Source organism: Myxococcaceae bacterium JPH2 (assembly GCA_016458225.1).
Lineage (GTDB): Bacteria > Myxococcota > Myxococcia > Myxococcales > Myxococcaceae > Citreicoccus.
Genome location: JAEMGR010000021.1, coordinates 57,349 through 164,554, shown reverse-complemented (window position 1 = coordinate 164,554; position 107,206 = coordinate 57,349). Strand labels below are relative to the sequence as shown.

Annotated in this window: 74 protein-coding genes and 2 pseudogenes (1 of these 76 cut by a window edge); 40 read left to right on the top strand and 36 right to left on the bottom strand. The window is 70.0% G+C overall.

Going from position 1 to position 107,206, the window contains the following annotated elements; translation table 11 throughout:
* From JGU66_27225 to JGU66_27210, 4 genes are all read right to left on the bottom strand, one after another.
* On the bottom strand, positions 1-394 hold a 394-nt coding region (locus tag JGU66_27225), incomplete at its 3' end, for a peptidase M35 (GenBank protein ID MBJ6764479.1).
* Between the two features lie 106 nt (positions 395-500).
* Positions 501-890 (bottom strand): VOC family protein, encoded by a 390-nt coding sequence (locus JGU66_27220; GenBank protein ID MBJ6764478.1) that lies wholly within the window; start codon positions 888-890, stop codon positions 501-503.
* Between the two features lie 63 nt (positions 891-953).
* Positions 954-1,304 carry a nuclear transport factor 2 family protein gene (locus tag JGU66_27215; GenBank protein MBJ6764477.1) on the bottom strand — a complete coding sequence of 117 codons (351 nt, stop codon included), beginning with the start codon at positions 1,302-1,304 and terminating at the stop codon, positions 954-956.
* Between the two features lie 37 nt (positions 1,305-1,341).
* Complete coding sequence (locus JGU66_27210) at positions 1,342-2,241, bottom strand: LysR family transcriptional regulator (GenBank protein MBJ6764476.1); 900 nt, start codon at positions 2,239-2,241, stop codon at positions 1,342-1,344.
* A gap of 76 nt (positions 2,242-2,317) precedes the next feature.
* Here JGU66_27210 and JGU66_27205 point away from each other — a divergent pair, with 76 nt between their 5' ends.
* On the top strand, positions 2,318-4,522 hold the full coding sequence (locus tag JGU66_27205) for a S9 family peptidase (GenBank protein ID MBJ6764475.1): 2,205 nt from the start codon (positions 2,318-2,320) through the stop codon (positions 4,520-4,522).
* A gap of 39 nt (positions 4,523-4,561) precedes the next feature.
* Positions 4,562-4,972 carry a type II toxin-antitoxin system PemK/MazF family toxin gene (locus tag JGU66_27200; protein MBJ6764474.1) on the top strand — a complete coding sequence of 137 codons (411 nt, stop codon included), beginning with the start codon at positions 4,562-4,564 and terminating at the stop codon, positions 4,970-4,972.
* Positions 4,973-5,019: 47 nt separating this feature from the next.
* Here the strand turns inward: JGU66_27200 and gstA are convergent, their stop codons facing one another.
* Positions 5,020-5,625 (bottom strand): glutathione transferase GstA, encoded by a 606-nt coding sequence (gene gstA / locus JGU66_27195; protein MBJ6764473.1) that lies wholly within the window; start codon positions 5,623-5,625, stop codon positions 5,020-5,022.
* A 195-nt stretch (positions 5,626-5,820) separates the two neighbouring features.
* Between gstA and JGU66_27190 the strand changes: the two genes are divergently transcribed.
* A complete protein-coding gene (locus tag JGU66_27190; protein ID MBJ6764472.1) occupies positions 5,821-6,147 on the top strand; it encodes a helix-turn-helix transcriptional regulator in 327 nt (108 codons plus the stop codon).
* 5 nt (positions 6,148-6,152) lie between these two features.
* Here the strand turns inward: JGU66_27190 and JGU66_27185 are convergent, their stop codons facing one another.
* Positions 6,153-8,615, bottom strand: a complete 2,463-nt coding sequence (locus JGU66_27185) for a WD40 repeat domain-containing protein (protein ID MBJ6764471.1) — start codon at positions 8,613-8,615, stop codon at positions 6,153-6,155.
* Positions 8,616-8,761: 146 nt separating this feature from the next.
* Between JGU66_27185 and JGU66_27180 the strand changes: the two genes are divergently transcribed.
* A complete protein-coding gene (locus JGU66_27180; protein MBJ6764470.1) occupies positions 8,762-9,970 on the top strand; it encodes a hypothetical protein in 1,209 nt (402 codons plus the stop codon).
* A 23-nt stretch (positions 9,971-9,993) separates the two neighbouring features.
* Here JGU66_27180 and JGU66_27175 read toward each other — a convergent pair whose 3' ends face one another.
* Positions 9,994-10,452: a MarR family transcriptional regulator gene (locus JGU66_27175; protein MBJ6764469.1), complete on the bottom strand. Its 459-nt coding sequence runs from the start codon at positions 10,450-10,452 to the stop codon at positions 9,994-9,996.
* A 116-nt stretch (positions 10,453-10,568) separates the two neighbouring features.
* Here JGU66_27175 and JGU66_27170 point away from each other — a divergent pair, with 116 nt between their 5' ends.
* On the top strand, positions 10,569-11,432 hold the full coding sequence (locus JGU66_27170; GenBank protein MBJ6764468.1) for an SDR family oxidoreductase: 864 nt from the start codon (positions 10,569-10,571) through the stop codon (positions 11,430-11,432).
* A gap of 9 nt (positions 11,433-11,441) precedes the next feature.
* Here the strand turns inward: JGU66_27170 and JGU66_27165 are convergent, their stop codons facing one another.
* Positions 11,442-12,326: a sigma-70 family RNA polymerase sigma factor gene (locus tag JGU66_27165; protein ID MBJ6764467.1), complete on the bottom strand. Its 885-nt coding sequence runs from the start codon at positions 12,324-12,326 to the stop codon at positions 11,442-11,444.
* 66 nt (positions 12,327-12,392) lie between these two features.
* Between JGU66_27165 and JGU66_27160 the strand changes: the two genes are divergently transcribed.
* The 6 genes and pseudogenes from JGU66_27160 to JGU66_27135 all read left to right on the top strand — a co-directional run bounded on the left by JGU66_27160 (position 12,393) and on the right by JGU66_27135 (position 17,308).
* Positions 12,393-12,851, top strand: a complete 459-nt coding sequence (locus JGU66_27160; GenBank protein MBJ6764466.1) for a carboxymuconolactone decarboxylase family protein — start codon at positions 12,393-12,395, stop codon at positions 12,849-12,851.
* A 643-nt stretch (positions 12,852-13,494) separates the two neighbouring features.
* Positions 13,495-13,860: pseudogene (locus tag JGU66_27155) on the top strand (hypothetical protein).
* A gap of 111 nt (positions 13,861-13,971) precedes the next feature.
* Positions 13,972-14,289 carry a PadR family transcriptional regulator gene (locus tag JGU66_27150; protein MBJ6764465.1) on the top strand — a complete coding sequence of 106 codons (318 nt, stop codon included), beginning with the start codon at positions 13,972-13,974 and terminating at the stop codon, positions 14,287-14,289.
* Between the two features lies 1 nt (position 14,290).
* Positions 14,291-14,653, top strand: coding sequence for a DUF1048 domain-containing protein (locus JGU66_27145; protein MBJ6764464.1), 363 nt, complete (start codon positions 14,291-14,293; stop codon positions 14,651-14,653).
* A gap of 219 nt (positions 14,654-14,872) precedes the next feature.
* Positions 14,873-16,126, top strand: coding sequence for a beta-lactamase family protein (locus tag JGU66_27140; GenBank protein MBJ6764463.1), 1,254 nt, complete (start codon positions 14,873-14,875; stop codon positions 16,124-16,126).
* A gap of 396 nt (positions 16,127-16,522) precedes the next feature.
* Complete coding sequence (locus JGU66_27135; GenBank protein MBJ6764462.1) at positions 16,523-17,308, top strand: hypothetical protein; 786 nt, start codon at positions 16,523-16,525, stop codon at positions 17,306-17,308.
* A gap of 7 nt (positions 17,309-17,315) precedes the next feature.
* On the opposite strand, the gene JGU66_27130 is transcribed toward JGU66_27135, so the two are convergent.
* Positions 17,316-17,921 (bottom strand): LysE family translocator, encoded by a 606-nt coding sequence (locus JGU66_27130; GenBank protein MBJ6764461.1) that lies wholly within the window; start codon positions 17,919-17,921, stop codon positions 17,316-17,318.
* A 113-nt stretch (positions 17,922-18,034) separates the two neighbouring features.
* On the opposite strand from JGU66_27130, the gene gcvA reads away from it, so the two are divergent.
* On the top strand, positions 18,035-18,901 hold the full coding sequence (gcvA, locus tag JGU66_27125; protein MBJ6764460.1) for a transcriptional regulator GcvA: 867 nt from the start codon (positions 18,035-18,037) through the stop codon (positions 18,899-18,901).
* Here gcvA and JGU66_27120 read toward each other — a convergent pair.
* Both JGU66_27120 and JGU66_27115 read right to left on the bottom strand, forming a co-directional pair.
* Positions 18,894-20,069 carry an ankyrin repeat domain-containing protein gene (locus JGU66_27120; protein ID MBJ6764459.1) on the bottom strand — a complete coding sequence of 392 codons (1,176 nt, stop codon included), beginning with the start codon at positions 20,067-20,069 and terminating at the stop codon, positions 18,894-18,896. The two genes, gcvA and JGU66_27120, sit on opposite strands and share 8 nt — an antisense overlap.
* A 115-nt stretch (positions 20,070-20,184) precedes the next feature.
* Positions 20,185-21,477, bottom strand: a complete 1,293-nt coding sequence (locus JGU66_27115; GenBank protein ID MBJ6764458.1) for a cytochrome B6 — start codon at positions 21,475-21,477, stop codon at positions 20,185-20,187.
* A gap of 492 nt (positions 21,478-21,969) precedes the next feature.
* Here JGU66_27115 and JGU66_27110 point away from each other — a divergent pair, with 492 nt between their 5' ends.
* Complete coding sequence (locus tag JGU66_27110) at positions 21,970-23,307, top strand: alpha/beta fold hydrolase (protein MBJ6764457.1); 1,338 nt, start codon at positions 21,970-21,972, stop codon at positions 23,305-23,307.
* Positions 23,308-23,322: 15 nt separating this feature from the next.
* Here JGU66_27110 and JGU66_27105 read toward each other — a convergent pair whose 3' ends face one another.
* The 3 genes from JGU66_27105 to JGU66_27095 are packed head-to-tail and all read right to left on the bottom strand — an operon-like array spanning position 23,323 to position 26,587.
* Positions 23,323-24,510: a hypothetical protein gene (locus tag JGU66_27105; GenBank protein ID MBJ6764456.1), complete on the bottom strand. Its 1,188-nt coding sequence runs from the start codon at positions 24,508-24,510 to the stop codon at positions 23,323-23,325.
* A 34-nt stretch (positions 24,511-24,544) separates the two neighbouring features.
* Positions 24,545-25,291, bottom strand: coding sequence for an ATP-grasp domain-containing protein (locus JGU66_27100; protein MBJ6764455.1), 747 nt, complete (start codon positions 25,289-25,291; stop codon positions 24,545-24,547).
* A gap of 57 nt (positions 25,292-25,348) precedes the next feature.
* A complete protein-coding gene (locus JGU66_27095; GenBank protein MBJ6764454.1) occupies positions 25,349-26,587 on the bottom strand; it encodes an MFS transporter in 1,239 nt (412 codons plus the stop codon).
* Between the two features lie 64 nt (positions 26,588-26,651).
* Between JGU66_27095 and JGU66_27090 the strand changes: the two genes are divergently transcribed.
* A complete protein-coding gene (locus JGU66_27090; GenBank protein MBJ6764453.1) occupies positions 26,652-27,563 on the top strand; it encodes a LysR family transcriptional regulator in 912 nt (303 codons plus the stop codon).
* Between the two features lie 10 nt (positions 27,564-27,573).
* Here JGU66_27090 and JGU66_27085 read toward each other — a convergent pair whose 3' ends face one another.
* Positions 27,574-28,041 carry an Lrp/AsnC family transcriptional regulator gene (locus JGU66_27085; protein MBJ6764452.1) on the bottom strand — a complete coding sequence of 156 codons (468 nt, stop codon included), beginning with the start codon at positions 28,039-28,041 and terminating at the stop codon, positions 27,574-27,576.
* Between the two features lie 64 nt (positions 28,042-28,105).
* Here JGU66_27085 and JGU66_27080 point away from each other — a divergent pair, with 64 nt between their 5' ends.
* From JGU66_27080 to JGU66_27070, 3 genes are all read left to right on the top strand, one after another.
* Positions 28,106-30,244: a M3 family metallopeptidase gene (locus JGU66_27080; protein MBJ6764451.1), complete on the top strand. Its 2,139-nt coding sequence runs from the start codon at positions 28,106-28,108 to the stop codon at positions 30,242-30,244.
* Positions 30,245-30,385: 141 nt separating this feature from the next.
* Positions 30,386-30,778: a DoxX family protein gene (locus JGU66_27075; protein ID MBJ6764450.1), complete on the top strand. Its 393-nt coding sequence runs from the start codon at positions 30,386-30,388 to the stop codon at positions 30,776-30,778.
* Between the two features lie 111 nt (positions 30,779-30,889).
* Complete coding sequence (locus JGU66_27070) at positions 30,890-31,204, top strand: hypothetical protein (protein ID MBJ6764449.1); 315 nt, start codon at positions 30,890-30,892, stop codon at positions 31,202-31,204.
* A gap of 10 nt (positions 31,205-31,214) precedes the next feature.
* On the opposite strand, the gene JGU66_27065 is transcribed toward JGU66_27070, so the two are convergent.
* The 3 genes from JGU66_27065 to ada all read right to left on the bottom strand — a co-directional run bounded on the left by JGU66_27065 (position 31,215) and on the right by ada (position 34,517).
* Entirely contained in the window at positions 31,215-32,582 is a 1,368-nt protein-coding gene (locus JGU66_27065; protein ID MBJ6764448.1) for a S41 family peptidase, read from the bottom strand.
* Between the two features lie 124 nt (positions 32,583-32,706).
* On the bottom strand, positions 32,707-33,447 hold the full coding sequence (locus tag JGU66_27060) for a 2OG-Fe(II) oxygenase (GenBank protein MBJ6764447.1): 741 nt from the start codon (positions 33,445-33,447) through the stop codon (positions 32,707-32,709).
* Entirely contained in the window at positions 33,444-34,517 is a 1,074-nt protein-coding gene (gene ada, locus JGU66_27055; protein MBJ6764446.1) for a bifunctional DNA-binding transcriptional regulator/O6-methylguanine-DNA methyltransferase Ada, read from the bottom strand. Before ada ends, JGU66_27060 begins: the two co-directional genes overlap by 4 nt.
* A gap of 217 nt (positions 34,518-34,734) precedes the next feature.
* Between ada and JGU66_27050 the strand changes: the two genes are divergently transcribed.
* Positions 34,735-36,366: an oleate hydratase gene (locus JGU66_27050; GenBank protein MBJ6764445.1), complete on the top strand. Its 1,632-nt coding sequence runs from the start codon at positions 34,735-34,737 to the stop codon at positions 36,364-36,366.
* Between the two features lie 117 nt (positions 36,367-36,483).
* Positions 36,484-36,993, top strand: coding sequence for a hypothetical protein (locus JGU66_27045; protein MBJ6764444.1), 510 nt, complete (start codon positions 36,484-36,486; stop codon positions 36,991-36,993).
* 31 nt (positions 36,994-37,024) lie between these two features.
* Here JGU66_27045 and JGU66_27040 read toward each other — a convergent pair whose 3' ends face one another.
* Positions 37,025-38,839, bottom strand: coding sequence for a M4 family metallopeptidase (locus JGU66_27040; GenBank protein MBJ6764443.1), 1,815 nt, complete (start codon positions 38,837-38,839; stop codon positions 37,025-37,027).
* A gap of 254 nt (positions 38,840-39,093) precedes the next feature.
* On the opposite strand from JGU66_27040, the gene JGU66_27035 reads away from it, so the two are divergent.
* Positions 39,094-39,696: a hypothetical protein gene (locus JGU66_27035; GenBank protein MBJ6764442.1), complete on the top strand. Its 603-nt coding sequence runs from the start codon at positions 39,094-39,096 to the stop codon at positions 39,694-39,696.
* 86 nt (positions 39,697-39,782) lie between these two features.
* On the opposite strand, the gene JGU66_27030 is transcribed toward JGU66_27035, so the two are convergent.
* Positions 39,783-40,190 (bottom strand): DUF3224 domain-containing protein, encoded by a 408-nt coding sequence (locus tag JGU66_27030; GenBank protein MBJ6764441.1) that lies wholly within the window; start codon positions 40,188-40,190, stop codon positions 39,783-39,785.
* Positions 40,191-40,322: 132 nt separating this feature from the next.
* Between JGU66_27030 and JGU66_27025 the strand changes: the two genes are divergently transcribed.
* Positions 40,323-41,153, top strand: coding sequence for a helix-turn-helix transcriptional regulator (locus tag JGU66_27025; GenBank protein ID MBJ6764440.1), 831 nt, complete (start codon positions 40,323-40,325; stop codon positions 41,151-41,153).
* Between the two features lie 9 nt (positions 41,154-41,162).
* Here the strand turns inward: JGU66_27025 and JGU66_27020 are convergent, their stop codons facing one another.
* From JGU66_27020 to JGU66_27000, 5 genes and pseudogenes are all read right to left on the bottom strand, one after another.
* A complete protein-coding gene (locus tag JGU66_27020; protein ID MBJ6764439.1) occupies positions 41,163-41,738 on the bottom strand; it encodes a hypothetical protein in 576 nt (191 codons plus the stop codon).
* A 3-nt stretch (positions 41,739-41,741) separates the two neighbouring features.
* Positions 41,742-43,069: pseudogene (locus JGU66_27015) on the bottom strand (AHH domain-containing protein).
* Positions 43,070-43,304: 235 nt separating this feature from the next.
* The gene (locus JGU66_27010) at positions 43,305-44,267 is read right to left on the bottom strand and encodes a PD40 domain-containing protein (protein MBJ6764438.1); all 963 of its coding nucleotides are present in this window, start codon (positions 44,265-44,267) and stop codon (positions 43,305-43,307) included.
* Positions 44,268-44,381: 114 nt separating this feature from the next.
* On the bottom strand, positions 44,382-45,167 hold the full coding sequence (locus JGU66_27005; GenBank protein ID MBJ6764437.1) for a response regulator transcription factor: 786 nt from the start codon (positions 45,165-45,167) through the stop codon (positions 44,382-44,384).
* A complete protein-coding gene (locus JGU66_27000; GenBank protein ID MBJ6764436.1) occupies positions 45,164-46,213 on the bottom strand; it encodes a histidine kinase in 1,050 nt (349 codons plus the stop codon). Before JGU66_27000 ends, JGU66_27005 begins: the two co-directional genes overlap by 4 nt.
* 188 nt (positions 46,214-46,401) lie before the next feature.
* Between JGU66_27000 and JGU66_26995 the strand changes: the two genes are divergently transcribed.
* Together JGU66_26995 and JGU66_26990 are read left to right on the top strand one after the other, a co-directional pair.
* Positions 46,402-46,839 carry a DoxX family protein gene (locus JGU66_26995; protein MBJ6764435.1) on the top strand — a complete coding sequence of 146 codons (438 nt, stop codon included), beginning with the start codon at positions 46,402-46,404 and terminating at the stop codon, positions 46,837-46,839.
* Positions 46,840-47,020: 181 nt separating this feature from the next.
* A complete protein-coding gene (locus JGU66_26990; protein ID MBJ6764434.1) occupies positions 47,021-47,443 on the top strand; it encodes a hypothetical protein in 423 nt (140 codons plus the stop codon).
* 33 nt (positions 47,444-47,476) lie between these two features.
* Here the strand turns inward: JGU66_26990 and JGU66_26985 are convergent, their stop codons facing one another.
* The 4 genes from JGU66_26985 to JGU66_26970 form a co-directional block, all read right to left on the bottom strand.
* Positions 47,477-49,417, bottom strand: coding sequence for an erythromycin esterase family protein (locus JGU66_26985; protein ID MBJ6764433.1), 1,941 nt, complete (start codon positions 49,415-49,417; stop codon positions 47,477-47,479).
* Between the two features lie 200 nt (positions 49,418-49,617).
* Positions 49,618-51,207: a M56 family metallopeptidase gene (locus JGU66_26980; GenBank protein MBJ6764432.1), complete on the bottom strand. Its 1,590-nt coding sequence runs from the start codon at positions 51,205-51,207 to the stop codon at positions 49,618-49,620.
* The gene (locus JGU66_26975; GenBank protein ID MBJ6764431.1) at positions 51,204-51,593 is read right to left on the bottom strand and encodes a BlaI/MecI/CopY family transcriptional regulator; all 390 of its coding nucleotides are present in this window, start codon (positions 51,591-51,593) and stop codon (positions 51,204-51,206) included. The genes JGU66_26980 and JGU66_26975 overlap by 4 nt, the downstream gene beginning before the upstream one ends.
* A 99-nt stretch (positions 51,594-51,692) precedes the next feature.
* Positions 51,693-52,091, bottom strand: a complete 399-nt coding sequence (locus JGU66_26970; GenBank protein ID MBJ6764430.1) for a hypothetical protein — start codon at positions 52,089-52,091, stop codon at positions 51,693-51,695.
* Between the two features lie 310 nt (positions 52,092-52,401).
* Here JGU66_26970 and JGU66_26965 point away from each other — a divergent pair, with 310 nt between their 5' ends.
* On the top strand, positions 52,402-54,594 hold the full coding sequence (locus JGU66_26965) for a DPP IV N-terminal domain-containing protein (protein ID MBJ6764429.1): 2,193 nt from the start codon (positions 52,402-52,404) through the stop codon (positions 54,592-54,594).
* Here the strand turns inward: JGU66_26965 and JGU66_26960 are convergent.
* A complete protein-coding gene (locus JGU66_26960) occupies positions 54,591-56,078 on the bottom strand; it encodes an FAD-dependent monooxygenase (GenBank protein ID MBJ6764428.1) in 1,488 nt (495 codons plus the stop codon). The genes JGU66_26965 and JGU66_26960 overlap by 4 nt on opposite strands.
* A gap of 605 nt (positions 56,079-56,683) precedes the next feature.
* Between JGU66_26960 and JGU66_26955 the strand changes: the two genes are divergently transcribed.
* The 12 genes from JGU66_26955 to JGU66_26900 all read left to right on the top strand — a co-directional run bounded on the left by JGU66_26955 (position 56,684) and on the right by JGU66_26900 (position 94,814).
* Positions 56,684-57,589 (top strand): hypothetical protein, encoded by a 906-nt coding sequence (locus tag JGU66_26955; GenBank protein ID MBJ6764427.1) that lies wholly within the window; start codon positions 56,684-56,686, stop codon positions 57,587-57,589.
* Positions 57,590-57,872: 283 nt separating this feature from the next.
* Positions 57,873-59,618: a cobalamin-dependent protein gene (locus JGU66_26950; GenBank protein MBJ6764426.1), complete on the top strand. Its 1,746-nt coding sequence runs from the start codon at positions 57,873-57,875 to the stop codon at positions 59,616-59,618.
* A gap of 3 nt (positions 59,619-59,621) precedes the next feature.
* Positions 59,622-60,767 carry an acyl-CoA dehydrogenase family protein gene (locus JGU66_26945; GenBank protein ID MBJ6764425.1) on the top strand — a complete coding sequence of 382 codons (1,146 nt, stop codon included), beginning with the start codon at positions 59,622-59,624 and terminating at the stop codon, positions 60,765-60,767.
* 19 nt (positions 60,768-60,786) lie between these two features.
* Entirely contained in the window at positions 60,787-62,349 is a 1,563-nt protein-coding gene (locus tag JGU66_26940) for an amino acid adenylation domain-containing protein (protein MBJ6764424.1), read from the top strand.
* Positions 62,350-62,430: 81 nt separating this feature from the next.
* On the top strand, positions 62,431-62,730 hold the full coding sequence (locus tag JGU66_26935) for an acyl carrier protein (GenBank protein ID MBJ6764423.1): 300 nt from the start codon (positions 62,431-62,433) through the stop codon (positions 62,728-62,730).
* Positions 62,730-64,538: a hypothetical protein gene (locus JGU66_26930; GenBank protein MBJ6764422.1), complete on the top strand. Its 1,809-nt coding sequence runs from the start codon at positions 62,730-62,732 to the stop codon at positions 64,536-64,538. Before JGU66_26935 ends, JGU66_26930 begins: the two co-directional genes overlap by 1 nt.
* Before the next feature lie 38 nt (positions 64,539-64,576).
* A complete protein-coding gene (locus tag JGU66_26925) occupies positions 64,577-65,740 on the top strand; it encodes a zinc-binding alcohol dehydrogenase family protein (protein ID MBJ6764421.1) in 1,164 nt (387 codons plus the stop codon).
* A complete protein-coding gene (locus JGU66_26920; GenBank protein ID MBJ6764420.1) occupies positions 65,737-74,562 on the top strand; it encodes an amino acid adenylation domain-containing protein in 8,826 nt (2,941 codons plus the stop codon). The genes JGU66_26925 and JGU66_26920 overlap by 4 nt, the downstream gene beginning before the upstream one ends.
* Positions 74,562-81,167 carry an SDR family NAD(P)-dependent oxidoreductase gene (locus tag JGU66_26915; protein MBJ6764419.1) on the top strand — a complete coding sequence of 2,202 codons (6,606 nt, stop codon included), beginning with the start codon at positions 74,562-74,564 and terminating at the stop codon, positions 81,165-81,167. Before JGU66_26920 ends, JGU66_26915 begins: the two co-directional genes overlap by 1 nt.
* Before the next feature lie 8 nt (positions 81,168-81,175).
* Positions 81,176-86,731: a type I polyketide synthase gene (locus tag JGU66_26910; GenBank protein MBJ6764418.1), complete on the top strand. Its 5,556-nt coding sequence runs from the start codon at positions 81,176-81,178 to the stop codon at positions 86,729-86,731.
* Complete coding sequence (locus JGU66_26905) at positions 86,728-93,297, top strand: SDR family NAD(P)-dependent oxidoreductase (protein MBJ6764417.1); 6,570 nt, start codon at positions 86,728-86,730, stop codon at positions 93,295-93,297. Before JGU66_26910 ends, JGU66_26905 begins: the two co-directional genes overlap by 4 nt.
* Positions 93,294-94,814: a hypothetical protein gene (locus JGU66_26900; GenBank protein ID MBJ6764416.1), complete on the top strand. Its 1,521-nt coding sequence runs from the start codon at positions 93,294-93,296 to the stop codon at positions 94,812-94,814. Before JGU66_26905 ends, JGU66_26900 begins: the two co-directional genes overlap by 4 nt.
* Positions 94,815-94,844: 30 nt before the next feature.
* On the opposite strand, the gene JGU66_26895 is transcribed toward JGU66_26900, so the two are convergent.
* Complete coding sequence (locus JGU66_26895) at positions 94,845-95,756, bottom strand: LysR family transcriptional regulator (protein MBJ6764415.1); 912 nt, start codon at positions 95,754-95,756, stop codon at positions 94,845-94,847.
* Positions 95,757-95,854: 98 nt separating this feature from the next.
* Between JGU66_26895 and JGU66_26890 the strand changes: the two genes are divergently transcribed.
* Together JGU66_26890 and JGU66_26885 are read left to right on the top strand one after the other, a co-directional pair.
* The gene (locus tag JGU66_26890) at positions 95,855-96,454 is read left to right on the top strand and encodes a cysteine hydrolase (GenBank protein MBJ6764414.1); all 600 of its coding nucleotides are present in this window, start codon (positions 95,855-95,857) and stop codon (positions 96,452-96,454) included.
* Positions 96,455-96,525: 71 nt separating this feature from the next.
* A complete protein-coding gene (locus tag JGU66_26885) occupies positions 96,526-98,727 on the top strand; it encodes a fused MFS/spermidine synthase (GenBank protein MBJ6764413.1) in 2,202 nt (733 codons plus the stop codon).
* Between the two features lie 9 nt (positions 98,728-98,736).
* Here the strand turns inward: JGU66_26885 and JGU66_26880 are convergent, their stop codons facing one another.
* From JGU66_26880 to JGU66_26860, 5 genes are all read right to left on the bottom strand, one after another.
* Positions 98,737-100,548 (bottom strand): CotH kinase family protein, encoded by a 1,812-nt coding sequence (locus JGU66_26880; GenBank protein ID MBJ6764412.1) that lies wholly within the window; start codon positions 100,546-100,548, stop codon positions 98,737-98,739.
* Between the two features lie 242 nt (positions 100,549-100,790).
* Positions 100,791-101,390 (bottom strand): TetR/AcrR family transcriptional regulator, encoded by a 600-nt coding sequence (locus JGU66_26875; GenBank protein MBJ6764411.1) that lies wholly within the window; start codon positions 101,388-101,390, stop codon positions 100,791-100,793.
* Between the two features lie 72 nt (positions 101,391-101,462).
* Positions 101,463-102,821 carry an FHA domain-containing protein gene (locus JGU66_26870; protein MBJ6764410.1) on the bottom strand — a complete coding sequence of 453 codons (1,359 nt, stop codon included), beginning with the start codon at positions 102,819-102,821 and terminating at the stop codon, positions 101,463-101,465.
* Between the two features lie 2 nt (positions 102,822-102,823).
* Positions 102,824-105,133 (bottom strand): thioredoxin, encoded by a 2,310-nt coding sequence (gene trxA / locus JGU66_26865; GenBank protein MBJ6764409.1) that lies wholly within the window; start codon positions 105,131-105,133, stop codon positions 102,824-102,826.
* 237 nt (positions 105,134-105,370) lie between these two features.
* Positions 105,371-105,604, bottom strand: a complete 234-nt coding sequence (locus JGU66_26860; GenBank protein ID MBJ6764408.1) for a hypothetical protein — start codon at positions 105,602-105,604, stop codon at positions 105,371-105,373.
* A gap of 290 nt (positions 105,605-105,894) precedes the next feature.
* Here JGU66_26860 and JGU66_26855 point away from each other — a divergent pair, with 290 nt between their 5' ends.
* Together JGU66_26855 and JGU66_26850 are read left to right on the top strand one after the other, a co-directional pair.
* Positions 105,895-106,902, top strand: coding sequence for a helix-turn-helix transcriptional regulator (locus tag JGU66_26855; GenBank protein ID MBJ6764407.1), 1,008 nt, complete (start codon positions 105,895-105,897; stop codon positions 106,900-106,902).
* A gap of 53 nt (positions 106,903-106,955) precedes the next feature.
* Positions 106,956-107,206, top strand: partial view of a hypothetical protein gene (locus JGU66_26850; GenBank protein MBJ6764406.1) — the 5' portion only. 241 nt of this gene lie beyond the right edge of the window; only the first 251 of its 492 coding nucleotides appear in the window; its start codon is at positions 106,956-106,958; its stop codon lies off the right edge, out of view.

Below are 107,206 nucleotides of genomic sequence, written 5' to 3'. Positions count from 1 at the left end.
TCGACACCTGCTCGCCCGGCTCCAAGCGCAGGAAGTCCGTCTCACGGGGCGGAGCCCAGTGATAGCGCCGCCCTTGGTACGGCACGCTCGCGCCGTCCACCGTCACGGAGAGCAGGTCCTCACGGAGCCCCCCGACGGCAGCGTGCCGCTTCAACACGCGCACCGGTGAGTTGGACACGTTGGTGAACGTCACCGTCACCCAGACCGACTCGCTGCTCGAGAGCGCGGCATGCGGCACCGACAGGGCCACCTCCACGTCGCCCGCGACCGCGTCTCGCGCGACCTCGGACGAGGTGGCGGGCCGGGGCTCCGGCGCGCCACAGGCCCCCAGGAACAACAACCCGAGCGCCGCACCCAGCCAGTGACGCTCACAACCGCTTCTGCCGAGGCTCATCGCGGAAGACTCCTTGGGATGACGAGGGGAGCCAAACCCTATCCATCCCAGGAAAACCAGTCCAGACGCGCCGCGCGACGACAATCCCTCACATGTAAAGCACCGCTCAGCCGTGGAACTGCGCCATCTGGATGAGGTTGCCGCAGGTGTCCTCGAACAGGGCGAAGGTGACCGGCCCCATGGACACGGGCGGGCCCCGGAAAGTCACGCCGAGCTTCACCAGCCGCTCGTACTCCGCCTGACAGTCATCCACGCCGAACTGCGTGAGCGGGATGCCCGCGTCGAACAGCGCCTTCTGATAGACGCGCGCGGGCGCGAAGCCCATGGGCTCCAAGAGGAGCTGGGTGCCCTCGCGCGCGTCCGGCGACACCACGGTCAACCACCGGTGCTCCCCCGTGGGGACGTCCACCTTCAGCACGAAGCCCAGCTTCTCCGTGTAGAACTTCAGGGCCTTGGCCTGGTCATCCACCATCACACTCGACACCGTGATGCGCATGCGCTGCCTCCTCGGGACGGCCACCGGACGGGGACCGGTGGAGCCTCCCGCGTAGCGCAACCCTCAGCGCTTCTCCAGAATCGAGCGCGGGTCGAAGGTGACGCGAATGCGGGTGATGCGGCCATTCTCCACGTGGCTCCAGTTCGCCACCTGCACCGGCGCCCCGCCACCCGGATGGATTTCGAACCAGGTCAGCACTTCGGCGCCATCCACGAAGCGATGCAGCACCGACACACGGGGCGACAGCTTCCACATGCCGTGCACGAGCCCCTTCACGCAGGCGTCCGCGCCGTCCGCGGTCCCCAATACCCCCACGAAGTTCACCTCGGGCGCGAGGGTCCCTCGCAACAGCACCTCGTCTTGCGTCCTCCACGCCTCGAAGTACGTCTCCACCACTTCCGCCGGCTTGTTCATGAACCGGAGACTGCCTCGCGGCAGGGTCAACTGTTTGTCAGGTTTGATGGGGGCGTCGGCTGATGGACTCGTGGGCCAGGGCGCGGAAGTTCACCACGGCGGGCGTGGGCCGGGTGCCCATGAAGGCCACGGAGAGTTCCGCGAACCCCGTGGCGCCACGCAGTCGCCGGAACACCACGCCCCGGGGCCGCAGGGCCTCGGCGGACACGGGCGCGAGCGTGAGCCCCAGCCCCGCCTCCACCATGCCGATGACCGAGGGCCACGAGCTGGCCTCCTGGACGATGCGCGGTGAGAAGCCCGCGGCCAGGCACATGCTCGTCACCGTGTCGTGCAGCCCCGGGGCCGCGTGGCGAGGAAAGAGCACGAAGGGCTCATTGGCCAGCGAGGCGAGCGTGACGGACTGCTGACCCGCGCGCGGATGGCTCGAGGGAAGCGCGAGCGAGAACGGCTCCTTGAGCAATCGCTCCACCGTGATGCCTTCGTGGCGGAACGGCGTCCGGACAATGGCCACGTCCAGCTCTCCCGTGACGAGCGCGATGCCCACGTCCAGGCTCTCGCGGTCGTCCAATTCCAGCTTCACCTCCGGGAAGCGGCGCCGGAAGCGGGACACGATGTCCGGCAGGATGCCGAAGGCGGAGGACGCGGCGAACCCCACGCGCAAGGTGCCTGTCTCGCCCTGGGCGGCGCGGCGGACGGTGGCCACCACGTCCGCGCGGCGCGCCAGCAACGTGCGCGCCTCATCGAGCAAGCGGCTGCCCGCGGGAGTGAGCGCCACGCGGCGGCTCGTGCGCGCCAGCAGCGTGACGCCCAGCTCGGCCTCCAAGCGGCGAATCTGTTGGCTGAAGGGCGGCTGCGCCATGCCTACGCGCGCGGCGGCCCGTCCGAAGTGCAGCTCCTCCGCCACGGCGACGAAGAGCTGAAGCTGGCGAAACTCCATATTGAGACGTTCTCCGTCTGGATGAGCGGTGAAGAATATATTGGAGGTTCTGGATTCGACTTCCTAGCTTCACCGCATGCCCCCCCTTTCCGTCTCGCTCCTGCTCCTGCTGTTGGGAACCACCGCGCCCTCCGCGGCCGTGCCCGACGCACACGTCCAGGAGCGCCTGGACACCGCATTCGCGGTGAGCCGGTTCCCCATGACGCTGCACGACAGCCTCGTGACGCCGCGCTGGCTCCGAGACGGCGACCGCGTCGTGTTCTGGGCGCGGGAGGGCAAGACGGGTGGCACCTGGGCGCTGGCGTCCGCGAAGACGGGCAGGGTCGAACCCCTCGTGTCCGCGGAGTCTCTGCGCGCGCAGCTCGGCGGACTGCTGGGCAAGCCCGTCCCGGAGCTTCGCTTCCGCGAGGTGGCGCTCACGCCCGATGAGCAGGGCATCGTCTTCGCGCTGGGCGAACAGCGCTTCGTGATGGGCCTCGTCGACGGGCAGGTGAAGCCGCTCGCCCCCGAGGACCGGCGTGCGTGGCCGCTGTCACGCGAGCACTTCCTCGCGCCCCAAGGCGGCGCGGCGGCCCTCCAGCGCGGCAATGGCTTCGCGGTGGTCGACGCGGCCGGGGGCGCCGTGGTGGAGCACGCGGGCGAGGAGTTCCTCGACTGGCACATCCCGGACGCACCGTGGTCGCCGGACGGGCGCTTCCTGGTGGTGTGGCGCGAGGACCAGCGCGCGGTCCACAAGCTCCCGGTGGTGGACTACGCCTCGGCGGTGGAGAAGGTCACCTGGGTGCCTTACTCGAAGGTGGGCACGCCGCTGCTCAAGGCAGAGCTGTACGTCGTGGAGGCCCGCTCGGGCCAGGTCCTCCGCATCCCGCCCGTCGAGGGCGAGACCTACGACTGGTTCGCGGGCTGGTGGCCCGACCGGAACGAGGCGCTGTTCCTTCACCTGTCGCGCGATGGAAAGCGGCTGGACCTCACGGCGGTGAACCCCGTGTCGGGCAAGCGTCGCCTGCTCGTTCGCGAGGAGCGTCCGGAGACCTTCGTCGCGGGCCTGGACCTCGCCGTGGGCGGATGGGCGAAGCGCGTGACGCCCCTGCCCGGAGGCAAGGGCTTCCTGTGGATCTCCGAGCAGGATGGCTGGCGACACGTCTACCTGCACGACAGCGACGGCCGGCGCATCCGACAGGTGACGCGCGGCGCATTCCCTGTCCATGAGGTGGTGGGCGTGGATCCGGAGACCGACGCGGTCTATCTGCTGGCCCCTTCGCCCACGGGCCCTTCGTATGAGCAGCTGCTCTACCGGGGCAGCCTGAAGGGCGGCGCGTTGAAGCGGCTGTCCTCGGGCGAGGGCACGCACTTCGTCTGGCTGTCCCCCTCGCGCAAGTTCTACCTGGACGCGTGGTCCACTCGAACGATGCCGCGCGTGCGCGAGCTGGCCTCCACCACGGATGGGCGCGTCCGCGCGCGGCTCACGACGACGGACGCGAGCGATGTGGAGTCCCTGGGATATCGCCCGCCGGAGGGAGTCATCGTGCAGGCCGCCGATGGCCACACCCCACTCCACGGCGTCATCTACAAGCCGCGCGACTTCGACCCTTCGCGCCACTATCCGGTGCTCGCGTACATCTACGGCGGCCCCTTCCTGTTCTCGCTGCCCTGGACGTACGTGGGCAACTCCATGTCCATGTCGTGCGCGGGGCTCGCCCAGTTGGGCTTCGTCGTGGTGATGGTGGATCCACGCGGAGGCACGGGGCGAGACAAGGCCTTCCAGGACGCGAACTACGGCCGCGTGGGCCAGACGGAGATTCCGGACTACGTCGCGGGGCTGAAGCAGCTCGCCGCATCGCGCCCCTGGATGGATTTGGAGCGCGCGGGCATCTACGGCCACTCGTGGGGCGGCTACTTCGCGCTGCGCGGCATGCTGACGGCGCCGGAGTTCTTCAAGGCGGGCTACGCGGGCGCCCCGGGCGCCATGGAGGAAGAGGCCATCATCAACGAGCCGTACATGAACCTGCCGAGCGCCAACCCGGAGGGCTACGCGGCCGGCTCCAACGTCGCGCTGGCGGGAAGGCTTCAGGGAGCGCTCAAGCTCATGCACGGGACGAGCGATGTGAACGCCTCGCTCTCCACGACGATGCGCATGGCGGACGCACTGATTCGAGCAGGCAAGCACTTCGACCTGCTCATCATGCCGGGCCAGCCGCACTCGCCCATGCCTCCCGCGGACCGCTACTACGCCGACGACGTGGGCCTCTTCTTCCTCCGAACCCTGGGAGCGCCGCGCTGACGCAATCGTGGGTTGCTCCCCTCCAGGGGCTCCGCTCTGATGCGGCGGAACGGACGTGAGGAGCCCACCCTGTCAGCCGAGCGAGTTCCCGGAGACATCTTTCGCGGCGATGTCTTCTGGGTCGAATCCGACGAGACGCGCGGGTCCATCCCCGGCATCCCGCATCCGCACGTGGTGATTCAGGACGACGTGCTCAATCGCTCGCGCATCCACAGCGTGGTCGTCTGCGCGCTGACGTCCAATCTCAAGCGCGCCAGCGAGCCCGGCAACGTCCTGCTCGACCCCGGAGAGGGCAACCTGCCCAAGCCCAGCGTGGTGGTGGTGTCGCAGGTCTCCGCCATCGACAAGGCACACCTCGGGGCGTACATCGGCTCGCTCTCCGAGCAGCGGGTCGAGCAGATCTTCGCCGGGATGCGCTTCCTGCAAGCCGCCTTCTTCGGGCGGCGCTGACGGGGACCGCGCTCCACACGCGGCCCCCATCCACGGACGGCGAAGGACTACGCCAGCCCCTCGGCCTTCAGGGCCTCGCGCACGGCGGGACGCGCCGCGACGCGCGCCTGGAACGCCTGCAGGTTGGGGAAGCCCTCCAGGCTCAGCTTCACGTAGCCCGCCCAGTTCGTCACGGTGAAGAGATAGGCGTCCGCGATGGTGAACGTGTCACCGAACAGGAAGTTCTTGCCCGCGAGCTGTTCCTCGATGAGCGCGTAGCGCTTGCGCAGATACTCCTTGCGCTCCTCACGCAGGGCCTCGGGCGTGTTCGGATAGAACAGCGGGGTGTACGTCTTGTGCAGCTCGGAGTTGATGTAGCCCAGCATCTCCTGGACGCGATAGCGCTCGAGCGTGCCCGCGGCGGGGACGAGGCCCGACTGGGGCTTCTGGTCCGCCAGGTACTGAACAATGGTCGGTCCCTCGGTGAGCACCAGACCGGGCTCGATCTCCAGCGCCGGGACATAGCCCTTGGGGTTGATCTTCCAGAAGTCCCCCTCGGTCTTGATGGTCTTGGTCCTCGTATCGACCTTCTCGAACTGGAGCGGGATGCCCGCCTCCCGAGCGACGATGTGCGGAGAGAGCGAACAGGCACCCGGAGCGAAATAGAGCTTCATGGCGATTCCTCGTGGTTGATCAAAAACAGCGCGCGGGAACCTAACGCCACGAGTTACCAAGGGATAGTAGCAATGCTAAGGTAAGGCTGAGAATCCACTCACCAGTTGGTAACTACGCGGAGCGTCGACTTGGCCCTCAAGGTGCGCAAGAGCAATGCCCCTCCCCCTCCGATGGGCTGTCCCATGCGCGCCTGCATGGACCTGCTCGGTGGGATGTGGACCCCCAATGTCATCTGGCAGCTCTCGGGCGGGCCGCGCCGCTTTGGTGAGCTGCTCAAGGATGTTCCGGGCATCTCGCCCAAGGTGCTGACCACGCGCCTGCGCGCGCTCGAGGACAAGTGCGTCATCGAGCGCTCGGTGCTCCCTACCTCGCCCCCCTCGGTCGAGTACTCCCTGTCCGAGCTGGGGCGAGAGCTGTTGCCTGTGATTGATGCCATCGTCCGGGTAGGCGGCCGACTGCGTGAGCGGGCGGGGATTCCGCACAGCGCCACGAGAGCTTCGGCCCGCCGCGCCCAGGCATAGCCAGCTCACCCGCGCGCCATCGCCGGGTCGTGGAGCCGCAGCACGTAGAGGAAGTCTTTCTGGGTGTGGCCTCGCGCCAGCACCAGCCCATCCTGCAAGAGGAGCGTCTCCGCCATCACGTCGGGGAAGTGGACGAGCGGCACGGCGTCCACCGGCCGATGGAACGCGACGGGCTCATCGCCCAACGTCTCCCAGTAGCGCTGGGCCACCACGTCCTCGAGGGTGGCGAGGCCCGGCAGTTCGGAGAGCAGCGCTCCGGTCGCCAGGTCGAAGAAGCGCGTGTGCTGGTCCTGGGACACGGTGATGACGCGCGTGTCGATGATGGCCACCCCGAAGACGACATCGGGATGGGGCAAGGCGAGGAGCCGCGCGCCCGTCGCGACGTCGAAGACGTGCACGGAGGCATCCGCGCAAGCAAACACCCCGCGCGTGCCATCGGGCGACAACGCCAGGCCCGTGAGTGCCTCGTCCGCCACGGCGAGGGTCCGCTGGGTGCCCGTGGCGGTGTCGAGGAGGACCACCTCCCCTGACTCCCGCCCCACCGCGAAGGCGGGCGCTTGCGCCGCGATCGCGTACACGGGATCCGGGTCCACCACGGCCTCGGTGTCGAGGAGCGTGGTGCCGTGCCGCAGCTCGTGCAGCGACACGTGCCCGCTCTCGTCGTGCAACACGACCACGCGGGTGCCGTCGGGCGTGAAGTCCACGCGCTGGATGTTCCCTGGCGGGCCACGCAGCGTGAGCACCAGGGCGCCGTCCGACACCCGCCACACTCGCGCTCGCTCCTCTTCGACCGCGGCCACGAGGAGCTTGCCGTCCGGAGAGAAGGCCATGGGGAGCGAGTCGAGGACGGGGCCTCTGTCTTCGCGGGCCACGGGCGGCGCGGCGAGGACCTGCGCGGGCTCCAGCGTCCGCGCATCGAGGAGCCGCACTCCGGGCCGGAAGGGGGGCGGCTTGCTCACGGTGGTGAGCGGGCACGCCAGATAGCGTCCATCCGGGCTGACCTGCCAAGGCAGCATGAACGCGGTCCGCGCATCCAGGGGGATGCTGCGGCCCTGCCCCCTCGAGTCGATGACATGCGTGGACCTGCGCAGCCGCGCGATGCCGTAAGGCGCGCCGGCCCGCCCCGACAGCTCCTGCACCGGCTCCTGCTCGGCCAGGAGGCTGGGAGCGGACCGCGAGTTCCAATCACTGAGGACCACTTTGAAGTCGGCCGAGGTCAACGCGAAGCGCTCGCCGTCGGGATGGAACGCGACATGACGCTCTTGCCCTTGCACGGGGATGGCTTGAGTCCGCAGCACCTCGCCACTCATCGCATCGACTTCATCGAGCCGACCATGCACGAGCACGCCGAGGCGCTTCGCATCGAGCCACGAGGCAGAGGACGCCGGGCCGAGCCCCTGCCCCAGGGACGCGTGCGTCCACCCCTGCGTCTCCACCCGCGTGACGCCCTCCACGGTGGTGAGCACGAGCCACTCCCCGCCCGGGCTGAAGGCCGCGTCCCGCACGGTGGTGCCCAGGGCGATGCGCGCCACCTGCGCCCCACTCGTCACGTCCCAGATGCGCGCGGTGTCATCCGAACCGCCCGAGGCCAGCCAACGACCGGACGGATGGAACGCCACCGTCAGTACGGATTGCTCATGCCCCGAAAGCGTGTGCACCCCCTTGCCCGTGGCCACATCCACCAATCGCACGCGCCACCCGAGGTTCGCCACGGCGAGCCATCGGCCATCCGGGCTGAAGGCAACCGACGTCACCTGCCCCTCCTGCCGCGGCAGGGAATGCAGCAGGGCGCCGGTCTCCACGTCCCAGATGCGCGCGTCGTGGTCACGCGAGCCGGACGCGAGCCGCGCTCCGTCTGGGCTCCAGGCCACGCTGCGCACTTCGGCCCCGTGCCCCGCCAGCGTGCGCAGGCATTGGCCCGTGGCGACATCCCAGACATGCACGTTCTGGGTGTCCTCCCACGAGCCCGTCGCCAACATCGTCCCGGAGGGATTGAAGGCGAGGCACAGCACGTGGGCCTCGTGACGCAAGGCCACGTCATGCCCCTCCAGTCGCCCAGGCAAGGGCCGCAGGGCCTCCAGCCAGGGCCTCGCTTCGCCCGGGGCCTCCCATTGCTGTCGCCAGTGCTCCGCGAGCTTCCAGACCCGTGCGTCCGGAGCGCTCCATGGCCCCACCGCGCCCGGCTCAAAGTGCGCGGCGGCATCAGGGGCGTCGAACCAGCGCAGACGATTGTAGAGACATTGGAACAGCGCCTCCGGATGGTCGCGGAGGAAGTCGGCGTCGAGCGAGAGGGCGCGACGGAGGACGCGCGCGGCACGAGGGCTGACCCAAGGGTCGTCGTCCGGAAGGGCGCGCGCGAGCAGCGCGTCCAGGTCGGCCTCGAGCGCCTCCAGTCCTGATTCCGTCAGCAGACGCTCCAGGGTGGAGAACTCGGCGAGGGAGGCGAGGGTCAGGGAAGGAGGCGGCATGCGAGGCTCGGAAGGAACGAGGGACGACGCGCGAAGGAGGCGGGCAGCATACGGCCAAAGCGCGCGGTGATTGGTGCGGCGTGCGCACTTGTGATGTCTTCCCAGACGCCTCTCGGACTTCTCCGAGAGCCAGGAAGAGGCTGGTCATGTCCAAGTCCCCCCCACCACTCCCGCAGCTCGACGAGGACCAGGAGGCGTTGAGCGACCTGGAAATGTGGATGACCAAGCTCCAGCACCTGGAGAACGTCTCGGTCGAGCAGCAGATGCCGCCGTTCGAGAAATCCACTCCCAAGGTTCCCGCCCACAGCGCGAACTTCTACAAGCATCTCGCGGTCTGGGGGCTCTCCTGGCGTGCCACCGACGACTCCGGATACAGCGGCGCGGTCCGCATCATCCGGGGTTCGTGGTTCCAGAGCAGCTCCAGCTACAACTTCGCGCCGAAATCACGCGCGATGATTGTGGACGTGCACAACGATCAGGCCATGGCCTTCCTCCTCCAGGGCGCGAGCCAGGGTCTCGATGAGGCGCGCGTGGTGGCCGCCGCCGCGGGCGAGGAGGGCTCCGCGGTCCCCGTGGCCCGGAGCATGACCGAGTACACCCGGAAGGCGGTCGAGGCTCGGTTCGCGTCGTACTGGTTCCTTGATTCCAAGGAGGCCAAGGCCGTCCGCAAGTGGGTGGATGACCAGCCGCTGCGCAGCGAGCCCTCGTTCTCGGTGGAGATCGAAGCCGTGGAGACCCTGAGCGAGGAGGAGCTGCGCACCCAGTACCTCGAGTGGCTCCCCCCGAAGCGCCGCAAGACGCTCGCCACCGCGGCGGGCGTGGAAGCCACGGACTGCGCCGCGCTGGCGCGCGCCATCGCGGTGGTGCTCGACACGGGCAAGCCGGCCGCGCGGGCCAAGCTGCAGGCCCGGCTGAGCGAGGTGGGCGGCTCGGAGGACTGGCGGAAGGCGTTCTTCCTCGACGCGCTGCCCAAGGGACTGTGTGCCGTGAGGCTGCGCGCCACCCGCCTGGGGGCGGCGTATCTCTCTACCTTCCGCGTCTCCGTGCCCCTGCTCGGACTCCAGCTCCTGCTCGACGCGCCGGGTGCCCAGGCGCTGCATCGACAGGTGAATGTGGACCACCTCCGCTTCTGCCGCACCCGCGGGTTCGACCTGGCGGAGCGCATCGCCCCGGAGAGCTTCGCGCAAGAGCCCGAGCGCACCCTGCGCCGGGGCACGGTGCCCGGCGAGGTCCGCTACCTGCTCCTCATGCCCAAGTCCCTGGTGCCCACGGGGTGCAAGCCGGGCGCGAAGTTCCAGTCGATAGCGCCCGCGAACGCAAGCACCGGGTCTGGCCGACCGCCGCGCAGCGCCTGAGGCCTCGCGAACGAGGCCGCGCGTCAGGAGTCCTCGTCGTCGTCCGAGGCGACGGGGGCCGACTCCAGCAAGGCACTCGCGGACCGGTGAATCTTCGCGAGCGCGCTCAACAAGTGCTTTCGCTCGGTCGCGGTGAGGCCCTGGGTGACGAGGGCCTCCATGCGCTGCCGCTCGGCCTCGACGGGCTCCTTCAGCTCACGTCCCGCCTCGGTGAGCCACAGGCGGACGAGGCGCTGATCCCTCGCATCCGGGCGCCGCGTGAGCAATCCCGCGGCCGCCATGCGGGTGGCCATCTTCACCACCGTGGGCGTCGCGACGTGCAGCGCGGTGGCCACCTCCCCCGGCGTCCGGCCATCTTTCTCCCACAGCATCGCGAGCAACAGGTTCTGCCCCAGGTGCAGACCGTGGCGCCGCATGGCCACCTCGGCCACGGCCCGGAGCGCCTTCGTCGTCTTGCTGTGCAGGTCGAGGAACTCGGACATCGCGACTCACGGTGAGGAACCGCCGCGAGCGTACCGCAGGCACGTCGATTGACGACCTGTCGATAGCCGGCTACCGTTCCACCTCGCTAGCCAGCTAACGAACGGGAGCATCCTCAATGATTCTGGTGACTGGGGCCACGGGGAATGTCGGCCGGGAGTTGGTGCGGGAACTCGAGGCGCGCGGCGCGCGGCAGCGACTCTTGGTGAGGGACCCTGCCCGCGCGAAGGGGCTGCCCGAGCGTGCCGAGCGCGTCGTTGGGGACCTGAGCGTCCCCGAGAGCCTGCCGCCCGCCTTCGACGGCGTCGACACGCTCTTCCTGCTCACGCAGGGAATCGGCGTCGAGTTGGCCGCGAACGCGCTGCACGCAGCGAAGTCTTCGGGCGTGCGGCGCGTGGTGTTCATGTCCTCTATCAACGTCCTCGGAGACCCGGTGCCCGCCATGGGGCGCTGGCACCATGCGCGCGAGCAGCTCGTGCGCGACTCGGGGCTGCCCGCCACCATTCTTCGGCCGGGGGGCTTCATGACCAACGCCTTCGAGTGGGCGCCGTCCATCCGCGAGGCGGGCTTCGTGTTCGATCCGATTGGCCCGGGTCGCTATGCGTTGATTGACCCCGCGGACATCGCGGCCGTCGCCGCGCGCGTGCTGACCGAGGACGGACATCAGGGCAAGGCTTACGTCCTCACCGGCGACGAGGTGCTCACCGTCGCCGAGCAGGTTCGCATCCTCGCGCGGGCGATTGGCCGCGACCTCGAGGTGCGCGAGGCGGCCTCCCCCGAGGACGCCGTGAGGTCCCGCTTCCCCCAGGGCGCGCCGCCGGCACTGGCCGAGGCCATCCTCGACACCTTCACCCGCATGCGCGCGGACCGCGTCGGCGTCCGCACGGACACGGTGGAGCAACTGCTCGGCCGCAAGCCGCGCGCCTTCGCGGACTGGTGCGCTCGAAACGCCCAGTCCTTCCTTCGGCCCACATCAAGCTGAGCTGAGGGCTCAGGCGTCCAGCGTCGACACGGTGAGCGCGTGCAGGTCCGCGACCTCTCCGATGACATCGATGCGCGTGATGCGTCCGCCCGCCTGCGTGAAGCGCAGGATCCGGTACAGCCGGCCGAGCGGCGCCACCACGAGGCCCACGGCGCCCTCGATCAGCGCCACCCGCGCGGCCTTCGCGCCACGCGACAGGGCAATGGACTGCATCGCGGCGGCACGCGCCCCGCGCAGCTCCGGCGCCGCCCCTGGCGGCAACGACACACGGTCCGCGCACACGACGACCTCGGGATCCAACACGGCGAGCACGCCATCGAGGTCGTTGGCTCGCAGTGCGGCCAGGAACGCGTCCACCACGCTTCGCTGACTCGCGAGGTCCTCCGCGGAAATCTCCTCCGCCCCCTTCACCCGCCGCCGCGCGCGGCTCGCGAGCTGGCGCGTGGCCACCACCGAGCGCCCGACAATGGTGGCGATGTCATCGAAGGAGACATCGAACATGTCGTGGAGCACGAAGGCCACGCGCTCGGCGGGCTCCAGCGTCTCCAGGACCACCAGCAGTGCGAGCCCCACGGCGTCCGCCTGCAGCGCCTCTTCCTCGGGGCCGGCGCGGTTGGACGCGCCCGCGACGGTCACCGGCACCTGCGCGCCCACCGGGTCCTCCGGCCTCGACTTGCGAACACGGAGCTGGTCCAGGCACACGCGCGCGACCACCGTCGTCAGCCAGCCCCGCAGGTTCTGCACGTCCTGGGTGTCCGCGCGGCTCGCGTGGAGCCAGGCTTCCTGGACGGCGTCGTCCGCCTCGCTCATCCCGCCAAGCATGCGGAACGCCACGGACCGAAGGTGTCCTCGCTGCTCCTCGAAACGCGTCGCCAGGGCCAGATGTGCAGTCACCGGTCACACTCCTTTTTTCCCGCGCGTCATACACCCGAAGCCACTGGAACCCTGGAGGAAACACCGATGAACGCGCGAATGAAGAACCCTGTTTTCATGCACCCCGAGGCCATGAAGGCGCTGCTGTCCCTGTCGGCCACCGTCGAGAAGGCCGGCATCTCACGCCGGTTGAGCGAGTTGCTTTCACTGCGAGCCAGTCAGATCAACGGCTGCAGCCTCTGCGTGGAGATGCACGCTCGCTTCCTCAAGAAGGAGGGCGAGACCGACGAGCGCATCTTCACGGTGGCCGCGTGGCGCGAGGCCCCCTACTTCACCGACGCCGAGCGCGCCGCGCTGGCCCTCACGGAGGCCGCCACCCGCCTGAGCGACCGAGCGGATCCGGTGTCCGACGAGGTCTGGGACGAGGCCGCTCGCCACTTCGACGCGACCGCGCTGTCGGGCATCGTCCTGGCCATCGCCACCATCAACGTGTGGAACCGCATCAACGTCACCACGCGCCAGGTGGCTGGCTCCGTCCCGGGCTAGGAACCGCGCCGGGCTCCGGCGTCAGTCTCCCCGCTGACGTCGAGCTTTGGACGTGATGAACCTGCGGTGCCCTCTGGCATTTCCGACTGGCCCTACGCTGTGGCGGGCCTCATGCCGGGGGGACACTGCATGCTGCTTCGATGGGCGGTGCCGCTGCTCTTGCTCACGGTCGTTTCCGGCTGCGCGACGAGTCGAGTCGTGCGGCTGGAAACCGGTCGTGAGGTTGTCGTCGTTGCTCCGCGCGAGGAGCCAGGCGAGGAGTTGGAGGCGGCGGAACTCGACGACGACGAGTTTGAAGGCGCAGTCGCGGGACTCGCGCGAGACGTACATCCGCAGAGCAGTCCCATGCAGCAGGCCAGAGACCTGTTCGGCGTTCCGTCACGCAGTGGGGTGTACGGCTATCAAAGCCGGCCGCCTCGGTTGACGCCCCAGCGTCCAGAGGACGCGGATGGCCCCCACCTGCTGGAGACCTACGCTGACGATGAGCTCACGCGCGCCTATGGCCTGTGGTGCAAGCGGAAGGGGCAGACCGGCGACTGCTTGCGCCTGTTGACGGATGGCCCGCTGCTGGCCAGTCCACACAGCTCCGCGCAGCGAGCGAGGCGTACGGGGAAGTCCTCGGGCAGAACGCGGCACGGGTTCGACCCCCGTGGTTCACATCAGGGCCGCCATGCTCTTCGCGGAGATGGCCCCCAATGACGTGCAATTGATTCCGGTGGACATCAAGGGCTGCCCCGACGAGTACCTCATTCTCGTGGCAACGCGTCTCATCCGATGCATCGACGACGAGGCCTCGGAAGAGGTCATGTATTGGAAGCCCGAGGACGAACGGCCCGACAAGCTCGGCATGTACCGCAGCGTCTACGGGATGCGGATTGAGCCCTCCGCGGTGGGTGAGGCCAAGGTGTTCCGCCCCTGGGGATGGACCGGCGTGCTCATCGTCTCCGAGGACATCAAGGCGGCCCTGGAGCGCGCCCACGTCACCGGAGCAGAGTTCGAAGAGGTCTAGGGACGCCTTCGGCGGGCCGACAGGTCCACTTGCCATCCCCACTACTTTGCGTTACTAAGTACCAGTACCAAGCAACGCTAAGTAGATGGAGAGCGCGCCGTGGGCAAGCAGATGACGGAGATGCTGAAGGGAATCCTGGAGGGCATCGTCCTCGCGCTCCTGTCCATGCGGCCCGCCTATGGCTACGAAATCACGGCGCGGCTGAAGGAGCTGGGCTTCTCCGACATCGCCGAGGGCACCGTCTACGCGCTGCTCGTCCGAGTCGAACAGCGCGGTCTGGTCGACGTGGAGAAGGTCCCGTCGGAGAAGGGGCCGCCGCGCAAGGTGTACTCGCTCAACGCGCAGGGGCAGGAATACCTCGAAGAGTTCTGGAACACCTGGAGCTTCCTCGCGGAACGAATCCAACAACTCCAACACGGAGGTCAATGACATGCTCATCTCAAAGTTCATCTCGACGGTGATTGGCGAGAAGAAACAATGGCGAGAGTACAAAGCTCGCGTGAAACAGCTCCCCGAGAACTATCGCGCGGCGGTCGATGCCCTGGAGCGATACCTGACGTACTTTGGAACGGGGGGCGACGGGACAGCGATGTACGCGGACCTCGTCGACCTGTTCGAACAGAGCGCGGCGAACCAAACCCCCATCCGCCAAATCGTCGGGGATGATCCGGTGGAGTTCATCGAGGCGTTCGTCCGGAACTATCCGAAGGGGGCATGGATCATCCGGGAGCGAGAGCGGCTGACCCACGCCATCGCCCAAGCCGCCGAAGCAGCCTCCAAGCAGGCCTCATAGCGCCCCTGCACGTCATCGACGTGCGGCATTCCCAAGCAACTCCACGCCCATCCCCCCGCACCGAGCCCACGTGCTGCTCGGGCCGGCGATGGCGGCAGCACCCTTCACCGCGCCCAAATACAAACATCAACACGGGGCACCCGTTCGCCAAGCACGACCCGAGGTGCTGCGGCGCGGCGCGAGCATTTCGCCTTCACCTCACTCGAAAGGACATACAGCATGCTGAACACGGCAAGCAGGACCGTCATGCAGGGCCACGTCGAGGATGGCTGGGGAAGCGTGGCCGACGTCTTCCGGACGAACTTCGAAGGGTCGCCCGGCGAGGTCGGCGCGGCGTGCTGTGTCTACGCGGACGGCCGTCCCGTGGTCGATGTGTGGGGAGGCCTGGCGGATCGCGAGGCGAACCGCCCGTGGAACAAGGACACCCTCGCATTGGTCGCTTCCACGACCAAAGGCGCGACCGCGATCTGCGCCCACCTGCTCGCTCAGCGCGGCCAGCTCGATCTGGACGCCCCGGTGATCAAGTACTGGCCTGAGTTCGGCGCCGCCGGCAAGGAGCACATCCCCGTGCGCTGGCTCCTCTCCCATCAAGCCGGTCTGCCGCTCGTCGATGGTCCGCTGACCTTCGAGGACGCCTGCGCCTGGCATCCGGTCATCCGCGCGCTCGAAGCGCAGAAGCCGGAGTGGCGGCCGGGCACCGAGCACGTCTACCACAGCATGACCTTCGGGTTCCTCGTGGGGGAGGTGGTGCGGCGGATCACCGGCACCTCGCTCGGCACGTTCTTCGCCAACGAGGTCGCGGCCCCACTCGGGCTGAGCGCGTGGATCGGACTGCCGTCGGAGCAAGAGGGACGGGTGGCGCGGATTGAGTACGCCGCCCCGTTCACGCTCGAGGAGATGACCGCCGGGATGATCGAAACCACCGGCCTCGACCGGGACACGGTCATCGCCTGGATGAACGCCGTGTGGGGGCCCAACTCCGTGCAAGCTCGCGCCGGACAGCTCGGCGGCGCGTTCGATCACTCCAGCGGCTACATGAACACGCGTGCCTTCCGCGCGGCGGAGTTCCCCTTTGGGAACATGTTCTCGGACGCGCACTCGCTGGCGCGGATGTATGCGGCCACCGTGAGCACGGTCGATGGCGTGCGCCTGTTGAATCCGGCGACCGTCGAGAAGATGACCGAGGTCCACACCGACAAGACGCGGATGAATGGACTGCCGCCGGGACTCGATGTTCCCGCCAACCGGTCCTTCTACATGTCGCTCGGGTTCTGGCGGGCATGCCCACCGATGCCGCTGGTCGGGCCAGGGTCGTTTGGCCACCCTGGCTCCGGCGGATCCATCGCCTTCGCCGACCCGGATGCCGGTGTCGGCTTCGGCTACGTCACGAACCTCTGGTCATTTCGAATCGGCGAGCCGCGTGCCTCGAACCTCGCCGCGGCGGTCGTGGCGTGCCTCAGGTCTCGGAGCTGAGAGGCGCGGCGCCCCCCTCTCTCTCGCCTTGTCCTTCGGGAGGGGGGCCGCGCGGACGTCCTTGATGACAGCGGGGCGCTCCTGTCGGGCCGCTGCCTCCTTCGCCGCGGGCTCGCTCTCGGCAATGTCGGGCGGGTACGCGATGCAGGCCAACAGGAGGGGCAAGAGCGTCACGGGTGGACTCCAACGCAGCGAGAGGGAGTGACTCGTCGGCGGGGCTGCTCAACTCCTCCCACCCCGCCCTATTCCCTCTCAGGCGTGCCCCATACCCGACATGCAAGACGGGTCTTTTGTAACCCAGAAGGCGATCAAGTGTGTCGGAAGCAACCCGTAGCGCGAAGGCGCGATAACTGATTGGAGGCCCGCCGGACGCTCCGAACTTCAACGAGGTCGCCCATGTCATGGTTTTCCCGAGTCAAGGATGCGGTCGCGCCGAAGATCTCGCTCCCGAAGACAGACCTCCAGCTCCCCTCCATCGAGCAGGTGACGCAGGCGACGGTCGCGCTGGCCTTCACGGGGGCGGAGCGGGGCTTGAGCTTGCTCGACAAGGGCGTGTCGGCGGTGGCGGGCAAGGACTCGCGCGCGGCCACCGTCCTCCAGGATTTGTCCCGCGCCGACTTCGGGGGGCTGCCGCGCCATGACGGCCTGCGGGGGGATTGGTTGAAGCTCTGGGGCCCGTGGCTCCGCGAGCAGAAGCCGGGAACGCTCGGCCAGTGGGACACGCTGCCGGATGGGACGGACCGCTTCACCGTCCTGGATGAGCGCTACCTGGACGACCTCGCGAGCCGGCCGCACACGCACGAGGCCACCCAGGCGTTCTTCCTGGAGCACCCCAGCCCTCAGCCGGGAGACGTCCTCGCGGCGTCGTTCTCCTTCACCGGGGAGGGCTCCGCGACCGGCCTCTACTCGGCGGTCGAGTGGTTCCTCGGCGCGCACACCACGAAGGTGACGTGCGTGAGCGTGGACCTGTCCTCCGGCGTGGCGACGCTCGAATACGAAGTCACCAGCCTGCCCCAGGCCGCGCCCGCTCGCGCCTGCGCGCCGGATGCGTCCCTCGCGCCCATGTGCGTGGCGGATGGCGCTCACCTGGGTCCCAACGCGGGACTGGGCTGCGACTTCGCCCAGCGCTACGTGTGGACCCGCGCGGTCGAGGTTCCGACGAACCTCGGCCCCAACGGGTGACGCGTCTTCACGCGAGCGCCACGTAGCCCGCGACCGCCAGCATGCACGCGCCGAACGTCCAGCCCTGGATGCGAACGGCGCGCTCGCCATGGAAGCGCCCCAGGATGAGCTTCCCGCCGTAGATCCACGGGAAGTGGCACACCACGCAGACGACCAGGAACGCCACCGTGAGCTGAGCCACCTGAGCGCCCAGCGACTGCGCCGGGTCCAGGAACTGCGAGAACATCACCAGGACCATCGAGTGGATCTTGGGGTTGAGCGCCACCGCGAGCAGCCCCTCACCGAAGCCCGGTGGACCGAGCGCCTCGCGCTCCTCGGCCGGCGCCGCCGAGGAGCGGAAGAAGCCCCACGCCAGATACAGCAGGTACACCACGCCGCCCCAGTGCAGCACCGGGTACAGCCACGGCACCGCGTGGAGCACGCGCCCCAGCCCCAGGCCGTAGAGGATGCAGAGGGCGACGTTGGCGACCTCGAAGCCCAGCCAGAATGCCAAGGTCCCCCGGACGCCGAAGCGCCCGCCCGCCGTGGCGAGCACGGTGTTGCCCGGACCGGGACTGAACACCATGGGGACCGTGTAGCCCATGAACAGCAACCAGACTTCGGGGGAGATCATGTCCGCGTACCCTCGGCGCACGTGCGTCGTTTCGTCGCGAGAGACAGACCTCATTTCGGAGCGGAGCCCCAGCGAGCTATCCTCGCGCGCTCGATAAACGGGGTTCATCGACCATGCGCCGCATGCCACCACTCGGCGCGCTCCGAGCCTTCGAGGCGGGAGCGCGGCACCTGAGCTTCACGCGTGCCGCCGCCGAGCTGTGCGTCACCCAGGCCGCCATCAGCCATCAGGTGCGGCAGTTGGAGGACTGGCTCGGCGTGACGCTGTTCGAGCGGCGCGGCCACGCCCTGCGCCTCACCGCCCGAGGCGCGGCGTACCTGCGCGAGCTGACCCCCGCGTTCGATCGCATGTCCGAGGCGACCGCGCGCCTCCACGAACGGGAGCAAGGCCCGCTGCGCCTCACCGTCCTGCCCTCCTTCGCGACCTGCTGGCTGCTGCCGCGATTGGAGTCCTTCCGCCGCGCCCACCCCGACTTCACGCTGCACGTGAGCAGCTCCGCCGAGCTGTGGGACTTCCTCGACGAGCGGTTCGACCTGGGCATCCGCTCCGGCCTGGGCCGATGGACGGGCCTCAAGGCCGAGCTGTTGTCACAGGAGACGCTGAGCCCGCTGTGCAGCCCCGCGCTCGCGCGTCGCCTGCGCAAGCCCGCGGACCTCGCGCGGCTGCCGCTCCTGCACGACACCCCGAAGGATGGCTGGCGACGCTGGCTGGATGCCGCGGGCGCGGAGGGAGTGGAGGTCCGTCCGGGGCTGAGCTTCGACGACGCGAGCCTCGTGCTCCAGGCGGCGAAGGCGGGCCTGGGCGTGGCCCTGGGCCGCCTCACGCTCGCCTCGGAGGACCTGCGGGCCGGACGGCTGATCCAACCCTTCGAGCAGACCGTGCCGAATGACTTCGGCTACTGGGTGGTCCACCCTCGCCCGCTGACGGCGCGCGAGGATGTGACCGCGTTCAAGGCCTGGCTGCGCGCCGAACTCAGCTGAGCTTCGCGGCGAGGGCCGCGTGGCCCTGCTTCCGAGCCCGGTCCGCCGGCGACTCCTTCGCCTGGTTGAGCAAGCGGGGGTTGGCGCCGCCCGCGAGCAGCGCCGCGACCACGTCGTCATGACCATTGCGCGCCGCCGTGTGCAGCGGGGTGTTGCCCCCTGAGTCCGGCAGGTCCGGGTTCGCGCCGCGCGCCAGCAGGGCCTCGACGCTCTTGAGCTTCCCCGTCCAAGCCGCGAGGAACAGCGCGGTGGCGCCGCTCTCGTCGCGCGCATCGACGTCCTGCTTCGGCCGTGAATTGAGGATGAGGTCCACCGCATCGAAGCGCTTCATCGCCGCGAAGTGCAGCAGGTTCTGACCCTCGGGCTCCGTCGAGGGCGACGTGTCCAAGCCGCGCTCCAGCATGGCCGCGAGCACCGCCGGCGGCTGGCCCAGACCGATGGCCATGGCCGGTGTCGAGCAGCGCAGGACCTCCGGCGGCGTGCCCAGATCCACCCGGTCATCCAGGGGAGCGCCCGCCTTGAGGAGTGCGAGGATGGCCTCTGCGGGCAGGCGGTACAGCAGCGCCTTGGCCAGCGGCGACTCTCCCTGAGCATCCCGCGCCTGGACGTCCGCGCCGTGAGCCAGGAGGAGCTGGACGGCGTCCGTGGCCATCGACTCGAGTTCGTCCTCCTCGTACTCCCCCTTCTTGCGGTCGCGGAACAGCGCGGCCACATGGTGCAGCGGGGTGCCGGTCTTCAGCGGCGCGCTGGCGGACGCGCCCGCCTTCAAGAGCGCCTCGGCGATACCGAGGTGATGGGTGGTCAGCGCGAAGTAGAGCGGCGTGAAGCCACCGTCGCTCCCGCTCCCGCGAGGGTTCGCGCCGCGCTCCAGGAGCAACCGCACCACCTCGATGGCCGACGGGAAGGTGCCCCGCAGACACGCCTGGTGCAGCGCCGTCCAGCCCGCCTCTTCGTCGCTGGCCTTGCCCTGCACGGCGTGGAGATCCGCCCCGGCGTCGAGCAGCGCCTGCACCACGTCCAGGGACACCTCTCCGGCGCGAGCGCAGGCCACGCTGAGCGGCGGACGACCGAACTCGTCCACCAGCGGGGTTCCCACGGAGGAAGCGGCCAACGTTCGGACCGCGGCGACATCGCCACGGACCACGGCATCGAAGAGCGGGTGAGCCACGAGTATGTCCCAACAGGCAAGGCACGGCACGGGATGGCCGCGCGGGTGTTCTCTCCCCCTAGCAGCACCGCGCCGGCAGCGACAACCGGCGCGATGCGCGGAGGCGTGCCCGCTCTCACAGCACGCGCATGAACGCCACCAGGTCCTTCTTCTCCTGCGCCGTCAGGCGCGTCTCCAGGATGAGGTTGAAGAACTCGACCGTGTCCTCCAGCGTCAGCAGGCGGCCATCATGCAGATAGGGCGGCGAGTCGCGGATGCCGCGCAGCGGGAACGTCTTGATGGGGCCGTCGGCGCCCATCACCTCGCCGTTGATGAGCACGGGCTTGTAGAAGCGCTCGGCCCGGAGGTTGTGCATCAGGTTGTCGGTGTAATACGGCGCCGTGTGGCACACGGAGCACTGCGCCTTGCCGAAGAACAGCTCCTGGCCTCGCGCCTCCGCGGGCGTGGCCTTCTTCGGATCCAACTTCCCGTCGAAGCGCAGCTTGGGCGCGGGCGGGAAGTCGAAGAGCTCCTCCACCTCGGCCATGAAGTGCACCTGGCTGCCGCGCTCCAGGATGTTGACGCCCTTCTTCGTGGCGATGACCGGGTCGCCGTCGAAGTAGGCCGCGCGCTGCTCGAACTCGGTGAAGTCCTCCACCGTCTTCAGCGCGCGCTGCGAGCCGAACAGCCGCTGGATGTTCACCCCGCGCAGCGTGGGCGTCTCGATGCGGTGCCGGAACTCCTGCGGGCGGATGTCTCCCACCAGGTGCGTGGCCCCGTTGGTATGCCCATTCACGTGACAGTCGAAGCACGACACGCCCCGGCTGGGCAGCTCCGAGCGGCGGTCCGCCGTCTGGTTGAACTGCTGCTGGGGAAAGGGCGTGACGAGCAGCCGGAGCCCCTCCAGCTGTTTGGGATTCAGGATGCCATTGAACAGATCCTGAACGTTCATGAGGGTCACGAGCTTGCCCTGCGAGACGTCCCCCAGGTCCGGCCGCGTGGTGAGGAAGATGGGCGGCGGGAACTCCGGCAGGAAGTGGTCTGGCAGGTCGAAGTCCAGGTCGAAGCGCGTGAGGTCGCGGCCCTCCTGCTGCTTGATTTCGTTGATGTGGAACTTGGGGAAGAGCATGCCGCCTTCCGGATGGTTCGGATGCGGCAGGGGCATCAGCCCGGGCGGGAAGATGCCCTTGTCCCGGATGGCCTCGGGGCTCATCGCCGCGAGCGAGTCCCACGTGACGCCCGATGGCAGCTTCACCCGCACGCCCTCTTGCACCGGCTTGCCTCGCGACATCGTGACGCCCGAGGCGGGCTTGTTCCCCAGGTCGTAGCGCTGCACGAGCAGCTGCTGGTGGCGCGCCTCCACCTTGGGCTTGTCCGCCTTCATGCGCGCCATGACCTCCGAGAACGGCTCGGTCTGGTCCACGGGCATGTAGCTCGTCTTCCCCCTCGGAGAGACCTCTTGCGCTGCGGCCCCTCCCGCCCACAACCCCAGGCACGCCACGACGGTCAATGCGGCCGAACGGCTCCCAGACACCCTCATGGATTCCCTCCCTCCGGTTGACGCCAGGCCAGAACCTGACCCGCGAAGTCGGGACGCTAGACCTTTCCCTTCCCCCGCCTCCCCTCGCGCGCCGCCGGACTGTTGGCCAGTCCATGCTCCCGTCCCGGCCTTGACATCCCACCACCTCAACCACATGATTAAATCAACTGATTGAACCCAGACGTGCGCGAGCGAGGCCGGGCCCGGCTCGGGCATGCTTTTGCACGAACAATCCAAGACATTTGATTGTCTGGCATTTCCGACTCAGCCGCGAAGCCACCGGTGACACAAGTGAGCGCGCGCGGTTTTCGAGTCAGCGGCCACAAGACAGACATGGCTTGTGCCTGACAATCCAACATCCGTGGTCGGAGGTTGAAGCACATGGGTATCTCGATGAATCGCCGTTCCCTGCTCCACGCGGGCCTGGGCATCACCGGTGGGCTCGCGCTGCTGCGAGGCGCGCCCGCCAGCGCCGCGCCCTCCCAGCCCACGGCCGACGCGCCCGACCCGTCATCGCGGCCCTGGTATGAGCTGGGATTGCTGGAGGACCCCATCATGGAGAGCCAGCTCCTCCACTTCCTGGCCGCGACGTACAGCGCGCAGGCGGACGTGGGCGAGGTGCTCGACACGGCCCATCGCATCAACGCGGGAGATGACTGGAGCTGGCCCACGGAGTGGGTGAGCACCGCGGACCGCATCCGCTCCATGGGCGACGCGAGCCTCGCGGGCCGGCACCCGCTGAGCGCCGGGCAGGCGTACCTGCGCGCCGCCAACTACTACCGGGCCGCGCTCATCCACCACCCGGAGCCCAGCCACCCCAGCGTGGTGGAGACGGGGCGCAAGGCGGTGGAGGCGTACAACAAGGCCATCGCGCTCTTGAAGCTGCCGGCGGTGGCGGTGCGCATTCCGTACGAGGGCACCAAGCTGCCCGGCTACTTCTTCCGCTCGCCGTGCGCGCACGCCCTCGCGCCGCTGCTCGTGTTCCAGCAGGGACGGGACGCGTGGCCCGAGGAGTCCAAGTACGTCATCGACGCGGCGCTGGCGCGCGGCTACCACTGCTTGATTGTCCATGCGCCCGGCCAGGGCATGGCCATCCGCGAGCTGGGCCTGCCCTTCCGCCCGGACTGGGAGAAGGTCATCACGCCCGTCATCGACTTCGCCGTGCGCATCGCGGGAGTGGACCCTCGGCGCATCGCGCTGCTGGGCTGGAGCATGGGCGGCGCGCTCGTTCCCCGCGCGGCGGCCTTCGAGCGGCGCATCAAGATCCTCATCCCCAACCCCGGCGTCCTCAACTGGGGTCAGGCGATGTTCACGCAGTTCGGCGAGCTGTTCCCGGACCTGCTGCCCCTGCTCGACACCGACCCCGCCGCGTTCGACGCGCAGATGGCGCAGCTCATGGACGCGGTGTTCCTGTACCGCTGGTACATGCGGGACTCGATGAACAAGCACGGCGCCAGCAAGCCGTCGGAGCTGCTCTTCAAGCTGCGGGACTTCACCAACGTCCCCGTCGTGGACCGCATCCGCTGCCGCACGCTCGTGATGGACGGCACCGCCGAGGCCTTCTCGCGTGGACAGGCCAAGCAGCTCTTCGACGCCCTGACGTGCCCCAAGGACTACCTGCTGTTCACCGAGGAGGACACGGGGCTCCTGCACTGCCAGGAGGGTGCCTCGGCCGTGGCCAACCAGCGCATGTTCGACTGGTTGGACGAGTACCTCTGAGCGCGCGTCGCCGTGTCAGTCCAGGCTCCGGAGTCGCGCTTGGAACTCCGGAGACAGGAAGCGTGATTCGGGCTCGCGCGCCAAGCGCCGCAGGAGGGCCGGGAGGTCCTCCCCGTCGAGCGGCCAGCGACGGAAGCCATACCGGCCCTGCCCCAGCACCAGCTCATCCGCGAAGTCGTGCTGGAGGTCCTGGATGAAGAACCAGGAGGGCTCGGCCCGAGGCGCCAACGCGCGCAGCGGGCCGAGCACGTCCTCGTCGTAGCGCCCCTCGAAGCGGTCGGGGTGCCGCCCCAGCATGAGCTGACAGGGCGGCACCCGCGCACGAGCATCGAGCGCGTCCAGCGGCCCCTGGGCATCCTCCAGCGTGAACAGGCCGTGCCCCTCGAAGTCCGCCGGCTCCGGGCAGTCCGGTCCCAAGGGGATGCCCACCCCGCCGTCGTCTCGAACGGGCGTCACGGACACGAGCTGCCACGGCCCCAGCGTCTCCAGGAGCGGCGCGGGCAACGCGGGCGGCAACGGCCGAGGAGGCGTGACGAAGGGCTGGAACCACGGGTCCATCACGAGGACGCTCCACAGCTCCGGCCAGGCGCGCGTGGCCAGCTCCAGCGCGGGCACCACGGTGCCCCACTCCGCCCGGCCCTCACGGACCTCCTGGAGCGCGGCCCACAGCGCCACCTCCGGCGCGTGAGGGAAGTAGCGCGCTTGCCACGCGGCGGACGGGGGCGCGTCATCCCACGCGGACAACACGTTGGCGCGGCGCCACGCCGCGAGCCGAGCCTCCGTCACCGGAGGCCATCGGACCGCGAAGCGCGCGGCGAGCAACCACGCGAAGTCCTCCGAGCCGAAGTCGTCCCAGCCTCGCAGTCGCGCAAGCCAGCTCGCCGCGAGGCCCCACGGGCGCGGCAATCGCCCCAGGGTATCCCGCGCCTCGGCCCCCTGCCCGAGCAAGCAGAGACAGGCCGCCTCGCGCACGATGCGCTCCTCGAAGGGCACGTCCGGCCCCGCGCGTCGCAACAGCGCGAGCGCCCGCGCATACCGACCGAAGGAGATGAGGACATCCAGCGGCTCGAGGTCCTGCACCGAGCGCAGGGCCTCCAACGTCACCACGCCCTTCATCCACGCGCGGAAGTAGCCAAAGCCCGAGGCATGCAGGGCGCGGCGGCGTGCCTCGCGAAGCCAGATGCGGTTCTGGAAGAGGTCCACGCGCCGCAGCCTATCCCTTCACGCCCGCGCGGCGTCAGACACCCGTCAGCTCGCACCACCGCGCGACCGTGAGCTGGGTGTACTCCTCCGGCGGCAGCCCATAGGCCCCGAGCGAGAACCCATCGTTCCACTCCACCAGCGCCGTCTCACCGGTGGAGAGAACACCGAAGTCGACCGCGTACCCCGCCGTGCCCTCCCCCGCCGCCTCCAGGGTCGCGACGGCCTCCGTCACGCGCGCCTCGTCCAGCCGCACCGAGGGGTCTCCCGCGTAGTGGCGCACCCCCACGATGGCGCCGCGGAGGACGAACACGCGGAACTCGCTCTGCCACTGGACGACCTCGGAGCACCACAGCGGCGTGCTCGCCGAGGCGTGCTCCAGCGCGAGCAGGTCGTCCACGTCGCGGAAGACGTGCCCCGTGAAGCGCTTGCGCCGCTCACCCGGCTTGGCGAAGACAGGCCCCGTGGCGCCTTGAAGCACCAGGGCCTTCAGTTGCCGCACGGTGCTCGGCCACACGCGTCGGTGCAGCAGGGCCGCGAGGCTGGGGGGATAGTCGCAGGTGGGCGGTGGCTCGATGCCCAGGAGCTTCAACGCGCCCAGCACGGTGGGCACGTCACCCGCGACCAACGTGTCCCGCGACACGGGGAGCTGTCGGCGCTCCAGCCGCTTGGCCAGGAACGGCTCGACGGGCACACCCCGCGCACGGAGGACGTCGAGCACGGCGCGCATCTCGGACTCCATGCGCCCCTGGCCGTACTCCTGAACGAAGGCCGCTCGAACCATCGCGCCATCCTGGTCGAATTCGCGGCCCCGTGACACGCCCCTCCGCGCGCGGCGCGCTCACCCTCGCGACGCGGCGGGGAAGCCGTGGGCGCGGGCCTGCCAGGTCACGAGCAGCGTGGACACCAGGAGCAGGCTCACGCCCCAGGAGAGGGACGCCACGCCGAGGGTCTCCATCAGCACACCGCCCACGAGTCCACCTCCCGCCATGGCCATCCCCCACACCGTGACCACCATGGACTGCGCCACGTCCGAGGCGCTGCCCGCCGTGTTCGCCGAGGCCGTCTGGAACAACGTCGCGGCGCCGCCGAACGCGAGCCCCCACACCGCCACCGCGACATAGGCCACCACCGCCACGGCCCCGCTCACGCCCAGCGACACGGCCGCGCCGAGGAAGAGCACGGTGCTCCCCAGCACGAGCGCCCGCAGCCAGCGATCAATCAGCACGCCCACGCCCCAGATGCCCACCAGGCCCGCGAGGCCAAAGACAAACAGGACGGCGTCCACCCGCCCCGCGAGCCCGGAGGGGGCCAGGAACGGAGCGATGTATGTGTAGAGCATGTTGTGCGCGAGCACGAAGCTGAAGGTGACGAAGAGTACGGACTTCAGCCCGGGCGTGGCCGCCACCCGGCGCAAGGACAGACGCGTCTCGGAGGTCTGCCCCGCGAAGTCGGGGACCGAGCTCAACACCCAGACCAGGAGCCCCACGGTGAGCGCGCTCATGACACCGAAGGTGGAGCGCCACCCCATCACCGAGCCCAGGAACGTTCCGGCGGGGATGCCCATCGACAGCGCGATGGGCGCGCCCACCATGGCCACCGCGATGGCCCGGCCTCGCAGGTGCTCGGCCACCATTCGGCTCGCATAGCCCGCGAGCAGCGCCCACAGGAGCCCCGCGAACATGCCCGCGACGAACCGCGTGACGAGCGTCAGGACGAAGATTCTCGACAGCGCCGTGGCGGTGTTCACGACGATGAAGCCCACGAGGACCAGGAGCAGCAGGGGCCGGCGCCGCCAGCCCGAGGTCGCGGCCGTCACGGGGATGGCCGTCACCAGCGAGCCCAGCGCGTAGGACGTGACGAGCTGCCCCACCAGGGACTCGGGGACGCCGAGGTCCGCGCTCATGAGGGGGAGCAGGCCCGCGGGCAGGGCCTCGGTGAGGATGACGATGAAGCCCGCCATCGCCAGGGCCAGCAGCCCGGACCAGGGAAAGCGCTCGGATGAAGGATGCACGGATGACTCCACGAGGAAGGCGCGGCCAAGGAGGACCGCCGCGACACAACCTAAGGCCCCACCCATTTTGGAGAATCCGATTAAGGTTCCGAATACATCGGACAGGAATGTCCACAATGGAGTTCAGGGAATGGACAGCCTCGGCGCGCTGAGCGCCTTCGTTCAGGTGGCGGATGCGCGGAGCTTCACGGTCGCGGGGCGCAAGCTGGGGGTGTCGTCCTCGGCGGTGGGCAAGGCGGTGGCGCGGCTGGAGGAGCGCCTGGGCGTGCGCCTCTTCCATCGCAGCACGCGCAGCATCACGCTGACCGCGGAGGGCGCGCTGTTCCTCGACCGGTGCCGGCGCATCTTCGGTGAAATAGAGGCCGCCGAGCTGGAGCTGGCCCAGGCCACCGCCGCGCCACGCGGCAAGCTGCGCGTCAGCCTGCCCCTGGCGGGCACGCTGATGCTGTCCGCCATCACGCAGTTCATGCGCGCCTATCCGGACATCGAGCTGGAGCTCGACTTCACGGACCGCCTGGTGGACGTCATCGAAGAGGGCTTCGACGCCGTCATCCGCAGCGGCGGCACGGATGACTCGCGCTTGATGATGCGCACGCTGGGGAGCTTCGGCTATCGCGTCGTCGGGACGCCGGAGTACTTCGCGCGGCACGGCACCCCGCGCACGCCCGAGGACCTCAAGTCCCACGCGTGCCTGCTCCACCGCTTCCCCTCCACGGGCAAGCTGGCGCGCTGGCCCCTGAAGCGAGGGCGCACCCGGCTCGAGCTGGAGCTGCCCATGACCATCGTGGCGACCACCATCGACCCGTTGATCTTCATGGCGGAGCAGGGCCTCGGCGTCACGTGCGTGCCCCTCTACAACGTGAGCGACCAGCTCCGAGCGGGCACGCTCGTCTCGGTCCTGGAGGACTTCACGCGGGACGTGGGCACGTACCGCATCCTCTGGCCCGCCAGCCGCCACCCCTCGCCCAAGGTGCGGGCCTTCGTGAGTCACATGGCGGAGCGGCTGTTCCCCCAGGCGCCCGAGAAGCCCTCGCGGCGCTGAACGGGCAGGCTCAGCCCCCGCGCTCCACCGGCAGGCCCGAGCGCGAGAACGAGAACACCAGCGAGGTCTCGATGCGGCTCACCTCGGGCCGACTGGTGAAGGACTGGATGGTCAGGATGCGCAGGTGCTCGGTATCTCGACACACCACGTGCACGAGGAAGTCCGTCGTCCCGCCGAGGCAGTAGACGGCCACGGTCTCCGGCAGCGAGCGCAGGTGGTCCCCGATGCTGCCGAACGCCTCGCCCACGTGGAGGCGGAGCTGCACGGCGATGAGAGCCTGGAGCCCCAGCCCCAGCTTCCGCGCATCCAGGTCCGCGCGGTACGCGGAGATGACGCCCTCCGTCTCCAGGCGCCGCACGCGCGTGAGGCACGACGAGGGGGCCAGGCCCACCTGCGCCGCCAGCTCCTTGTTGGACAGCCGCGCATTGTTCTGGAGGGCGGCCAGAATTTCACGATCGATTCGGTCCAGCGTGCTCACTCGGGGCTCCTTGCCGAATTCAATTCGATGGAAGCAAAACAATATCACTTTCTATTCTGCCGACATGACCTTCCACAGAATCGTCTGTCTTTGGGTGCTGGGGCTGGGGCTGAGCGCGCGGGCCGAGACGAACCCTCTGCTGGCGCCCTGGACGGGGCCTCAGGGCGGGGTGCCTCCCTTCGACCGCGTGAAGATGGAGCTGTTCCGCCCCGCGTTCGAGGTGGCGATGGACGAGAACCGCCGCGAGGTGGACGCCATCGCGAACTCGACCGAGCCGCCCACGTTCGAGAACACCCTCGTGCCGCTGGAGGACTCGGGCCGGGCGTTCAGCCGCGTGTACCGCGTCTACAATGCGTGGTCCTCGTTCATGGGCACACCGGAGTTCCAGGCGGTGGAGCGGGAGATGGCGCCGAAGCTCTCGGCGTTCTGGGATGAGCCGTCGCGAAACGCGAAGCTGTTCGCTCGCGTGAAGGCGGTCTACGACTCCGCGACCAAAACGAAGCTGTCGCCGGAGCAGCAGCGGCTCGTCGATGACTACTACCGGGACTTCGTGGACTCGGGCGCCCTGCTCGACGCGGCGAGCGGACAGCGGTTGGCCGCCATCAACCAGCGCCGCGCGCAGCTCTTCACCACGTTCACCCAGAACATGGTCGCGGACGAGGCGCAGCCCGTGGTGCTCGACCACGAGGAGGACCTCGCCGGGCTGCCGGAGTCGGTCCGCAAGGCGCTGGCGGCCGAGGCCGAGTCCCATGGGCAGCCGGGCCACTGGCTCGTGGCCAACACGCGCTCCGCGGTGGCGGACTTCCTCACGTACTCGGACCGCCGCGACCTGCGCGAGAAGGTCTGGCGCGCGTACAACGACCGGGGTGACCACGGCGACGCGCACGACAACAACGCGCTCATCACCGAGATCCTCGCGCTGCGCGCCGAGCAGGCGCGGCTCATGGGCTACCCGACCTTCGCGCATCGGCAGCTCGCGCCGACGATGGTGAAGACTCCCGAGAAGGCCCTCGACCTGATGGAGACGATGTGGAAGCCCGCCGTGGCGCGGGTCCATGAAGAGGTGGCGGACATGCGCGCCATCGCCGAGCGCTCGGGCCAGAAGGAGCCCATCGCCCCGTGGGACTACCGCTACTACGCGGAGAAGGTGCGCAAGGCGAAGTACGACCTGAACGAGGCCGAGATTCGGCCCTACCTCCAGTTGGAGAAGCTGCGCGAGGGGATGTTCTGGCTGGCGGGTGAGTACTTCGGGCTCGACTTCACGCCCGCGGTGGGCGTGCCCGTCTATCACCCGGACGTGCGCGTCTTCGCGGTGACACGCCGCGCGACGGGCCGGCCCGCGGGGCTCTTCTACTTCGACCCCTACGCAAGACAGGGCAAATACAACGGAGGCCAGACGACGACCTTCCGCACCCAGGAGCGCTTCCGGGGCGAGGTGACGGCCATCGTGGCCAGCAGCATGCCCTTCGTGAAGCCCGCGCCCGGCACGCCGGCGCTGCTGGCCTGGCGCGATGCCCAGACGTTGTTCCACGAGTTCGGCCACGCGGTGCAGGAGCTCAGCTCGGACGTGGCCTATCCGTCGCTCGCGGGCACGCGCGTGGTGCGCGACTACGGCGAGTTCCCCGCCAAGCTCTTCGAGCACTGGGTGGGCTCGCCGGAAGTCCTCCACCGCTTCGCCCGGCACGCCACCACGGGCCAGCCCATGCCCGCGGCGCTGATGGCGAAAATCAAGAAGGCCGCCACGTTCAACCAGGGCTACTCCATGGTCGACTACCTCCTCTCCGCGCTCGTCGAGCTGAAGCTGCACCTGGACACCCGGGGCGCCATCGACCCGGCCGCGTTCGAGCGGGAGACGCGCCAGCAGCTCGGCGCGCCGTCGGAGGTCGGCATGCGCTTCCGCCTGCCCCACTTCGGGCACGTGTTCTCCAGTGATGGCTACGCAGCGGGCTACTACCGCTATCTGTGGGCGGACGTGCTGGCGGCCGATGCCTTCGAGGCGTTCCTCAAGGTGCCCCGAGCCCAGGTGCCTCAAGTGGCGGAGCGGCTGCGCGCGCACGTGCTGTCGGTGGGCAACACGGTGGACCCGTTCGACGGCTACCGCGCCTTCCGGGGCCGCGACGCGACGCTCGACGCCTTGATGCGCGAGCGCGGCTTCACCCCACCCACACCGGCGCCCCGCTCACCCCAGTCCAAGTCCCTGTAGCGACGGCTTCGCCCCGGCCTCGAAATCCGGGCACTTGGGCCTGCTCGAAGAAAAACGCGGGGCGTGTCGATCCATGGAGAGGTCATTCGTTGCCGTGATGAAGGCAGGCAATCAAGCCCTGCCCAACACACGGAGAGACCCATGCAGACCATTTCGAAGAAGCAGCTGTGGACGGGGCGCATCCTGAGCGGGCTCGCGGTGGTGTTCCTGCTCATCGACGGAATCACCAAGCTCTTCCAGTTGGCGCCCGTCGTCGCGGCCACCACCGAGCTGGGCTACGACGCGAGCGCGGTGGTGCCCATCGGCGTGCTCGTGCTCGTGGGGACGGCGCTCTACTGCATCCCGCGCACCTCGGTGCTGGGCGCCATCTATCTGACGGGGTTCCTGGGCGGCGCCATCGCCACCCACGTGCGGATGAGCAACCCCCTGTTCAGCCACACCCTCTTCCCGGTCTACCTGGCGGCCTTCGTGTGGGCCGGCCTGCTCCTGCGGAACACGCGCCTGTGGTCCCTGCTCCTGCCGCGCGAGGCGTGAGGTCTCGCCTCGCTCCAGGACTCCTTCGCGGCATGATGGCGCGCAAGCACCTCGGCAGCCCGAAGGACGGTCCCCTTGAGCCTCGCGAAGAAGTTGAACCTGAAGGACGGCATGAAGCTGCGCGTCGTGGGCAAGCCCGCGAACGTCGACCTGGGCGATGTCGCCGTCACCACTTCCGCGAAGGCGGAGGGCCTCCTGGTGTTCTTCAAGTCCCTGGCGGAAGTGGACGCGAAGTGCGCGCCCCTCGTCGAGGCCGCGAAGGCGGACCGCCTCGCCTGGGCGGCCTATCCCAAGGCGGGGCAGCTCGACACGGACCTCAACCGGGACGTGCTCTGGAACCACCTCGCGAAGCACGCCATCGAGGGCGTGCGCCTCATCTCGCTCGACTCGGTGTGGAGCGTGATGCGCTTCCGTCCCGGCAAGTGAATCCGGCCGGTCAGGTCCGGGGGTAGACGCGAGGACCGGGAGCCCCCCGCCACTGCGTCTCCACGGACTTGGGCGTGAAGCGCACGCGCATGGCCTCCACCCCATCCACCGAGAACAGGCCTTCCGCCGTCATGGGCGCCAACCGGCGCGTCGGGCGACCGGGGCGCGACATCCACAGCACGCCATCGAGCAGCTTCACCTCCATGTCGCCATAGCGCCCGGCAAGTTGCTCCAGCCGCGCCCGCGTGAACTCCGCGGGATGCAGACGGGCTTCCACGCCCACGCGAGCCCACTCGTACTCGCCTTGAACCTGGGGCGAGAGGCCCGGAGCCTGGGACAACCGCTTGAGCGCCAGGGACTGAGCCACCTCCAGGGCCTGGAAGGGCACCGTCTCCACAGTCGGGGAGATGCCCACGCCTTCCCAGTTGGTGTGGCTGACGGCGTGGACCGGGCGGCCCATGGACACGCTCAAGACGAAGCCTGGAGCCACGGGAAGGAACTGGTTGTTGTTGGCCGCGCCGATCGTCTTCGAGCCCACCAGTTCGCCCAGCTTGAACTGCTGAACGTCGTAGGCGAAGGCCTCCGCCGCCGAGGCGACGTCACCGTCAATCAAGACAAAAAGCGGCTTGCCCTTGAGGCGCCCCGCCGGCAGGTGTCCCAGCGCGCGCGACTGCTCATCCGGCTTCGAGCGGTCCAGGAACGTCATCTCCAGCGTGTCCTCGTCCAGGAAGTGGCTGACGAGGTAGCGCACCGCCCCGTGCGAACCGCCGCCATTGCCGCGCAGATCGATGATGACGGCGTCCCCATCCTTCAAGAAGCGCAGGGCCTCGTCGTAGACGGAGCCGGTCTGGTCGCGCACCCACTCGAAAGCGGTGATGCGCAGGTAGCGGATGTTCCCCGGGAGGATGCGCTGCTCAGCCAGTCCGTGGTGGTCGCGCGTGGCCAAGCCGCGCCAGAACGAGTCCTCGTCGTTCGCGCCCGAGCCTTGGGCCGCCTCCTTCCGGAGAACCTCGTACTGCGACGGGTCGAAGCCCAGGTAGAGGTGATGGTCCCCCGAGGCCGCGACTAGGTCGTCGGTGACGAGCTCCCCCAGGCGAATGGGGTCGCCGCCGTCGTAGCGGCCCGCCTTGCGCGCCTGGTTCAGCCGCTCGACGAGCGCGGGCACCTTCTCCGGAAAGACGTACGACTTGCGCAGCGCCGCGATGCTGGCATCCAGCACGACGTCCCGCTCGGCGACGGAGAGCAGACGCGGACCGGCGCGCTCCACCTTGGTTCCTGGCTGCGCTCCCCGAGGCGCCTGCGCCGGCTGTCCCCACGCGACCCCGGCAGACAGCGAGAGCAATCCCAGCCACCACGTCGCGGTTCGGCTTCCACGCATCTTCGTGCGCTCCTGTGCAGCGGGCAGGCTCAGCCCCGCCCCCGTCACGGAGCATATATAAGCACTAATATAAGCATGCAAGTCCACCGCGTTCGCAGGCGCGGAGCGCGCCCCGGCTCGCCGGTCAGGTCGCGTCGTGGAAGATGATGCCCACCGTGTGGCGCGCGCCCGAGCGCAGGCGGCTGACGCCGTGACGGAGGTTCACGCGGTAGACGCCGCGCGTGCCCTGGACGGGGCGTTGGTGCACGGCGAAGACCACGGCGTCGCCCTGGCGGAGCGAGAGCACCATGGGCCGCGACTGCATGCGCGGGCGCTGCTCCGTCATCACGAACTCGCCGCCGGTGAAGTCGCGCCCCGGCTCGGAGAGCAGCACGGCCACCTGGAGAGGGAAGACGTGCTCGCCGTAGAGGTCCTGGTGCAGGCAGTTGTAGTCCCCTTCGCCGTAGCGCAGGAGCAGCGGCGTCGGGCGGAGCTGCCCCGCGGCGTGGCAGCGCGCGAGGAAGTCCGCGTGGGACTCGGGGAAGCGGACGTCCACGCCCATGGCGGTGTGCCAGCGGTTCGCGATGGGCACGAGGCGCGGATAGAAGCTCTCGCGCAGCCGCGCGACGGTGTCCGGCAACGGGTGGGCGAAGTATTTGTATTCGCCTCGGCCGAAGCCATGACGGCCCATCACCACGCGGCTCCGGAAGGTGTCCTCGCGGGGATACAGCCCCGCGAGGGCCTCACACTCGGTGGGCGACAGCAGCCGCTCCACCTGCGCGGCCCCCTGGGCATCCAGGTCCGCGGCGATGCGAGCCCAGTCGAGCGCGGCGACGCGCTGCGAGAGGTCCAGCGCGGGCGCGAGGCGTGGAGCGAGCGCGCTCACGACCGGGCCTCGCGTGCGAGCAGCGCGCGCTTGCGCTCGACACCCCAGCGATAGCCGGACACGTCTCCATCCGCGCGCACGACGCGGTGGCAGGGGATGGCGACCGCCAGCGCATTGGACGCGCAGGCCCGGGCCACGGCGCGGACCGCCTTGGGCGCACCGATGGCGTCCGCGATGTCCGCGTAGCTCACCGTCTTGCCCACGGGGATGGCGCGCAGCGCCTCCCAGACGCGCCGCTGGAACGCGGTGCCCTGGATGTCGAGCGGGAGCGTGACCCCCACGCGCGGGTTCTCCACCAGGCCGACCACCGTGGCGACCCACGCCTCGAACGCGGCATCGGCACCCACGAGCCGCGCGCGGGGGAAGCGCTGCTCCAGGTCGTGAAGCAGGGCCTCGGGATCATCCCCCAGGAGGATGGCGCAGACGCCGCGCTCGGTGGCGGCGACCAGCACGTCTCCCAGCGAGCAGCGTCCCATCGCGAAGCGGATCTCCAGGTCCACGCCCCCCGTCCGATAGCGCGAGGGCGTCATGCCGAGCATCGCGGGGGCATCCGCGTAGAAGCGCCCCGAGGAGGCATAGCCCGCGCCATAGATGGCCTCCGTCACCGAGTTGCGCGCCTCGAGTTCCTCGCGCACGCGCCGCTCGCGGAAGGCCTGCGCGTAGGCCTTGGGCGTCACGCCGGTGACGGCCTTGAAGAGGCGGTGCGTGTGAAAGACGCTCAAGCCCACGTGCTGGGCCAGCGCCTCCAGCGAGGGCGTGTCCTCGCTGCGCTCCAACAGCCGGCACAGCTCGGCCACCTGGGCCGCCTGTCGCTCGGCGAGTGGAGGCTGGTCCGGCTTGCAACGCTTGCAGGGGCGGAAGCCCGCCTGCTCCGCATCCGCCGCGCTGGTGTGGAACGCGACGTTCCGAGGATGCGCGGAGCGCGAGGCGCACGAGGGGCGGCAGTACACCCCCGTGGTCCGGACGGAATAGAAGAACGTCCCGTCCGCGTGCGCGTCACGGGCGCGGACCGCCGCCCAGCGGGGGTCCTGCTCAATGGCGGCGGCGATCGCCTGGCGCTTGGCTCGCATGGTCTGTGGCTCCTTCATCGGGTCCGTGAGGTTCATGACACGACGGTAATCGTGGGCTGGAGGCACAGCACTCCGCCTCTTGCTTTGGAATCCGAGCCGAAGTCCACCGCGTCATCCGCCCGGTATGAGCGACCGCCTGGTCTCCCGCTCGCTCGGACATGCCTGGGGAGGAATGGGAACCCTACCCTTTGCTGGCGGTCGGACACGGGGGTGCGACATGGCGGGGAAGTCAGCGGCGGGGCGCAGGGCCTATGTCATCGGCGGGGGCATCGCGGGCATGGCCACGGCAGCCTATCTGATTCGCGAAGGCGGGCTCCCCGGCGCGCAGGTCTTCATCCTGGAAGAGAGCCCCATCCTGGGCGGAAGCCTGGACGGCGGCGGAACACCCGAGAACGGCTACATCCTGCGCGGCGGCCGGATGTTCAACTTCTCCTACCGCTGCACCTACGACCTGCTGTCGTTCATCCCGTCCCTGGACCGACCCGGCCAGACGGTGAAGGACGACATCGACCAGTTCAACGAGGCGCACCCCACCGAGTCCCACTGCCGGCTCGTGGAGCACGGCCGCAAGCTCGACGTGACGCAGATGGGGTTCTCTCGCAAGGACCGGCTGGACCTCATCGAAATCATCGCGCGCAGCGAGGCGTCCCTGGGCCGCAAGCGCGTGGACGAGTGCTTCTCGCCGAGCTTCTTCCAGACGACGTTCTGGTTCATGTGGGCCACGATGTTCGCGTTCCAGCCGTGGCACAGCGCCGTCGAGTTCCGGCGCTACCTGCATCGCTTCGTCCACGAGTTCCCCCGCATCAACACGCTGGCGGGCGTGGACCGCACGCCCTTCAACCAGTACGACTCGGTCGTGCTGCCGCTCGAGGCGTGGCTCCAGCGGCAGGGCGTGCACTTCGAGCTGGGCATGGAGGTGCGGGACCTGGACTTCCAGCCCGCGGGTGACCGCCAGCGCGTCAGCGGCATCCACTTCCACCGCGGTCAGCGAGACGGGACCATCGCGCTCAACGCGTCCGACCTCGTCTTCCTCACCAACGGCTCGATGACCTCGGGCACGCGCTACGGCTCGATGAGCGCGCCACCACAGGGCCAGGGCACCAAGCGCGACGGAGGCGCGTGGATGCTGTGGGAGCGCATCGCGCAGGGGCGCCCCGAGTTCGGCCGGCCCTCGGTCTTCGACGAGCGGGTGGATGAGTCGAAGTGGCCCTCGTTCACCGTCACCCTCCAGGACCCGCTGTTCTTCCGACTCATGGAGGACTTCACCGGCAACGTCGCGGGCGAGGGCGGACTGGTGACGTTCAAGGACTCGAACTGGCTCATGTCCGTGGTGCTCGCGCACCAGCCCTACTACCGGCACCAGCCATCGGGCGTCACCGTGTTCTGGGGCTACGGCCTGTTCCCCGACCGCGTGGGCAACTTCGTCCAGAAGCCCATGTCGGAGTGCTCGGGAGCGGAGCTGCTCACCGAGCTGTGCAACCACCTGGGCTTCCAGAAGGAGCTGCCCGCCCTCCTGCGCGGGGCGAACAGCATCCCCTGCATGATGCCCTTCATCACCAGCCAGTTCCTCACGCGCGGCCCCACCGACCGGCCCCACGTCGTGCCGGAGGGCTGGGAGAACCTCGCCTTCATCGGCAACTTCTGCGAGCAGCCCAAGGACGTCGTGTTCACCGTGGAGTACTCGGTGCGGTCCGCGCAGGCCGCGGTGTTCTCACTGCTGGGGCTCGAGAAGGAACCACCTCCTGTCTACCCCGGTGAGCGCGACCCGCGCGTCCTGCTCCACGCGCTCCAGACCATGTACACCCATGGCGAGCACGCGGACGAGGCACCGGGCACCTCGCCCCACTGAGCCCGCGTGGGCGCGCGAGCGCTGCGCGGACGGCACGCCCCTCATCCTCGAGTGCGACATGCACCGGCGCTCCGACGACGCGCGCCGCGAACACGGGGCGCTCTGCCTGGGCACGACATGACCACCCCCAAGTATTCCCCCGCGGAGACCGCGGTCCTGCGCGAGCAGCGCTTGAAGGCGAAGGTCGAGCCCTTGGTGCTCGACCACTTCCAGAAGCATCCGCGCTTGCGCTCCGCGACGCTCCTCGTCGCGCAATATTGGAACGACGAGGCAGATGACGCGGTCCACCACCGGCTCCTCTTCTCCGAGCGAGAGACTCCCGACACGGAAGCTGCTTTTCGGGACGAAGAGAACGATGGAACCAACTTCGCCACGCCTCCGGGCGAGGAGCGCTGGGAGGCCGAGGCGCAACGCCATGTCTTCTGCTGGCCCGACAACCACGAGGCCATTCCGCTCTTCGCCCCGTTCACCCGCGAGGACTGCGAGCAGGACATGAAGCCCCACGAGTCGTTCACGCCCTACGCCATCTTCCGGCGGACGGACACCGGACTCGCCATCGAGCTCGTGGGCCAGATGCTCCGCCCGTGGCTCGATGGCATCCGGCCAAGCTGGGACGGAGACCTTTGATCCCAGCTTCGCCGCGCCCGCGCGAGGGCGGCTACTTCACGCCCACCGCGTTCCAGCTCTCCAGCACCTTCTTCGCCTCCGTCGAGTCCTTGCCGTACAGGTCCTGGGCCGCCTTGAAGGTGGCCTCCTTCGCCTGGGCGAAGTTGGTGTTGGGCGTCATGTAGAAGGTCAGCGCGCGCGAGAAGACCTTGAGGCTCTTCTCGATGCCGATGCCGTCCTTTACCTCGGTGCCGGAGGTGCGGTTCTTCCCGCCCTGGGACAGCAGGTAGAAGGCGTTGTTGGCGATGCCCGAGTTGAGGTGCACGCCGCCGTTGTCCTGCATGCCGGTGTAGAGCTTGGAGTAGTTGTCGCGCGACTGACCGTCCTTCGTGGGGTCGCTCATGTCCCGCAGGCCGTCGGTGGGGTCGCCGTTGTTCGGCGTGAAGGTGTCCTCGCCCACCGTCCAGTCGAACTTCACCGCGCTGTTCGTCTTGCTCTCGTGCCACTCCACGCCCGTGCCGAGGATGTCGCTCATCGCCTCGTTGAGCGCGCCCGACTCGCCCCGGTACTTCAGGCCGGCGGTGCGCTCGGTGAGGCCATGCGTGATTTCGTGGCCCGCGATGTCCAGCGTGGTGAGCGACCCGAACGTCTGGCCGTCGCCATCGCCGTAGTTCATCTTCTCGCCGTCCCAGTAGGCGTTGTTGAACTTGTCGCCCACGTGCACGTCGGAGACGAGCTTCTCGCCCTTGCCGTCGATGGAGTCGCGGCCAAGTACGTCCTTGTAGAAGTCATACGTGGCCTGCGCGCCGTACTGCGCATCCACCGCGTCCTTGTTGCGCGCCGAGTCCGTCTTCTCGCCCCAGACGTCGTTGTTGTCGGTGATGGGCGCGTTCTTCGTCGAGGTGGAGTCCGGGTCGCGGTTGAGCGCGTCGCGCGTCACCACGCCCTGGCCCCGCGTCTTGTCCTCCAGGCTGTATGTGCCGTCCGCGTTCTTCGTGCTGCCGATCTGCACCTTGCCGCTGTACTGCGTGGTGTCGTCGGCCTTGCCCGCGGGCGTGGGCTGCGACGGAGTCGTCGGCGGCGGCGTCGGAGTCGTCGTGGGCTTGCCCTTCTTGCCGCGCACGCCCTCGAAGCCACCCAACTGGTTGAACTGCTCCAGCACCTTCCCGGTGTTGGCGTCGACCAGGTAGTTCATCTTGCGCGGGTCCTTGCCCGGGCCCACGTCCGTCGTGTTGCTCAGCTCCACGTGGTACGCGACGTGGTACGCGCCATCGTTCGCCTTGAAGAGGACGCGCTCCGTCGTGGGCGCGCGGTCCGTCTTGCCCGCGAAGTCCCGCTGCGCGACGGAGAGCGCCTGCTCGGCGGTCAGCTTCGTCTTGGACGAGCCCAGCCCCGGAGGAATGGCGGAGATGTCTCCGGTGACGCTCTCCACCCGGCCATCGTTGGCCAGGTGCCCGATGACCTGCTCACCGAAGACGGGCGTGCCCTCGCTGACGCGGTCCATCCGCACGTGCGTCATGCCCAGGGTGTCCTGCTCCACCGCGCGAGGCGAGAAGTCGGCTCCGCTGAGGACGGGCCCGGGGACGATGCCCTTGCCCGCGGACTGCGCGTTCTGCGTCTGGAGGAAGTCCACCGTTGTCTGGATGGCCGCCTTGCCCTGGGCGCTGTCGAGCGCGATGGGGCCCGGCTTCGGGGGCGCCGTGAGGGTGTTCTTCAACGCCACCGGGGCCGGGCGCGCCTGGGGCGCGAAGCTGGACGCCTGGGTGAAGCCCACGCCCTTGGACGCCCCCTGGCCAGAGGCGCTCGCGGGCTTCGTGTCGGGGGTGCGGGAGACGGCGGGCTTCGGAAGGTCGTTGCGAACTTTCATGGCGGCGCACCCAAAGTGGGGAGAGGTACTCCTATTCTCGAAATATCCGACAAACAGTTGTGTCCTGCCGATTCAGAAATCGAAATGAGGCCTCGAGGCAGGGCAACCCCTGGGAAACATTTGGCAAAGAGGACACAGCGGCCCGCGCCCGGGGGTGGGGCGGCGGAGCGGGCGGCGCGGCAAGGCGCCTTGCCGGGTTGGGGCGTGGGGGCAACCGTTCGCGAGGACAGGCAGGTCTCGGAGGGAGGGCACCCATGCGTGGCGTGAGGGATTCGGCGACGGCGTTGATGAACGAGCGGGAGATGCGGCTGGTGCTCGCCAGCGCTCCACGCAATCTGGCGGCGCTGACGCAGCGGGAACTCAAGGCCCTGGTGAAGCGGGCGCGGGGCATGAAGGACCGCTATGCGCTGCGGGCGCGGCGATTGATGGGGGAAGCACGCGGCAAGCGTCCCGCCACGCGCGGGCGCAGGGCCCAGGGCAACGCGAACACCCGGCGCAAGGCGGTGCTGTTCCAACAGGCCCTGGGACGGTTCGAGGCGCGGCTCGCGATCCTGGAGCGTGCGGCACCGAGCGCGAAGCCCGCGGCGCGGGTCCGCAAGAGCGCGACCGGGAAGCGCGCCACCCCCGCGCGCAAGCGGGCTCCGGCGCGAAAGGCCACGGCGACCCGGCGGGCCCCGACGGCGAAGGCTTCACGGGTCCGCGGCGCGAAGAAGGCCGCCGCGCCCGCGGGCTACGTGCGGCGACAGAAGTCTCGGGGCGGCGCGCAGAAGCAGCGACGCTTCAGCTCGGTCAACACGGTGGCGCACCGGACCGCGCAGGGACGACGCCAGCAGGCCCGGCGCGACTCGCGGCGATAGCGCCTCTGCGCGCCTTCACCCTGGCGCCGCGCCCGATTCGATTCGCTGGCGCGGCGCCCTGAGGGTTTGCAGCGGGGCCGCCGCGCTCAGGGCGTCTCGGCCAGCGAGTACTCGAAGTCGTAGAAGTGCTTGCCGCCGCTCTCGATGAGGATCTTCACCGAGCCCGACAGCCCGCGCAGCTCGCCCGTGCCCGAGTCCGGAACCACCGTGATGGTGAGCGACTTCTCGCCGCGCACCGCGGTCCCGGTGTGCTGGAGACAGAAGGTGCCCGTGCGCCCCTGCAGCGTTCCCGTCACGCACTCCATCGCCACGTAGCCCGCCGAGCCCTCGACAGCGGAGCGCACCGCGAGCATCTGTCCCAAGCTCGTCGCGTCCAGGTCACCGTGGAAGCGCTTGTCGAGCCACAGCCGCCCCACGGGCGAGTCGCTGGCCTGCGCCTCCGGAGGCATGGGGGTCACCTTGACGTCGAAGGGGCCAGTGGCGCGGTGCTTCATCGTGAAGTCCTTCCTTGGCGGAGCAAGCCGCCGCCCGTGGAGTGCAGGGGCTGGGAAATCGTGGGCCGGGACATAGGCGAGCGTCCTCGGACTGGATTGCAAAAACACGACACCTCCCTACCATGCGACAGAGTGAGTCGTTCCCGCCTCGACGCCCCGCGCGGCGTCCTCCAGCGCCGCGCGCCTGCGAACCGCATCGCCCACGAGCGATGGCTGCCCGCGCCCGCGCTGGCGCCCTACATCGAGCACTTCTGGAGCGTCCGGTGGGACCTCCGGGGCCTGCCCTCCCTCCAGGCCGAGACGCTGCCGCACCCCTGCATCCACTGGATTTTCGAGCGAGGGCGCGGCCAGCTCGCCGGCGTGCAGACGCGGCGCTTCCGCCGACGCCTGAGCGGGCAGGATCGCGTCTTCGGCATCAAGTTCCGCCCCGCCGCGTTCCAGCCGTTCCTCGGGGCGCCCCTGTCACGCCTGACCGATCGCACGGTCAGCGCGAGGCCCGTGTTCGGACCGGCCGTCGATGCGCTGCGCGACGCCATCCTCGCGGAGCCCGAGCCCCTGCGGTGCGTGGCGCTGGCCGAGGACTTCCTCGTCACACGCATCCCCGTCCTGCCCGCGGAGATCGTCCTGCTGCGCGACCTGGTGGAGCGACTGGCGCGAGACCCCGAAATCACGCGCATGGAGCAGGTCGCCGCGCGCGCGGGCCTGCCGGTGCGTCAGCTCCAGCGACGGTTCAACGCGGCGGTGGGCGTGAGTCCCAAGTGGGTCCTCCAGCGCTACCGCCTGCACGAAGCCGCCCTGCGGCTCGAAGCCGAGGACGCACCGGACATGGCGAGCCTCGCGTTGCAACTGGGTTACTTCGACCAGTCGCACTTCATCCGAGACTTCAAGTCCGTCGTCGGCCAGTCACCCGGCGAGTACGCCGCCGAGGCCCGCGCGATCCGCCAGCAGTCGAACTCGCGCTGAGCGGGGCGCTCAGACCTCGTCGAAGCGAGCGCCCGAGATACCGGCGGCCATGAGCGCATCTTTGATTTCATCGGCCACGATGATGGGAGGAAAGAAGCCCCACAGGCGAAACACCCGGGCATCGCCAACCTTTGACTTATCAATCCTCAAACCCGAGACAGATCGATACTGCCCCGCGCGATGAGCCTGAACAGGCTCATCAACAGCATAGCGCTGGACTTCCTTACAGGCGGCATCATCAATCGCACGCACCATTCGAGCCACGTTGAGTAGAAAGTACGGCTCGCCCGTACCTTCAACCTCCACGGGAAAGAGCTGCACGTCGCGCGGTGCACTCTCGCGAAAGATGGAAGCAACTCGGTCGCTGACGACGGGAGTCTGTCCCGCGCCAGCGAACTCGATGTCCGTCGGAGTCCCTGGGCGAAACAGCGGGAACTGCAACCGCTCGTCAAGTTCGACGGGCCGCCCCCGCGTGAACCGCCAGATATCATCCACCTCGAGGCCAGAAGCCGTGGTGGGTTCTGACAGGTACCAACGCCCTGGAACATGGACATCGATCTTCAAATCATAGAAGCGCTGTCCCATGGCCTACCCCTCAAAGCCCCCTGTAATGAGCTTCCGCAAGTGGGTGCCGTCTCTTACGAGGTCACCTGCGATCCGTGCAAGGTCGTCCATCAATGCAGCCCGACAATGGGCAGCACCTTCGCAACCCTGCGTTGCCTGGGTAATGCGGCGGAGGATCTCTTCGTGGTACTCGCGAGGATGAGGCCCCTTGTGCCCACGAATCCTGACCTGATTCGCCTGGACACTGAGCTTCATTCCGGCCCGTCTGAAGATCTTTTCGAATTGCGGGGTCCACGGCCCTCCGCTCGACTCTGAAATGGAGTTCTTGTCCGTGCAGATGTGGTGAATCTCTCCGTCGGGCTCGCCCGGAATGCCCCCGCCCGCCCCTGCGCCAGCCGCCCCCCAGGAGGACCGGCCCCCATCGCGACCGCGGCAACCGCCGTTGGGGAAAGCACCACATTCAGCGCCCCAGCCGAGCCGACGGAGATGGACTGCACCCCACCCGACAGCGCGCCCGACAGGACGAATCCTCCTTCGACTTCCGCCCGCGCCGCCGCCAATGCGAAACCCGGCATCTTCGCGCCTGGTGCCGCCATGGCGTTCTTCCCGCCGAGCATCGACAGCGCGACGACGATCAAGACCCGCGCCCCGTTGTCGCCGAGCACCTTTCCGAACCGATGCCCTGCGCGCTCCAGCTCCGCGAAACTCGTGGCGTCTCGTGACTCGTCCAGCAGGCCCAGGAAGCCTTGCCCGAGATTCCAGACGGGCCCGGTGCCGAGATAGGCAATCAGCGAGGCCGTCAGCGCGACCGCCATGACCTTGGTCACGGGCTCGGGCGCAACCAGCATCACCAGCGCCGTGCCAATCATCGTCGTCACCATGGCCCGCAACGCCGCGCCATTCGCGAGGTTCTTGACCGCATCCCCCACGCCTTCCCAGACGGTATCGAGCGCGAAGTAGAGCGCCAGCATCCGGCGTTCCAGGGGCCCCATCGTGAGCCCGCCCGCCAAGAGACTCAGGCAGTCATTCGGTTCGTCCTGCTGTTGGCAGATTCGCTCATATGACGCGGGCACGGAGACACCCTGTACCCCAGAGGCAAGTCCTCGTGAGGAGGCCAAGAGCGAGCGGCGTCCGTCCTGCTGCTCGAGCTGTCTGAAGGCAACGTCCAACCTCAAGTCGAGGACGAACTGGGTCACCGCACGGCGGAACGCCAAGGCGTCTATCTCGACGGAGGGTGTCTCAGGCGGCGTGTAGACAATCGGCTTGCCCACTCCGGTGTCGAGCCTGACGACTCGCGCGGTCGCGCACCCGGCCGAGAGCGCGACCAATGCAGCCAGCGCGAATGCCTTCATGCGCCCCCCAGGGCAATCCTTGTCCCGCGCGGACATGAGCAGCCCCCATCTGGAGAAGGCAAGGACGCGCCAGGGGTACGTTCCGCAGAGGTGTCAGGCGTCCAACACGATCATGGGAACGCGCCCGGAAGACACCTGCGTGACAGCCCAATCCGCTGCCAGCGAAGTAGCCATGTTGCTTGCTCGCAGCGCTCCCTTCGCGATGAACGAAGGGAGCGCTGCGGCCCTCATTCACTCAGCGAAAGAGGCAGCGCGTGTCGAGGCTGTAGAAGTCCGAGGGCGTGAACGGGTTCCACGTCTGCCGCACGAAGTAGAGGCGACGCAGGTCGCGACTCAGCGTCGGGTGGAACTCGTCCTTCTCCGTGTTCACCGCCGGGCCCATGTTCAGCGCCCGCGTCCACCGGCCCGCGAGGTTGAAGCTCACGTAGAGGTCACCCAGGCCGTAACCCCCGGGGCGGTTCAGCGACGCGAAGATGAGCATCTTGCCGTCCGGCGAAACCCACGGGTTGTACTCCCAGAAGTCCGGGCTGTTCACCCCCGAGCCCAGGTTCTCCGGCGCGGCGTAGCCATTGCCCTGGCGCCGCGCGCGGTAGATGTCGAAGTCCGTCTCGAAGTTGCCGCTCGCGAAGTACACCGTCCCGTCCGCGCTCACGCTCGGGAACAGCTCGTGCCGAGGCGAGTTGACGGCGTTGCCCAGGTGCTGCGGCTCACCCCAACCGTTGCCGGAGCGGTGCACCACCCACAGGTCGAAGTCCTCGCGCGCCACGCCGTCCACCGGTCGGATGGAGGAGAAGTAGAGCGACTGCCCATCCGGCGAGAGGAATGGATCCGAGTCGTGGAAGGTCCCCGAGAACGACACGACCTCGCCCGGACCGAAGTGCCCATTCACCTTGTGCGTCACGTAGATGGTCCCGTACGGCGCCTCCGCCGTGTCCACGTGGTAGTAGGCCGTCTGACCGTCGGCGGAGAACGACAGCCGGTACTCAGAGCGCTCCGGCAACGAGATCTCCCCCGGCGCGAAGAGCGAACCGCCGGGCTCGCACGAAACACGCGACAGCGCCCCCACGCCCTCGTCGGCCGCCCAGGCGTCGGCCCACGGCCCCTGGGCCCAGGCGGTCCCCGACACGCTCACCATCACCCCGGCCAGCAGGGCACCCACGGACGATCCCTTCACTCCCAGTCCACGAATCACGTTCATGCGCGGCTCCTTTGCCGCGACCAAGGTCGCTCGAACACGCGAGCAGCCCCATGAGGATGTGACGAACCGTGGAGGGTCCGGGATGGACGGTGGACCGGCCGGGATGATGTCGCGTCAGGGAGCGAGGTCGAGCGCCCGCTGCAGGCGCGCACGGTAGCTGCGCCCCGAAGTGAGCTTCGTGCCGTCTCGTAGGACGAACACGAACTCTCCGGGCGGCAGCGGCTCCACTTCTTCAATCCGGTCCAGTTGGACGATGAACGAGCGATGCGCGCGCACGAAGCGCTTCGGGTCGAGCTTCGCCTCCAGCGCGTTGAGCGTCTCCCGCGCGAGGTAGGACTCCTTCCCCACGTGCAGCGAGACGTAGTTCCCCTCGGAGGACAGGTAGTCGATGTCGTCGACTCGGACGAAGCGCAACCGCCACCCCACCCTCGCCACCAGTCGGTTCACGTAGCGCTCGGGAGGCGGCGCCATCCGCTGGGACAAGGACTCCAGGCGCGCGAGCAGCTCCGCGTCTGGCTGGGCGGCACGGGCTCGCAGGCGCTCGCGCGCGCGGGCGAGGCTCTGCTGGAAGCGCTCCCGGTCGAACGGCTTGAGCAGATAGTCAAGCGCGTTGGCCTCGAAGGCCTGCACCGCGAAGTCTCGATGCGCGGTCACGAAGATGATCTCCGGGAGCCGCTCCGGGTCGATGGCCCGGATGACGCCGAAGCCATCCGGCTCGGGCATCTGCACGTCCAGGAAGACGAGGTCCGGTCGCGCATCCTCCAGGGCCGTGATGGCCTCGTGGCCATCGCGACACTCCGCGACCACCTGCATGTCCGAGGTCTCCGACAGGAGGTCCCGCAGGCGCTCCCGCGCGAGCGGCTCGTCGTCCACCACGACCACGCGAATCGGCGTGCTCACGCGGAGGTCTCCGCGCGGAACGGCAGCGCGAGCAGGACCTCGGTGCCACCCCCTTCGGCGTCTCGCAGCTCCAGCCGGTGGTCCCTGCCATACAACTGCGTGAGCCGCTCGCGGGTGAGCCACAGGCCCTTGCCGCCACCGGACCGGGTGAGCGCTTCGGGCGGCGACTTGAGCCCCAGGCCGTCATCGCGCACTTCCAGGCGCAGCTCGGAGCCTTCGCGGCGCGCGACCAGCGTGACGGTCCCCGGCTCGGAGCCCGGCGCGATGCCGTGCTGGATGGCGTTCTCCACCAGGGGTTGCAGCAGGAAGTGGGGCACATGCGCGCCCAGGGTGTCCGGGTCGATGTCCCGACGCACCGTGAGTCGATCCGCGAAGCGCACGCCCTGGATGTCCAGGTAGAGCTGGAGTGAGCGCAGCTCCTCGCGCAGGGGAACCTCCTCACGCGTCGCGGCGTCCAGCGTGCTGCGCAGCAGGTCGCTCAGCCGCGCAATCATCCGCTCACTTCCATCGGGGTTGCGGTGGACCAGCGCCGAGATGGAGTGCAGCGTGTTGAACAGGAAGTGCGGGTGCAGCTGCGCCTTGAGGACATGGAGCTGCGCGCGAGCGAGCTGCCCTTCTCGCAGCCGCACCTGCTCGGCGTAGTAGAGCGCATTCGCCACGCCGAGCACCGTGAAGTAGGTGAACGGGTTGTAGAGCAGCGAGTGCTCCAGCACGTCGAAGAAGTCCGGACGCTGGGCGTACCAGCCCACCCACGGGTCGAGCGCGTAGATGGCGGCGGCTCGCGCCAAGGAGGCCACCAGCGCGCCCACCGCGTGCAGGACGAGCCGGGCGACGAGATGCGGGCGCTCGAACGGGTAGCGCAGCCCCAGTCGGATGACGAGCAAGGTGAGCGGGGCCCAGAGGCAGTGGGCCACGAGCGACGTGCGCAACACATCGCTCCAAGCGCCGCCGCCCACGGAGTGCGCCTCGCTCGCGGCAGCCAACCCCGACAACGTCCAATAGACGAACGATGCCACCCACCATCGCCATGAGCTGCCGCGTGTCATGGCGGCGGAGTATACGCACGCCCTCTCGCGCACCGGGAAGCGGGCCTCGCGTTGCACCCGCCGGCGACTCGATGGAATGCTTCCAACGGGTTGACACCTCACTCCAACACGCTGGCGCTCACTCCAATGGCGTGACATTGAACGGGGGCGTTTCACTTCTCCCCCACAGCTCTCCCTTGGGTCCAATCATGAAGCTCGCATCCGTCTTTCCTGCTCCTCCTTCCAATGCCGCAAGCGCGGCGCTGCTCCTGTTGCGCGTCGTCGCCGGGCTCGCGTTCGTGCTGCATGGCACGTCCAAGATTCAGGACCCCTTCCACTGGATGGGGCCCACGGCTCCGGTGCCGGGGGTATTCCAGGCGCTGGCCGCACTCTCCGAGTTCGGGGGCGGACTGGCGTGGATCCTCGGCGCGCTGGTGCCGCTCGCGTCCCTCGGACTGTTCTTCACGATGGGCGTCGCCGTGCTCACCCACGCGGTGGCGAATGGCGACCCGTTCGTGGGCCACGGCGCGAGCTATGAGCTGGCCCTGGTCTACCTGTCCATCTCCGTGGTGATGCTGCTCGTCGGCCCCGGACGCTTCTCGGTGGACGCGTTCATCCGCGCCAAGCTCACGCGCGGCACCCCGTAGCTCCTTCGATTCGAGCGCGTTGGCGGACAGACCTTCCGCCAGCGCGCGGAGTTTCCGGGTGGCGTCCTCGGTGCGGCATGAGCATGCGCTGCTCTGCGACCGAGGCGCTCCTGGGCCCAGTGCTCCCCTGCCTCGGCCATGGATTCAGCCTGAGCAGCAGGCCGTGCTATCGATGCTCGGGATGACCCATCCCGTTCGCGTCCTTCCGCTCCTGTCGGCCCTTGTCCCTGCGCTCCTGCTCACGGCGTGCGACCCGATGATTGAGGTCCGCCCAGCCACCGTCAGCGAGAAGCTGCCGGCTCCCACGTTCGCTCTGGGGGGAAAGGCGGGGACGAATAGGAAGCTGGGCTACACCCGGCTCATGGTGACGACCCAGGACGGGCAGCAAGTCTGGACCATCCACGCATCCCAGTCCGGCAATGTTGAGTCCCCTCCGGTCATCGTCTTTGGGCAGGCGCCCGCCGGCTTCGAGACGGACCAGAAGGCTCGTCCGCTGGAGCCCGGCAAGCACTACAACCTGCATGTCACCGGCAATGGAATCGGTGGCCTGGACTTTCGCGTCGGCAATGATGGGACGATCATCGTTGATGCCGGCACGAAGTGATGCGCCCACGGAGAACACTCTCCACGCAGGCGTTCAAGGCGTGCGGCTCACGGGCGGAGGCGGCGGCGGACGCCGGCCCGTGGGGGTAGGGATGGCCGCCTCGGTGCGCTCCACGAAGAGCAGTCCGTCGTATGCGCTCACGGCCCGGACAGCCACGGGCTGGATGTCCTTGCTGAACACCGCCCCAAAGTTGCGAGTGTATCGGCGCTGAGAAAAGTACTCCGTTGCCGCGCCCTTCACGGGCAGGTCGCGCAGGTTCAGCGCGAACAGCGGCGAGCCTGCCTGGGAGAGCGCTCCTTCCAACATGCCGACGTCGGCCGGAGGGAGCGAATGGACACTGAGGCCACGGCGCGGCTCGTTCGGTTCGCTGGGCACGTGGATGGCTTGGAACTCTCCCTGGTTGAAAGCGAAGCCAAAGACATACAGCTCCTGACCGAGCGCCTGACGCAGGTGCTTGCCCATGGGCACACGTCCCTGCTCCAGGGCGGTGGCGACATGCGAGTTGTGCGCCCAGAGGACCATCCGAGCCTGGGGGCCTTCGTGCTCTAGAATCCATCGCGCGTTCTGAGCCATCGCGAGGTCCCGGAAGCTCTCGTCCGCGGCCGGGCTGCCGGTCCGCGCGGCGAACTGTCCGAGCACGCGCGCATGCTCACCCACGAGCGCGTGCGCCTTCTCCGCGCCCTTGCGGGACGGATGCCGACGAAGCCACGCCTCCACTTCCGCGACGATTCCCGCGAGCACCTTCCCGGACTCCAGCGTGCGCAGTGACTCACCCTGAGCCTTGTCGGTGAACGGCGTCAGAGGGCCCACCAGCCGCTGATGAAAGACCGGCTCCACTCGCGCGAAGTAATCCAGGATCGCCTGCGCGGAAGCGGCGGAGGTCTGCATGTCCACGCCATAGAACTTGAGCTTCCTCGGGTGGCGCGGGTCGGCGTTGTAGGCGCGCATCCACCGGATGAGAGACAGCACCTCCTCGGTGTCCCACGTCCAGAAGTACAGCCCCGTGAGCGCCTTCGCCGGGTCTCCCTTGCCCGTGAGCACATAGTCATTGATGGCGAGCGACTCGCCGAAGCTGGCCTCGATGGCGAAGACCGTGAAGCCCAGCTCGGTGGCGAGGAACTCCAGCATCCGATGCTTCAGTTGGAAGAACTCGCGACTGCCGTGGGTCGCCTCACCCAGCGACACGATGCGTGCCTTGGACAACCACGGTTTCAGTGGATGCAGGTCCGCGAAGCCATGCCCTGCCTCCACGCTCGACAGAGGCACCAGGGACTGCTTCACCCACGACACCACCTCCGGCGCGGGCGGCGCGGTTTCGGGGCGAGCACGCAGCAGGAAGTCCGCCATCAGCGAGGTCGTCCCTTCCACGATGCGCACCTGGCGTCCGGTGGGAAGGAAGCCCTCGGCGCCGAGGGCGATGCGGTACTCACCGACAGGCAGCGCGACCTCGAAGGCGCCCTGCGCATCTGTTTGGACATAGAGCATGTCCCCCAAGAAGTCGCTGTAGCGACCCACGTCCAGCCAGACGCCCGCGAGCGGCGCGCCCGCTTCCGATTTCACGCCGCCGCGAACCACATGCCGCGCGGGGGCGAGCATCACGTCGAGCTGACGCGGGGTCGCCGCCGCCGTGAGCCGCACCTCGGTGAAGACCGCCTCGTGCCGAAGGGCACTGACTGTCACTCCGTAGTTTCCGGGAGCGATGCCCTCGAAGCGAAAGCGCCCATCTGGCCCCGTGAGCATCCGCCCCGCTGGAGGTGAGCGATCCGGATTCCAGTCCTCGCGCGCGGGGATGAGCGCCACCACCGCTCCCGCGACGGGTTCCTTCGCAGCACTCTGGACCGTGCCCTCCACCGTGGCCGTGGTGACGACGACGGCCGGGGCTCTGGGATTCGCAGCGACGGTGGACACAAGGGGCGTGCTGGTGCTGGCACATGCAAGCGGCAGCACGAGCCACAACATGCGAAGCAGTTTCACGGGAACCTCGGGGCAGACGACGGGTGCTCGGCCGGGACACGTCAGGCCGAGAGGCCAGCGCATCCGCCGCGAAGGAACATCGGACGTGAACGAGCAGCAGCGTTCGCCTCGCGAGGAGGCCACGCGTCACGAGAACGGCGCGAAAGCAGACGTGAAACAGGCCCGGCGCGGGGCAATCACTCGCGCGCCGGAGAAGCGGCTCAAGGTGCGACGAATCGCGTGTAGTCGCTCGGGATGATGAACGGCGCGGTGCCCTGGTCTCCAATCCGGATGTCCGAGAGCGTGATGGCGCCGAAGAGGCTGGAGTCCTCGCGGATGGGGTAGCCCAGCTCCGCGTCCATCCACTGCGTCACCGTGTCGTGGGGCGCATGAACGCGATGCCAGCGATGGGTGCGGCGACCCGCGAAGTCGGCGTCGCCCTGTGACGCACAGCTCACGCGCTGCTCGGTGCAGCCCCCAGGCAGGTGCAGCGGGAGCCCCAGGTCGCTCTTCGCGGGGAGCACGTCATACGTGCGTGCCGTGACATCCAGCGCCGCCCACTCCAGCGTGCTCGCATCATAGAGGAGCGCTTGCACGGGCGTGCGGTCCGCGGGCTCCAACCGAATGCGCCCGCAGCGCGACACGAAGAGCCGGCTGCGGACGACGCGCCCCTGGGCCGCATAGGAGGCGATGGCGGTGAAGTCCTTCGGATAGACGGCGCGCGAGCACGTCGCCCCTGCGAGCCCAGGTGCTCCCGGTTCGGGCCGAGCTGTCTGCGCGGGAGCCTCCCACGTCCAGGCCAACCCCGACGCCGCCAGCACGACGAGCACCCCACCGAGGCGCCACACCCCGCGAGCCCCCACCATGGGCGCCAATCCCAGCAGCCTGCGCACGCGGCCCGCGAGCGGATGGGCTCCCGCGCCCAGCGACAACATGGCGCCCTCCTGTCGAAGCTCCTCCAACCCGAGCAGGGCACCGGAGTACACCCGCGCGCTGCCACAAAAGCCCACCGCCGCGTCATCACAGCAGTGCTCGCGCTCCAGTCGCACCTGGTTGGACAACCAGCGCGCCGCGGGATGGAAGAAGAACAGCACATCCACCAGACACTGCACGAAGTTGACGGACGTATCGTGACGGCGGACATGCGCGAGTTCATGCGCCAGCACCGCCTCCAACTGCTCGGGAGCAAGCCGCTCCTCCACGCCTCGCGGGAGCACGAGCAGCGGACGCACCACGCCCAACACCAGCGGTGACGGTGCGAAGGGTGACTCGACGACTCGCACTGCACGACGCAAGCCCAACCGCTCCGCCACACTGCTCACGGTCTGACGCAGCGCCGAGGACGCAGGCGTCGCCGGTCGCACCCACCACCGAGACGTCCGCCGCCAAGCCAGGGACAGGCGCAGCAATCCTCCCAACACCCCCACGAGCCAGAGGCCCCCAAGCGCCGCGGGCCCCCAGTCAGCGAAGGCCCATGCCGGCGCTGGCGCCATCTTCGACAGCGGCTCCACCGACGCGAGGGCCTGCGCCTCCACCAGGCTCGGTCGCGCTGTGCCAAGCGGCCCTTCCGTCCAGCCCCACGTCACCGGCGCGGGCGGAGCGCGCGTCTGCAACACCGTGGCGAGGGGTGCGAGCACCAACAAGGCCAAAGCCAGACACCCCACCGCATAGCGCGTCCGAGCCGACCGGTGCCGCAGCAGCCACATCGCGACGGCCGCGAACAACACCACGACGCTCGTCTGCCACACCCCATGCGCCAGCCACTCCGCCAGCCCTTGAGCCCAGGACTCCAGCCGTGCGCCTGCGCTCATGACTTGCCTCGCTTCTCCTCGCCCAGCAGGCGCCGAAGCTCCTCGAGTTCCTCTTTCGAGGCGGGCTTGAGCGACAGCGCCTGCACGGCAAGCGCTCCCGAGGACCCGCCAAACACACGCTCGAGCAGGTCCTTCACCAACTGGCGCTTGGTGCGCGCCTCCGCGACGTTCGCGGCGTAGACGTGACTGCGGGAACGCTCATCGCGGCTCACCAGCCCCTTCTCCGCCATCACCTGGAGCTGCTTGAGCGTGGTGGTGTAGCCCGCCCCCTTGCCGTCCTCTCGCCCCAGGGCCTCGTGGACATCGCGAACGGTGCTCGGGCCGCGCTTCCAGAGCACACTCAAGATGGCGAGTTCCGCTTCGGTCGGAATGGCATCCGCAGTCATGCCGCCAAAGTACGACCCGAATCGTATGTTGTCAACGACGCCCGTCGTACTTCGGAGCCGCCCCACGACGACGAGCGCCTGGAGCGGCGCCTGGTCAGCTCACATTCCGTCCTTCAGGACGTAAGGCTGACCAAGCAACTGCGGCGCATGGTGGCGCCACAGCTCCGCATAGATCTCGGCGAAGAGCCGCATCGCACGGACATCCCCATCGTGCCATCGCTCAAAGAAGCCACGTGTCAGCAACTCAGGCCTCCCCCAAGAGACCCACTCATCCGACTCATCGACTGTGACTTCCCGCACCCAATCACTCGGGAGCCAGTCATCGACGACCTCGAAGAGCGAAATCGGAATCAGAATGGGTTCTCCACACACATCCACCACGCGATAGTCGCGCGGTCCAATCGAGGTAACGACATACAGCCAATCCGCGGATATCGACGGATTCGTACGACCATCCGGCAACGGGTCATGAATATTCGGCAACGGCTTGACGAGCATCTTGAGAGTGCAACCAAGGCATCGCTGCACAGCACCTGAGTGTTGAGCCATCCAGTTGGCAGCGACCCAGCCTTGTGCCGCGACAGCATCTCCCAACTGGCCCGATGCCGCGAGCAAGAGTGATGGCGCTCACCCGCAATCGAGTTGTCCGCCTCTGGGACGGCGATTCCCACAATCGGCGCACGCCAGCGAGACTGCTTAGGCAGCCCAGACGCACCACTCCGGCACATAGGCTGCATTCTCGCGCGCGGGCCCGGCTCCCGAGCGGAATCGTCCGCTCGCGCATGGCCCCGCGTCGATGGGGGTTGTCATGTCATGCGTGCGCCTGGGGTTCGCGGTGCTGGCCCTGCTCGGAGTCCCTGCCCTGACCCAGGCCGCCGAGCCCCCGTCCTCCGCCTTCCTGCGGCAACTCTCCGAGACCCGGTATTTCAGCACCGGTCGTCCCATGGGCATCCAGATTGCCCCGGACGGGAAGACCGTGTTCTTCCTCCGCAGCCCTCCCTCGTCCGACGTGATGACGCTGTATGCCTTTGACACCACCACGGGACAGACAACGGACCTGCTCGACCCCGAGCGCCTGCTTCGAGGCGCCGAGGAGACCCTGACGACCGAGGAGCGGGCTCGACGCGAGCGCCTGCGAACGCGCGGCAGAGGCTTCACCTCGTACACCCTCTCCGAGGACGGCTCGCGAATCCTGCTCCCCCTCTCCGGCAAGCTGTACGTCCTGGAGCGGGCCAGCGGCAAGGTGACGGAGCTACACACTGGCGCGGGCGCGATGGACCCGAAGCTCTCGCAAGACGGCTCACAGGTTGCCTACGTCCGCGACCACGACGTCTACCGCGTCGACTTCCGGAGCAACACCGAGCACGCGGTGACGCGGGGCGGAACCCAGGAGAAGGAACACGGCGTCGCCGAGTTCGTCGCCCAGGAAGAGATGGGCCGCGACTCCGGCTACTGGTGGAGCCCCGACGCCAAGGCCATCGCCTTCGCCGAAGTCGACGTGAGTCAGGTCGACAAGCGCCTCGTCGCAGACGTCACCCACCCCGAGCGAGGCGCCGAGTCCTTCGCCTTTCCACGCGCGGGCGGCCCCAACGCACGTGTGCGCCTGGGCATCGCGTCGCTCACGGGCGGCCCCACCGTCTGGGCGAAGTGGGACCAGGACGCGTATCCGTACCTCGCGACCGTGAGATGGCCTCGCAAGGGCCCGCTGACCGTGCTCGTGCAGAACCGCGCGCAGACAGAAGAACGCCTCCTCTCGGTGGAGCCTCGGACTGGAAACACCCGCACGCTGCTCGTGGAGAAAGATGAGGCGTGGCTCAACCTGGACCAGCGCTTCCCTTCGTGGCTCGCGGACGGAAGCGGCTTCCTGTGGTGCACCGAGCGCAATGGCGCGCCCGAGGTCGAGCGGCGCCACGCGGACGGCCGCCTCGCGCGTTCGCTCGTTCCTCCCTCGGCGGGGTTCCGGGCCCTGGTGCGCTACGTGGACGCGCAGGACGCGCTGTATTTCCTCGGGGGGCCGAACCCCACCGAGCGCTATCTCTGGCGCGTCCAGGGTGGCGGCGTGCCCACGCGCGTCACTCCCGACACGGGACCTGCGTTGGAGAGCGGATGGGTCGCGGCGAGTGGCGCCCTGCTCGTCGTCCCCTCCGAGGGACCGCGGACCATGCGCCAGTTCCCCGTGCTCCGCGCGGATGGCACTCGCGTGGGCCTGCTGCCCTCTCTGGCCGTGCAGCCGCCCTTCTTCCCTCGCTTCGAGGTGCAGCAGGTGGGCCCGGAGCGCTTCTGGGCATCCATCGTGCGACCGCGTGACTTCAAGCCCGGTGTGAAGCTGCCCGTCATCGTGAATGTGTATGGCGGGCCGCTGGAAACCGTCGTGCATCAGAGCATGGAGCAGCATCTGCTCGCGCAGTGGATGGCGGACCAGGGCTACCTCGTCGTCCGGTTTGATGGCCGCGGGACGCCGCTGCGTGGCCGCGCCTGGGAGCGAGCCATCAAGTATGACTTCTACAGCGTCCCCCTGGATGATCAGATCGCCGCGCTGCGCGCACTCGCAGCCGAGGTCCCCGAGATGGATCTCAACCGGGTGGGAATCGAGGGGTGGAGCTTCGGCGGCGACATGGCGGCGCTCGCGGTCCTCAAGCGCCCGGACGTCTTCAAGGCCGCGGCTGCGGGCGCCGCGACAGCAGTGCAGGACGACTACGACACCCACTACACCGAGCGATACCTGGGCCTGCCGCAGGAGCACCCCGAGGCCTACTCGCGGACCTCGTTGGTGACATACATCCACGAAGACAAACCCGTGGGCAAGCTCCTGCTCCTGCACGGCACGGGAGACGACAACGTCTACTTCTTCAATGCGCTCAAGCTGTCGGACGCGCTCTTCCGCGCGGGCAAGCATCACGAACTGCTCGCCATCAGCGGCGCCACCCACCGCGTGGCCGACCCGCTCCTCAACATGCGCCGCTGGGAGCGGGTGATGAGCCACTTCCACGACAATCTCTAGGACGCCTCGGCTTCACGCGGCGGCCCGAACCATCGGGCCAGGGCCTCACGCAGCCCCTGGTCCGTGCCCTCCCCAACCCATCCGACGTAGCCGTCCGGTCGAATCAGCACCGCCATAGGCGCCGCGACGAGGCCGAGCACCGGGAGTTCCCACGCTCCCGTGTAGCGAGCGGCGACTGTCCGAACCCGGTCTGCCCAGGGCGCGACATTCATGGGGGCTCGCTCATCCAAGTGGAGCAGCACGGGACGCGCTTCGTGCAGCAGGTGGAACACGCGCCGAGGGCCATCGGGCGTGAGCAGCTCGAGGTCCGGCATTCGGCGCCCGAGCAGCGGATGTCCGCTGCCCAGGTCGTAGTGGATGTCCAGGCCCGACAACATCGCCGCGTACTGCTTGCGGGGCCCGTCCATCCGCAGCAACTCCGTCAGCGTCTCGCGCACGGCATCCATCCGCGCGTCACCGCGGCTCAGTGCGGTCTGCGCCATGGTCTTGCGCAGCGCACGGGCCGCGACGGGGTGCCGCTCGGCCTGGTACGTGTCGAGCAAGGTCTCCGGCGAGACGCCGCGCACGACCTGGGCCAGCTTCCACCCCAGGTTCACGGCATCCTGCACGCCGAGGTTGAGCCCTTGTCCGCCCATCGGCGAGTGCACGTGGGCCGCGTCACCGGCCAGGAGGACCCGCCGGTTGCGATAGGACGCCGCCTGTCGCGTCATGTCGGTGAAGCGCGAGAGATACGTGGCGCGGCGCAGGCCGTAGTCCGTCCCATAGAGCGCGATGAGCCCCTCGCGCAGAAGCTCGAGGGTCGGCGCGTCGCCCATGCAGACCTGCTCCTCTCTGAGCACGACGCCCACGCGGCCGTCCTCCAGCTTGCCCATGGCATAGGTGCCCTTCGCATCCCGGCGGATGCCAACCGCTGGAGTCTCGGTCATCTCGACCTCGGCGATGAGGTAGCTGATGGATGCGTCCCATCCTGGGAACTCGATGCCCGCCTCCTTGCGGACAAAGCTGCGCCCTCCGTCGCACCCGACGAGGTACTTCGCCCGCAGCGAATGTCCGACAGACAGCGCCACGTCGACACCGGTGTCGTCCTGCGCGAAGCCCGTCACCTCGCGCCCTCGGTAGATGGGCACCGACAGCTCGCCCACCCACTCCGCCAGGATGCGCTCGAAGCGCTCCTGCACGAGCGCGAGCCCGTGGTTGTGACGCGTCGGGAAGTCGCTGAGGTCCAGAGGCGACTGCCCGAACGCGACGTTCTGGACCGCCTGCCCTTGCGAGGTGAAGCGCTCGACGACCCCGCGCTGGTCGAGCACCTCCAGACTGCGCGCGTGCAGACCTCGCGAGCGCGAGCCGGCGACGTCCTGAGCGGTGCGCCGCTCGACGATGGCCACATCCACCCGCGCCAACGCCAGCTCCGCCGCCAGCATCAGCCCGGTCGGACCTCCTCCCGCAATCACCACTGCGTGCTGCGTCACCTCGTCCGCGTTCATGACTCGCCCCTCCTGCGCTTGGAACGAAACGGGCGATGGTGGAGCACGAGCGGGGGGGCTTGCGGCAACACCCGGGGTCTGGCATCTGCTGGCAGTGGAGAGAGCGGCGGCGCGCAGCACCGCCCGAAGCGCCGCGTCGCCTCCTCGCTCGCTGGCGTGAACTGGCTTCCTGGACGGACCTCGCGCCCCAGGCCGCCTCCCGCGGTGAACCCTCACGACCATCATGCCCGTGAGCCGTTCCGCCGCCGGCAGAAGGGCTGGCGATAAGCCAGACATTCACCCCTGGGGCATCACCGCACCAAGGGACAGGTTGAACTGCGTGCACGCCGCCCTCCCGCGCAGGCCCAGCCAAGGGAGAGTTGTCCAGAGGCCCTCCGCACCGACGACCTGATGTTGCACGTGCGGCAGCGCGACTCTCGCCGCATCGCCGCGCTCGGCGCGGAGCTGGAGGCCAGCGGGTGAGCGCGCCCCAAGAACGGGCGCCCAATTTCTCAGCATCCAATTCCCGAGAGGAATAGGCCTGCCCACGCGGCCAGTCGCCCGCTTGATTCGCCGGACGGTTTCTTCTAACCGAGTCGAATCAACCGCCTCTTCCAGGAAGTGTGATGAAAGCACTGTTTGTCTCGCTGCTGCTGTTCACGACCGGCGCCCAGGCCGAGTCCAAGCCCGTGAAGCTCTTCATCGACGCGGGCAACCCCTTCCTGCACGTCGACGCGAAGGACGCCCCCAGCGTGGGCGACGAGGTCACCCTGTTCGCGGACGCGAACGGCACCAAGGCCGTGGGAACCGCCGTCGTCATGGAAGTGAAGGGCGCCCTCGTCCGGCTCAACGCCGACGCGGTCAAGAGCGGCGCGAAGTTCGCGCGCGCCATCAAGCCCGCCCCCGAGGCGACTCCCGCTCCGGCCGCTGCGCCAGCCGCCGCTCCCGCGCAGGCCCCTGCTCCCGCCCCCGTGGCGGTGGAGCCGCCTCCCTCGGCCCCGCCCGCGCCGCCCGCCGAGGCCGCGGAGCCCGCCCCGCGCCTGCGCGGCAGCCTCGCGTCCGGACTCGTCCGCGTCACGATTCACAACAATTCCGAGGAGGCGTGGACCGGCTGCATGCTGCGCTTCTCGGACGAGCGCTTCTACAAGCTGGGCCGCGTGTCCGCGGGCGCGGATGACACCGTGATGAAGGTGAAGTTCTCCAGCCCCCCGGTGCCGCCCACCGACCGCGTCACGGTCAAGTGCTTCCAGGGCGAGGCCGAGTTCCTCTACGCCGAGCCCGCCCGCCCCGCCGCCCTCAAGGGCTACGCCGTGGGCGATGGCGACCGCGTGACGGTCTTCAACCAGAGCGACAAGGACTGGACCCAGTGCGACGTCCGCAAGCCCGACGGCAGCCACTATGTCCTGGGCAACCTGGAGGCCGGCGACCAGAACTCCATCCGCGGCGGTCTGTTCAAGAAGGACCCCAAGCCCGGCGTGCAGTGGCTGAAACTCATCTGTGCCGAAGGTGAGTTGGAGACATCCTTCAAGTAGCCCCGCGCGCGCCTCACCGAGCGCGCTATCTCTGCCGAGCCAGCGCGGCCCGCTTCCGGAACCCACCCGGAGCGGGCCGTGGTGTTTCGTGCGAAGCCCGCTCGGCGCCGCCCTGTCGCAAATTCAAGACAGATAAGAAATACCCCTATGTTCTGAAGATCCCTCCATTCCAGTACCGGGGGACGAAGGACATTCCGGGGCTCCACGGCCATTCTCGGCGCCGGCTGTATCTACCCCCACCATTCCCAGACATCCCCTTGGGCCCACGCCGGAAACGCCGCTCATGAGCGAGCCACTCAGCACATTGCGAGCAGACCTGTTCCTGCTGCACGCGCCGAGTGTCTATGATTTCCGCGAGCGGGACGACGTGCTGTTCGCCTATCTGAGCGACTCCGACAGCGTCAACGTCACGTCCATCTACGAGATGTATCCGATTGGCTTCCTCGCGCTGAAGGAGCACCTGCGCGCGCACGGCCTCGCGGTGGACATCGTCAACGTGGCGGCGCTGATGCTCCAGCACCCGGCGCTGGACGTGGACCGCCTGTTGGAGCGGCTGGAGGCGCCCGTCTTCGGCGTGGACCTGCACTGGCTGGCGCACTGCCACGGCGCCATCGAGCTGGCGGGCCGCATCAAGCGAGCCCACCCCGAGGCGGTCATCCTCTGCGGGGGCATCTCCGCCACGTACTACGCGGAGCAGCTCATCCAGTACCCGGCCATCGATGTCGTGGTGCAGGGCTACGACACGCTGGAGCCCACCCGGCAGTTGGTCGAGCGCCTCCAGCGCGGCGAGCGGAACCTGGAGGGCATCCCCAACCTCCTGTTCAAGCGCCAGGGCCGTGTCGAGCGCACGGGCTTCGCGCACAAGCCCGCCCGCGACTCCAACGACGCCACGGTGGACTGGGGCTTCTACCGGGACGCTCCCGGCGACGTGGCCGCGACGCGGCTCATCATGACGCTGCCCAACACCGGGTGCGCGTATGACTGTGGTTGGTGCGGCGGCTCGCGCTCGGCCTTCCAGCAGGTCATGGGCGTCAAGAAGACGCTGATTCCGAAAAGCCATCCACGCGTCGTCGACGAGCTGCGCACCCTGGGCCCCGCCGCCGCGCGCACCGGCATCTACGCGCTCCAGTGCTACTCGGAGACGCGCCCGCGCTTCCACGCATACCTCGAGGCGGTGCGCGAGGCCGGCTATCGCCAGCTCTTCGTCGAGCAGTTCCACCTGACGCCCGAGGACACGCTGCGGCGGATGGGCCAGGCCAGCCAGACCTACATCCTGCTGTCGCCCGAGTCGCACGACCCGGTCATCAGCAAGCTGTCCGGGCGCGGGACGTACACGATGGAGCAGATGGAGGCCTGGATTCCGCGCGCGCTCGACGCGGGCATCGCGGGCGTCCTGGTCTGGTTCTTCATCGGGATGCCCCAGCAGACACCGCAGTCCATCTCCGACACGGTGGACTACTGCATCGGCCTCTTGGAGCGCTTCCCGGGCCGGCGCGTGCTGCCCTTGCTGTGTCCCATGGTGCCGTTCCTCGACCCGGGCTCGCGCTTCTTCGAGGACCCCGAGCCCCACGGCTATCGCCTCTTCCACCGCACGCTGGAGGAGCATCGGCGCGCCATGGTGGAGCCGCTCTGGCATCGGCGGCTCAACTACGAGACGCGCTGGCTGTCACGACGCCAGCTCCAGGACGCCACCTATGGCGCGGTGGCTCGCCTCGTGGATGCCAAGGGACAGGCGGGGGTGCTTCCCCGCGGCGTGTGCCAGGGAATCCTGTCCGCCATCTCCGAGACGGAGACGCTGCTCGGCGAGATGGAGCGCGCGCTCACGCAAGATGGCGCGCTGCCCGCTCCGCTGCGCGACGACATCCGCGCGTACAACCGGCGCGTCCTGTCGCATTCGAGTGACCAGATCGTCCCCCTCCCCCGCCCCTTCGGAGGCCGCTGGTTCGACGACTTCACCGTGCCCGCGTCGATGCTGGCGGAGCTGCAAGGGAATGCCTCTCACGCGGTGCTCGCCCAAGGCGGAGGCTGAGCCATGGACTTCGCGTGGGCGCCCGAAGACGCGCGGATGAAGTCAGACGCGGCCGCGTTCGCCCGCGAGCAGCTCTCATTCGACGTGGTGGCGCTGGACCGCGACGGGACCTTCAATCACGAGGGCTGGCGGCGGGTCGCTGAGTTCGGCGTGCTCGGCCTGCCATTCCCGCGCCGCTACGGTGGCGCCGAGCAGTCGCTGCTCACCACCGCTCAGGCGCTGGAGGGACTGGGCCTGGGGTGCGCGGACAACGGCCTCGGGTTCGCGCTGGGCGCGCACCTGTGGGCTTGCGCGCTGCCCATCCTCCTGGTGGGCACGGAGGCGCAGAAGGAGCGCTACCTGCCCTCGCTGGCCCGGGGGACGCGCGTGGGCAGCCACGCGATGACCGAGCCGGAGGCGGGCTCGGACGTGGCGGCGCTGCGCACGACGGCCACCCGACGCGGGGACGTGTACGTGCTGCAGGGCCGCAAGGTCTTCGTCACCAACGCCCCCGTGGCGGACCTCACCGTGGTCTTCGCCACGGTGGCCCCCGCGCGGGGACGCGAGGGCCTGACGGCGTTCCTGGTGGAGCGTGGGCAGCCAGGGCTCCACGTCGAGCGCACGGTGTCGAAGATGGGGCTGCGGACCGCGAGCATGGGCGAGCTGCGGCTGGCTGGCTGCGAGGTTCCCGTGTCGCAGCGCCTGGGCGCGGAGGGCGCGGGCCTGCCCTTGTTCGCACAGCTCATGGAGTACGAGCGCGGCTTCATCCTCGCGCCAGCGCTGGGGGCCATGGAGCGCATCCTGGCGCGCTGCGTGCGACATGCACGCGAGCGCCGGCAGTTCGAGCGGCCCATCGGCGACTTCCAGGCCGTGTCCACCAAGCTGGTGGAGATGCGGCTGCGCCTGGAGACGGCGCGTGGGTTGCTGTACCGCTTCGCGTGGCTCAAGCAGCAGGGCCGCAGCGCGATGATGGAAGCGTCGCTGGTGAAGCTCCACGTGAGCGAGGCCTGGGTACAGACATGCCTTGACGCGGTGCAGGTCCACGGCGGCCAGGGCTACCTCACGGAGACGGAGCTGGAGCGGGAAGCGCGCGACGCGCTGGGGAGCCGCATCTTCTCCGGCACCTCGGAGATTCAGCGAGACCTCGTGGCTCGAATGATGGGCCTCTGACGAGGCAGGAGGGGGACGCATGCTGTACCCGTTGCTCGAAGACAGCGCGCGCGCCTTCGCTCACCAGCCCGCCGTCATTGACGGCCTCCGCGTCATGACCTTCGGAGAGCTGGACGCGGCGGCCGGGCGACTGGCCCGCACGCTCAGCGCCCACGGCATCGGCCGAGGCCACCGCGTGGGCCTCCATCTGGACAAGTCGCTGGAGGCCGTGGTGGGGCTGTTCGGCATCCTGCGCGCCGGCGCCGCCTACGTGCCCTTGGAGCCCACCGCGCCCGCGTGGCGACTGGAGTTCATCGCGCGCGACTGCGAGCTGTCCGGCGTGCTCACCACGCCCGCCTGGATGGACACGCTGGGCTCCGTGAGCAGCCTGCGCTGCGCCATCCTCGTCGGCGCCGCGCCACAGGCATGGCGCGCCGACCCGGGCGGCCCGGCGACCCTCTCGTGGGACGCGGCGCTGGCCGGTCCCGCCGCGCGCGAGCCCCCTGTCGAGGGGTCCCCCGAGGACCTGGCGTACATCCTCTACACCTCGGGCTCCACCGGGCAGCCCAAGGGCGTGATGCTCAGCCACCGCGCCGCGCGCGCGTTCGTGGACTGGGCCCACACCGAGGCGGACATCCGTCCCGGGGACCGCGTGTCGAGTCACGCGCCCCTCCACTTCGACCTGTCCGTCCTCGACCTCTTCGCGGCCACGAAGGCAGGCGCGGCCATTGTCCTGGTGCCGCCGGCCCTGTCTGTCTTTCCTCGCGAGCTGGCGGACTTCATCGAGGCCCAGCACATCAGCGTCTGGTATTCCGTCCCATCGGTGCTCACGCAGCTGGTGGCACGCGGCGAGCTGGAGCGCCACGGCTTCCGCGCCTTGCGCACGGTGCTCTTCGCGGGCGAGGTCTTCCCGCTGAAGTACCTCAGGCGGCTCGTCCATTCACTGCCGCACGTGCGCTGCCTCAACCTCTACGGGCCCACCGAGACGAACGTCTGCACGTTCCAGCCAGTGGGGCCGAGAGAGCTGGAGGGCTCGGAGACGCTGCCCATTGGCCGGGCCTGCTGCGGGGACGAGGTGTTCCTGCTCGGTGATGACGGCGCGGAGGCGCGGCCGGGTGACGAGGGGGAGCTGTGCGTGGCGGGCCCCACCGTGATGAGCGGCTATTGGGGCATGCCGGAGCGCACGCGGGCCGTGCTGGGGCCGCTCCTAGGGCGTGCGCGCGCGTACCGGACGGGTGACCGCGCGCGGCGCGATGAGCGGGGCGTCCTGCACTTCCTGGGGCGCCGGGACGACCTGGTCAAGGTGCGAGGACACCGCGTGGAGCTGGGCGCGGTCGAGGAGGTGCTGCTGCGGCATCCGGACGTGGAGGAGAGCGCGGCGGTGACGCTGCCCGACGAACTCACCGGCAACGAGCTGCGGGCCTTCGTGGTGCTCCGCGCCGCGTCCGCCATCAGCCCGCAAGAACTCAGGATGCACTGCGCGGAGTACCTGCCCCGCTACATGGTCCCCGCCCGCATCGACCCGTGTCACGAGCTGCCGAAGACGACGACGGGGAAGAAGGACCGGGTACGGCTCCAGGAACGGGCGCGCGAGCACGGGTGAGTCCGCCCCGATGACGCAGGTTCAACTCACGGGTCGATGACCCGACGGGCGTGCCATGCCCAGAAGCCGGAGTGAACGCCAGTGAATCAGACAATCGGAGATTTTACCGAGGAGCAGGTCGCCCGAATCATCCGCGACCACATCGACCAGGAGTTCCTCTTCCGCTCCCGCGACGCCGGGCTGACCGAGGAGGACAGCCTCATCTCTCGCGGGGTCATCGACTCGATGGGGCTGTTCCGGCTCGTGAACTTCCTGGAGCGGCGCTTCGACATCAGCGTGAGCCCGCCGGACATCGTCATGGACAACTTCCGCAGCCTCCAGGCCATCCGCGTGTTCACCCTCGCCCGGCTGCGCGCCAGGGCCTGCGCGGAGCAATGCTGATGCAAGCCGACGTCTGGAGGGCCTTCCAGCGACTGCATGCCCTGCGCTCCGCCGCGCCGCCATTGGTGCGAGGCACCCGCCAAGGAGGCACGCGCGCGTCCTTCGCGCAGGAGCGCCTGTGGTACCTGGACCAGGCCAACCCCGGAGGCACGGCGTATCACCTGCCCGTCGCGTTCCGCATGGAAGGGCCGCTGGACACGCGCGCGCTGCGGCTGGCGCTGGAGACCATCGAGCATCGGCACGAGGCCCTCCGCACCTCGTTCGATTCGAGCCGAGGCCAGGTCGTCCAGCGCGTGCGCCCTCCCGGCGCGTTCCGCCTGTCGAGCGTGTCGCTGCGCGAGCTGGAGCCGAGCCAGGAGGGCTTCGCCGCGCGGCTCCAGGAGGCGCTGGCCCGCGAAGCCTGGCGCCCGTTCGACCTGCTGAGGGATCCGCTGTTCCGGGCGACGCTGTTCGAGCTGCGTGAGGACGACCACGTCCTCCTGATCAACTTCCACCACATCATCTACGACGGCTGGTCGCAGGACGTGCTGTTCCGCGAGGTGTCCGCCCTCTACGACGCGTTCCGGCTGAAGCGGCCGTCGCCCCTGCCCGAGCTGACCATCCAGTGCGCGGACCACGCGCGGTGGCAGCGCTCGTGGCTGAGAGGCCGCGTGCTGGAAGGACTCCAGGACCACTGGCGCAAGTGCCTCTCGAGCCGCCTCCATGGGCCGCGGCTGCGCGTGGGCCGTCCGGACGCGTCGACCTCGCACGCGCGGAGCCGCGAGCTGGGCGTGTTGCCGCTGCGCCTGCCCGCGTCGCTGGCCACGGCCGTTCTCCAGACGACGCGCGAGGCGGGCGTCACCGTCTTCATGACCTTGCTGGCCGCGTTCCAGGTGCTGCTGCATCGGTACTCGGGCAATCAGCCCAAGCTGTTCGTGTGCAGCCCCATCGCCAATCGTCAGAGAAGCGAGGTGGAGCCGCTCATCGGGTACTTCACCAACCTGCTCGTGCTGCCCGCGGACCTGCGCGGCGACCCGAGCTTCCAGCAAGTGCTGGAGCAAGCGCGAGGCGTGGTGTCGGGCGCGCTGGCGCACCAGGACCTGCCCGTGCAGCTCATGGACGGGTTGGACCTGGGCGACGAGCCCTTGTCGCAGGTCCTCTTCTCCTACGAGAACACGCCGCGCCATGCGCTGACGCTGTCGGAGCTGCGCATCCGCCCGGTGGAGCTGTCCGGTGGGACGTGTGACTTCGACCTCTTCCTCGCGCTGCACGAGGACGGTGGCGACATCGCGGGCACGCTCAAGTACTCGCGCCACCTGCTGGACGACGCGGATGCGGTGCGCCTGCTGGAGGACTTCCTGGCGGTGCTGGGCCAGGCGATGGCCTCGCCCGAGCGGCCCGCGTCCGCGTTCCTGCCCACGTGTCCCGCGGGCATCGAGTCCGCGCGCGACGCGGATGTTCCCTCGCGGAAGCCCGCTGCCGCGACGGCGGACCTGCTAGGCGGACTGCGCTCGGCGAGCCCCGAGCGGCGCAAGGCGCTCTTGCGTGAGTACCTGCACGAGACGCTCGTGCGGGTGGCGCTGCGGGGACAGCGTCCGGAGCAGCCCATCCACTCGCTCCAGGAGCTGGCGCTCGACTCGCTGCGGCTCATCGAGCTGACCGGGCGCATCCGCACCGAGCTGTCCATCGACATGCCCGTGTCGCGATTCTTCGAGGCGACGAGCCTGGAGGTGCTGGCCGACGAGCTGCTGGCGCGCTGGCTGCGCGCTCAGGTCTCCGAGACCCGGCCCGAGGCGACGGGGACGGGCCGCGAGTTCGTCACGCTGTAAGGCGCCGGGGCGCCACGTGCGCTTGGGGGGGTGAGGTCATGAGCTATCAAGCCGATGCCTGGGTCATCGAAGCAGGCGAGGTGGGGCGCCCATGCCGCGCGCGCCTGAAGCGCACGCGCGTCACCGTGGAGTCCATCCGCGACGACGAGGTCCTCGCCGCGCCGGTGTGTGGCTGCTGGGAGGGCAACACCGAGCACGCGCTGGCCCGCACGCCCATCGACATCTGCCAGGTGCGGCGCGAGCCCCAGGTGGTGCTGGGCAACGCGGGCGTGGTGCGCGTGCTGGAGACGGGCAAGGCCGTCACGCAGGTGCGCGCGGGCCAGCTGGCGATGATGTTCCCCAGCGGAGAGACAGACGCGCACGGATACACCGTCAAGGCCCTGGGCTACGAGGCGCCGGGACAGATGGGCTGCATGGCCACGCTCATGAAGCTGCACGGCGCGCAGCTCATCCCTCTCCCGGAGAACTCGCGCCACACGCCCGCGCAGTGGGCCGCGTTCAGCGTCCGCTACGTCACGGCCTGGGCGAACTGGCGGTTGGCCTCGGCGGTCTTCCGCCTTCAAGTCCCCAAGGAGGAGTGCCCCACTCCGCAGGCCTGGGGCTGGGGCGGTGGAACGACCTTGGCCGAGCTGACCCTGGCCAAGTCTCAAGGCTGGCGCGCCGTCATGCTGTCCGGCTCGCCGCACCACCTGGATGAGATTCAGCGCGCGGGGCTGGAGGCCATCGACCGGAACACCTTCGGGCGGCTGAGCCACGAGCCCCACCGCATGGAGACGGACCGCGACTACCGCCAGGCCTACCTGCAGGCGGAGATGGCCTTCCTGGCCGAGGTCGCGCGCCGCACCGAGGGGGCGATGGTGCACGTGTTCCTCGACTACATCGGCACGCCCGTCCACCGGGCCACGCTTCGGGCGCTGGCGCGACAAGGCGTGCTGGCCACCGCGGGCTGGAAGGAGGGCATGGAGCTGACGCTGCTGCGCGCGCGCGAGTGCATCACCCGCCACCAGCACATCCACACCCACTTCGCGCGCTACCAGGAAGGACTGGACGCCATGGCCTATGGCGAGGCCAGGGGCTGGATGCCGCAGGTGGACAGCCGGCTGTACACGTTCGACGAGCTGCCCGCGCTCGCCGATGACTATCACCGAGGCGCAACGGGCTACTTCCCCTGCTTCCTCGTCAACGCGGAGGAGTGGACATGATGCCCATGGATGGGGGCGTCACGTCGCTCCTCACGCGCGTGTTCGACCTGGGCATCCGCCTGTGGGTCGAAGACGGGAAGCTGGCCATCGACGCGCCTCACGGGACGCTCACCGAGGAGCTTCGCGAGGCCCTGGCGGTGCACAAGGCGGAGGTCCTCGCGCTGCTGGCGCATGGCCAGGGCGACGCGCGCGCGGCCGAGCTTCCGGCGCTCGTGTCGCGGCCTCGCGAGCGCCACCTGCCCTTCCCCCTCACCGACATCCAGCAGGCCTACTGGGTCGGGCGCGGCGGCGACGTGGAGCTGGGCGCGGCCATCCATGTCTATGTGGAGCTCGACAGCGCGACGCTGGAGCCGGAGCGACTCGGCGCGGCGTGGCGCCAGCTCATCCAGCGCCACGAGATGCTCCGCGCGGTGGCGACCGCGGACGGCTCGCAGCGCATCCTCGCCCAGGTCCCCGCCTACGAAGTCGTCGTCGAGGACTACCGCGCCTTGCCCGAGGAGGAGCGTGAGCGACGACTGGACGCGCACCGCCAGCGCCTGGAGCATCAGGTGCTTCCGCTGGATACGTGGCCGCTCTTCGAGCTGCGCGCGGTGCGGCTGACAGAGGGGCACCGCCTCTTCTTCAGCCTCGACTGCACCTTCGTCGACTCGTGGAGCGTGCAGATCCTCTTCCGCGAGCTGATGCAGTGCTACGCAGACCCGGACGCGCGCTTGGATCCTCCCGAGCACCGCGCGTCCTTCCGCGACTACGTCCTGGCCAGCCAGGCGCTGCCCCAGTCAGCGCGCTACCGCCGCTCACAGGCGTACTGGCGCGAGCGCATCGGCACACTGCCTCCCGCGCCGGAGCTGCCGCGCGTGCCCGGGGCTCGGGGCGCGCGGCGACCGCGCTTCGTGCGCCGCGAGGCTCGGCTGGAGCGCGCCCGGTGGGAGCTGCTCGTCCAGCGCGCCCGCGAACTCCAGCTCACGCCGACGGGGCTCCTGCTGGCCTGCTACGCCGAGGTGCTGGCGCACTTCAGCAAGAGCCCGCACTTCACGCTGAACGTGCCGCTCTACAACCGCCTGCCGCTCCACGAGGACGTGGGGAAGATGGTGGGCACGTTCTCGTCCTTCCTCCTCGTGGAGGTGGACCATCGGACGGGCGGCACCTTCGAGGAGCGGGCGCGCGCGCTGCAGGCGCAGCTCTTCCGCGACCTGGAGCACCGCGACATCGGGGGCGTGGAGGTGCTCCGGCAGCTCTTCCGCGAGCGCGGGGGCATCTCCGGCGCGCTCATGCCCGTGGTGCTCACCAGCTTCGCCAGCGGCGTGGAGGGCTGGGACTCGTGCTGGGTGGATCAGCTGGGCCGCGCGTTCGGCCGCGTGGTGCACGCTGTCACGCAGACGCCTCAGGTGTGGATTGACCATCAGCTCGTGTTCCAGGACGGCGGCGTGTTCTTCAACTGGGACTCGGCCGATGAGCTGTTCGCGCCCGGGCTCATCGACGCGATGTTCGCCGCGTACCAAGGGCTCCTGGAGCGACTGGGGACCGAGCCGGACGTCGTGCGGGAGCAGCCCTTGCGGTTGACCGCGCCTCGCGTGGCGGCCGGGCCGCGCCGCGACGGAATGGGCACGGAGGCACTGCTGCACACGCGCTTCGTGGAGCAGGCCCTCGCGCATCCCGAGCGCCCCGCCGTCATCGCGCCCGAGCGCACCCTCACCCATGGCGAGCTGCTCGCGCGCGCCACGGCCCTGGCAGCCCTGCTCAGGCGCGCGGGTGCGCGCAGGAACCACCCGGTGGCGGTGGTCATGGAGAAGGGCTGGGAGCAGGTGGTGGCCACGGTCGCGGCCTCGCTCGCGGGCGCGCCGTATCTGCCCATCGATGCCGCCGCGCCCCGTGAGCGGCGGTGGAGATTGCTGGAAGATGGGGGCTGCGAGCTGGCGCTCACCCAACCGTGGCTGGAGGCACAGCTCGAATGGCCCGAGGGCCTTCAGCGACTGTCAGTGACCGACGCGCCTGTCGCGCCCGTTCACCGCGACGAGCTTCCCGCTCCCGCGCAGGGACCGGACGACCTGGCCGTCATCTTCCACACCTCGGGATCAACAGGTCGCCCCCAGGGCGTCATGCTGGCCCATCGTGGACTGGTGCACGCGCTCGACGAGACGCTGCGCGAGTTCCAGGTGGGCCCCGAGGACCGAGTCCTCGCGCTGACCGCGCTGCATCACGACATGTCCCTCTTCGACGTGTTCGGGATGCTGTCCGCGGGCGGGGCGCTCGTCCTGTGTGAGCCCGCCGCGCGCAAGGAGCCGGCGCGCTGGGCCCAGCTGCTGCGACGCGAGCGCATCACCGTGTGGAACTCCGTGCCCGGCATGATGGAGATGCTCCTCGCACACGCGCAGGAGCGGCCCGAACCGCTGGCGCCCACGCTGCGACTGGCGTTCCTCGGCGGGGACTGGATTCCGCTCAGCCTGCCAGAGCGGCTGCGCGCGCTCGTGCCGGGTGTGCAGCCCGTGAGCGTGGGCGGGCCCACCGAGACGAGCCTGTGGAACATCTGGTACCGCATCGGCGCCGTCGAGCCGGGCTGGGCGAGCATTCCCTATGGTCGGCCCATCGCGGACACGCGCTACCACGTCATGGACGAGGCGCTCCGCGAGCGTCCCGTCTGGGTCCCCGGTGAGCTGTGTTGCGCGGGCATAGGACTGGCCCAAGGGTACTGGCGGAATCCGGAGCGCACGCGGGAGCGCTTCGTCACCCACCCCGTCACCGGCGAGCGCCTGTATCGCACGGGCGACCTCGGTCGCCTGTTGCCGGATGGGAACATCGAGATTCTCGGCCGCGTCGACTTCCAGCTCTCCATCCTCGGCCACCGCGTGGAGCCCGGAGAGATCGAGGCCGCGCTGCGCGCCCACCCGCAGGTCGAGGGCGCGGTCGTGGTCGCGGATGGGGATCGCCACGCGCCTCGGCTGGTGGCCTACGTGGTGGACAAGCCCGGCGCCGCGATGGGTGCCGAGACGCTGCGCGCGCATCTCCAGGAGCGGCTCGCGGAGCACATGGTCCCCGCCGTCTTCGTCATCCTGGAGCGCTTCCCCTTGGGGCCGACCGGAAAGCTTGACCGCGCGGCGCTCCCTCGGCCCGAGACGGCGCTTCCCGCCCCTCCGCCTCGGAGTCTCGAAACGAGCGCGGCGCCTCCGGATGTCGAGGAGGCGCTCGCCGAACTCGTTCGGGACGAGCTTCACGTTCCCTCGGTGGACCGACGGAGGAACTTCTTCGAGCTGGGCGCCAACTCCGTGCACCTGGTGCGCATCGCCGCGCGCATCCGCCGCGAGCTGGGCGTGGACATCCCCACCGCCGAGCTGTTCCAGAACGCGAACCTGGCCGCGCTGGCCGCGCACCTTGGGCGCGCGCGGCGGGGCGAAGCAGGAGCGCCCTCGGCCCGAGTCCTGGAGGCTCGTACGAGCGCGCTGGAGCGAGTCCCCATCGCCATCATCGGGATGAGCGCGCGGCTTCCCGGCGCGCCGGACGTGGACACGTACTGGCGCAACCTCACCGGCGGCATCGAGTCCGTGCGCTGCTTCACCGACGAAGAGCTGCTCGCCGAGGGCCTCTCTCGGGAGCTGCTCCAGGACCCGCGCTACGTGAAGGCGGGCGCCGTGCTGGAGGACATCGCGGGCTTCGACGCCGGCTTCTTCGGCCTGACCGCGCGTGAGGCCGTGCTGACGGATCCGCAACACCGCCTGTTCCTCGAGTGTGCGTGGGAGGCCCTGGAGCGCGCGGGCTACCGTCCGGACGCCACGGGGAAGAAGGTCGGCGTGTTCGGCGGCAAGAGCATGGGCCACTACCTCTCCCCGGCCCTGGACCTCTCCCAACCGCTGCCCTACTTCCAGCGGCTGTTCGGCAACGACAAGGACTTCGTCGCCACGCAGGTCTCCTACAAGCTGAACCTCACGGGCCCGAGCATCACGCTTCAGACGGCGTGCTCCACATCGCTCGTGGCGGTGGCGCTCGCGTGCCAGTCGCTGTGGAACCGCGACTGCGAGATGGCGCTGGCCGGGGGCGTGTCCATCAAGGTCCCGCACCACCTGGGCTATCTGGCCGAGCCGGGCTCCGGGATGTTCTCACCGGACGGGCACTGTCGGCCGTTCGACGCGCGCGCCCAGGGCATCCTCCCCGCGAGCGGCGCCGGCCTGGTGGTGCTCAAGCGACTGGAGGACGCGCTCGCGGATGGCGACCACATCCACGCGGTCATCCGCGGGGCGGCGGTCAACAACGACGGCGGCGACAAGGTGGGCTTCTCCGCGCCCAGCCGCGACGGCCAAGCGGAGGTCATCGCGCGCGCCCAGGCCATGGCGGGCGTGCCACCCCACACGGTGCGCTACGTGGAGGCCCATGGCACCGGCACGCCGATGGGGGACCCGCTGGAGATCGCCGCGCTCACCCAGGCCTTCCGGATGGGCACCGAGGACACGGGCTTCTGCGCGGTGGGTTCATCCAAGTCCAACTTCGGCCACCTGGACACCGCGGCGGGCATCGCCGGGCTCATCAAGTCGGCGCTCGCCATCGAGCGCGGCCTCATCCCGCCCACGCTCCACTTCGACACGCCCAACCCCGCCATCGACTTCTCGCGCACGCCCTTCTACGTCAACACGCACCTGCTGCCGTGGCCGGACGATGGCCATCCCCGTCGCGCGGGCGTGAGTTCCTTCGGCGTGGGCGGCACCAATGCCCACGTCATCCTCGAAGAGGCGCCTCGGTTCGTGCCCGAGCGGCTGCGCCGGAGGGACGCGACCCACCTGGAGCGTCCGCTGCACCTCTTGCCGCTCTCGGCTCGGAGCCCGAGCGCGCTCCAGGTCTTGTCGCGACGCTTCGAGGACCTGCTGGCGGATGCGCCCGAGTCCGCGCTGGCGGACATCGGCTACACCGCGAGCGTCGTCCGCTCGCACCTGCCCCACCGGTTGGCCGTCGTGGGCCGCACGCCTCGCGAGATGCGCGAGCAACTGCGCGCGGCGCGCGAGGGACTGGCCGCTCCAGGCGTGGTGCGCGGCACCGCGGAGGGGACGCCCCGCGTGGCGTTCCTCTTCACCGGCCACGGCGCGCAGCACCCAGGCATGGGGCGGGGACTATTTGAGACGCAGCCCGTCTTCCGTCGCGCGATGGAGCGAGTGGATGGCCTGCTGCGCTCGGAGCTGGACACGCCGCTCGTGGAGGTCCTGTATGGCAAGGAGGGCCGGCGGCTCGCGGAGGTTGCCTATGCGCAGCCCGCCCTGTTCGCCGTGGAGTACGCGCTGAGCGAGGTGTGGCGCGCGTGGGGCATCACTCCCGATGCCGTCCTCGGCCACAGCCTGGGCGAGTACGTCGCGGCCCTGCAGGCCGGGGTCTTCGGGTTGGAAGACGCGGTGAGGCTCGTCGCGGCACGCGGGCGGCTCATCGCGGAGCTTGGATTGGAGGGCGAGACGCTGGTGGTGCTCGCGGACGAGGCGCGGATCCGCGAGGTCGCCACACCCTTCGGGTCGCGTCTGGCCATCGCCTCGCTCAATGCGCCCGAGAACATCATCGTCTCGGGCGAGGGCCCCGCGGTGCGCGCGCTGGCGGAGGACCTGCGCGCCCGAGGCATCGAGACGAAGCGACTGGAGGCCTCTCGGGCCGCCCACTCGCACCTCATGGACCCCGTGCTGCCGGTGTTCGAGGAGCTGGCGCGGGGCATCGCGTTCCAGCCCCCCTCCGTGCCGCTCGTGTCCAACCTCACGGGCCGACTGGCGGGACGCGAGGTCGCCTCGGCGCGGTATTGGACCCGGCACCTGCGCGAGCCCGTGCGGCTCGCCGATGGCATGCGGACGCTGGGCGCGCGCGGCATCCACGCCTTCTTGGAGATAGGCCCCAAGCCCACGCTGGTGTGGATGGGGCGCGAGTGCCTGCCCGCACAGCCCGCGCTGTGGCTGAGCAGCCTGCGCCAAGGACATGACGACTGGCGCCAGATGTTGGAGTGCCTGAGCGCCCTGCACACCCGAGGCGCGCCCGTGGACTGGCGGGGCTTCGAGCAGGGACGTGCCCGACGTCGCGTGGTGCTGCCCACGTATCCCTTCGAGCGCCAGCGCTACTGGGCTGATGAGGCGGGAGCGCGCAGCGGGGCTGTGCGCGTGGGGCACCCGCTGCTCGGCGCGCGCGTGGAGTCCGCGGCGTTGCGGCCGGGAGAGCTGTTGTTCGAGTCCCGCCTGAGCACCACGACGCCTGCCTATCTGGGCGACCACCGCGCCCGAGGAACCGCGCTGCTGCCCGCGACGGCGCATGTCGAGCTGCTGCTCGCCGCGGGTGCCGTGGCGCTGCCTGAGCGCGCGCTCGTCATCGAGGAATTGCGCGTGGAGCACGCGCTCGTGCTCCCCGAGCAGGGCGAACTCACCGTCCAGGTCGTCGCCCGCCCGCGCGCCGACGCGGCCTTCGAGGTGGAGGTCTTCCGTCGCGAGGACAGCGCGGGAGCGGGTGCGACGTGGACGCGACATGCCGTGGGGCTCGTGCGCGCCGCACGCGCCAACGAGAAGCCTCCCGTGCGCCTGGACGCAGTCAGCACGCGCACCGGCAAGGTCGAGACAGGGGAAGCGCACTACGAGCGGGCCCAGGCCTTGGGCATCACGTTCGGTGAGGCGTTCCGCGGCCTGCGCGAGCTGTGGCGCGACGACATGGGCGTGGGTGCGCGCATCGAGGTCCCCGCGAACCTGACTGCTGACTGCGCGCCGCACCACGTGCACCCGGCGGTGCTGGATGCATGTCTTCAGCCCGTGGTCGCCACCGCCCCGCCCCCTGCGCCTGGAGACTGGTGGGTGCCCGCGCGCTTCGAGCGGGTTCGCGTGCACCGCCTCCCCTTGCCCTCGCGACTGGTGAGCCGCGTCACCGCGCGCGCGCCGCTCGTCGCGGACGTGACCCTCTTTGATGAGACCGGGAGCGCGTGCTTGAGCGTGGAGGGCTTCGAGCTGCGCAGGACGCGCGGCGATGCGCTCATCCCCGAGGCCCGTCCGGGGCTGGCCGAGGCGCTGTACGAGCCCGGCTGGCGAGAGCAGGCGCGCTCCGTGCGCGAGGTGGTGCCGCCACCGTCCACGTGGCTCATCCTCGCGGACGACCAGGGCCTGGGCGAGACGCTGGCGGTGCAGTTGGAGGAGGCCCGCGAGTCCTGCGTCGTCGTCCACGCGGGCGTGGGGTACGCGCGGCGAGGACCGCGACAGTTCCAGGTGGACCCCGCGCGTCCCGAGGACTTCACGCGGCTGCTCGATGAGGCCGTGCCTCCCGGCCGGCCGCTGCGGCAGGTGCTGTACCTCTGGGCGCTCGACGCGCCCGCGCCCGCCGGGCTCCAAGCAGAGGGACTCGCGCGCGCGAGCGTGCGCATCTGCGGCGGGGCGCTGCATCTCGTGCAGGCGCTCACCGGACGCAGCGACGCGCCTCCCACGCTTCACTTCGTCACGCGCGGCACGCAGGGCACGGACGTGGGCCTCCAGTCCGCGATGGGGGGGCTGGGAAAGGTCATCGCCCTGGAGCATCCCGAGCTGGGGTGCCGGTGCGTGGACCTGGCGCAGGGAAGCGGCCTGGAGGCGTGCACGGAGCTGCTCGCCGAGGTGCGCTCGGGCAGTCAGGAGGCGCAGGTCCAGCTCGACGCGGGGCGCCGCCGGGTGGCCCGCCTTCGTCCCGCGGAGGCGCTGGGAGCGCCCGAGCCCCTCCGGCCCGACGCGACCTATCTCATCACGGGCGGCTTTGGCCGACTGGGGCAGCTCGTTGCGCGAGCGATGCTGGAGCGCGGCGCACGCAACCTCGCGCTGCTCGGACGGCGCGTCCCGCCCCAAGGCAGCGAGGGACTCGCGGCGCTCCAAGCCACCGGCGCGAACGTGGTGCTCTTGGAGGCGGACGTATCGAAGCCGCGCTCGCTCGCCACCGCGGTGGACGGCGTGCGGCGCGCGATGCCTCCCTTGCGCGGGGTCATCCACGCGGCGGGCACCGTGCTGGACGGTCCCGTGCAGACTCAATCCTGGGAGGCCTTCGCGAACGTGCTGGCGCCCAAGGTCCAAGGCGCGTGGAACCTCCACCGCGCGACCCAGGGCGTGGAGCTGGACTTCTTCATCCTCTTCGCGTCCGTGGCGTCGCTGCTGGGCAGCGCGGGACAGGCCAGCTACGCGGCGGCCAATGCCTTCCTGGATGGACTGGCCCGGCATCGGCGCTCGCTCGGCCTGCCCGCGCTGAGCATCGCGTGGGGGCCATGGTCCGGAGAAGGAGCCGCGGCGAGCGAGGCCACCGCGGAGCGCCTGCGCCGCCAAGGGCTCGGCATGTTCTCGCCCGCCCAGGGGCTCGCGGTGCTGCATCGCCTGTGGAGTCACTCGCGCGCGCAGGTGGCCGTGGCGCCCATCGACTGGAAGTCGTTCCTCGCGAGCCATTCGTCGACGTTCTTCGCGGACATGGCGCTTCAGGTCGAGTCGCCGCGACGCGCGGGCGCCTCGGGGCTCCTCCAGCGAATGGAGGGCGTGCCAGCCTCGGAGCGACATCCACTGCTGCGCAGCCACGTCCGTGAGCAGGTGGCGGCGGTGCTTGGCCTGGCGCCCTCCGCGGTGGGGATGGGGCGCGGACTCTTCGACCTGGGACTCGACTCGCTCGGCTCGTTGGAGATCCGCAATCGCTTGCAGGCGTCTCTCGCGTGCGACCTCCCCTCCGTCGTGGTGTTCAAGCACCCCAGCGTCGAGCAGCTCGCCACCTACCTGGCCACCGAGGTTCTTCGGATGGATCCGCAGGCGCTCGCTGGGGAACCCGCGACCGCGGAGGAGCCGCCCCTGGAGGAAGTCATCCGGAGACTGGAGCGAAAGCTGGAGGACCTGGGCTGATGCGCACGCCCTCTTCCACCTCGACCTCCGAGGCCTTGCTGCGTCGGGCGCTGCGCGCGTTGGAGCAGACGGAGTCACGGCTGCGCGCGCTCGAGGACGGGCGCCACGAACCCATCGCCATCGTCGGCATGGGCTGTCGCTTTCCTGGCGGCGTGTCGAGCCCGGAGGCATTTCGCGCGTTGCTCACCCAGGGGCGTGACGCGGTGACGGACGTCCCTCGCGAGCGCTGGGACGTGGATGCGCTGCATGCACCGGAGCTGGATGCACCTGGGCAGCTCGCCACGCGGCGCGGGGCGTTCATCGAGGGGGTGGATGCCTTCGACGCGGCGTTCTTCGGCATCAGCCCGCGCGAGGCCGACCGGATGGATCCGCAGCAGCGGCTGCTGCTGGAGGTGAGCTGGGAGGCGCTGGAGCGCGCCGGCATCGCACCGAGCACGCTCGCGGGAAGTCGCACGGCCGTGGTGCTGGGGGTGGCGAGCCACGACTACTTCGGGATGTCCACGCGGGCGCCCGGGGACATCGATGCCTACACCGGCTCGGGCACGGCGTTGAGCGTGGCCGCGGGGCGACTGGCCTATGTGCTGGGACTCCAAGGGCCCGCGTTCACGGTGGACACGGCGTGCTCGTCCTCACTGGTCGCGGTCCATCTCGCGTGCCAGGCGCTGCGCAATGGAGAGTGCGCGCTGGCGCTCGCCGGAGGCGTGAGCCTGATGCTCACCCCTGTGCTCGCGATGATCGAGTCGCGCACGCGGATGCTGGCGCCGGATGGGCGCTGCAAGACCTTTGACGCAGCGGCGGACGGGGTGGTGCGCGGCGAAGGCTGTGGCGTGGTGGTCCTCAAGCGCTGGGAGGATGCGCGCCGCGCGGGAGACCCGGTGCTCGCGCTCATCCGAGGCTCGGCCGTGAATCAGGACGGCCGCAGCGCGGGACTCACCGTGCCCAGCGGCGCCGCCCAGGAGGTCGTCATTCGCGCCGCGCTGGAGGCGGCCCGGGTGGCACCGGAGCATGTCGGCTACGTGGAGGCGCACGGCACCGGCACCGCGCTGGGAGACCCCATCGAGGTCGAGGCGCTGGGCGCGGCGCTGACCCGAGACCGCTCGGGCCGCGCGCCCCTGTGGGTCGGCTCGGTGAAGCCGAACATCGGACACCTGGAGGCGGCGGCGGGGATCGCCGGGCTGATGAAGCTGGTGCTCGCCCTGGAGGATGGAACCCTCCCGCCGCAGCTGCACTGCCGGACGCCCAACCCGCGCATTCCATGGGGCGCGCTGGGCGTGCGCGTAGTGACCGAGCCCACGCCCTGGCCCGTGCTCGGTGACCGCCGCGTGGGAGGCGTCAGCGCGTTCGGGTTCTCGGGGACCAACGCGCACGTGGTGGTGGAGCAGGCCCCCTCCTCGCCGGAGACTGCGTCGGTCATCGCGCGGCCGTGGAGCCTCGTCACCCTGTCCGCCACCACGCCGGAGTCACTCGACGCGCTCGTCGAGCGACACCGTTCCCATCTGGAGTCGCACCCCGCGCTGTCTCCACGCGATGTGGCGACCACGCTCAACTCGGGGCGCGCCCATTTCCGGCACCGGTTCGCCTGCGTCGCGCGGAGCACGGAGGACCTGGTGCGCAAGCTGCGCTCCCGCGAAGCGATGGAAGGCGTGGCGAGCGATGAGCCGCCGCGCGTGGCCTTCCTCTTCAACGGGCAGGGCGGACAGTACGCGGGCATGGGACGCGAGCTGTATGAAACGGCGCCCCACTTCCGCGACGCGCTCGACCGCTGCGCGGCGGGACTGGCGCAGCGCCTGGAAGCACCGCTGCTCGACGTGCTCTTCGCCAGCACGGGCGAGGCGCTGTCACGGACCGCGTGCACCCAGCCCGCGCTGTTCGCGCTTCAGTACGCGCTCGCGATGCAGTGGCGCTCGCTGGGCATCGAGCCCGCCGCCGTGTTGGGCCACAGCCTGGGCGAGCTGGCCGCCGCGTGCGTCGCGGGCGTGTTCTCCCTGGAGGATGGCTTGATGCTGGCCGCCGAGCGCGGTCGGCTCATGCAGGAGTTCACCGAGGCGGGCCTCATGGCGGCCGTCTTCGCCGAGCCCGAGCGAGTGGAGCGCGCCCTGTCCATCCACGCAGGCCGGCTCGCCGTCGCCGCGTTCAACGGCCCGCGCCATGTCGTCATCTCGGGAGATCGCGCGGCCGTGAGCGCGGTGCTCGGCGCGCTGCGCGCGGAGGGCATCGCGTCACGCCGGCTGGAAGTCGCTCACGCGTTCCACTCACCGCTGATGGAGCCCATGCTGGAGCGCTTCGCGGCCGTCGCCGAGCGCGTGCGCTACAGCCCACCGCAGTGCCGCTTCGTGTCCACCGTCACGGCCATGCCCGTGAGCACGGAGCTGACCGAGGCCGGCTATTGGGTCGAACACGTGCGCAAGCCCGTGCGCTTCGCCGAGACCCTGAGCGCGCTCACCCGTGAGGGCGCCTCCGCATTCCTGGAGCTGGGACCGGGCACCACCTTGACCGAGCTGGCTCGGGGCCTGCTGTCCGCGTCCACGGCGCCGCTCCTGCCCAGCCTCCGCCAGGCCCCCTCCGAGTCGCGCCAGCTCCTGGAGAGTCTGGGCGCGCTGTACGTCCAAGGCGCTCCCATTCGCTGGGCTGGACTGGAGGCGGGTGCCCCAGGGCGCCGCGTCGCGCTTCCCACCTATCCCTTCGAGCGACGCCGTCACTGGCTCCCCACCGCGCGGACGGACTTCGCGTTCTCCACGAGCAGCGCTGTCCCGGAGGCTTCATCCGAACACCCGCTGCTCGGTCGTCGCCTGGATTCGCCCGTGCACGGGCGCGACGAGCTGCACTTCGAGGCGCACCTGGGCACGGCCTCGCCGCCACTGCTCGGGCAACACCGCGTCTTCGGTCGCGCCGTGTTCCCCGCCACCGCATTCATCGAACTGGCACTGGCCGCCGGGGCGAAAGCCTTCAGCACCGAGGCCCTGCGCGTGGAAGGGCTGGAGTTCAGCCATCCGCTGCTCCTCCCTGACGAGGGCACCCTCCGCGTCCACACCGTGGTGGATCCCGTGGAGGACGACCAGCGCGCGGTCCGCGTCTTCAGCCAGTTGGAGGGAGACCGTGAGACACCCGCCTGGCGTCTGCACATGAGCTGCGCGGTGCGCCGGGAAGACGAGCCCCGCCCCGAACGCCGCGCGAGACCGGGCACCTCGGGCGAGGCACGACTCAGCGTCGAGGAGCATCACCAGCGCATGCGGGCGCACGGCCTGGAGCTGGGCCCACTCTTCCGCTCCCTCCAAGCCCTCTGGCGCACCCCTCGCGGAGGCGCGGCGCATGGGGCCCTCCCGCCATTCACCGAGCGCTACGTCCTGCACCCCGCCTTGCTCGATGTCTGCCTTCAGGCCCTGAGCGTGGGCTTCGGCGCGGCCGTGGAAGGTGAGGCCTTCCTGCCGGTGAGCGTGCGGCGTCTGACGGTGCACGAGCCGCCCCACGCGGAGGCCTACTGCGAGGCGCATCCGAGGCCTGTCTCCGACGAGGGTCGGCTGCGCGTCGATGCACGACTGGTCGCCGGAGATGGTCGCGTGCTCGTCACCCTCGAGGGGCTGGAGCTGCGCCGCGCGCGCCGCGAGGCCATGCTGGGCGGGCTCGCCCCCTCGGACTGGCTCTACGCGGTGGAGTGGAAGCCCGCGCCCCGAGGCGAGCGAAGCGCGGACTTCATCCCCCGTCCCGCGGACCTCGCCTCGGCGCTGGAGCCTCGCCTCCCCGCGCTCGTCTCTCCCTCCGAGGCCCTGGCCTACGAGGAGGTGCTGACGCGACTGGAGACGATGAGCCTGGGCTTCATCCACGCGGCATTCCATCGCATGGGCGCGGACTTCCGCCCCGGGCAACACGTCAGCGCGAGCGAGCTCGCCACGCGGCTCCAGGTCGTCCCCTCGCAGCGCCGACTGCTGGGGCGACTGCTCCACATCCTTGGCGAGGAAGGAGTCCTGGAACGCACCGGAACAGGCTGGAGTGTGCGGCGAGCCCTGCCGGATACCTCCTGGCACCCCACTCCGCCCAGGCCCACGGATTCGGCCTCCGCGCTCGCGCAGTTCGCCATGCTGGTCCGCTGCGGGAGCGAGTTGTCCGCCGTCCTGCGGGGCGAGCGAGACCCGCTGGATCTGCTGTTTCCCGGCGCGAGCCTGACGGAAGTGGCCGAGCTGTACCGAGGCACGCCCGTCATCCGACTGATGAACACCGTGGCCGCGCGCACGGTGGAGCAGGCGCTCGCGGCGGCGCGTCCCGGTCGCGTGGTGCGCATCCTGGAGGTCGGCGGAGGAACGGGCGAGACCACCGCGTTCATCCTCCCCAGGCTCGCGCCCGAGCGCACCGAGTACACCTTCACCGACGTCTCGCGATTCTTCGTCGACCGCGCCGCCGAGCGCTTCGCCGCGTTTCCGTTCCTTCGCTACGACGTGCTCGACATCGAGCGCGAGCCCACCGGCCAGGAGCGCTATGACCTCGTGCTCGCCTCGAACGTCGTTCACGCGACGCGCGACGCGCGGCAGACCCTCGGCCACCTGCGCACGCTGCTGGCGCCTGGCGGCGCGCTCATCCTGCTGGAGGGAACGGCCGCCCTGCGCTGGGTGGACCTCACCTTCGGCCTGACCGAAGGCTGGTGGCGCTTCGAGGATGGAGGGCTCCGCGCGGACTACCCGCTCCTCCCCGCGGACCGCTGGCGCGAGGCGCTCCTCGAGGTGGGCTTCGAGGAGGCCGACATCGTCTCGCCTCGGGGCCGGCTCGCACCGGTGTTGGGGCAGCAGGCCGTGCTGATGGCTCGGGCTCCGAGGACTCCGCGCGAGGGTCGCGCCGCTGGGCACTGGCTCATCCTGGGCGATGCGGGCGGCGTGGGCGCGGCACTCCGCGAGCGACTCCAGGCAGAGGGCGGAACCTGCACCCTCGCGTGTCGTGGAGCCGCCGGAAGCGACTCCGAGCCCTCGCGCCTGCTCGCGTCGATACCGAACCCACGCGGCATCATCCACCTGGAGTCGCTCGACAGCGGAACGTCACCAGACCTCACGCCGGAGGAACTCCACGCGGCCCAGGCGCGCGGTTGCGGGAGTGTGCTGCGGCTCCTCCAGGCACTCATCCACCGCGAGCGCCGAGCCATCCCCACCCTCACGCTGGTGACGCGGGGCGCGCAGCCCCTCGAAGGCGTCCTGCCGGGTGTGGCCCAGGCTCCGCTCTGGGGCATGGCCAAGGTGATTGCTCGGGAGCACCCCGAGTTCCGCTGCCGCGCCATCGACCTGGGGCATCCCCGCGACGACCTGGAGGTCGAGGCCCTCGTGGAGGAGCTGCTCGAGGCCGACGACGAGCAGGAGGTCGCGCTGCGCGGACGCGAGCGGCACGTGGCTCGACTCGTGCGCGCGGGTCGCCTCGCGTCGGGACAGCCCGTGCGCCTGCGCGCGGATGCAACCTACCTGGTGGCAGGAGGCTTCGGAGGCCTGGGCCTGCTCACCGCGCGCTGGCTCGTGGAGCGAGGCGCCCGCTACCTCGCCCTGCTCTCTCGGCATCCTCCGGGTCCCGAGGCACGCGAGGCATTGGAGGACTTCGCACGCCGGGGCGTCACGGTGCTCACCCGCGCCTGTGACATCTCCCGCGAGGCCGACCTCGCCGCGGTGCTGGATGAACTGGCCCGTCGCCATCCCCCGCTCCGGGGCGTCTTCCAGTCCGTGGGAGTGCTCGACGACGGCGTGCTCGCGGGCATGAGCTGGGAGCGCTTCCGCGCGGTGCTGGCGCCCAAGGTGGACGGGGCCTGGAACCTCCATCGGCTCACGCGAGCACTGCCGTTGGACCTGTTCGTCCTCTACGGCTCGGCGGTGTCGATGCTGGGCGCGTGGGGCCAGGCGAACCACACCGCCGCCAACGCGTTCCTCGATGCGTTGGCGCACCATCGCCGCGCGCTCGGGCTTCCCTGCACCTGCATCGCGTGGGGTGCCTGGGAGCGCGTGGGCGCGGCCGACCGGGCCCAGGCCTCCGAGCGGCTGCGCGCGCTGGGCATGGGCACGCTGGGTGCCGAGCAAGGACTCGACGTCCTGGAGCGCGCGCTCGCGGCGGGGACGACCCACGTCGGCGTCATGCCCATCACGTGGGCCGAGTTCGCGAGCAAGGTCGGAGCGAGCCCCTCACTCGCGCTCCTGCTCGCGGAGACGCGGGCCACGACGACCGAGCCCTCCGTCTTCCTCGCGCGCATGGAGTCAGCGGCTCCACGCGAGCGATGGGCCCTGATGGAAGAGCACGTGCGCACCCAGCTCGCGCGGGTCCTGGGCATGAGCAGCCTGGAGGACGTCGGCGCGCAGCAGCGGCTGTTCGACCTGGGCATGGACTCGCTCATGGCGGTGGAGCTGAAGAACCGCCTGGCGGTGAGCCTCCAGCGCCCGCTGCGCTCCACCCTGCTCTTCGACTTCCCGCGCATCGAAGCGCTGGTGGAGCACCTGGGACGCGAGGTGCTGGGCGTGCTGCCTCCCCCCGAGCCCGTCGCCGCGCTGCCCGCCGTGCCCGTCGATTTGGACGAGCCGGACGTGCGGGACATGTCGGACCCGGAGTTGGAGGCGCTCATCACCCGGGAGTTCCAGCTCGTTCCCCGCTGAGGCACGCCATGACGCTTCCCACGCCCCCACGAGAAGCTCCCACTCCGCTCCAGCAGGCGGCCATCGCCGTGCGAGACCTGCGCGCGCGACTGGATGCGCTCCAGGCCGCTCAGGAAGAGCCCATCGCCATCATCGGCATGGCGTGCCGTTATCCCGGGGGCGCGCACTGCCCCACCCGCTACTGGCGCGTGCTGCGCGAGGGCCAGTGCGCCACGCGCCAGGTGCCTCCGGAGCGCTGGGACGCGGACGCCTACTACGACGAGAACCCGGACGCGTTCTGGAAGATGACCACGCGGCAGGGCTGCTTCGTGGAGCAGCGCATCGACCAGTTCGACGCGCCCTTCTTCAACATGTCCCCGCGCGAGGCGGCCATGTTGGATCCGCAGCAGCGGCTCCTGCTGGAGACGACCTGGGAGGCGCTGGAGAACGCGGGCGTCGCGGCGGACCGGCTGGGGGGCAGCGCCACGGGCGTGTACGTGGGCGTCATCACCGGCGACTACGGCCGCATCCCCTTCCAGCGCGTCGAGCCCGCGGACCTGCCGTACATGGGCACCGGCAACGACATGAGCTTCGCGGCGGGGCGCCTGTCCTATGTCCTCGGACTCCAGGGGCCGAGCATGGTGGTCGCCACCGCGTGCTCATCCTCGCTCGCCACCACGCATCTGGCGTGTCAGGCCCTGCGCGCGCGCGAGTGCGACCTGGCCCTTTCAGGCGGCGTCAGCCTGATGGTCTTCCCGGATACGAGCATCGTCCTGTCGAAGATGCGCGCCACCGCGCCAGACGGACGCTCGAAGACGTTCGACGCGGCGGCGGATGGGTTCGGGCGAGGCGAAGGCTGCGGGATGCTCGTGCTCAAGCGCCTGTCGGATGCACTGCGCGCGGGAGACCCGGTGCTGGCCCTCGTGCGCGGCTCGGCGGTCAACCATGACGGGCAGAGCGGCGGCATCACCGTCCCCAACGGTCCCGCGCAAGAGAAGCTGCTGCGTCAGGCGTTGGCTTCCGCCCGGCTGTCACCTCGGGACCTGGACTACCTGGAGGCGCACGGCACCGGCACGCCGCTGGGAGACCCCATCGAGGTGCGGGCCATCGACGCGGTGTTCGGCGGCGACCGGCCCGCGCACGCGCCGCTGCTCATCGGCTCGGTGAAGACGAACATCGGGCACCTGGAGGCCGCTGCCGGCGTCGCGGGGGTCATGAAGCTGGTGCTGGCGCTCCAGCACGAGGAACTCCCCGCGCACCTGCACCTGCGCACGCCCAACCCTCGCATCGCGTGGGACTCGACCCGCGTCGCGGTGGTGACACGCCGCACGCCTTGGCCTCGGGGTACGCGCCGCCGTCTCGCGGGGGTCAGCAGCTTCGGGCTCTCGGGCGTCAACGCGCACCTCATCCTCGAAGAGGCGCCCGCGCCAACCCAGGACTCCTGCGCTCGCGCGGTGGCTTCCGGCCCCGCGCTGCTGACGCTCTCGGCGCGCGGCGACGAGGCGCTGCGGGAGCTGGCTCGACGCCACGCCGCGTGGCTGACCGGCGCGGGCCAGGACGTCTCGCTCGCGGATGTCTGCTTCAGCGCGGCCACGGGGCGGGCACAGCTCTCCCATCGACTCGCGCTCACGGCGGCGTCTCCTGAGTCCGTGTCGGCGCGGCTGCTGGCATTCGCGGCGGGACAGCCCGCGGCGGGCATGGTGTCCGGGCAGGTGATGGCGGGACGGCGGCCTCGCGTGGCCTTCCTCTTCACGGGGCAGGGCTCGCAGTACGCCGGCATGGCGCGCGAGCTGTACGCCCATGAGCCGCGCTTCCGCGAGGTGCTCGACCGCTGCGACACGCTCCTTCGCTCGCACCTGGAGCACTCCTTGCTGTCCGTGCTCCATGCCGAGGACGCGCACGCGGGGCGGCTCGACGAGACGGCCTATACCCAGCCCGCGCTCGTCGCGGTGGGTATCGCCTTGGCGGAGCTGTGGCGACACTGGGGTGTGGAGCCCGCGATGGTGCTGGGTCACAGCGTGGGCGAGCTGGCCGCCGCGCACGTGGCCGGCGTCTTGTCCCTGGAGGACACGCTGAGGTTCGCGGCCATCCGAGGCCGCCTCATGCAAGCCCTGCCTCAGCGCGGGGGCATGCTCGCGGTGCACGCCAGCGAGGAGCAGTTGGTGCGCGCCGTGGCCCCATTCTCGCGCGAGGTCTCCATCGCGGCCGTGAATGGCCCCACCGACGGAGTGCTCGCGGGCGACAGTGAGCGGCTGCGCGCCCTGGCGGACGCGTTCCAACGCGAGGGCATCGAGTGCCGACCGCTGAAGGTGTCGCACGCGTTCCACTCGCCGCTGATGGAGCCCGTGCTGGACGACCTCGAGCGCGAGGTGGCCGCGCTCCGCCCTCGCGTCCCCGAGCTGCCGTTCATCTCGACCGTCACCGGGATGCTGGCGCGCGAGGAGCTGAGCGCCGCCAGCTACTGGCGCCGTCATGCTCGGGAGACGGTGCGCTTCGCCGCGGGGATGCGGGCTGTTTTCGCCAAGGGCGTGGACGTCCTCCTGGAGCTGGGCCCCGCTCCCGTCCTGCTCGGCCTGGGGAGGTCCTGTGTGAGCGACGAGCGCGCGCAGTGGCTGCCGAGCCTGCGTCCGGGGCGCTCGGACCTGGAGCAGACGCGCGCGAGCCTCGCGGAGCTGTGGGTGCACGGCGCGCCCGTGGACCTGGCGCGGCTGAACGCTGGGGGGCGGCACTCGCGCGTGCCCCTGCCGAACTACCCGTTCCAGCGCAAGCGTCACTGGATGCGCCTGCGACCCGCGCTGGGCGAGGGCACGCCAGCGCGGCATCCGCTGCTCGGCCGACGGCTCGTCTCCGCCGCGAGGGTGCACCAGTTCGAGGGCGCACTGAGCACCGAGGCCTTCACGTACCTCGCCGCGCACCGCGTGCATGACGCCCTCATCGTCCCGGGCGCCACGTACCTCGAGATGGGCGTGGCGGCTGGTCGTGAGGTGCTGGGCGAGGGAGTGCTGTGCCTGGAGGACGTCCGCTTCCACACGCCGCTGCGACTCGATGAGGACCGCGAGCCACGCACGGTGCAGACGCTCGTCACGCCCGCGGAAGGCCCGCGGCCCGCATCGTTCGAGGTGCACAGCCTCTCCCCAGGCGGATTCACGCTGCACGCCTCGGGGCGGCTCATCGCGGCGAGCGCTGGGGTGGCCTCGCGCCATGAGGATCCGCTGACCCTCGCGAGGCGCTGTGCCGAGGGCGTGTCCGTCGCGGACTTCTACCGGCGCATCGCCGAGCAGGGCATCGAGTACGGCGCCACCTGCCGAGCCGTCACGCGCTTCGGGCGCGGACATCAGGAATCCTTCGGGCACCTCGCCCTCCCCGAGTCGCTGAGCGCGGACGCGTCCGCGTACGTGCTGCACCCCGTGCTGCTCGACGCCTGCTTCCAGGTGCTCGGCGCCATCTTCCCCGAGCAACCCGCCGGCAGCCTCTACCTGCCCGTGGGACTCGGGCGGCTGCGCGTGCACGAGCGTTTGGGCACCGAGGTGCTCGTCCATGCGCGGCTCGACGGCGGGCCCACGCTGAGCGAGCGAGTCCACACCGCGCACTTCACGCTGCTGTCACCCGATGGGCGCGTGCTGGCCGAGCTGGAGCGCCTGGAGTTCCAACAGGCGCCGCGCGAGGCGCTGCTGGGCAGCTCGGACCGAGTGCCCCGGAGCTGGTTCTACGAGACGGCGTGGAGGCCCATGCCCTTGCCCTCCAGCACCGCGGAGGCCCCCACGAGTCCGGAGCGCTGGCTCGTGCTCGGCGACGCGGATGACCTGGGCCGACCGGTGTGCGACGCGCTTCGAGCCACGGGCGCCACCTGCCTCCACGCAGTCCCCCATCCCTCCGGGCCGGACACGCTCAAGCTGGAGCTGGATTCGCTCGCGAGCGCGCGGCGCATGTTGAGCGAGGCAGGGCCCATCACGGGGTTCCTGCACCTGACGGCGCTGGACGTCCCGGCGACCCGGGAAGTGGGCCCGGACGCGCTGATGTCCGCGTGGCGCACCCTGCTCGGCGGCGCGCTCCATCTGGTGCAGGCCGCCTCCGAGACGGGCACCCCACCTCGATGCGTGCTCGTCACGCGCGGCGCGCAAGCGCCTCACGGAGCCACGCGACCCGAGCTGGCGTGCCTGGCGGGGCTGGGCAAGGCCATCGCCCAGGAGCACCCAGAGCTGCGGTGCTTGCGCGTGGACCTCGACTCCACGCCCGGCGCGGACGCGGCCACGCAGCTCGTCGCGGAGTTGCGGCAGCGCGGTGACGAGGACGAGGTCTGCCTGCGCGGTGGACAACGGCTCGTGCCTCGACTGTCGCGCGCGCCCGAGGCATCTCAAGGCATGCCGAGGATGAACCTCCCGGCCGAGGCCACGTACCTCGTCACCGGTGGACTCGGTGGTCTGGGATTGAAGGTGGCGCGACGGCTGGTGGAGCGCGGCGCGCGGCACATTGCGCTGCTGGGCCGACGGCCACCCACCGTGGAAGCTGGCGTGGCGCTGCGCGAGCTGGAGGCCATGGGCGCGCATGTCGTCACGCTCCAGGTGGACCTCTGCGTGGAGTCCGATGCGGCAGCGGCGCTGGCGAGCCTGGCTCGCACCATGCCGCCCCTGCGCGGAGTCATCCACGCCGCGGCGGTGTTGGAGGACGGCATGCTGCTCCAGCAGGACCTGGAGCGCTTCGGCCGGGTCCTGGGCCCCAAGGCCCTGGGCGCCTGGCACCTGCACCGGCTCACCCTGGCCCAGCCGCTGGACTTCTTCGTCCTGTTCTCCTCGGTGGCCTCCCTGCTCGGGCACGCGGGCCAGTCCGGCTATGTGGCCGCCAACGCCTTCCTCGACGCGCTGGCGCATCATCGCCATGCGCTCGGCCTGCCAGCGCTCGCCATCAACTGGGGGCCCTGGTCCGAGGTGGGCATGGCCACCACCGGGCACGGCCTGGACCGCGCGCGCCGCCTGGGCGTCACGCCGCTGTCGCCCGAGCAGGGGCTCGCCGCGTTCGAGCAACTCCTGGGACAGCTGCGTCCCCAAGTGGGCGTCGTGGCCGTGAACTGGCCCGCGCTGGGGCGCCTGACGGCCACGCCGTTCTTCTCCGAGGTCGTTGGCGAAGCGACGCGGAGCACACCCGGTGGCGGCGACTTCCGACGCCGCTACGCCGCCGCGCCCGTGGCGGATCAACCACGGCTGCTGCACGAGCACCTCGGCACGCTCGTCACGCGGGTGCTGGGACTGGACCCCAGCAAGCCCCTGGCCCCTGAGCAGGGATTGTTCGAGGCCGGGATGGACTCGCTCATGGCCACCGAGCTGCGCAACGCGCTCCAGACCTCACTGGGCCGCTCGTTCCCCGCGAGCGTCGTCTTCGACCACCCGAGCATCGAGGCCCTCGCGGACCACCTCGCGCGCGAGCTGGCCCCTGTCGAAGCACCCGCTCCGCCGCGCGAGGTGCTCGCTCCCGATGCCGAGCTGGACTCGTTCTTGATGGAGGTCAGGCAGATGTCCGAGGCCGATGTGACGGACGCGCTCACCACCGGCCGCGCACCCGAGGCCGGCGGCTCCCGAGGTGTCCGGTGAGCACGAACGACTTCTCCGAGATGAGCGCCACCCAGCTCGCCTACGCGGCGAAGCAGGTGCGCAATCGGATGGGGCTGCTCACGGCCGAGCCCATCGCGCTCGTCGGCATGGGCTGCCGCTTCCCCGGAGGCGTGGACAGCCCGGACGCCTACTGGGAGCTGCTGCGCTCGGGCCGAGACGCCGTCACCGAGGTGCCCTCGGAGCGCTGGAGCCTGGACGTGTACTACTCGCCCGTCCCAGGCACGCCCGGGAAGATGTACACGCGCCACGGCGCGTTCGTGAGCGGAGTGGACCGCTTCGACCCGCTCTTCTTCGGCATCTCCCCGCGCGAGGCGGTGGTGATGGATCCGCAGCAGCGCATCCTGCTGGAGGTGAGCTGGGAGGCGCTGGAGCACGCGGGCCTCGCGCCCTCGCGCCTGCGCGGCACGGCCACGGGCGTGTTCGTGGGCATCATGCACCGCGACTACACGTACCTGGTCCACACCTCGGCGGCGATGGACACGCACGTCGGCTCGGGCACGGGCCTGAGCGTGGCGGCGGGTCGCATCGCGCACCTGCTCGCGCTGGAGGGCCCCACGCTGGTGGTGGACACCGCGTGCTCCTCGTCACTCGTGGCGGTCCATCTGGCGTGTCAGAGCCTGCGCGGCGGTGAGTGCGACGTGGCCCTGGCCGCGGGCATCAACCTCATCCTGTCTCCCATGAGCACCATCGTGGAGTGCCAGATGCGGATGCTCTCCGCGGAGGGCCACTGCAAGACCTTCGACGCGCGGGCGGATGGCTTCGTGCGCGGTGAGGGCTGCGGCGTGGTGGTGCTCAAGCGCCTGTCGGACGCGCTCGCGGACGGAGATGACGTCATCGCCATCCTGCGCGGCTCGGCGGTGAATCACGACGGTCACAGCGGCGGGCTCCTGGTGCCCAACGGCGCCGCGCAAGAGAAGGTCATCCGCGCCGCGCTCCGCAATGGTGGCGTCTCGGCGTCGCAGGTCGACTACGTGGAGGCGCACGGCACGGGCACGGCGCTGGGTGACCCCATCGAGGTCGAGGCGCTCGGCCGGGTGTTCAGCGACGCGCGGCACCGCGAGTCCCCGCTGCTCATCGGCTCGGTGAAGACGAACATCGGGCACACGGAGATCGCCGCGGGCATGGCGGGGCTCATGAAGGCCGCGCTGGCCCTGCGCCACGGAGAGCTTCCCCGCAACCTGCACTTCGAGCGCCCGAACCCGGAGATTCGCTGGAGCGAGCTGCCCGTCTCGGTCGTCACCGCGCAGCGCCCGTGGCCCGGCGGCACGCGGAGGTTCGCGGGCGTGAGCGCGTTCGGCTACAGCGGCACCAACGCCCACGTGGTGCTGGAGTCCGCGCCCCCTGTCGTGCGCCCGCCCTCGGTGACGGAGGGCCGGCGCGAGCAGGTGCTCGTGCTGTCGGCGAAGACGCCCACCGCGCTCACCACCCTGGCGGCGAGCTATGGCGCGCACCTGACGCGCCACCCGGAGGTGGACACGTCGGACGTCTGCTACTCCGCCAGCACCGGGCGCTCGCCCATGCCGTACCGGCTGGCCGCGGTCTGCGCCTCGGGAGAGGAGCTGCGCTCACAACTGCGGGCCTTCGCCGTGGGAGCGCCCGCCCCGGGCCTCATCGCGTCCGGCGAGCCCAGCGCCCGCGCGCCGCATGTGGCGTTCCTCTTCAGCGGACAGGGGACTCGGCACGCGGGGCTGGGACGGGAGCTGTATGAGCGCGAGCCCGCGTTCCGCACCGCGCTGGACCGCTGCGCCGCCATCCTCGCGCCGCACCTGCCGCGCCCGCTGCTGGAGGTCTTGTTCGCGGCGGACGCCGCGGCCTCGCCGCTGGATGAGGCCCGGTTCGCCCAGCCAGCCCTCGTCGCGCTGGAGGTGTCACTCGCGGAGCTGTGGAAGGCCTGGGGGGTGCGTCCCTCGGTCGTCGTGGGGCACAGCCTGGGCCAGTACGCCGCCGCGTGTGTCGCCGGCATCTTCCGCGTGGAGGACGTCCTGCCGCTCGTCGCCATGCGCGGCCGGTTGATGCAGGAGCTGTCCTCGGACGGAGCCATGAGCGCGCTGCGGGCTCCGGCCTCGCGCGTCGCCGCGGCCTTGGAGCCGTATCGCGACCGGCTCTCCATCGCCGCCATCAACGGTCCGCAGAGCACGGTCATCTCGGGCGCGCGCGACGCCGTCGGCTGCGTGGAGGAGCTGCTCGCCCGCGAGGGAGTGATGGCCCGGCGGCTCCCAGTGACGAACGCGTTCCACTCGCCCCTGCTGTACCCCGTGGTGGAGCCCTTCCGAGCCCAGGTCACGCGCATGCGCTTCGCGCCGTCCCGCGTGCGCATCCTCTCGGACCTGACCGGGCTCATGGCGGATGGCGAGCTGTCCGAGCCGTCGTACTGGTGCCGGCACCTGCTCCAGCCCATCCACTTCGCGCGCGCGGTGGAGACACTCCACGGGCTGGGCGTGCGTGACTTCGTGGAGGTGGGACCATCCAATGTGCTGCTCGGCCTCGCACAGCGCTGCGTCCCGGACGACGGCGAGGCGCGCGAGTGGCTCCCCAGCCTGGGCTCGGGGCTGGGCGAACGTCGCCGCATGGTGGAGAGCCTCGCCACCCTCTACACGCGCGGCGTTCCCGTGGACTGGGTCGAGGTGGAGGGACGGGCCTCGCATCGCCGCGTGCGCCTGCCCACCACGCCGTTCGAGCGCGAGCGCTACTGGATCGAAGCCACGCCCCCAGCGCCCACCGAGGCCCCACCGCCCACGCCCAGCGGTCTGCACCCGCTGCTGGGCCGACGTGTCGAGCTGGCCGATGCGCGTGAAGCACGCTTCGAGTCCGCGCTGAGCGCCAAGGCCCCCGCCTTCCTGGAGCATCACCGCGTGTCCGGCGCGGTGCTCCTACCGGCCGCGGCGCTGGTCGAGCTGGCCTTGGCGGCGGCGCGCTTCGCCAGGCCCGCGGACGACGCTCCCATTTCCCTGCGCCAGCTCGACTTCGAGCGGCCCGTCGTCCTCCCGGAGCAGGGCGTCGCGGTCGTTCAAACCACGTGGGTCGAGCAGTCACCTGGGGTCCACGCCCTGCGCATCTTCCTGCGCCGTGAGCAACCCGAGGGCACCGTCTCCTGGGAGCGTGTGGCCACGGGCCGCCTCGATTCCAACGCCGTCACGTCCGTGCCGGGAGAGGCCCTGGACGCGCTCCGCCAACGACTCACGCGCGTCATCGCCCCATCCGACTACTACGCGCATCTGGCGGAAGGCGGACTCGCCTACGGCCCCTCCTTCCAAGCACTTCGAACCCTGTCTGGATGCGAAGGCGAGGCACTCGCGCGCATCACCCTGCCGGACGAACTCGCGCTGGAACCGTACGCCCTGCACCCCGTGCTGCTCGACGCGTGCTGCCAGGCCCTGGGCGCCACCTTCCCCCGACGCAAGGACGTGCCCTACCTGCCCGCGAGCCTCGAAGGGCTCCGCGTGCACGCGCCGCTGGAACGTGACGTGTGGGCAAGCCTTAAGCGCCGCCAGGAGGGCCTGGACGCGGTGGCATCGCTGCGGCTGTTCAGTCGGGAGGGGCGCCTGCTCGCGGAGGCGGAGCGGCTGCGCTTCCGCCAGGTCCGTCTGGAAGCGCTGCGCAACCCGGACGACACGCGCCTGGACGATTGGCTCTATGCGCTGGAGTGGCGTCCCGCTCCACCGCGGGGACCGCGCGTCGCGCCCACGTGGCTGCCCTCACCCGAGGCGCTGCGCGATGCGGTCCTGCCCCAGCTCCACGGCCTGTCGCTTCGCGAGGACCTCGCGGCGTATGGCCAGTTCCTGGAGGAACTCGAAGCGCTGTGCGTTCCCTACGTCATCCAGGCGCTCGGAAGGCTGGGCTTCGGCTTCGAGCCGCGCCCCGCCTTCACCGCGGAGGCGCTCGCCGCCGAGCTGGGCGTCGTCCCCGCACACCAGCGGCTGTGGCACCGACTGCTGGCGATGCTCGTCGAGGACGGCCTCCTGCGCGCCGAAGGCAATGCGTTCGCCGTGGCCCGGACGCCCGAGCGACCTGAACTGCTGGAGCGCTGGAGACAGTTGGGCGAGCGCCATCCAACACATGACACGGAGCACGCGTTGCTCGGGCGCTGCGGCGAGGGGCTGGCGGACGCGCTGCGCGGCCGAAGAGACTCCCTGGAGCTGCTCTTTCCTCGCGGCGAGACGGACGTGGCGGCGCGGCTCTACCGCGACTCGCCCGGGCCTCAGGAGCTGAACGCCCAGGCCCGCGCGGCGCTGGCACACGCCGTGTTCCGCCTCCCCGCCGAACGGACCCTGCGCGTGCTGGAGATTGGCGCGGGCACGGGCGGAACCACCGCGCTGCTCCTGCGCGAGCTGCCCCCCGAGCGGACCGAGTACGTCTTCACGGACATCTCGCCCCACTTCCTCCAGCGCGCCGCGCGCGAGTTCCAGGCGCACGGCTTCGTGACGTATCGCGCGCTCGACATCGAGAAGGACCCGGTGCCCCAGGGCTTCGAGCCAGGTGGCTTCGACGTCATCGTCGCGGCCAACGTCCTGCACGCCACCGCCAGCCTGCGCGACACGCTCCGCCACGCGCGCCGACTGCTCGCGCCCTCCGGACTGTTCTTGCTCGTGGAGGCCACACAGACGCGCCGCTGGGTGGACCTCACCTTCGGACTCACCTCGGGCTGGTGGCGCTTCACCGACACGGACGTGCGCCCCAGCCACCCGCTCATCTCCAGCGCGCGCTGGAAGTCGCTCTTGGGCGAAGCGGGCTTCACGGAATGCGTGGCGCTCGCGAAGGAGGAGCACGAGGCCAGCCTCCAGGCAGCCGTCCTCCTCGCGCGCGCGCCCGAGGCCCCGCCCCGCGACCCAGGCCGCCATTGGCTCATCGTGGCGGACCGGCGCGGTACGGGCGCCGCGCTGGCGGAGCGACTGGAGACGCTCGGCGAGCGCTGCACCCGCGTGCCGGGCGCGGGCCTCACGGCGGCGGACTACGCGCGGCTGCTCGCGGACGCGCGCTCACCCACGCACGTCGTGCACCTCACCAGCCTCGACTCGCCCGCGCCGGGAGACGCGGCGGGCCTGGACCTCGAGTCCGCGTACCGCAACGGCTGCGGCGGAGCGTTGGAGCTGCTCCAGGCGCTGCTGACCGCGAACCTCACCCCCGCGCTCAGCTTCGTCACGCGAGGCGCGCTGGCGGTGACGGGGGACGGTGCCCCTGGCGTCGCGCAGTCTCCGCTGCACGGGCTGGGGCGCGGCATCGCCATGGAGCATCCCCAGCTCGGGGGAACGGTCATCGACTTGGATCCGGCGCGTGACGAGTTGGAGGGGCTCGTCACCGAGCTGTTGTCGGAGCGCTCGGACGAACAGGTCGCGTTCCGCGACGGCGTGCGCCGCGTGCCGCGCGTGGTGCGCCATGCGCGGCTGGAGTCGTCCCCGCCCTTCCAGTGCCGCGAGGACGCCACCTACCTCGTCACGGGTGGCCTCAATGGCCTGGGCCTGCTCACGGCGCGGCTGCTCGTGGAGCGCGGCGCGCGGAACCTCCTGCTGCTCGGCCGGGGTGCGCCCACTCCTGACGCGACGGAGCAGCTCCGCGAGCTGGAGGCCGCGCGCGTGCGCGTGGTGGTGGCGCGCGCGGATGTGTCGCACGAGGACACGCTCGCCCGAGCCCTCGCCACCGGGCTGGACGGCATGCCACCCCTGCGCGGCGTCATCCACTCGGCGGGGGCGCTCGATGACGGAATCCTCGCGCAGCAGACCCATGCCCGGTTCCAGAAGGTCTTCGCCGCGAAGGTGCTCGGCTCGTGGAACCTGCACCGGTTGACGCTGGCGCATCCGCTGGACTTCTTCGTCCTCTACTCGTCCATCGCCTCGCTCCTGGGCAACAGCGGCCAGGCCAACCACTCGGCGGCCAACACCTTCCAGGACGCGCTGGCCCACTACCGGCGCGCGCGCGGCCTGCCGGCCCTCACCATCAACTGGGGCGCCTGGTCCCAAGTGGGCGCAGCGGCGGGCACACGCGTGCAAGAACGACTGGCCGAGCGGTGGATGAACCCCATCCGCCCCGCGCAGGGCCTGGAGGTGCTGTCCTCGCTGCTCGCCGCGAGCGCCGCCATCCAGGTCGCCGTCATGCCCATCGCGCGCGGCGGCTTCGAGGTGAAGGGCGCGATCCCGCTCCTCCTGTCCGCGCTGGTGGCGCCTGAGCGCGCGAGCACGCCGCGCACCGCCTCTCGCGACGCGGCGCTCCTGGAGCAGCTCGCACGCGCGCCCGGGGTCGAGGCCCAGCATCTGCTCGTCGAATACCTGCGCCAGCGACTGTCCAAGGTGCTGCGCGTGAAGAACCCGGCGCGACTCGCACCGGACCGGCCACTCAGCGAGCTGGGCCTGGATTCGCTGATGGCCATCGAACTGAAGAACCACGTGCTTCATGAGCTGGGGGCGGATGTGCCCCTCGAGAAGTTCATCGGCGGAGCGAGCCTGCGCGAGCTGGCCGGACTCGCTCACCAGCGGCTCACCCTCCACCAGCTCGCCCCCACGGAGCCCGTCCCGGCGACATCCGCCGAAGGCACCACCGAGTTGACGCTATGAACCTGGACCAACTTCTCTCTCGCCTCGCCGAGCACCACGTCCAACTCTGGGCGGAGGCCGGCCACCTGCGCGTGCGCGCGAAGGAAGGCGCTGTCGACCCCACCCTCCGCCTCGCGCTGATGACGCACAAGCCCCGCCTGCTGGAGCTGCTCCAGCGCCCGGAGTCCCCAGCGGGCGCGGACGTTCCGCATCTGGAGGTGCCTCCGCGTGAGGGACCGCCTCCCCTGTCCTTCGCACAGGAGCGGCTGTGGCGCGCGGAGCAACGCGAGCCGCAGCGGGGGCCCGCGCACATGGCGGCCTTCGCCATGCGGTTGGAGGGCCCGTTGGATCTCGACGTGCTCGCCCGAGCCGTGGCCGCGCTCGTGGAGCGCCACGAAGTCCTCCGGACGAGCCTGGCCGCGCGCGGAGACACGTGCGTGCAGCGCATCGCGCCGCCAGGACCGTCCCGCCTCTCGTTGCTGGACCTGAGCCACCTGACGGGCGAGTCCCAGCAGCTCGCCCTGCAGCGCCACCTCCACTCGGAGCGCCGCCGCCGCGTCGACCTGGAGCACGGCACGCTGTTCCGCGCCGTGCTGTTGAGGCTGGCCGCGCGCAGCCACGTGCTGCTCATGCTGATGCACCACGCCGTGGTGGACGGCACCTCGCGAAGCCTGCTCATCCACGACCTCTCCAGCCTCTACGCCGCCTTCGTGGAGGGACGCACCTCGCCGCTGCGTCCGCTGCGCCTCCAGTACGGCGACTTCGCGCGCTGGCAGCGGCAGCAACTCCAGGGCGAGGGACTCTCCCGTCAGCTCGCGTACTGGCGGCAGCAGCTTGAGCACGCCCCTGAGGACCTGTCCCTCCCCGGCGCACAGCCCCGCCCCGAGCACCCCACCTATCGGGCCTCCGCGGTGGAGGTCCTCGTGGAGGCCGAGCTGGTCGCACGCCTGCGCGAGGTGGGCCACAGAGCCGGCGCCACGCTCTTCATGGTGCTGCTGACCACGTACTACGTGCTCCTGGCGCGCGTGGGTCGCCAGCGGGACCTGCTCATCGGCACGCCGGCGGCGCACCGCGGGCACCCGGACTTCGCGCCGCTGATTGGCACGTTCGTCAACACGCTGGCGCTGCGCCTGCGGCCCGAGAACAACCCCAGCTTCATGGACCTGCTCGAGCAGGCGCGCCGCGTGGCGCTGGACGCGTATGCCCATCCCGACGTCGCGCTCGAAGACCTGGGCCTGCGCGCCCCCCAGGCGATGCTCGTCTTCAAGGGCGCCACACCCCGGCCGACACTGGCCGCGCTGCGCGGCGCCCCGCTCCCCCTGGAGCCGGACACGACGCTTCACGACCTCACCCTGGCCTTGGAGGAGCAACCCGACGGACCGCTGCGAGGCGAACTCATCCACGACCGGGACATCCTGGACGCGTCGCTCGTGCGCGGCTGGGCCCGCACGTTCGAGTTCCTGCTCCAGAGCTTCGCCTCCGCCCCCGAGCAGCGCGTCTTCCCGCCCATGGAGCCGGTCCCCCCGAGGAGCGCATGACCGCCTGGATGCGGGTGGCCCGCGGCGGAGTCAGCCCAAGAGGAGCGCCGCGTCGCGCGTGGCGTGCTGGACCAGGTGGTCCACCAGGCTGCGCACGCGCGGCACCGCCTGCATGTCCTGATGCATCAGCAGCCACAGCTCGCGCACCAGCGGCCCTTCCGAGGAGAAGGGCACGGAGCGCAGCTCCGGGTACGCGCGCGCCAGATAGTGCGGCACCACCGCCAGCCCGATGCCGGCCCGCACCGCGCCCAACAAGCCCCCGTGCTGATTCACCCGGTGGACGATGCGCCCACCCTGGCGCAAGAACATCTCCAGCCACTGGACCTCGGGCAGTCCGCGATGGGTCGCCGTGAGCCCGATGAAGCGGCGCGCATCCAGCGGCGCGTCCCCGAACTGCTCCAGGTAGCCCTCGGAGGCGTAGAGGCCATGACCAATCACGGCCAGCCGCCGCGCCACCAGTGACTCGCCATGCTGAGGCCGCGCGAGCCGCAGCGCGATGTCCGCCTCGCGCCGCGCCAGGCTGAGGTTGCGGTCGTCGGCGAAGACCTCCAGCTCGATGCCCGGGTGCGCCGCCTGGAAGCTCGCGAGCTTGGGGGCCAGGTAGCGCTCCGCGAAGAGCGCCACGGTCGTCAAGCGCACCGTGCCCGAGAGCGACGGCGCGCCCGCGGCGAAGCGACTCACGGACAGCGCCTGCTCCTCCATCGCTCGGGCTCGCGCGAGCACCGCCTCGCCATCCGGGGTGAGCGTGAAGCCAGAGGACTGCGGCACGACGAGTTCACGCCCCAGGGCCCGCTCCAACCGGCGCACCCGCCGGCCCACCGTCGCGTGGTCCAGGCCGAGCGCGCGTCCCGCGGCGGACTGGCTGCCGTGGAGGGCAATCTGGGTGAAGATGCGGAGGTCGTCCCAGACGAGCTCCTCGGCGGGTTCACGCTTCGCGGACATGGCCTGTGAATTTCTGCACGGGGACGGTGCGAGTATAGGCATTCCTGCACGCGCGGCGACTGCGTAGAGAAGTGCCCGTCTCTCACAACGGAGCCGTCATGAACGCCCCTGCGACCCTGACCCAACTGGCTGGACTGTCCACCCTCCCCTCCTCGCTCGCGTCCTCCGCGCTCGTCATCATCGACCTGCAGGGCGAGTACCGCGAGGGCGCCCTGAAGCTGCCCGGCATCGACGCGGCGGCGAAGGAGTCGGCGGCGGTGCTCGCGCTGGCCCGGAAGCACGGCGTGCCGGTGTTCCACATCGTCCACCACTCGAAGCCCGGCGCGCCCATCTTCAACCCGGACCACCCGCACTCGAAGGAGCTGCCCGAGGTCGCGGCGCTGCCGGGTGAGACCACGATCATCAAGACGCTGCCGGACTCGTTCGCGAAGACGGACCTCCACGAGCGCCTCCAGGCCACGGGCCGCAAGGAGCTCATCCTCGTCGGGGCGATGACGCACAACTGCGTGGCCGCCACGGCGCACGCCGCGTTCGACCTGGGCTACCGCGTTACCATCGTCGCGGAGGCGTGCGCCACGCGCGACCTGCCGGACGTCTACGGGAACGTCGTCCCGGCGGACGTACTGCACCGGCAGACGCTGGTGGGACTCGGCGACTGCATCGCCGTGGTGGTCCCCAACGCCCGCGCCTGGGCGTGAGGCGCCTGCCCCTCGTCCGGTCGGGGGGTTGACACCAACGGCGTCCGGGCGGGAAGAGCATGGGGCACCCCATGCTCCGATACGCCCTCGCCATCTTCGCCAGCGCCTTCCTCCTCTTTGGTGTGCAGCCGCTGGCGGGGCGCTATGCGCTCCCCTGGTACGGCGGCACCTCGAGCGTGTGGACGGCCTGCATGCTCTTCTTCCAGGTGGCGCTGCTGGCGGGCTACGCCTACGCCCACGCCGTCTCCTCCCGCTTGCCCTCGCGCGCCCAGGCGAAGCTCCACCTGGGCGTGCTGGCGTTGGCGGTCGCGGGGTTGGTGGCCCGAGCGCTCATCACCGGCTCACCGCTGGCGCCGGGGCCGGAGTGGCGGCCGCAGCCGGACGGAGTGCCCGTGCTCCGCCTGGTGGCGATGCTGGCCGTCACGCTCGGGCCCCCGTTCTTCGTGCTGAGCACCACCGGTCCGCTGCTCCAGTCCTGGTTCGCGCGGGCCCATCCCGGGCGCTCTCCCTACGGCCTCTATGCGCTGTCCAACGCGGGCTCGTTGCTCGCGCTGCTCGGCTATCCGCTGCTCGTCGAGCCCTGGGTGGCGAGAGGCACGCAGACGTGGGGCTGGAGCGCGGGCTTCGTGGCCTTCACCCTCGCGTGCGCGGCCTGCGCGCTGGACGTGGCGCGGCGCCACGAATCCCCCAGCGAGCCCACCACAGCGACGACGCCGGAGTCGGACGCGCCTCGCCCGGGACTGCTTCGGACGCTCGGGTGGCTGGGGCTCAGCGCCTGCGCGTCGGTGCTGCTGCTGGCCACCACGAATCAACTGTCGCAGGACGTGGCGGCCGGGCCCGTGCTGTGGGTGCTGCCGCTCGCGGTCTACCTGCTCACCTTCATCCTGGCCTTCGCGCGCGAGGCCCTCTACGCGCGAGGCGTCTACGCGGTGCTGCTCATCATTGGCGTGGCGATGATGGCGGTGGCGCAGACCTCGGGGCCGGGCTTCGGGCTGCTGCCACGCATCCTGTGTTACGCGGGCACCCTCTTCGCCGGAGCCATGGTGTGTCACGGCGAGCTGTACCGGCTGCGTCCCGCGCCTCGGCACCTGGGCGCCTTCTACCTCTGGGTGTCGTTGGGCGGAGTGCTGGGCAGCCTGTTCGTCAGCCTGTGGGCCCCCGCGTTCTTCCGCGCCTACTGGGAGTACCCGCTGTCGCTGGCGGCGTGCTGCGCGGTGGCGCTCGGCGGGAGGATGCGCCAGCCCGCCACCGAGTCTCGGCCCGCGCGAGCGTGGCGCGTGGTGGGCGGCGCGCTGCTGGTGCTGTTGCCGCTCAACCTGACGCTCATCGGGATGGGCGAGTACCGCAGGATGAGCCTGTCCACGCGCAACTTCTTCGGCGTGGTGCAAGTGCTGGAGCAGGGCCAAGGCCAGCCAGACGTGCACCGCTACACGCTGCGCCACGGCGCCATCGCCCACGGCTGGCAGTTCATCCAGGAGGACAAGCGCCGCGAGCCCACCGCCTATTACACCCGCGAGACGGGCCTGGGGCTGGCCATCGCCGAGCAGCGGCGGCGCCGCGAGGCCCAGGGCCTCTCCCCCGGATTGCGCGTGGGCGTGCTCGGGTTGGGCGTGGGCACCAGCGCCGCATTGATGTCCTCGGCGGACCGGCTGCGCTTCTACGAAATCAATCCGGTCATCATCGCGCTCGCGAAGGGCGAGCACGGCTTCTTCCACTACCTGAGCGACACACAGGCCCGGGTGGACGTGGTGGAGGGAGACGCGCGCATCTCGCTGGAGCAGGAGCTGGAGCGCGGCGAGCCCCAGTCCTTCGACGTGCTGGCGCTGGACGTGTTCAGCTCGGATGCCATCCCCATCCACCTGCTGACCGAGGAGGCGATGGCGCTGTACCTGCGCCACCTCGCGCCGCACGGCGTGATGGCGCTGCACATCAGCAATCAGTACCTGGACCTGGTGCCGGTGACGCTCGCGCACGCGCGCGCGTTCGGCCTGCACGCCACGCATGTCTTCAACGAGTCCACGAGCGACGCGCCCAGCAGCCGGTGGATGGTGTTGAGCCCGGACGCGGACTTCACCTCGGGGCTCGCGTTCCAGCGGAGCACGTCCAGCGTGCGGCGCATGTCCCTGCGAGGTCCGCCGGACTTCACGTGGACGGATGAGCTGGGCAGCGTGGTCCGCGCGGTGCGGTGGTGGCCGCAGTCGCGCACGACAGCGAGCCAGTCCGTCGTGGTCGAGGCGGCGGGAGCGTCCGTGACGAGCCCCGAGCCGCCCTGAGGCCGCGCGCTACTTCCAGTTCCAGGTCTCGGCGCCGTCGGGGATGCGGCCGTATGACTTCCCGGGCGACAGCGGTGCGTAGTACGTGAGGTCAATCACGCCCGTCATCGTCTTGCCATCGAACAGGGCCAGCTCGCCCCCCTTCGTGGACAGCTTGAAGGGCAGATGGTTGGTGCCCGACTTGCCATCCGCCAGGAGCCGGAGCACGCCCTTGGGCGGCACCACCAGGTTGGGCGGCAGCTTGTACTTGTACTGGTCGCGGATGACGTTGGTCATGATGAGGCCGCTCACCGGCGCGGGCGTGGACTCGCGGTTGTACAGCTCCACGTAGCCCTCCACCTCACCGTTGGCGCCCACGGGCGCGAGCGGCAGCGCGCCGAACGAGTTGATGACCACGCCACCCTCGCCCCGGTGGCGCTCCAGCGGGAGGTTCTTGGTGAGGTACGTGCGACGTCCGGCCACGTACCGCTTCAGGTACTCGGGCGAGTAGGCCGCCTGCGGCCGCGCGACGTAGGGGTCGCGCGCGAGCTGATCCTTCACCAGCGCGTACTGGGCATCGATGCGCTTCGAGGCCGACTCCTGGGTGAAGACCGTGGCCATGAGCTGATCCACATAGTCGAGCACCTTGTTGCGGAACACGGGGCGGTCCCAGATGCGCTGATTGAGCACGCTGAAGGGGAAGTGGGCGCCGCCGTACTTGGCCTGCTTGTGCTCGTAGGTCCGGATGGTCCGCGAGTCATACGCGGTATAGGCGGGGATGGCGCGCGTCGTCTCCGGCGAGGCGCCGACCCGCTCGGTGCGCCAGTACAGGAGCACGCTGTTGTTCAGGTCCCAGGGCGCATACGTCCACCGGTCCTTCACGCGGTCATGGATGAGGAAGCTGCCCGAGTCATCGATGCCGTGGATGCCAATGACGATGCCCACCGCGAGGTAGCGCAGGTACGCGTCCAGGTCGAGGTGGTCACGCGCGAAGGCCTCGAACTCGTGCTCCGGAGTGTGGGCCAGCTTGTCGAGGAACGCGTGCAGGTCATCCCAGGGCTGGTCCTCATTGGTCTCCTTCGACCACGGGTCCTGGTAGTGCGCGATGGGCGCGAGCGTCATCTCGCAGTCTCGCGCGCCGCAGCGGTAGATGTTCGCGTCCTCGTCGATGTGGTGGCTGCGCAGGAAGGCCTTGTCCACCTGCTCCACCTGCGTGAAGAGGCCTTCGAGCTTGCCGTTGACGTTGAGCATGACGTAGCGCGCGCGCGGGGCCTGGGCGCCGCCCGCGGTCATCATCTCGTAGCTGAAGACATCGGAGAGGTTGCCCGCGTCGAGCCACTCGGCCATGAAGTTGAACTTCTTGGCGCCGTCGAGCTTGGAGCCGTCGGGGAGCTTCACCTTCCAGCTCAGCTTGGGGTGCTCGCGCGCGTATTCCCCGCGCAGGCGCAGGCCCACCGTGTAGTCCACGCCGCGCGCGAGGAAGTGGCCCGGGGCGTACTCGTGGTCATGCGCGGGGTCGTTGATGAAGTCCCACGTCGACTTGTCGAAGCGCAGCTCGTAGGTCTCGATCTGCGTCTGGAGCGCGGGCCACTCCGGGGCGGCGGACTGCGAGTCGGGCGGAGGCTCCTCGGTGGAGGGCGAGGGGCCGTTGTCGTCCGGCTCCTCGGGAGGAAGCTCGGCGGGAGGAAGCTCCGTGCCCGTCTCTCCACCGGTAGGGGTGGAAGGCGCCGGCTCCTCCATGCCGTCCGGAGGAGGACCGCCCTCGTCCTCCGTCTGCGGGGAACCCGAGCACGCCGCGAGGAAGAGAACACCCACCCCGCACCAGGACCACACTGCACGCATACGGTTCTCCCGGGCGGCCCAAGGCGTAGAGAGACAAAGCACACCGCCCTCGTGGGCCCGCCCCAATGCAAGCGGCGTACTGTCCGTCACGCGGCGGCCCGCTCACCCCGCGAGCAGAGGTGCCGCCCGAAAGCGCAGCTCTCCCGTGCAGCGGTGGACACTCTTGAGTGTCACGCCTCGCCTCGGTGAGAACGTGACTGCCCCATCAGGGCAACTCGTGGGAGCACCGACGATGGCGCCGCTCACGCGGTGAACAGGCCCCGCAGGGCCTGCTTCACCCAGGCTCGCCGGGTCTTGTCCGAGCGGAAGTCGAGCGCGACGAATGAATCGAACAGGCGCGGCATCATCGCGAGCAGGTACATGGACGACCAGAGCTGAGAGAGCGCCAGGCGCAGCTCGACTTCCGACAGCTGCGGTGTGGCTGGAGCGAGTCGAGGCGCCAGCTCCGCGAGGAATGCGTTCACTCGCTGGATGACGGCCCCCTCGTAGCGCTGATGCACCAGCGCCTCGCGAAAGTGCGCGTGCGCGATGCGCGGATACGCCGTCCAGTTCATCATCAGCTCATCCAGCAGGGCCTCGAACGCGGCGCGAATCCCCAACCCCTTGGCGCGCAGTTGGTCGAAGTCCACGAGGACGTTCCCGAACGCCTGCTCCAGCGTCTGCTCGAGCGCCAGGGCGATGAGCTTCTCCTTGCCCTGGAAGTAGTAGTTGATTGCCGCGCTGTTCACCTGCGCCTCGCGGGCAATCTCCCGGATGCCCGTCGCATCCAGGCCGTCGCGCTCGATGCAGGTGATGGCCGCGACCAGGATGCGCTCGCGAACGCTCGGCTCTTTGTCGCTCATCCCGCCATGCCTCGGACCTCGGGAGAACTGGGGACACCGGCCGCTCGCGGACCGAGCGGCCGGGATGCGTTCTCAGTCGTCTCTCGGGCGCACCGAGAAGACCACGGCCTCGCTGCCGAGCATGAACGTGTCACCGTCCACGACCTTCTGACGCTTGATGCGCAGGCTCTTGTACCAGGTGCCATTCGAGGAGTTGAGGTCCTCGATGAACACGTCGTCCCCATCGCGCGTGACGGCCGCGTGCTCGCGCGAGACACGCTCGGACTTCACGACGAGACCGCACTGCGGCCCACGTCCGATGGTGAAGCGTCCCGTGTTCACTTCGACGGGCTCTCCGGTCGCCAGCCGAACGAAGACCTCCACGGCGCTGGGAGGCGCGGTGACGATGTTCGTCGCATCCTCGCGGGGCACGCGCGGAGTCGTGTCCGAGGTCCGACGGACCGGAGCCTTCGATGACGGCGGGGCTCCCGACTTCGACGACTCGGGCCGGACTCGCGCCGCGCTCGCCGACCCCGGTCGCGCACGGTCGCGCGCATCGGTCGGGGACTCCGAGCCATCGTCCAGGCCCAGCTCGGCGACGAGATCCACCTCGCCGGTGGAGTCCTCTTCCTCTTCGTCCAAGGGCGCATCGTCGTCCGACGAACCAGAGTCCTCTTCGCCACCCTCCGCATCGGCAGCGCCTGAGTCCCCATCCGTGCTGGAGGCCTTCGCGCCGCCAGCCTTCACCGAGGCAGCGTCCGCAGCCTCGGCACCCGCGTCGTCGTCCGAATCTTCATCGGACGCGTCCGCGTCGTCGTCCGAACCTTCATCGGACGCATCCTCCGAGTCATCGTCAGACTCGTCCGAGTCCTCATCGGACTCATCGTCCGCGTCGTCATCCGAATCCTCGTCCGACTCGGAGTCCGCGGCATCGGCGGCTTCTCCCACGGAGTTGTCGGCGACGGGCTCCGCGGTGGCATCGACGTCCGCGACAAGCTCGCGCACGCGATCCACCACGCGCGCGACGGCTTCCTCGGACAGGGGCTCGGGCTTCGCGGACGCGGTGCCCTCGGGCGCGCTCGGCGCGGGCTCGGCGGTCCCCTTGGCCACGACGGCCTCACGGGCCTCCGCCGCGGGCTCCTCGCGGGCAGCTTCCGCACCGACCCGGATGCCCAAGGCCGCTCCCGACGCGGCCCCCACCGGAGCAGGCGCCGCGGCCGAAGCGCCCACCGCGGGAATGACCGTCACCTGCGCGCGCGCGACCGGCGCGGGCGCGGACTCCTGGCCCGAGAGCGCCACGACGGTCGGCGCCACGTAGCCATTCTGACGCGCGAGCTGGAAGAGGGCCTGCGCCACCAGGGCGTTGGGCTCCACACCCAGGTCGCGACTCATCGACTCCAGCGCCCGCCACAGGGGCTCCGCGATCTCAATGGTCTGGCGAATCCGGTTCATGACTAGCTGCCCCTCAGGTCGTTCTGCCACGGAGACACATTGTCCGCGTTCGTAAGCCAATAGAACATCGCCTGCGTCTCCGCATAGAGCTGCTCGGCGATGCCCACGAGGTTCGAAGGAAGCTCCGACAGCGCGACCCCCACGAAGGTGAAGGTCGGCAGGCCCGCCTTGCGGGCGCTCGCCCCTCCTGTGATGCGCTGATCCCTGCACAGCCACAGCCGCTGCGACGCCTGTCCCGCCGCCTGTCCAAACGCCTTGGGCGGCCGCAGCGCCTCCGGCATCCGCACCGTCGTCTCGCCGCAGGCCCACAACAGCCACGTCAGCGCGCTCCAGTCCGCCGTGGCATGTCGCGCGAGGTCCGGCAGTCCCAGCCGAGCGAACGGCAACGTCTCATCGACCTCGACGGTGTCTCCACTCCCCAGCTCCACCTCCGAGGAGACCAGCTCGGAGGGACCGTCCGGAATCAACGCGGACACGTCGGGCGGCAGCCACGACACCCGGGCCCCCGGCTTGAACCGGCGAAGCATCTCGGTGCGCAGCCCCTGGAGCCGCGTGGCGTAGGTGCGGACGACCGCCTGCACGGCCTTCAGGTCCTGCGAGGGTCCCTCCGGCACGTCGTCGAAGGTGCAGCGCGGCGGCTCCTGCCCGGCCGAGAACGTGAAGCCAGGGAAGAGCGCTCGACCGTAGGTGGCCAGGAACTCCGACGACTTCGGCTCCGCGGCCGCGAGCAGCGCGGCGTCCTTCTGCATCTGCTCCGCCATCCCGAGGTTCGCCAGGATGAGGCCCCGCGTGAACAGGTAGCCCGTGCGCTCGGGTGCCAGGAGCATCGCCGCGTGGACATAGTCCAGCGCCGCGCGAGGCCGATCCTGCTGATCCAGCAGCACCGCGTAGCCGCGAAGCACCGTGGCGGCGTCACCGCCGCGAACGAGTCCATCGGCCATGGGCGCCCAGGACTGCCCCGCGTTCTCGACCACCGACTCGGCGGTGGCCAGGGCGCTCCGCGGCGTGCGCGGCAGGGTCAGCTTTTCAATCCACGCCTTCAGCTCGCGGACATCCTGGTCCATCGCGCTGGCCCGCGCCTGGGCCAACAACGCCTCACGGTGGCGACGCTCGGACAGCGCCTGCCGCGCGAACTCGCGCCAGCTCGCCGCGTCCTGGACCTGATTGGAGAAGACCCGCGACCCGGCCAGGGAGTCGTCATCCTGTGCGTCTCCCAGGTCGCGGGTGAGCACCACCGCCCGCTGTTCATCCAGGAGCGACCACGTCCCGAAGACGTAGTCGTGTGCCACCGGGCCTTCATCGAAGCGCACGCGCGGATCCGCGTACTCGTCCTCGGCCCGCGAGGAGTACCGGCCATGGCGCGAGCCATCCTCGTACTCGGCCTCCCAGATGAACTGGCCCTCGCGGTCCCAGAACCGGCAGAGCCCGTGGCGCTCACCGCCCGCGTTGAGCGTGACGAGCACCCACTGGTTCAAGTCCTCGCGCAGCTCGGCGGCTTCGGGAAGGTGCGACGGGCGCGTGGGGTACGGCTCTCCCGTGGCCGGAACCACGCGCGCGCCGGCGCGGTCATAGTGGAGCACCTGCGTGACGCGGCCGTGCTCGTACACCATCACCGTCTTGCGGACCTTCTCGTGGACGCCGTTCTCGTGCATCCGCTCGGTGGTGTACGCGTCCGAGGCGTACCAGGTGCGCGGCCCATGCAACGCGCCCTTGTGGAAGGTGCCGTCCTGGGACACGTCACCGTTCTCGTGGAAGCGCCGGAACGGCCCATGCGGCGCACCGTGCTGCATGATGCACTCGTTGCAGAGCGTGCCGTCCGCCCGCCAGTAGCGCCACGGGCCATGGTTCTCGCCGTCTTCGTCCGTGGGCCCGAAGGACCACTCGGCCTCGTTGTCGTCCCAGGTCGCCTCGGGCGGAACGCCGGGAGGCGGCGTGCCCTCCTCGGTGAGCTTGCGGTTGGCCGCGCGCTGCTTCTGCACGCTCACGTCCACCGACTCCAGCTTCGCGAGCAGCGTCTCCAGCGCGGTGGCGGACAGCGCCCCCGAGGCGCGATGCACCTCGATGCCATCCTTGAACGCCATCAGCGTGGGAATCGACTGGATGTCGAACTGGCCGGCGAGGTCTTCCTGGGCCTCGGTGTCGACCTTGCCGAAGGTGACCTTCGGGAAGCGCTGCGCCGCGGCCTCGAAGACGGGGGCGAACGCCTTGCAGGGCGCGCACCAATCCGCCCAGAAGTCGACGACGCACAACCCAGGGCCCTGGGTGACGGTTTCGAAGTTCTCTTCGGTCAGCTCAAGCGGCTGTCCTGCCACGGCGGCTCCAATGCAAGAGGCGCGCGAATCAGAGGGGTCGGGCGCACGCCCGTCAACCTCGGAATGTCACGGGAACCCTCTCGTCTGGCCCTGCCCCTCGACTCCCTAGGAAATGAGCGCCTCGGCTCCCCCTCTTCTGGCCCGAGGCGCTCATCGTGGAGGACCGCATCACGGGGCCGGGCAGTCCCTCACGAGCGGGCAGCCCGGCACCTCCCGCTCAGCCGAGCGGGACAAGACTCACGGCAGCGGACACGACTCCGTGGGGGCGACGCACCGGTAGTCGTAACCACGGTTGATGATGCAGCACTGCGTATCCCCGGGGCACAGCTCGGGCTTCGTGGCGCAGGTCTCCGTGGCCTTGATCTCCGCGCCCTGCGTCCCCACCACGGCGTCAGCGGCCGGGGCCTCCTCCACGCCACCGCAAGCCGTCATGCAGCCCAACAACAACAACGCTCCCATGAACTTTCGCATGTGTCCTCGTGAGGCATTGGGTCGCACGAAACGTGCGACGTGAATACGACACGTCTCGCCCCAACAGCTCCCTGGGAGGTTGTCTCCCGAGACGGTGAGCGCCAGGGCGAAACATGAGCATGGTCAATGGAACGAGGCGGGCGAAACCATCCCAGAATGCTGGGATTCTTTGCCTTCATCGCGGGGGCTACGTTAATCGTGAACGAGCGATGGCGACGCGCACCCGGGCGGAACAACGGCTCCTGAACACGCTACAAGACTTGTCTACAGCGGGCTTGTCACAAGGGCGTTTGTTCGCGGAACTCAACACATTGCTCAGGGAGCCGGTGGGCTTCGACGGCAGCTGCTGGCACGGCACGGACCCGGCCACGGGGCTGGTGACGTCCACGATGGCGGAGAACCTGGATCCGCGTGGCTTTGAGCGCGCTGCCTATCTGGAACTCTGGGCGCCCGAGCCGTTGACCTTCGCGGGCGTGCGAGCGTCTGGGCGGCGCGTCGACACGATGCATCGCGCCTCGGAGGGGCAGCCCGAGCGCAGCACGCGGTTCGTGGAGCTGCTGGCGCCCGCTGGGTTCTGCGATGAGCTGCGCGTCAACTTCGACCTCCCCTCGGGCTGCTGGGGGGCCGCGGTCTTCATGCGAGCCCAGGGGCGTGAGCCTTTCCGCGCGCGTGACCTGGGATTGGTGGAGCGACTGGCGCCGCACATCGGGCAGATGTTGCGCCGCTCCTACCTGGACACCATTCCCCCAGGGGACGACGCGCCATCGCCCGGCATCGCGGTCCTCGGCCCTTCGGGAAAGCTGCTGTCCGTGGACCCACGCGGCGAGGCCATCCTGAGCGAACTCGCCGAGCCCCTGCCCTCCCCGAACGGCATCCCCACCGGGTTCATCTCCGTCGCCGAGCATGCCCGAGGCGCCGCGGCGGCGGGCCGTCCGGAGCTTCCGTCCCGGGCCCGCGTCCGCACCCACCGAGGCCAGTGGTTCACGCTGCACGCGTCGCTGTTGGAGGGCCGCGCGGACGGGCAGGTCGCCATCGTGATGGCGCCCGCGACTCCGTCCGAGATGCTGCCCATGGCGTTGATGAGCCTGGGGCTCACCTTGCGCGAACAGGACGTGGCGGTGCTCGTCATGCGCGGACATGACACGGCGACGATTGCGCAGACCCTCTTCATCACCCCGCTCACCGTCCAGGACCACATGAAGGCCATCTTCACCAAGGCCGGGGTGCGCAGCCGCCGGGCCTTCGTCGCCCGACTCATCGGCTCGGTCCAGGCCGTCGGCCGTCCTCCTCCTCGCTGAGTCGCTCGCTCGCCCGAGCCCGCGACAACCCGCGGCCCACGCCAGGGAGGGACATGCGATGCTGCGCGCGGCATCTGCTCCGCACGTCCATCCAGGTCTCCGCCATGCACCGCATCCGCCTCGAACTGCTTCGCGCGCCGTCGCTCCTGGCCCTGCTCTCACTGGGAGCCGCGCACGCAGCCGCCCCCATCGCCGCCACCCCGGCGACCACCACCCAGTTCGCGGGCAAGTCGCTGACGCTGCGCGAGCAGGAAGGTCGATGCGCGCTCGTCCAGCCGGATGGAACGACGCTGCGCTTGGAGCT

Excerpts from the sequence above, each read along its gene's own strand:
- JGU66_27220 (MBJ6764478.1), bottom strand. The coding sequence starts at position 890 with ATGCGCATCACGGTGTCGAGTGTGATGGTGGATGACCAGGCCAAGGCC.
- JGU66_27215 (MBJ6764477.1), bottom strand. The coding sequence starts at position 1,304 with ATGAACAAGCCGGCGGAAGTGGTGGAGACGTACTTCGAGGCGTGGAGG.
- JGU66_27210 (MBJ6764476.1), bottom strand. The coding sequence starts at position 2,241 with ATGGAGTTTCGCCAGCTTCAGCTCTTCGTCGCCGTGGCGGAGGAGCTG.
- JGU66_27205 (MBJ6764475.1), top strand. The coding sequence starts at position 2,318 with ATGCCCCCCCTTTCCGTCTCGCTCCTGCTCCTGCTGTTGGGAACCACC.
- JGU66_27200 (MBJ6764474.1), top strand. The coding sequence starts at position 4,562 with ATGCGGCGGAACGGACGTGAGGAGCCCACCCTGTCAGCCGAGCGAGTT.
- gstA (MBJ6764473.1), bottom strand. The coding sequence starts at position 5,625 with ATGAAGCTCTATTTCGCTCCGGGTGCCTGTTCGCTCTCTCCGCACATC.
- JGU66_27190 (MBJ6764472.1), top strand. The coding sequence starts at position 5,821 with ATGGACCTGCTCGGTGGGATGTGGACCCCCAATGTCATCTGGCAGCTC.
- JGU66_27185 (MBJ6764471.1), bottom strand. The coding sequence starts at position 8,615 with ATGCCGCCTCCTTCCCTGACCCTCGCCTCCCTCGCCGAGTTCTCCACC.
- JGU66_27180 (MBJ6764470.1), top strand. The coding sequence starts at position 8,762 with ATGTCCAAGTCCCCCCCACCACTCCCGCAGCTCGACGAGGACCAGGAG.
- JGU66_27175 (MBJ6764469.1), bottom strand. The coding sequence starts at position 10,452 with ATGTCCGAGTTCCTCGACCTGCACAGCAAGACGACGAAGGCGCTCCGG.
- JGU66_27170 (MBJ6764468.1), top strand. The coding sequence starts at position 10,569 with ATGATTCTGGTGACTGGGGCCACGGGGAATGTCGGCCGGGAGTTGGTG.
- JGU66_27160 (MBJ6764466.1), top strand. The coding sequence starts at position 12,393 with ATGAACGCGCGAATGAAGAACCCTGTTTTCATGCACCCCGAGGCCATG.
- JGU66_27150 (MBJ6764465.1), top strand. The coding sequence starts at position 13,972 with ATGACGGAGATGCTGAAGGGAATCCTGGAGGGCATCGTCCTCGCGCTC.
- JGU66_27145 (MBJ6764464.1), top strand. The coding sequence starts at position 14,291 with ATGCTCATCTCAAAGTTCATCTCGACGGTGATTGGCGAGAAGAAACAA.
- JGU66_27140 (MBJ6764463.1), top strand. The coding sequence starts at position 14,873 with ATGCTGAACACGGCAAGCAGGACCGTCATGCAGGGCCACGTCGAGGAT.
- JGU66_27135 (MBJ6764462.1), top strand. The coding sequence starts at position 16,523 with ATGTCATGGTTTTCCCGAGTCAAGGATGCGGTCGCGCCGAAGATCTCG.
- JGU66_27130 (MBJ6764461.1), bottom strand. The coding sequence starts at position 17,921 with ATGATCTCCCCCGAAGTCTGGTTGCTGTTCATGGGCTACACGGTCCCC.
- gcvA (MBJ6764460.1), top strand. The coding sequence starts at position 18,035 with ATGCGCCGCATGCCACCACTCGGCGCGCTCCGAGCCTTCGAGGCGGGA.
- JGU66_27115 (MBJ6764458.1), bottom strand. The coding sequence starts at position 21,477 with ATGCCCGTGGACCAGACCGAGCCGTTCTCGGAGGTCATGGCGCGCATG.
- JGU66_27110 (MBJ6764457.1), top strand. The coding sequence starts at position 21,970 with ATGGGTATCTCGATGAATCGCCGTTCCCTGCTCCACGCGGGCCTGGGC.
- JGU66_27100 (MBJ6764455.1), bottom strand. The coding sequence starts at position 25,291 with ATGGTTCGAGCGGCCTTCGTTCAGGAGTACGGCCAGGGGCGCATGGAG.
- JGU66_27095 (MBJ6764454.1), bottom strand. The coding sequence starts at position 26,587 with ATGGGTGGGGCCTTAGGTTGTGTCGCGGCGGTCCTCCTTGGCCGCGCC.
- JGU66_27090 (MBJ6764453.1), top strand. The coding sequence starts at position 26,652 with ATGGACAGCCTCGGCGCGCTGAGCGCCTTCGTTCAGGTGGCGGATGCG.
- JGU66_27080 (MBJ6764451.1), top strand. The coding sequence starts at position 28,106 with ATGACCTTCCACAGAATCGTCTGTCTTTGGGTGCTGGGGCTGGGGCTG.
- JGU66_27075 (MBJ6764450.1), top strand. The coding sequence starts at position 30,386 with ATGCAGACCATTTCGAAGAAGCAGCTGTGGACGGGGCGCATCCTGAGC.
- JGU66_27070 (MBJ6764449.1), top strand. The coding sequence starts at position 30,890 with ATGAAGCTGCGCGTCGTGGGCAAGCCCGCGAACGTCGACCTGGGCGAT.
- JGU66_27065 (MBJ6764448.1), bottom strand. The coding sequence starts at position 32,582 with ATGCGTGGAAGCCGAACCGCGACGTGGTGGCTGGGATTGCTCTCGCTG.
- ada (MBJ6764446.1), bottom strand. The coding sequence starts at position 34,517 with ATGCGAGCCAAGCGCCAGGCGATCGCCGCCGCCATTGAGCAGGACCCC.
- JGU66_27050 (MBJ6764445.1), top strand. The coding sequence starts at position 34,735 with ATGGCGGGGAAGTCAGCGGCGGGGCGCAGGGCCTATGTCATCGGCGGG.
- JGU66_27045 (MBJ6764444.1), top strand. The coding sequence starts at position 36,484 with ATGACCACCCCCAAGTATTCCCCCGCGGAGACCGCGGTCCTGCGCGAG.
- JGU66_27040 (MBJ6764443.1), bottom strand. The coding sequence starts at position 38,839 with ATGAAAGTTCGCAACGACCTTCCGAAGCCCGCCGTCTCCCGCACCCCC.
- JGU66_27035 (MBJ6764442.1), top strand. The coding sequence starts at position 39,094 with ATGCGTGGCGTGAGGGATTCGGCGACGGCGTTGATGAACGAGCGGGAG.
- JGU66_27030 (MBJ6764441.1), bottom strand. The coding sequence starts at position 40,190 with ATGAAGCACCGCGCCACTGGCCCCTTCGACGTCAAGGTGACCCCCATG.
- JGU66_27020 (MBJ6764439.1), bottom strand. The coding sequence starts at position 41,738 with ATGGGACAGCGCTTCTATGATTTGAAGATCGATGTCCATGTTCCAGGG.
- JGU66_27010 (MBJ6764438.1), bottom strand. The coding sequence starts at position 44,267 with ATGAACGTGATTCGTGGACTGGGAGTGAAGGGATCGTCCGTGGGTGCC.
- JGU66_27000 (MBJ6764436.1), bottom strand. The coding sequence starts at position 46,213 with ATGACACGCGGCAGCTCATGGCGATGGTGGGTGGCATCGTTCGTCTAT.
- JGU66_26995 (MBJ6764435.1), top strand. The coding sequence starts at position 46,402 with ATGAAGCTCGCATCCGTCTTTCCTGCTCCTCCTTCCAATGCCGCAAGC.
- JGU66_26990 (MBJ6764434.1), top strand. The coding sequence starts at position 47,021 with ATGACCCATCCCGTTCGCGTCCTTCCGCTCCTGTCGGCCCTTGTCCCT.
- JGU66_26980 (MBJ6764432.1), bottom strand. The coding sequence starts at position 51,207 with ATGAGCGCAGGCGCACGGCTGGAGTCCTGGGCTCAAGGGCTGGCGGAG.
- JGU66_26975 (MBJ6764431.1), bottom strand. The coding sequence starts at position 51,593 with ATGACTGCGGATGCCATTCCGACCGAAGCGGAACTCGCCATCTTGAGT.
- JGU66_26970 (MBJ6764430.1), bottom strand. The coding sequence starts at position 52,091 with ATGCTCGTCAAGCCGTTGCCGAATATTCATGACCCGTTGCCGGATGGT.
- JGU66_26965 (MBJ6764429.1), top strand. The coding sequence starts at position 52,402 with ATGTCATGCGTGCGCCTGGGGTTCGCGGTGCTGGCCCTGCTCGGAGTC.
- JGU66_26960 (MBJ6764428.1), bottom strand. The coding sequence starts at position 56,078 with ATGAACGCGGACGAGGTGACGCAGCACGCAGTGGTGATTGCGGGAGGA.
- JGU66_26955 (MBJ6764427.1), top strand. The coding sequence starts at position 56,684 with ATGAAAGCACTGTTTGTCTCGCTGCTGCTGTTCACGACCGGCGCCCAG.
- JGU66_26950 (MBJ6764426.1), top strand. The coding sequence starts at position 57,873 with ATGAGCGAGCCACTCAGCACATTGCGAGCAGACCTGTTCCTGCTGCAC.
- JGU66_26945 (MBJ6764425.1), top strand. The coding sequence starts at position 59,622 with ATGGACTTCGCGTGGGCGCCCGAAGACGCGCGGATGAAGTCAGACGCG.
- JGU66_26940 (MBJ6764424.1), top strand. The coding sequence starts at position 60,787 with ATGCTGTACCCGTTGCTCGAAGACAGCGCGCGCGCCTTCGCTCACCAG.
- JGU66_26930 (MBJ6764422.1), top strand. The coding sequence starts at position 62,730 with ATGCAAGCCGACGTCTGGAGGGCCTTCCAGCGACTGCATGCCCTGCGC.
- JGU66_26925 (MBJ6764421.1), top strand. The coding sequence starts at position 64,577 with ATGAGCTATCAAGCCGATGCCTGGGTCATCGAAGCAGGCGAGGTGGGG.
- JGU66_26920 (MBJ6764420.1), top strand. The coding sequence starts at position 65,737 with ATGATGCCCATGGATGGGGGCGTCACGTCGCTCCTCACGCGCGTGTTC.
- JGU66_26915 (MBJ6764419.1), top strand. The coding sequence starts at position 74,562 with ATGCGCACGCCCTCTTCCACCTCGACCTCCGAGGCCTTGCTGCGTCGG.
- JGU66_26910 (MBJ6764418.1), top strand. The coding sequence starts at position 81,176 with ATGACGCTTCCCACGCCCCCACGAGAAGCTCCCACTCCGCTCCAGCAG.
- JGU66_26900 (MBJ6764416.1), top strand. The coding sequence starts at position 93,294 with ATGAACCTGGACCAACTTCTCTCTCGCCTCGCCGAGCACCACGTCCAA.
- JGU66_26895 (MBJ6764415.1), bottom strand. The coding sequence starts at position 95,756 with ATGTCCGCGAAGCGTGAACCCGCCGAGGAGCTCGTCTGGGACGACCTC.
- JGU66_26890 (MBJ6764414.1), top strand. The coding sequence starts at position 95,855 with ATGAACGCCCCTGCGACCCTGACCCAACTGGCTGGACTGTCCACCCTC.
- JGU66_26885 (MBJ6764413.1), top strand. The coding sequence starts at position 96,526 with ATGCTCCGATACGCCCTCGCCATCTTCGCCAGCGCCTTCCTCCTCTTT.
- JGU66_26880 (MBJ6764412.1), bottom strand. The coding sequence starts at position 100,548 with ATGCGTGCAGTGTGGTCCTGGTGCGGGGTGGGTGTTCTCTTCCTCGCG.
- JGU66_26875 (MBJ6764411.1), bottom strand. The coding sequence starts at position 101,390 with ATGAGCGACAAAGAGCCGAGCGTTCGCGAGCGCATCCTGGTCGCGGCC.
- JGU66_26870 (MBJ6764410.1), bottom strand. The coding sequence starts at position 102,821 with ATGAACCGGATTCGCCAGACCATTGAGATCGCGGAGCCCCTGTGGCGG.
- JGU66_26860 (MBJ6764408.1), bottom strand. The coding sequence starts at position 105,604 with ATGCGAAAGTTCATGGGAGCGTTGTTGTTGTTGGGCTGCATGACGGCT.